This window comes from Micromonospora arida, from assembly GCF_042873195.1.
In the GTDB taxonomy this organism is placed as follows: domain Bacteria; phylum Actinomycetota; class Actinomycetes; order Mycobacteriales; family Micromonosporaceae; genus Micromonospora; species Micromonospora arida.
This window is the reverse complement of the sequence record NZ_JBIALC010000001.1, coordinates 371,254-481,719: the sequence shown is the minus strand read 5'-3', so window position 1 is coordinate 481,719 and position 110,466 is coordinate 371,254. Positions and strand designations below refer to the sequence as shown.

117 protein-coding genes, 1 tRNA gene and 1 riboswitch (2 of these 119 cut by a window edge) are annotated in these 110,466 nt (G+C 71.2%); of the genes, 46 read left to right on the top strand and 72 right to left on the bottom strand.

What is annotated here, in order from left to right; genetic code table 11:
* The 3 genes from ACFYP0_RS02420 to ACFYP0_RS02410 all read left to right on the top strand — a co-directional run.
* Positions 1 to 849, top strand: the 3' end of a protein-coding gene (locus ACFYP0_RS02420; protein WP_356977765.1) for a S9 family peptidase. It extends 1,053 nt beyond the left edge of the window; 849 of the gene's 1,902 nt are visible here — the last part of the coding sequence; its start codon lies off the left edge, out of view; it ends in the stop codon at positions 847 to 849.
* A 186-nt stretch (positions 850 to 1,035) separates the two neighbouring features.
* A complete protein-coding gene (locus ACFYP0_RS02415) occupies positions 1,036 to 1,803 on the top strand; it encodes an arsenate reductase/protein-tyrosine-phosphatase family protein (RefSeq protein ID WP_356977767.1) in 768 nt (255 codons plus the stop codon).
* Positions 1,800 to 2,201, top strand: coding sequence for a VOC family protein (locus ACFYP0_RS02410; RefSeq protein ID WP_356977769.1), 402 nt, complete (start codon positions 1,800 to 1,802; stop codon positions 2,199 to 2,201). Before ACFYP0_RS02415 ends, ACFYP0_RS02410 begins: the two co-directional genes overlap by 4 nt.
* A gap of 144 nt (positions 2,202 to 2,345) precedes the next feature.
* On the opposite strand, the gene ACFYP0_RS02405 is transcribed toward ACFYP0_RS02410, so the two are convergent.
* The 3 genes from ACFYP0_RS02405 to ACFYP0_RS02395 form a co-directional block, all read right to left on the bottom strand.
* A complete protein-coding gene (locus ACFYP0_RS02405) occupies positions 2,346 to 3,131 on the bottom strand; it encodes an aminoglycoside phosphotransferase family protein (RefSeq protein WP_356977771.1) in 786 nt (261 codons plus the stop codon).
* A gap of 280 nt (positions 3,132 to 3,411) precedes the next feature.
* Positions 3,412 to 3,936, bottom strand: a complete 525-nt coding sequence (locus ACFYP0_RS02400; protein ID WP_386994044.1) for a hypothetical protein — start codon at positions 3,934 to 3,936, stop codon at positions 3,412 to 3,414.
* Positions 3,937 to 3,949: 13 nt separating this feature from the next.
* Positions 3,950 to 4,411 (bottom strand): HNH endonuclease, encoded by a 462-nt coding sequence (locus ACFYP0_RS02395; protein WP_386994042.1) that lies wholly within the window; start codon positions 4,409 to 4,411, stop codon positions 3,950 to 3,952.
* Positions 4,412 to 4,535: 124 nt separating this feature from the next.
* On the opposite strand from ACFYP0_RS02395, the gene ACFYP0_RS02390 reads away from it, so the two are divergent.
* A complete protein-coding gene (locus ACFYP0_RS02390) occupies positions 4,536 to 4,850 on the top strand; it encodes a hypothetical protein (protein ID WP_386994040.1) in 315 nt (104 codons plus the stop codon).
* A 151-nt stretch (positions 4,851 to 5,001) separates the two neighbouring features.
* Here ACFYP0_RS02390 and ACFYP0_RS02385 read toward each other — a convergent pair whose 3' ends face one another.
* The 4 genes from ACFYP0_RS02385 to ACFYP0_RS02370 form a co-directional block, all read right to left on the bottom strand.
* Positions 5,002 to 5,562, bottom strand: a complete 561-nt coding sequence (locus ACFYP0_RS02385) for a dihydrofolate reductase family protein (RefSeq protein WP_355493530.1) — start codon at positions 5,560 to 5,562, stop codon at positions 5,002 to 5,004.
* A 4-nt stretch (positions 5,563 to 5,566) separates the two neighbouring features.
* Positions 5,567 to 6,055: an SRPBCC domain-containing protein gene (locus tag ACFYP0_RS02380; RefSeq protein WP_355493529.1), complete on the bottom strand. Its 489-nt coding sequence runs from the start codon at positions 6,053 to 6,055 to the stop codon at positions 5,567 to 5,569.
* The gene (locus ACFYP0_RS02375; RefSeq protein WP_386994038.1) at positions 6,055 to 6,465 is read right to left on the bottom strand and encodes an ArsR/SmtB family transcription factor; all 411 of its coding nucleotides are present in this window, start codon (positions 6,463 to 6,465) and stop codon (positions 6,055 to 6,057) included. Before ACFYP0_RS02375 ends, ACFYP0_RS02380 begins: the two co-directional genes overlap by 1 nt.
* A gap of 176 nt (positions 6,466 to 6,641) precedes the next feature.
* A complete protein-coding gene (locus tag ACFYP0_RS02370; RefSeq protein ID WP_356977780.1) occupies positions 6,642 to 7,571 on the bottom strand; it encodes a LysR family transcriptional regulator in 930 nt (309 codons plus the stop codon).
* Between the two features lie 124 nt (positions 7,572 to 7,695).
* Here ACFYP0_RS02370 and ACFYP0_RS02365 point away from each other — a divergent pair, with 124 nt between their 5' ends.
* Together ACFYP0_RS02365 and ACFYP0_RS02360 are read left to right on the top strand one after the other, a co-directional pair.
* Positions 7,696 to 8,949, top strand: a complete 1,254-nt coding sequence (locus ACFYP0_RS02365) for an MFS transporter (protein ID WP_386994036.1) — start codon at positions 7,696 to 7,698, stop codon at positions 8,947 to 8,949.
* Entirely contained in the window at positions 8,949 to 9,521 is a 573-nt protein-coding gene (locus tag ACFYP0_RS02360; protein WP_355493525.1) for a GNAT family N-acetyltransferase, read from the top strand. Before ACFYP0_RS02365 ends, ACFYP0_RS02360 begins: the two co-directional genes overlap by 1 nt.
* A 37-nt stretch (positions 9,522 to 9,558) precedes the next feature.
* Here ACFYP0_RS02360 and ACFYP0_RS02355 read toward each other — a convergent pair whose 3' ends face one another.
* On the bottom strand, positions 9,559 to 10,299 hold the full coding sequence (locus tag ACFYP0_RS02355) for an SDR family oxidoreductase (protein WP_355493524.1): 741 nt from the start codon (positions 10,297 to 10,299) through the stop codon (positions 9,559 to 9,561).
* Between the two features lie 126 nt (positions 10,300 to 10,425).
* Between ACFYP0_RS02355 and ACFYP0_RS02350 the strand changes: the two genes are divergently transcribed.
* On the top strand, positions 10,426 to 10,908 hold the full coding sequence (locus ACFYP0_RS02350; RefSeq protein ID WP_355493523.1) for an RrF2 family transcriptional regulator: 483 nt from the start codon (positions 10,426 to 10,428) through the stop codon (positions 10,906 to 10,908).
* 34 nt (positions 10,909 to 10,942) lie between these two features.
* On the opposite strand, the gene ACFYP0_RS02345 is transcribed toward ACFYP0_RS02350, so the two are convergent.
* Entirely contained in the window at positions 10,943 to 12,496 is a 1,554-nt protein-coding gene (locus ACFYP0_RS02345) for an ArnT family glycosyltransferase (protein ID WP_355493522.1), read from the bottom strand.
* Between the two features lie 123 nt (positions 12,497 to 12,619).
* On the opposite strand from ACFYP0_RS02345, the gene ACFYP0_RS02340 reads away from it, so the two are divergent.
* Positions 12,620 to 13,651 (top strand): aldo/keto reductase, encoded by a 1,032-nt coding sequence (locus ACFYP0_RS02340; protein ID WP_355493521.1) that lies wholly within the window; start codon positions 12,620 to 12,622, stop codon positions 13,649 to 13,651.
* A 128-nt stretch (positions 13,652 to 13,779) separates the two neighbouring features.
* Positions 13,780 to 14,367: a GNAT family N-acetyltransferase gene (locus ACFYP0_RS02335; protein WP_355493520.1), complete on the top strand. Its 588-nt coding sequence runs from the start codon at positions 13,780 to 13,782 to the stop codon at positions 14,365 to 14,367.
* A 9-nt stretch (positions 14,368 to 14,376) separates the two neighbouring features.
* Here ACFYP0_RS02335 and ACFYP0_RS02330 read toward each other — a convergent pair whose 3' ends face one another.
* The 5 genes from ACFYP0_RS02330 to ACFYP0_RS02310 form a co-directional block, all read right to left on the bottom strand.
* On the bottom strand, positions 14,377 to 15,621 hold the full coding sequence (locus ACFYP0_RS02330) for an MFS transporter (protein WP_355493519.1): 1,245 nt from the start codon (positions 15,619 to 15,621) through the stop codon (positions 14,377 to 14,379).
* 175 nt (positions 15,622 to 15,796) lie between these two features.
* Positions 15,797 to 17,065, bottom strand: a complete 1,269-nt coding sequence (locus ACFYP0_RS02325) for a hypothetical protein (protein WP_355493518.1) — start codon at positions 17,063 to 17,065, stop codon at positions 15,797 to 15,799.
* Entirely contained in the window at positions 17,062 to 17,583 is a 522-nt protein-coding gene (locus ACFYP0_RS02320) for a SigE family RNA polymerase sigma factor (protein WP_355493517.1), read from the bottom strand. The genes ACFYP0_RS02325 and ACFYP0_RS02320 overlap by 4 nt, the downstream gene beginning before the upstream one ends.
* 105 nt (positions 17,584 to 17,688) lie before the next feature.
* Complete coding sequence (locus ACFYP0_RS02315) at positions 17,689 to 17,934, bottom strand: flavin reductase (RefSeq protein ID WP_355493516.1); 246 nt, start codon at positions 17,932 to 17,934, stop codon at positions 17,689 to 17,691.
* The gene (locus ACFYP0_RS02310) at positions 17,934 to 18,212 is read right to left on the bottom strand and encodes a hypothetical protein (RefSeq protein ID WP_355493515.1); all 279 of its coding nucleotides are present in this window, start codon (positions 18,210 to 18,212) and stop codon (positions 17,934 to 17,936) included. Before ACFYP0_RS02310 ends, ACFYP0_RS02315 begins: the two co-directional genes overlap by 1 nt.
* 118 nt (positions 18,213 to 18,330) lie before the next feature.
* Between ACFYP0_RS02310 and ACFYP0_RS02305 the strand changes: the two genes are divergently transcribed.
* Positions 18,331 to 19,098 carry a DUF5753 domain-containing protein gene (locus ACFYP0_RS02305; RefSeq protein ID WP_355493514.1) on the top strand — a complete coding sequence of 256 codons (768 nt, stop codon included), beginning with the start codon at positions 18,331 to 18,333 and terminating at the stop codon, positions 19,096 to 19,098.
* The gene (locus ACFYP0_RS02300) at positions 19,089 to 19,280 is read left to right on the top strand and encodes a DUF397 domain-containing protein (protein WP_355493513.1); all 192 of its coding nucleotides are present in this window, start codon (positions 19,089 to 19,091) and stop codon (positions 19,278 to 19,280) included. Before ACFYP0_RS02305 ends, ACFYP0_RS02300 begins: the two co-directional genes overlap by 10 nt.
* Before the next feature lie 79 nt (positions 19,281 to 19,359).
* Here the strand turns inward: ACFYP0_RS02300 and ACFYP0_RS02295 are convergent, their stop codons facing one another.
* A complete protein-coding gene (locus ACFYP0_RS02295) occupies positions 19,360 to 20,586 on the bottom strand; it encodes an MFS transporter (RefSeq protein WP_355493512.1) in 1,227 nt (408 codons plus the stop codon).
* Positions 20,587 to 20,654: 68 nt separating this feature from the next.
* Here ACFYP0_RS02295 and ACFYP0_RS02290 point away from each other — a divergent pair, with 68 nt between their 5' ends.
* The 7 genes from ACFYP0_RS02290 (at position 20,655) to ACFYP0_RS02260 (ending at position 24,991) form a co-directional block, all read left to right on the top strand.
* Positions 20,655 to 21,170, top strand: coding sequence for a MarR family winged helix-turn-helix transcriptional regulator (locus ACFYP0_RS02290; protein WP_355493511.1), 516 nt, complete (start codon positions 20,655 to 20,657; stop codon positions 21,168 to 21,170).
* Between the two features lie 55 nt (positions 21,171 to 21,225).
* Entirely contained in the window at positions 21,226 to 21,744 is a 519-nt protein-coding gene (locus ACFYP0_RS02285) for a DUF2087 domain-containing protein (RefSeq protein ID WP_355493510.1), read from the top strand.
* Between the two features lie 52 nt (positions 21,745 to 21,796).
* Complete coding sequence (locus ACFYP0_RS02280) at positions 21,797 to 22,273, top strand: MarR family winged helix-turn-helix transcriptional regulator (protein ID WP_355493509.1); 477 nt, start codon at positions 21,797 to 21,799, stop codon at positions 22,271 to 22,273.
* Between the two features lie 76 nt (positions 22,274 to 22,349).
* Positions 22,350 to 22,763, top strand: a complete 414-nt coding sequence (locus ACFYP0_RS02275; RefSeq protein ID WP_355493508.1) for a DUF6069 family protein — start codon at positions 22,350 to 22,352, stop codon at positions 22,761 to 22,763.
* 135 nt (positions 22,764 to 22,898) lie between these two features.
* Positions 22,899 to 23,423, top strand: coding sequence for a GNAT family N-acetyltransferase (locus ACFYP0_RS02270; protein WP_355493507.1), 525 nt, complete (start codon positions 22,899 to 22,901; stop codon positions 23,421 to 23,423).
* Between the two features lie 72 nt (positions 23,424 to 23,495).
* Positions 23,496 to 23,921: an Hsp20/alpha crystallin family protein gene (locus ACFYP0_RS02265; RefSeq protein ID WP_124857951.1), complete on the top strand. Its 426-nt coding sequence runs from the start codon at positions 23,496 to 23,498 to the stop codon at positions 23,919 to 23,921.
* Between the two features lie 71 nt (positions 23,922 to 23,992).
* Positions 23,993 to 24,991: a tyrosine-type recombinase/integrase gene (locus ACFYP0_RS02260; RefSeq protein ID WP_124857953.1), complete on the top strand. Its 999-nt coding sequence runs from the start codon at positions 23,993 to 23,995 to the stop codon at positions 24,989 to 24,991.
* Between the two features lie 15 nt (positions 24,992 to 25,006).
* Here the strand turns inward: ACFYP0_RS02260 and ACFYP0_RS02255 are convergent, their stop codons facing one another.
* The gene (locus ACFYP0_RS02255; protein WP_386994026.1) at positions 25,007 to 25,378 is read right to left on the bottom strand and encodes a VOC family protein; all 372 of its coding nucleotides are present in this window, start codon (positions 25,376 to 25,378) and stop codon (positions 25,007 to 25,009) included.
* Between the two features lie 88 nt (positions 25,379 to 25,466).
* On the opposite strand from ACFYP0_RS02255, the gene ACFYP0_RS02250 reads away from it, so the two are divergent.
* Positions 25,467 to 26,312, top strand: a complete 846-nt coding sequence (locus ACFYP0_RS02250; RefSeq protein WP_386994024.1) for an LLM class flavin-dependent oxidoreductase — start codon at positions 25,467 to 25,469, stop codon at positions 26,310 to 26,312.
* 7 nt (positions 26,313 to 26,319) lie between these two features.
* Here the strand turns inward: ACFYP0_RS02250 and ACFYP0_RS02245 are convergent, their stop codons facing one another.
* Both ACFYP0_RS02245 and ACFYP0_RS02240 read right to left on the bottom strand, forming a co-directional pair.
* Entirely contained in the window at positions 26,320 to 27,483 is a 1,164-nt protein-coding gene (locus ACFYP0_RS02245; protein ID WP_355493505.1) for an outer membrane protein assembly factor BamB family protein, read from the bottom strand.
* A gap of 31 nt (positions 27,484 to 27,514) precedes the next feature.
* Positions 27,515 to 29,218, bottom strand: coding sequence for an acyl-CoA dehydrogenase family protein (locus ACFYP0_RS02240; protein ID WP_355493504.1), 1,704 nt, complete (start codon positions 29,216 to 29,218; stop codon positions 27,515 to 27,517).
* A gap of 146 nt (positions 29,219 to 29,364) precedes the next feature.
* On the opposite strand from ACFYP0_RS02240, the gene ACFYP0_RS02235 reads away from it, so the two are divergent.
* Positions 29,365 to 29,823, top strand: a complete 459-nt coding sequence (locus tag ACFYP0_RS02235) for an Rv0361 family membrane protein (protein ID WP_386994021.1) — start codon at positions 29,365 to 29,367, stop codon at positions 29,821 to 29,823.
* Positions 29,810 to 31,015, top strand: coding sequence for a low temperature requirement protein A (locus tag ACFYP0_RS02230; protein ID WP_355493503.1), 1,206 nt, complete (start codon positions 29,810 to 29,812; stop codon positions 31,013 to 31,015). Before ACFYP0_RS02235 ends, ACFYP0_RS02230 begins: the two co-directional genes overlap by 14 nt.
* Before the next feature lie 47 nt (positions 31,016 to 31,062).
* On the opposite strand, the gene ACFYP0_RS02225 is transcribed toward ACFYP0_RS02230, so the two are convergent.
* From ACFYP0_RS02225 to ACFYP0_RS02210, 4 genes are all read right to left on the bottom strand, one after another.
* Positions 31,063 to 31,779 (bottom strand): thymidine kinase, encoded by a 717-nt coding sequence (locus tag ACFYP0_RS02225; protein WP_386994018.1) that lies wholly within the window; start codon positions 31,777 to 31,779, stop codon positions 31,063 to 31,065.
* Between the two features lie 56 nt (positions 31,780 to 31,835).
* Positions 31,836 to 33,227, bottom strand: coding sequence for an MFS transporter (locus tag ACFYP0_RS02220; RefSeq protein ID WP_355493502.1), 1,392 nt, complete (start codon positions 33,225 to 33,227; stop codon positions 31,836 to 31,838).
* 17 nt (positions 33,228 to 33,244) lie between these two features.
* Positions 33,245 to 34,012, bottom strand: coding sequence for a glycerophosphodiester phosphodiesterase (locus tag ACFYP0_RS02215; RefSeq protein WP_124857969.1), 768 nt, complete (start codon positions 34,010 to 34,012; stop codon positions 33,245 to 33,247).
* Between the two features lie 463 nt (positions 34,013 to 34,475).
* The gene (locus ACFYP0_RS02210; RefSeq protein ID WP_355493501.1) at positions 34,476 to 35,243 is read right to left on the bottom strand and encodes a lysophospholipid acyltransferase family protein; all 768 of its coding nucleotides are present in this window, start codon (positions 35,241 to 35,243) and stop codon (positions 34,476 to 34,478) included.
* A 162-nt stretch (positions 35,244 to 35,405) separates the two neighbouring features.
* On the opposite strand from ACFYP0_RS02210, the gene ACFYP0_RS02205 reads away from it, so the two are divergent.
* The 4 genes from ACFYP0_RS02205 (at position 35,406) to ACFYP0_RS02190 (ending at position 40,017) form a co-directional block, all read left to right on the top strand.
* Entirely contained in the window at positions 35,406 to 36,821 is a 1,416-nt protein-coding gene (locus tag ACFYP0_RS02205) for a cytochrome ubiquinol oxidase subunit I (RefSeq protein ID WP_355493500.1), read from the top strand.
* A 14-nt stretch (positions 36,822 to 36,835) separates the two neighbouring features.
* The gene (gene cydB / locus ACFYP0_RS02200) at positions 36,836 to 37,834 is read left to right on the top strand and encodes a cytochrome d ubiquinol oxidase subunit II (protein WP_355493499.1); all 999 of its coding nucleotides are present in this window, start codon (positions 36,836 to 36,838) and stop codon (positions 37,832 to 37,834) included.
* A 41-nt stretch (positions 37,835 to 37,875) separates the two neighbouring features.
* Positions 37,876 to 38,709: an arginase family protein gene (locus ACFYP0_RS02195; RefSeq protein ID WP_355493498.1), complete on the top strand. Its 834-nt coding sequence runs from the start codon at positions 37,876 to 37,878 to the stop codon at positions 38,707 to 38,709.
* 120 nt (positions 38,710 to 38,829) lie between these two features.
* Positions 38,830 to 40,017 (top strand): GNAT family N-acetyltransferase, encoded by a 1,188-nt coding sequence (locus ACFYP0_RS02190; protein WP_356977817.1) that lies wholly within the window; start codon positions 38,830 to 38,832, stop codon positions 40,015 to 40,017.
* Positions 40,018 to 40,114: 97 nt separating this feature from the next.
* Here the strand turns inward: ACFYP0_RS02190 and ACFYP0_RS02185 are convergent, their stop codons facing one another.
* A complete protein-coding gene (locus ACFYP0_RS02185; RefSeq protein ID WP_356977819.1) occupies positions 40,115 to 40,774 on the bottom strand; it encodes a response regulator transcription factor in 660 nt (219 codons plus the stop codon).
* Positions 40,762 to 41,949, bottom strand: coding sequence for a sensor histidine kinase (locus tag ACFYP0_RS02180; protein ID WP_355493495.1), 1,188 nt, complete (start codon positions 41,947 to 41,949; stop codon positions 40,762 to 40,764). Before ACFYP0_RS02180 ends, ACFYP0_RS02185 begins: the two co-directional genes overlap by 13 nt.
* A 169-nt stretch (positions 41,950 to 42,118) precedes the next feature.
* On the opposite strand from ACFYP0_RS02180, the gene ACFYP0_RS02175 reads away from it, so the two are divergent.
* Both ACFYP0_RS02175 and ACFYP0_RS02170 read left to right on the top strand, forming a co-directional pair.
* Positions 42,119 to 42,946 carry an ABC transporter ATP-binding protein gene (locus ACFYP0_RS02175; RefSeq protein ID WP_386994014.1) on the top strand — a complete coding sequence of 276 codons (828 nt, stop codon included), beginning with the start codon at positions 42,119 to 42,121 and terminating at the stop codon, positions 42,944 to 42,946.
* A gap of 8 nt (positions 42,947 to 42,954) precedes the next feature.
* Complete coding sequence (locus ACFYP0_RS02170) at positions 42,955 to 45,525, top strand: ABC transporter permease (RefSeq protein ID WP_355493493.1); 2,571 nt, start codon at positions 42,955 to 42,957, stop codon at positions 45,523 to 45,525.
* Positions 45,526 to 45,651: 126 nt separating this feature from the next.
* Here ACFYP0_RS02170 and ACFYP0_RS02165 read toward each other — a convergent pair whose 3' ends face one another.
* The gene (locus tag ACFYP0_RS02165; RefSeq protein WP_355493492.1) at positions 45,652 to 46,110 is read right to left on the bottom strand and encodes a MarR family winged helix-turn-helix transcriptional regulator; all 459 of its coding nucleotides are present in this window, start codon (positions 46,108 to 46,110) and stop codon (positions 45,652 to 45,654) included.
* 97 nt (positions 46,111 to 46,207) lie between these two features.
* On the opposite strand from ACFYP0_RS02165, the gene ACFYP0_RS02160 reads away from it, so the two are divergent.
* The gene (locus ACFYP0_RS02160) at positions 46,208 to 46,660 is read left to right on the top strand and encodes a MarR family winged helix-turn-helix transcriptional regulator (RefSeq protein WP_355493491.1); all 453 of its coding nucleotides are present in this window, start codon (positions 46,208 to 46,210) and stop codon (positions 46,658 to 46,660) included.
* A gap of 6 nt (positions 46,661 to 46,666) precedes the next feature.
* Here ACFYP0_RS02160 and ACFYP0_RS02155 read toward each other — a convergent pair whose 3' ends face one another.
* From ACFYP0_RS02155 to ACFYP0_RS02145, 3 genes are all read right to left on the bottom strand, one after another.
* Positions 46,667 to 47,350, bottom strand: coding sequence for a hypothetical protein (locus tag ACFYP0_RS02155; RefSeq protein ID WP_210783858.1), 684 nt, complete (start codon positions 47,348 to 47,350; stop codon positions 46,667 to 46,669).
* Between the two features lie 83 nt (positions 47,351 to 47,433).
* Entirely contained in the window at positions 47,434 to 47,886 is a 453-nt protein-coding gene (locus tag ACFYP0_RS02150) for a peroxiredoxin (protein WP_355493662.1), read from the bottom strand.
* Between the two features lie 54 nt (positions 47,887 to 47,940).
* The gene (locus ACFYP0_RS02145; RefSeq protein ID WP_355493490.1) at positions 47,941 to 48,774 is read right to left on the bottom strand and encodes a patatin-like phospholipase family protein; all 834 of its coding nucleotides are present in this window, start codon (positions 48,772 to 48,774) and stop codon (positions 47,941 to 47,943) included.
* A 79-nt stretch (positions 48,775 to 48,853) separates the two neighbouring features.
* Here ACFYP0_RS02145 and ACFYP0_RS02140 point away from each other — a divergent pair, with 79 nt between their 5' ends.
* Entirely contained in the window at positions 48,854 to 49,582 is a 729-nt protein-coding gene (locus tag ACFYP0_RS02140) for an SDR family NAD(P)-dependent oxidoreductase (protein WP_355493489.1), read from the top strand.
* A 41-nt stretch (positions 49,583 to 49,623) separates the two neighbouring features.
* Here ACFYP0_RS02140 and ACFYP0_RS02135 read toward each other — a convergent pair whose 3' ends face one another.
* From ACFYP0_RS02135 to zwf, 3 genes are all read right to left on the bottom strand, one after another.
* A complete protein-coding gene (locus ACFYP0_RS02135; protein ID WP_279635880.1) occupies positions 49,624 to 49,749 on the bottom strand; it encodes an MFS transporter small subunit in 126 nt (41 codons plus the stop codon).
* Positions 49,746 to 51,194 carry an OFA family MFS transporter gene (locus tag ACFYP0_RS02130; protein ID WP_355493488.1) on the bottom strand — a complete coding sequence of 483 codons (1,449 nt, stop codon included), beginning with the start codon at positions 51,192 to 51,194 and terminating at the stop codon, positions 49,746 to 49,748. The genes ACFYP0_RS02135 and ACFYP0_RS02130 overlap by 4 nt, the downstream gene beginning before the upstream one ends.
* Positions 51,195 to 51,333: 139 nt before the next feature.
* On the bottom strand, positions 51,334 to 52,713 hold the full coding sequence (gene zwf, locus ACFYP0_RS02125; RefSeq protein WP_355493487.1) for a glucose-6-phosphate dehydrogenase: 1,380 nt from the start codon (positions 52,711 to 52,713) through the stop codon (positions 51,334 to 51,336).
* 229 nt (positions 52,714 to 52,942) lie between these two features.
* Between zwf and ACFYP0_RS02120 the strand changes: the two genes are divergently transcribed.
* Complete coding sequence (locus ACFYP0_RS02120; protein WP_355493486.1) at positions 52,943 to 53,764, top strand: NAD-dependent epimerase/dehydratase family protein; 822 nt, start codon at positions 52,943 to 52,945, stop codon at positions 53,762 to 53,764.
* Between the two features lie 105 nt (positions 53,765 to 53,869).
* Positions 53,870 to 54,607, top strand: a complete 738-nt coding sequence (locus ACFYP0_RS02115) for an alpha/beta fold hydrolase (protein ID WP_355493485.1) — start codon at positions 53,870 to 53,872, stop codon at positions 54,605 to 54,607.
* 123 nt (positions 54,608 to 54,730) lie between these two features.
* Here ACFYP0_RS02115 and ACFYP0_RS02110 read toward each other — a convergent pair whose 3' ends face one another.
* A complete protein-coding gene (locus ACFYP0_RS02110) occupies positions 54,731 to 57,994 on the bottom strand; it encodes an NACHT domain-containing protein (RefSeq protein WP_355493661.1) in 3,264 nt (1,087 codons plus the stop codon).
* Between the two features lie 226 nt (positions 57,995 to 58,220).
* Positions 58,221 to 58,775 (bottom strand): hypothetical protein, encoded by a 555-nt coding sequence (locus ACFYP0_RS02105; protein ID WP_355493484.1) that lies wholly within the window; start codon positions 58,773 to 58,775, stop codon positions 58,221 to 58,223.
* Between the two features lie 322 nt (positions 58,776 to 59,097).
* Between ACFYP0_RS02105 and ACFYP0_RS02100 the strand changes: the two genes are divergently transcribed.
* Positions 59,098 to 60,093 carry a tyrosine-type recombinase/integrase gene (locus tag ACFYP0_RS02100; RefSeq protein WP_386994006.1) on the top strand — a complete coding sequence of 332 codons (996 nt, stop codon included), beginning with the start codon at positions 59,098 to 59,100 and terminating at the stop codon, positions 60,091 to 60,093.
* 6 nt (positions 60,094 to 60,099) lie between these two features.
* Here the strand turns inward: ACFYP0_RS02100 and ACFYP0_RS02095 are convergent, their stop codons facing one another.
* The 3 genes from ACFYP0_RS02095 to ACFYP0_RS02085 form a co-directional block, all read right to left on the bottom strand.
* Positions 60,100 to 60,789, bottom strand: a complete 690-nt coding sequence (locus ACFYP0_RS02095) for a fasciclin domain-containing protein (protein ID WP_386994004.1) — start codon at positions 60,787 to 60,789, stop codon at positions 60,100 to 60,102.
* 94 nt (positions 60,790 to 60,883) lie between these two features.
* On the bottom strand, positions 60,884 to 62,992 hold the full coding sequence (locus ACFYP0_RS02090) for a M14 family zinc carboxypeptidase (RefSeq protein WP_386994002.1): 2,109 nt from the start codon (positions 62,990 to 62,992) through the stop codon (positions 60,884 to 60,886).
* Between the two features lie 302 nt (positions 62,993 to 63,294).
* On the bottom strand, positions 63,295 to 64,074 hold the full coding sequence (locus ACFYP0_RS02085) for an endonuclease/exonuclease/phosphatase family protein (protein ID WP_112587017.1): 780 nt from the start codon (positions 64,072 to 64,074) through the stop codon (positions 63,295 to 63,297).
* A gap of 183 nt (positions 64,075 to 64,257) precedes the next feature.
* On the opposite strand from ACFYP0_RS02085, the gene ACFYP0_RS02080 reads away from it, so the two are divergent.
* Both ACFYP0_RS02080 and ACFYP0_RS02075 read left to right on the top strand, forming a co-directional pair.
* Positions 64,258 to 65,031, top strand: coding sequence for a sulfite exporter TauE/SafE family protein (locus tag ACFYP0_RS02080; protein ID WP_386993999.1), 774 nt, complete (start codon positions 64,258 to 64,260; stop codon positions 65,029 to 65,031).
* Positions 65,031 to 65,801, top strand: a complete 771-nt coding sequence (locus ACFYP0_RS02075; RefSeq protein ID WP_386993998.1) for a GNAT family N-acetyltransferase — start codon at positions 65,031 to 65,033, stop codon at positions 65,799 to 65,801. Before ACFYP0_RS02080 ends, ACFYP0_RS02075 begins: the two co-directional genes overlap by 1 nt.
* 54 nt (positions 65,802 to 65,855) lie before the next feature.
* Here ACFYP0_RS02075 and def read toward each other — a convergent pair whose 3' ends face one another.
* Entirely contained in the window at positions 65,856 to 66,365 is a 510-nt protein-coding gene (gene def / locus ACFYP0_RS02070) for a peptide deformylase (protein WP_124855512.1), read from the bottom strand.
* Positions 66,366 to 66,397: 32 nt separating this feature from the next.
* On the bottom strand, positions 66,398 to 67,672 hold the full coding sequence (locus ACFYP0_RS02065; RefSeq protein WP_386993996.1) for a chorismate-binding protein: 1,275 nt from the start codon (positions 67,670 to 67,672) through the stop codon (positions 66,398 to 66,400).
* A gap of 123 nt (positions 67,673 to 67,795) precedes the next feature.
* On the opposite strand from ACFYP0_RS02065, the gene ACFYP0_RS02060 reads away from it, so the two are divergent.
* The gene (locus ACFYP0_RS02060; protein WP_007460326.1) at positions 67,796 to 67,996 is read left to right on the top strand and encodes a DUF5999 family protein; all 201 of its coding nucleotides are present in this window, start codon (positions 67,796 to 67,798) and stop codon (positions 67,994 to 67,996) included.
* Positions 67,997 to 68,145: 149 nt separating this feature from the next.
* On the opposite strand, the gene gcvP is transcribed toward ACFYP0_RS02060, so the two are convergent.
* The 3 genes from gcvP to ACFYP0_RS02045 all read right to left on the bottom strand — a co-directional run bounded on the left by gcvP (position 68,146) and on the right by ACFYP0_RS02045 (position 73,224).
* The gene (gene gcvP / locus ACFYP0_RS02055) at positions 68,146 to 70,968 is read right to left on the bottom strand and encodes an aminomethyl-transferring glycine dehydrogenase (RefSeq protein ID WP_386993994.1); all 2,823 of its coding nucleotides are present in this window, start codon (positions 70,966 to 70,968) and stop codon (positions 68,146 to 68,148) included.
* A 74-nt stretch (positions 70,969 to 71,042) separates the two neighbouring features.
* A riboswitch (glycine riboswitch) is annotated at positions 71,043 to 71,141 on the bottom strand.
* 73 nt (positions 71,142 to 71,214) lie between these two features.
* Positions 71,215 to 72,057 (bottom strand): NAD-dependent protein deacetylase, encoded by an 843-nt coding sequence (locus tag ACFYP0_RS02050; RefSeq protein WP_356977838.1) that lies wholly within the window; start codon positions 72,055 to 72,057, stop codon positions 71,215 to 71,217.
* A 99-nt stretch (positions 72,058 to 72,156) separates the two neighbouring features.
* Complete coding sequence (locus ACFYP0_RS02045; RefSeq protein WP_386993991.1) at positions 72,157 to 73,224, bottom strand: MerR family transcriptional regulator; 1,068 nt, start codon at positions 73,222 to 73,224, stop codon at positions 72,157 to 72,159.
* Between the two features lie 113 nt (positions 73,225 to 73,337).
* Here ACFYP0_RS02045 and ACFYP0_RS02040 point away from each other — a divergent pair, with 113 nt between their 5' ends.
* Positions 73,338 to 73,994, top strand: a complete 657-nt coding sequence (locus ACFYP0_RS02040; RefSeq protein ID WP_386993989.1) for an SDR family oxidoreductase — start codon at positions 73,338 to 73,340, stop codon at positions 73,992 to 73,994.
* Between the two features lie 110 nt (positions 73,995 to 74,104).
* Here ACFYP0_RS02040 and ACFYP0_RS02035 read toward each other — a convergent pair whose 3' ends face one another.
* The 15 genes from ACFYP0_RS02035 to ACFYP0_RS01965 all read right to left on the bottom strand — a co-directional run bounded on the left by ACFYP0_RS02035 (position 74,105) and on the right by ACFYP0_RS01965 (position 85,655).
* On the bottom strand, positions 74,105 to 74,800 hold the full coding sequence (locus ACFYP0_RS02035; protein ID WP_124855502.1) for a DivIVA domain-containing protein: 696 nt from the start codon (positions 74,798 to 74,800) through the stop codon (positions 74,105 to 74,107).
* A gap of 52 nt (positions 74,801 to 74,852) precedes the next feature.
* A complete protein-coding gene (locus ACFYP0_RS02030) occupies positions 74,853 to 76,034 on the bottom strand; it encodes a globin domain-containing protein (RefSeq protein WP_124855500.1) in 1,182 nt (393 codons plus the stop codon).
* Positions 76,035 to 76,036: 2 nt separating this feature from the next.
* Positions 76,037 to 76,435, bottom strand: a complete 399-nt coding sequence (locus ACFYP0_RS02025; protein ID WP_124855498.1) for a group I truncated hemoglobin — start codon at positions 76,433 to 76,435, stop codon at positions 76,037 to 76,039.
* 257 nt (positions 76,436 to 76,692) lie between these two features.
* On the bottom strand, positions 76,693 to 77,289 hold the full coding sequence (locus ACFYP0_RS02020; protein ID WP_124855496.1) for a MerR family transcriptional regulator: 597 nt from the start codon (positions 77,287 to 77,289) through the stop codon (positions 76,693 to 76,695).
* A gap of 159 nt (positions 77,290 to 77,448) precedes the next feature.
* Positions 77,449 to 77,913 carry a bifunctional nuclease family protein gene (locus tag ACFYP0_RS02015; protein ID WP_030327706.1) on the bottom strand — a complete coding sequence of 155 codons (465 nt, stop codon included), beginning with the start codon at positions 77,911 to 77,913 and terminating at the stop codon, positions 77,449 to 77,451.
* Positions 77,914 to 78,098: 185 nt separating this feature from the next.
* The gene (ftsR, locus tag ACFYP0_RS02010) at positions 78,099 to 78,800 is read right to left on the bottom strand and encodes a transcriptional regulator FtsR (protein WP_181518541.1); all 702 of its coding nucleotides are present in this window, start codon (positions 78,798 to 78,800) and stop codon (positions 78,099 to 78,101) included.
* Between the two features lie 50 nt (positions 78,801 to 78,850).
* Entirely contained in the window at positions 78,851 to 79,303 is a 453-nt protein-coding gene (gene odhI / locus ACFYP0_RS02005) for an oxoglutarate dehydrogenase inhibitor Odhl (RefSeq protein WP_007071101.1), read from the bottom strand.
* Positions 79,304 to 79,517: 214 nt separating this feature from the next.
* On the bottom strand, positions 79,518 to 79,898 hold the full coding sequence (gene gcvH / locus ACFYP0_RS02000; RefSeq protein ID WP_091397961.1) for a glycine cleavage system protein GcvH: 381 nt from the start codon (positions 79,896 to 79,898) through the stop codon (positions 79,518 to 79,520).
* Between the two features lie 60 nt (positions 79,899 to 79,958).
* Positions 79,959 to 80,936: a DUF881 domain-containing protein gene (locus ACFYP0_RS01995; RefSeq protein WP_356977842.1), complete on the bottom strand. Its 978-nt coding sequence runs from the start codon at positions 80,934 to 80,936 to the stop codon at positions 79,959 to 79,961.
* A gap of 11 nt (positions 80,937 to 80,947) precedes the next feature.
* Positions 80,948 to 81,280, bottom strand: a complete 333-nt coding sequence (locus ACFYP0_RS01990) for a small basic family protein (RefSeq protein WP_030327710.1) — start codon at positions 81,278 to 81,280, stop codon at positions 80,948 to 80,950.
* The gene (locus ACFYP0_RS01985; RefSeq protein WP_355493470.1) at positions 81,277 to 82,221 is read right to left on the bottom strand and encodes a DUF881 domain-containing protein; all 945 of its coding nucleotides are present in this window, start codon (positions 82,219 to 82,221) and stop codon (positions 81,277 to 81,279) included. The genes ACFYP0_RS01990 and ACFYP0_RS01985 overlap by 4 nt, the downstream gene beginning before the upstream one ends.
* The gene (locus tag ACFYP0_RS01980; protein WP_356977845.1) at positions 82,218 to 82,850 is read right to left on the bottom strand and encodes a CDP-alcohol phosphatidyltransferase family protein; all 633 of its coding nucleotides are present in this window, start codon (positions 82,848 to 82,850) and stop codon (positions 82,218 to 82,220) included. The genes ACFYP0_RS01985 and ACFYP0_RS01980 overlap by 4 nt, the downstream gene beginning before the upstream one ends.
* 296 nt (positions 82,851 to 83,146) lie before the next feature.
* Positions 83,147 to 83,608, bottom strand: coding sequence for a MarR family winged helix-turn-helix transcriptional regulator (locus ACFYP0_RS01975; protein WP_124855520.1), 462 nt, complete (start codon positions 83,606 to 83,608; stop codon positions 83,147 to 83,149).
* Between the two features lie 56 nt (positions 83,609 to 83,664).
* Positions 83,665 to 84,837, bottom strand: a complete 1,173-nt coding sequence (locus ACFYP0_RS01970; protein ID WP_124855488.1) for a PP2C family protein-serine/threonine phosphatase — start codon at positions 84,835 to 84,837, stop codon at positions 83,665 to 83,667.
* A 71-nt stretch (positions 84,838 to 84,908) separates the two neighbouring features.
* Positions 84,909 to 85,655, bottom strand: a complete 747-nt coding sequence (locus ACFYP0_RS01965) for an SAM-dependent methyltransferase (protein WP_112619873.1) — start codon at positions 85,653 to 85,655, stop codon at positions 84,909 to 84,911.
* A gap of 112 nt (positions 85,656 to 85,767) precedes the next feature.
* Between ACFYP0_RS01965 and ACFYP0_RS01960 the strand changes: the two genes are divergently transcribed.
* The 3 genes from ACFYP0_RS01960 to ACFYP0_RS01950 all read left to right on the top strand — a co-directional run bounded on the left by ACFYP0_RS01960 (position 85,768) and on the right by ACFYP0_RS01950 (position 87,434).
* Positions 85,768 to 86,649: a universal stress protein gene (locus ACFYP0_RS01960; protein WP_124855484.1), complete on the top strand. Its 882-nt coding sequence runs from the start codon at positions 85,768 to 85,770 to the stop codon at positions 86,647 to 86,649.
* Positions 86,650 to 86,748: 99 nt separating this feature from the next.
* On the top strand, positions 86,749 to 86,961 hold the full coding sequence (locus ACFYP0_RS01955) for a phosphatidylethanolamine-binding protein (RefSeq protein WP_088948250.1): 213 nt from the start codon (positions 86,749 to 86,751) through the stop codon (positions 86,959 to 86,961).
* Positions 86,958 to 87,434, top strand: a complete 477-nt coding sequence (locus ACFYP0_RS01950) for a hypothetical protein (protein ID WP_124855482.1) — start codon at positions 86,958 to 86,960, stop codon at positions 87,432 to 87,434. Before ACFYP0_RS01955 ends, ACFYP0_RS01950 begins: the two co-directional genes overlap by 4 nt.
* On the opposite strand, the gene ACFYP0_RS01945 is transcribed toward ACFYP0_RS01950, so the two are convergent.
* Complete coding sequence (locus ACFYP0_RS01945; protein WP_124855480.1) at positions 87,435 to 87,638, bottom strand: hypothetical protein; 204 nt, start codon at positions 87,636 to 87,638, stop codon at positions 87,435 to 87,437.
* A 133-nt stretch (positions 87,639 to 87,771) separates the two neighbouring features.
* On the opposite strand from ACFYP0_RS01945, the gene ACFYP0_RS01940 reads away from it, so the two are divergent.
* Positions 87,772 to 88,422, top strand: coding sequence for a hypothetical protein (locus tag ACFYP0_RS01940; RefSeq protein ID WP_356977852.1), 651 nt, complete (start codon positions 87,772 to 87,774; stop codon positions 88,420 to 88,422).
* A gap of 5 nt (positions 88,423 to 88,427) precedes the next feature.
* Here the strand turns inward: ACFYP0_RS01940 and ACFYP0_RS01935 are convergent, their stop codons facing one another.
* From ACFYP0_RS01935 to ACFYP0_RS01915, 5 genes are all read right to left on the bottom strand, one after another.
* A complete protein-coding gene (locus tag ACFYP0_RS01935; protein ID WP_036410487.1) occupies positions 88,428 to 88,613 on the bottom strand; it encodes a hypothetical protein in 186 nt (61 codons plus the stop codon).
* Between the two features lie 72 nt (positions 88,614 to 88,685).
* Positions 88,686 to 89,963: a hemolysin family protein gene (locus tag ACFYP0_RS01930; protein WP_124855476.1), complete on the bottom strand. Its 1,278-nt coding sequence runs from the start codon at positions 89,961 to 89,963 to the stop codon at positions 88,686 to 88,688.
* Positions 89,964 to 90,042: 79 nt separating this feature from the next.
* Entirely contained in the window at positions 90,043 to 90,240 is a 198-nt protein-coding gene (locus tag ACFYP0_RS01925; RefSeq protein WP_030327722.1) for a hypothetical protein, read from the bottom strand.
* Between the two features lie 58 nt (positions 90,241 to 90,298).
* Positions 90,299 to 91,036 (bottom strand): hypothetical protein, encoded by a 738-nt coding sequence (locus ACFYP0_RS01920; protein ID WP_356977854.1) that lies wholly within the window; start codon positions 91,034 to 91,036, stop codon positions 90,299 to 90,301.
* A 55-nt stretch (positions 91,037 to 91,091) separates the two neighbouring features.
* Positions 91,092 to 91,700 (bottom strand): TetR/AcrR family transcriptional regulator, encoded by a 609-nt coding sequence (locus ACFYP0_RS01915; protein WP_124855472.1) that lies wholly within the window; start codon positions 91,698 to 91,700, stop codon positions 91,092 to 91,094.
* A 96-nt stretch (positions 91,701 to 91,796) separates the two neighbouring features.
* On the opposite strand from ACFYP0_RS01915, the gene ACFYP0_RS01910 reads away from it, so the two are divergent.
* Complete coding sequence (locus ACFYP0_RS01910; RefSeq protein WP_124855470.1) at positions 91,797 to 92,837, top strand: NAD(P)-dependent alcohol dehydrogenase; 1,041 nt, start codon at positions 91,797 to 91,799, stop codon at positions 92,835 to 92,837.
* A 29-nt stretch (positions 92,838 to 92,866) separates the two neighbouring features.
* On the opposite strand, the gene selB is transcribed toward ACFYP0_RS01910, so the two are convergent.
* From selB to ACFYP0_RS01875, 7 genes are all read right to left on the bottom strand, one after another.
* Complete coding sequence (selB, locus tag ACFYP0_RS01905) at positions 92,867 to 94,621, bottom strand: selenocysteine-specific translation elongation factor (protein ID WP_356977857.1); 1,755 nt, start codon at positions 94,619 to 94,621, stop codon at positions 92,867 to 92,869.
* A gap of 2 nt (positions 94,622 to 94,623) precedes the next feature.
* Positions 94,624 to 95,928 (bottom strand): L-seryl-tRNA(Sec) selenium transferase, encoded by a 1,305-nt coding sequence (gene selA / locus ACFYP0_RS01900; RefSeq protein ID WP_356977859.1) that lies wholly within the window; start codon positions 95,926 to 95,928, stop codon positions 94,624 to 94,626.
* Positions 95,929 to 95,951: 23 nt separating this feature from the next.
* Positions 95,952 to 96,047 (bottom strand) — tRNA-Sec (locus ACFYP0_RS01895).
* Positions 96,048 to 96,060: 13 nt separating this feature from the next.
* Positions 96,061 to 97,317, bottom strand: coding sequence for an NrfD/PsrC family molybdoenzyme membrane anchor subunit (gene nrfD, locus ACFYP0_RS01890; protein ID WP_356977861.1), 1,257 nt, complete (start codon positions 97,315 to 97,317; stop codon positions 96,061 to 96,063).
* On the bottom strand, positions 97,314 to 98,468 hold the full coding sequence (locus ACFYP0_RS01885) for a 4Fe-4S dicluster domain-containing protein (RefSeq protein ID WP_355493456.1): 1,155 nt from the start codon (positions 98,466 to 98,468) through the stop codon (positions 97,314 to 97,316). The genes nrfD and ACFYP0_RS01885 overlap by 4 nt, the downstream gene beginning before the upstream one ends.
* Complete coding sequence (gene fdh, locus ACFYP0_RS01880) at positions 98,416 to 101,688, bottom strand: formate dehydrogenase (protein ID WP_355493455.1); 3,273 nt, start codon at positions 101,686 to 101,688, stop codon at positions 98,416 to 98,418. Before fdh ends, ACFYP0_RS01885 begins: the two co-directional genes overlap by 53 nt.
* A gap of 480 nt (positions 101,689 to 102,168) precedes the next feature.
* Positions 102,169 to 102,735, bottom strand: coding sequence for a hypothetical protein (locus tag ACFYP0_RS01875; RefSeq protein WP_124860275.1), 567 nt, complete (start codon positions 102,733 to 102,735; stop codon positions 102,169 to 102,171).
* Positions 102,736 to 103,523: 788 nt separating this feature from the next.
* Between ACFYP0_RS01875 and ACFYP0_RS01870 the strand changes: the two genes are divergently transcribed.
* Both ACFYP0_RS01870 and ACFYP0_RS01865 read left to right on the top strand, forming a co-directional pair.
* A complete protein-coding gene (locus ACFYP0_RS01870; RefSeq protein WP_091400038.1) occupies positions 103,524 to 103,865 on the top strand; it encodes a hypothetical protein in 342 nt (113 codons plus the stop codon).
* Entirely contained in the window at positions 103,862 to 104,521 is a 660-nt protein-coding gene (locus ACFYP0_RS01865; protein ID WP_386993975.1) for a nucleotidyl transferase AbiEii/AbiGii toxin family protein, read from the top strand. The genes ACFYP0_RS01870 and ACFYP0_RS01865 overlap by 4 nt, the downstream gene beginning before the upstream one ends.
* Positions 104,522 to 104,702: 181 nt before the next feature.
* On the opposite strand, the gene ACFYP0_RS01860 is transcribed toward ACFYP0_RS01865, so the two are convergent.
* On the bottom strand, positions 104,703 to 105,605 hold the full coding sequence (locus tag ACFYP0_RS01860) for an SDR family oxidoreductase (protein WP_355496186.1): 903 nt from the start codon (positions 105,603 to 105,605) through the stop codon (positions 104,703 to 104,705).
* Between the two features lie 185 nt (positions 105,606 to 105,790).
* Between ACFYP0_RS01860 and ACFYP0_RS01855 the strand changes: the two genes are divergently transcribed.
* Positions 105,791 to 107,581: a bifunctional metallophosphatase/5'-nucleotidase gene (locus ACFYP0_RS01855; protein WP_124854378.1), complete on the top strand. Its 1,791-nt coding sequence runs from the start codon at positions 105,791 to 105,793 to the stop codon at positions 107,579 to 107,581.
* A gap of 59 nt (positions 107,582 to 107,640) precedes the next feature.
* Here the strand turns inward: ACFYP0_RS01855 and ACFYP0_RS01850 are convergent, their stop codons facing one another.
* Together ACFYP0_RS01850 and ACFYP0_RS01845 are read right to left on the bottom strand one after the other, a co-directional pair.
* A complete protein-coding gene (locus ACFYP0_RS01850; RefSeq protein ID WP_124854379.1) occupies positions 107,641 to 107,838 on the bottom strand; it encodes a hypothetical protein in 198 nt (65 codons plus the stop codon).
* 63 nt (positions 107,839 to 107,901) lie between these two features.
* Positions 107,902 to 109,062, bottom strand: coding sequence for a geranylgeranyl reductase family protein (locus ACFYP0_RS01845; RefSeq protein ID WP_355496190.1), 1,161 nt, complete (start codon positions 109,060 to 109,062; stop codon positions 107,902 to 107,904).
* A 148-nt stretch (positions 109,063 to 109,210) separates the two neighbouring features.
* On the opposite strand from ACFYP0_RS01845, the gene ACFYP0_RS01840 reads away from it, so the two are divergent.
* Positions 109,211 to 109,447, top strand: coding sequence for a hypothetical protein (locus tag ACFYP0_RS01840; RefSeq protein WP_355496193.1), 237 nt, complete (start codon positions 109,211 to 109,213; stop codon positions 109,445 to 109,447).
* 85 nt (positions 109,448 to 109,532) lie between these two features.
* Positions 109,533 to 110,466 carry the 5' portion of an MFS transporter gene (locus tag ACFYP0_RS01835; protein WP_355496196.1) on the top strand. It continues 506 nt past the right edge of the window, so only the first 934 of its 1,440 coding nucleotides appear in the window; its start codon is at positions 109,533 to 109,535; its stop codon lies beyond the right edge, outside the window.

Sequence of the window (110,466 nt, the reverse complement as noted above, 5' to 3'; positions counted from 1 at the left end):
TCCGGGCCGCTGCGCAGAATCACCGACACCCGACCGGAACTCGACGGCGTTCCACTTGGCACGCAACAACCGCTGGCCTATCGCGCCACAGACGGCCTCGACCTGGACGGCTTGCTCGTGCTGCCGGTCGGAAAGACCGCATCGGAGGGCCCCTTCCCGCTGGTCACGATCGTGCACGGAGGCCCGTACGATCGCTACGCCGATCGTTGCCAGCTGTTCTGGTTCCCCAGTGCGCAGTGGTTGGCGGCCGCCGGCTACGCGGTGTTGCTGCCCAACCCACGCGGCGGCCAGGGCCATGGCCACCAGTTCGCGGCCAGCGTCGCCGGCCGGGTCGGGCAGCAGGAGTGGACCGACATCCTGACCGGCATCGACCTGCTCGTCGCCGAGGGCATCGCCGACCCCGACCGGCTGGGCATCGCTGGCTGGAGCCACGGCGGCTTCATGTCCGCCTGGGCCATCGGCCAAACCGACCGGTTCCGCGCCGCGCTGGTCGGCGCCGGCATCGTCGACTGGGGCATGCTCGCCGCGACCGGGGAGAACGGCCAGTTCGAAGCCGCACTCGGCGGCAGCACCGGCTGGTCCGGCATCGGTCCCCACCCACACGACGCGGTCAGCCCGATCTCCTTCGCCAGCAACATCCGCACTCCGGTGCTCATCCTGCACGGCGCCGAGGACACAAACGTCCCCCTCGGACAGGCCGTGTACCTGCACCGGGCGCTGCGCCACTTCGACGTCGAGCACGAGTTCGTGATCTACCCGAGAGAGAGCCACTCGATCCGGGAACGCAACCACCAACTCGACGTCCTGCGCCGGACCCGCTCCTGGTTTGATCGCTGGCTCCGGACCTGACCTGAGCTGACTGTGTGGCTGGACGCCGTACGCCGCCGGCGCCCTGGCCGGGTTCGTGCCGACGAAGTGGGCCGACCACCTGGTCGGCAAGCCCGGCGAGGTCCGGCTCACCGTCGGTGACTCGACCGTGGCCACATTACCGCTCGACCCAACCCGATCAAACGGGTTTGATGTATCTTCGTGGTCATGGGGTCGCCGACTCACACCGCGCCGCCGTTCGTCCGGCTGGCCGCACACCCGCTGCGCTGGCAAATGCTGATCGAACTCGCCCGCAGCGACCTGCGGGTCCGCGAACTGGTCAGCCTCCTGGCCCAGCCGCAGAACCTGGTCTCCTACCACCTACGGCTGCTGCGCGACGGCGGCCTGGTCACCGCCACCCGCAGCAGCTTCGACGGCCGCGACACCTACTACCACCTCGACCTCGACAGCTGCGCCCAGGCGCTGGCGGGCACCGGCACCGCTCTGCACCCCTCCCTGCAGTTGGGCAGCGCCCCACCGGCCCCGCCGATCCACCCGCCGCGAACCGTGCTGTTCGTGTGCACGGGCAACAGCGCACGTTCCCCCATCGCCGAAGCCCAGCTCCGACGCCACACCGCCGGCCACGTGCAGGTGACCAGCGCAGGAACCCGCCCTCGACCGCAGCTGCACCCCCATGCCGTCCGGGCGCTGCGCGATCACTTCGGCGTCGACGTCGCGAGCCGGCACCCGCGGCACCTGGACTCGCTCACCGGCCGCCGCTTCGATTACGTGATCACCCTGTGCGACAAGGCCCGCGAAGTCTGCCCCGACTTCGGTAACCCGGACGGCCAAATGCACTGGAGCATTCCCGACCCCGCCGCAGCCGGCACCCGGGACGACTACCCCGCCTTCCTGCAGGTTGCGGCCGGCATCGACACCCGCGTGCGGCATCTGCTGCCCGTCCTCGCCACCGAACCCCAGGAGACCAGACTGTGAGCACACCCGAGCAGTACGTCAGCGTCCGCTACCTCGTCGACGATGTGCACGCCGCCGTCGACTTCTACACCGCCCACCTGGGTTTTCACCTCAAGACCAGCGCCGCCCCCGCCTTTGCCGACGTGGTCCGCGGCCCGCTACGACTGCTGCTGTCCGGACCCGCCAGCTCCGGGGCCCGCGCCACCCCTGACGACGCCACCAGCCCCGGCCGCAACCGCATCCACCTCATCGTCGACGACCTGGACACCGAGATCGACCGGCTCCGCGACGCTGGCCTCGCGTTCCGCAGTGAACTGGTCTCCGGGCCCGGCGGCCGTCAGATCCTGCTCGCCGACCCCGCCGGCAACCTCATCGAACTTTTCCAACCCGCCGGCGAAGCCACCCCCGCCAACACCTAAACCCGGTCGCACTTCGCCGCTGCGCAGCCCGCCAAGGCAGAGTCGAGTGTCCCTCAGCGCCGACTCCGCCGCAGCCCAGCTGCTCATGCGCGGGATCTCGCGCATCCAACGCATGCCGTGCGGGACCAATGGGGCACTGGTGGCCTAGGCGACATCCCGGTCCAACTGATCGGCGTGCGCGGTGATCCACCTCGCGTCGCGTCGGTAGAGCCCGACGTGGCTGCGAATGTCTTCCTGTCCCTGATCAGCCCGCGTCTCGGTGAAGGCGGCGAGGTCGTGTAGTCGGTGGACCGCGACCTGGAGGACGTGAGCAGGGTCTTGCCCCGAGCCGTAGGCATTGCAGAGCACGCGCAGCCGACGTGCCCGCTCGCCCAGGTCACTGTAGATTGCGTCGCCGTTGTCGGGATGGGCCAGCGGCACCAGCCGGTAGGCAAGGTAGGCCAGATCCCACGACCGGGGACCGGGCGAGGCCGTGTCCCAGTCGATGACTCCGGTGAGCCGCCGGTCGGCGAAGACCATGTTGTACGGCGCGAAGTCGTTGTGACAGATGACCTCAGCTGGCTGTCGCACCGGGAACTGCCACACTCCGCCGACAGTGTCGAAGCTGGCGCTGGCGTGGTGAAGTTGTGCGAGGTGGCGACCTGCCTCGGCGAGGACGCCGTCGCTCCAGATCCAGTCCGGCAACGGGTACTGCGGCACGATGCCCGGCAGGTAGGAGACGCTGTCTCGTCCGTGCTCGTCGGTCCCGAGCGGTTGCGGAGCCCAGGTGACGCCACGCTCATGTAGATGTCGTAGCAGGCGTTGAATCGTCGGGCTCCAGGCCCCGGCACCGCGTCGAACAGTGGCACCGACACGTGTTGCACCCCCCATGTTGCCCCCGGGTAGCGCTTCCTCCTGCTCGCCGACCGCGTTCGCGCTGTGGTCATTCATGCCGACATCCTCAGCGCGGGGGGCCGGCAAAGCCACCACGTTCCCGCGGCGGGCTGACGCGGAGGACCGAAGCCCAGCGAAGTATTTAACGGATAGTTGTTAACGATAATCCGCTAATTACCTGGGACGAAAGGTGCGAAACGTGCAGGCACCATAATGACAGTTATGCTGCGTAACGATTGAGAGTGGTGTAGCGCGGCCCAAGACGACTTAACAGCGAACCAATGCCTTGCCGCCTATGGACTTATGAAGTTGCGGCAACCGCCCTGCTCCTGATGCTTCAGATCGGGTTGCCATAGCCGCCGGGTGCGACGCCGCAGTTTCGGCAGGCCCGTCCCGCGCGGGGGTCCTCGTCGCCGCACGCCAGGCATCGTCCGGCCGGGTCGACCCCTGCGGCGTGCGCATCGAGCACCCGCTGCACCACGATGGAAAGCTGCTCGGTGGGATGCTTCTGCGGATCGGGGCAGTAGGCGATGTCGTGGCAACCCCACGAGTCCCACGGATGCGGCGTTGTAGGGACTCGTTGGCCGTCCTGCTTCTGCAGTCGCCGTTGGGCCGCGAAGGCGACTGCCCTTGCCAGCACCAGAGCGCGGGCTGTCTCGAGTTCACCGAGGGCCCGGACCAGCGACGGGGGATCGACCACAATGTTCCCGGGGATGCGGTGCCGGGTCGCCAGGTGATGCCAGGTGGCGTGGAAGCCGTACGGCGCGAAGTGGTAGAGGCAGTCCCGTAGATGCGACCGGCGCCGTCGGAGGCTGAGGCTCTCGTCGCGCACCCGGCGGGCGGTCGCGGGGAAACTGGTCATCTCGGGACGATCACTACGAGCGGCCGTACGCGGCGCGGCCCTGGGCTACCTCGGCGGCCTCGCGTTCACGCCAGCGGCGCTGAGCCTCCCGGTTGCACGTCCGGCAGACCCGACGGTACCGGCCGGTCGCCGGGTCGAGTTCACGGTCGTGGCCGTTGCGGCACTGTGCCGGCTGGTTCCGGCTGCGGCAGGCCTCGGCCCGGCTGAGCTGGCGCAGATGTGTCGGCTCGATACAGTCGGCGGCACCGCAGGTCTGGTCGACGTCGAGGGCGGGGTCGTACCCGCCGACGAGGACGACGTACGCGGCGATGTGCGCCCACGCGCGACCGGCGACCTTCTGGTGCACCCCGCGTCGCCGCCCGTAACCTTCGATGACCAGGCAGCCGTTCTCGGTGCGGTGTGAGCGCTCCAGCAGGTAGGCGCGTAGCGACTCCTCGGTGTGGTACCGGGACAGACCCTTCACGGCCGAGAGCACAGTGTCACCGTACCCACGTCGCGCAGCGGCGTCGAACGACGGCGGACGCGCCGACGCGCCTGCTCGACGAATGGTCGTGCTCCGGCCGTGCTGTCCGCACCGGAGCTGCCGTAGCCTCGCCGGGGTGGGTCTGCTGTTGGTGCTGCGCGCTCCGCAGCCGCGTCCGAAGAGCCTGCGTCGGGCTACCCGCGGGCGGCGGCGGGAGCGCCATCGCGCCGACGCCGACGAGTGGGCCACGGCGCAGGAGCGCGGTCTGCTGCTTGACGTGCCGGTGGAGAAGTTGCGGCCGGCGGTAACCGACTTCCGATCTTGGGTCAGCTCGACCCGTGGTCAGATGGCGTACTCGTTCGTGAGGATCTGCCGCAGCTCGACGCTGACGTCGACCGTCTGGGGGCGGCGGCGGCTGACGACGCGGAGCGTGGACTGGTGGCGGCGCTGAAGGTGTTGTTGGCGCGGTGGCGTGACGAGCCCGGCCTGACGCTGCACTGGTACGGAGAGTGACGGAGATGCGAAAGATCGCACAGAACGAGCTGGGCGGCGCCCGTCGGCGTCACCGACACATGTCCGGGTCGGTGACGCCGACGACCGTCTCAGGTGCGGACGCGGTAGTGCAGGTACGCCACACCGTTGCCGAATCGGCGGTTGCTCAGTAGCTCCAGGTCGAGGCGGGTGCCACTGGGCAGCCCGGGCTTGCCTCCGCCGGTGAGGATGGGATGGATCAGCAGGTGGCACTCGTCGATCAGCCCGGCCTGGAATGCCTGCGCCGCGAGGTGTGCGCCCCCGATGGCGAGGTCACTGCTGGTCGAGGCTTTCATGGCGCGTACCGAGGCGGGGTCGAAGCTCCTTTCCAGCCGGGTCCTGGCGGTCGAGGTCGCGTCCAGTGTGCTGGAGTAGACGACCTTGTCCGCTGCCTGCCAGACGTCGGCGTAGTCGGCAGTGAGCTTCGAATGTGCGGCCAGGGCAGGGTCGGTCTCCCAGACGGCCATCGACTCGTACAGGCGCCGGCCGTAGAGGTAGGTGCCCATGGGCCGGACCAGGTCGGTGATGAAGGCGAGGTAGTCGTCCCCGGGTGGGGTCCAGTCGAATCTGCCGTGTTCGTCCTCGATGTAACCGTCGAGGGACACATTGGTCACGTAGATCAGCTTGGCCATGGCGCTACACCTCGACGTCGACTGCGACGGGGCGGGCATTCCGCAGTGTGGCGTCCAGTTTGGAGAAGGCCTCGTTCCAACCCTGGTCGGCGGGGCCAACCACCCGCCCCGGGAGCCACTGACGGATCTCGAGTCGCGTCCGTCCATCAGCCTCGTCGTGGAACTCGACCCGCATCCTCGTCTCGTGCGGCTCAATGCCCTCCGGCAGCTGCCCGGTGACGTGCGCGACGCCGTCGAGCAGTTCGCCGTCCACGACGTCGGTCAGGTCGATGCGGACGGCGACTCGAAGGCCGGGCTGGGTCGGGAAGACCTCGGTCCACCGCTGGTGGCCGCCAGGCCGGACGTCGAAGTCCATCTCCTCGCGGGGCAGTGAGTTGCCGATCGGTCCCCACCATGCCGCCAGGTGGTCGGGGTCGGTGAAAGCTCGATAGACCAGCTCCCGTGGCGCGTCCACCACGCGTGAAATGACGATTTGCGGCTTGTCGCTGTCCATCAATTCTCCTTGTCGTGAGGCTTGCCCGGGGATTCCCTGTCGGGAACCGCCGGGCCGTGGGCCCTTCGGTCCGTTGGCCGGCCGGCGGCCTGCACGGCCGCGAGGTGGGCGTCGAGGCGAGTGAGGGACGTGTCCCAGAACCGCCGGTAGCGCTCGATCCACTCGGCCGCTTCGCGCAGCGGGGCGGCCTCGATGCGACTCATCCGCAACTTGCCCGACCGGGTGCGTGAGATGAGACCGGCGCGCTCAAGCGCCTTCAGGTGCCGCGACACCGCCGGCATCGAGATCGGAAAGGGAGCGGTGAGCTCGGTGACCGTGGCGTCGCGGTCGGCCAGCTCGGCGAGGATCGCCCGTCGAGTCGGGTCGGCGAGCGCCGAGAACACCGCGCTGAGTTGATCGCTGCCAGACACCAGAGCCTCCAATCACTTAACCAACACGTTAAATGTAGTGCCGTATGAACGCGTGTCAACACGCCGAGACATCGCGGGGGGGCCATCGCGGGTAACGCGGCGCGTCGACCGGAACCTCGACCTGGCTGAGGAGCGCGCCGCCGGATACGGCTGTGGTGCGCGTACGCGTTTGCGCGCTAACTCCAGGGTGGTAGCCAGACCTCGATGTCGAGGGCCTGCACTCGCCGGGAGGCGAGGTAGTCGCGCAGTGCCCGCAGCGCGGGATGCGGGTTGTCGTCGCGCCAGATGAGTGACATGGGGTAGATGGGCGCCGGGTCGCGCACCGGGACGCGCCGCAGGTCGTAGCTGTCCGGCCACAGGTAGCGGGTGCGCTCGCCGGCGAGGGTTGCCAGCTCGGCGGAGTCGGCGATCTCGGCCAGCAGCGCCTCGTTGCCGAAGACCGGCCCGACCAGGTCGATGGTGAGGCCGAACGCGGCGGCGAGTTCGTCGTAGTAGTCGGCCCATTCGGTGCCGGGGGCCATGCCGGGCATCCAGATCCGGTGCTCGGCGAGTTGCGCGGGTGTGACGGTGCGGGCGTTGGCGAGCGGGTGGCGGGGGCCGACGAGCAGTTCGTGGTGCTCGTCGATCACTCGCGTGGTCCTGATCGCGGCGGGCAGGTGACGCGCGGCGACGGTGACGGCGTGGAAGGTGGCGTCGACAGTCCCCGCCTCGACGGCGGCCATCGCGGCGTGGACGTCGGCGTCGAGGGTGACGACGTCCAGCTCGATGCGGGGATGCGCGCGGTGGAAGTCCTGCAGCAGCACCGCCGGCGCGATCCGCCGGCTGTGCACGTCGACGCGCAGTGCGCGCCGGCCGGGGCGTACGGAGGCGTCGGCCCGCGCCTCGGCCCGGAGCAGTTCACGGGCGTGCGGCAGGAAGGTCTGACCGTCGACGGTGAGGTGGGTGCCGCGAGCGGTGCGGGTGAACAGCCGTACCCCGAGGTCCTTCTCCAGTGCGGCGATGCGCTTGGAGACGGCCTGCTGGGTGATCGACAGCGCGTCGGCGGCGTCCTGGAACTGGCCGGCGTCGACGGCGGCGACGAAGGTGCGGACGGCGTCGAGGTTCACCAGGCAACCCTACCGACACAACGTCTTGTTGTGGCTCACCCCGGAGTCGGTTGTTTGATCAGTGGTCATCGACATTGCTTTGATCGCAGCGGTCAACGGTGGGTTGTGCCGAATGGGGGTAGGCGTGTCCGCGAGGCGATCCCTGGGGCGGCGGTTCGGCTGGTTGTGGGCGTCGTACGCGGTCAGTGCCTACGGCTCGGGGCTGGGCTTCGGGGCGTTGCCGTTGATCGCCGTGCTGGTGTTGCAGGCCAGCCCCGCTCAGGTGTCCGTGTTGGCGGCGCTGGGGCCGGCGGTGGGCGCGCTGATCGCGTTGCCGCTCGGGCCGTGGGTGGAGTTCCACCGCAAGCGGCGGGTGATGATCGCGATGGACCTGGCCCGGTTCGCGGTCCTGCTGACGGTCCCCGTCGCGTACGCGCTGGGCCGGCTCAGTTTCGGGCAGTTGCTGGTCGTCTCGGCCGTGCTCGCCACCGCCAAGATCGCCTTCAACGCGGCCAGCGGCGCTTTCCTCAAGGCCCTCGTGCGGCCGGACGACCTGCTGGTGGCGAACGCCCGGTTCGAGTCGACGACCTGGAGTTCGATCGCGCTCGGGCCGCCGCTGGGCGGTGCCGCGGTGGGACTTTTCGGGCCGGTCGTCACCGTCGTGGCCGACGCGCTCAGCTACCTGCTCTCCGCGCTGGGCCTCAGCGCCGTTCGCGGCCCCGACCACCACCCCCAACGCACCGGCGCTGGCCGGGTCCGGGCCGGTGAGCTGCTCGACGGCTGGCGGCACCTGCTGGCCCACCCCGGTCTGCGGGCGCTCTACCTCAACCAGTTGCTCGTCGCTGGGCTGATCATGGCCACCGAGCCGCTGCTGGCCGTGCTCCTGCTCGGCGAGCTGGGCTTTCCGCCCTGGCAGTACGGCCTCGCCTTCGCCGTGCCCTGTGTCGGCGGGCTCATCGGGTCACGCCTGGCCCGTCGGGTGGTGGCACGCCACGGCCAACATCGGATCATCCGCACCGTGGGCACGCTGCGCGCGATCTGGCTGATCGGCCTCGCCTTCGTCCAGCCCGGCGTCGTCGGTCTCGCCACGGTGATCGCCGTCGAGTTCGCGATCATCATCAGCATGAGCCTGTACAACCCGGTGCTCGCCACCTACCGCCTTCAACAGACTCCGAAGGATCGCATCGTCCGTACCCTCTCGGCCTGGTCGATCGGCAGCAGCGCGGCCATCGCCACCCTCAGCGCGCTCGGTGGGCTGCTCGCGCAGGCCACCAGCCCCCGCACGGCGATCACGGTCGCCGGGTTGGTGATCCTCGCGAGCCCGCTGCTGCTGCCCCGGAGCACGGACGCCGATCGACCGGCATCGGAGCGCCCCGCACGGGTCTCTACGATCGCGTGATGTTCCAGCCGACCTACCCGATCCGCACCGCACGGCTCGTCCTGCGCCCGGTCACGATCGACGACCTCGACGACGTGTACGCGTTTCAGCGTCGACCCGACGTCGTGCGCTGGATGCTCGGCGCGGAGCCGCGTACCCGTGAACAGTCGCGGGTGTCGGTGCTCGCCATGGCGGGCGAGGACGCGTGGCGCGCGGAGGGTGACTGCCTGACGGTGGCCGTGGTCACCGACGCCGGAGTGATCGGGATCGTGGAGTTGGTGTGGCGCAGCCAACTGGACCGTACCGCCGAACTCGGGTTCGTCTTCCACCCCGACCACGGCGGTCGCGGGTTGGCCACGGAGGCCGCCACCGCAATGCTGGACTGGGGTTTCACCGAGTTCGGCCTGCACCGGGTCTACGGCCGCTGCCACGGTCGCAACACCGCGTCGGCCCGACTGATGGCGCGACTCGGTATGCGGCAGGAGGCCCGCCATGTCGAGAGTTACCTGTTCAAGGGGGAGTGGGCCGACCGACTCGTCTTCGCGATCCTGGCGAACGAGTGGCGGGCCGGGACCCGCACGCCGCCGTCGTGATCGTCCATGACGACGACGTGCGGATCGGGTCCACACCTCAGGCCTGGCGGCCGAGCCACTCGCGGTAGGCGGTGGGCGCGATGACGGCGTCGTCGCCTGCGATGAGGACATCGCCGGACATGGCGGCGAACATGCCGGCGCCGTCGTCGGTGGTGACGGTGCGCTGGTCACCGCGGGCGGCGAGGGTGATCCGCCCCAGCTCGTCGAGGGCGAAGACGTCGGGCCCGGCGACGTTGCGGATGCCTCGCAGCGGCGCGCCCATGCTGACCTCGGCGACGGCCTGCGCCACATCGGCGGCGGACATCGGCTGCACCTTCGTGCTGGGCAGGCGGACGGTGGTGTCGTCAGCGGTCCAGGACATGATCGCCTCGACGAACTCGAAGAACTGGGTGGCGCGGACGATCGAGTACGGAATCGGACCGGCCGTGAGGATTTCCTCCTGGAGGGTCTTGGCGCGGTAGTAGTCCAGGTCGGGCACCTGGTCGACGCCGACGATGGAGAGGATCACCGCGTGGCCGACGCCCGCGCGAGCGGCTGCGGCCAGCAGGTTGTCCATGGTCGCCTGGAAGAAGGCGGGCGAGGCCTCGTCGAAGGTCGGCGAATTCGTGAGGTTGACGACGACCTCGGCGCCGGCGAGGCCGTCGGACAGGCCCTGCCCGGTGAGCAGGTCCACCCCGGTGGACGGCGAGAGCGGCACCGCCTCGTGCCCTGCGGCCTGCAGGATCTTGACGACCTGCGACCCGATGAGGCCGGTCCCGCCCAGTACGGCGATCTTCATCCCATGCACCTTCCCGTGACTGTGTGGTCCGACTGCTGAAGGTTCAGCCGAAACTCGGACCTTCCTTGTCCGAGAACTATACTCGGACACAACGAGTCCGAGTAACGGGGTGACTAGGGTGACGTCATGAAGATGTCCGGCGGGGTCGAGTGGGCGCTGCACTGCTGCGTTGTGCTCACCACCAGCCACACGCCCGTTCCGGCGGCCAAGCTGGCGGAACTGCACGACGTCTCCAGCAGCTACCTCGCCAAGCAGCTCCAGGCGCTCGCCCGCGCCGGCCTGGTCCACTCCGTTCAGGGCAAGTCGGGCGGCTACGTGCTGACCCGCGCACCGGAGAGCATCACCCTGCTCGACGTGGTCCGGGCCGTCGACGGGCCCGGCCCGACCTTCGTCTGCACCGAGATTCGCCAGCGCGGCCCCTTCGCGACGCCGGCCGACGCCTGCACCACGCCGTGCCCGGTGGCCCGCGCGATGTGGGCGGCCGAGGAGGCGTGGCGCCAGGCGCTCGCCGCGGTCACGATCGCCGATCTCGCCCGCGACGTCGACGCCACCTCCGGCCCCGAGGCCCTGGTCGGCATCCAGGCCTGGCTGACCGGCGGAACCCGCTGACCCTGGCCGACCTGGCGAAGCCGGTGGTGCACGGTCAGCCGGTGTGGCGTACCTCGGTGTCCCAGATCTGCGCCCACGGACGCCGCAGCCCCCGGCACACGTGGATCGGGCCGCCGTTCTCGTCGTTGTCCACCTCGACCCGCTGGTCCACCCGACCGGCGACGACGCACTGCTCGAACCAGGTGTTGAGCTGGTCGGGGCGCTCCCAGCCGACGGCGATGACCACGTCCGCGTCGGCGGGCGGCCGACCGAAGTCGACCATGCTGTTGTGCCCGGAGTACGCCCGGGGCAGACCACGGGCCGGCCCGTAGCGGGCCACCGCGCCGGCCTCGCCGTAGTTGCCGGTGAGGACGACCGCCCGCGAACGCTCCTGCGGCGGCAACCCACGATGGACAGCCGCGAGGGAGTCGGCGAACTCGGGCCAACCGATCGTCTCGCCGGCGTCGTAGTTGACGTCGACCACGAAGGCGGGCAGCCGGTCGGCCGGCAGCACCGGCAGCAGCAGCACGACGTTGGGCAGCAGGAACGGCACCACGCCCAGCGTGAGCAACCCACGACGCCACCAGAGCGACCCGCGCGAGGCCCACGCCACGGTGACCAGCGCTCCGGCGGCGGTGAGGACCAGCAACAGCGGCGCGTCGTAGTAACCCTTGCCGCCGGCGATCAGCACGATGCCGACGACGACCACCCAGGACCACCCCACCGCCCGGTAGGCCCGCCACGCCGGTCGGCGGAGCAGCGCGACCAGGCCGGCGATCCATATCGGTACGGCGTACGGGCTGATGATGACGAACTGGAGGGTGAACGCGTCGAGCCGGCCGCTGTAGGAGCTGTCGCCGTCGGAGATGGAGGCGGCCACGCCGAGCTGCGGAAAGCCGTTGGCCGCCTGCCAGATCAGGTTCGGCGCGGCCAGCAGCACGGTGATCCCGGCGGCGGCGAGCACCCACCGGTCGCGCAGCAGCCGGCGTGGGCCGGCGATGAGCACTCCCGCGACCAGGCCGACGGCCAGCAGCGCCGGCAGCAGCTTGCTGAGCATGCCCACACCGAGCGCCAGCCCGATGCCCAGCGCCCAGCGGCTGTCACCGGTACGCAGCAACCGCACCGCACACCACGCCGCCACCAACCAGACCAGCAGGTCGACGGTGGTGGTGCTGAGCAGGTGGCCACTGGCGAGCACGATGCCGGAGAGCGCGGCGAGCACCGCCGCGAAGAGCTGCCCGCCCCGGCCGGCGCCCAGCTCCCGGGCGATCGCGGCGACCAGCAGCACCGCGCCGCCGGCCAGCACCGCCGACGGGGTACGCAGCACCACCAGGTTGCCCGGGGCGATCGTGTCGAGCAGCCGGGCCAGCACCGGGACGAGCGGCCCCTGATCGACGTAGCCCCAGTCGAGGTGCCGACCGGCGAGCAGGAAGTACAGCTCGTCGCGGTGGTAGCCGTAACGGCCGGCGAGCAGCAGGAGCGTCACTGTGGTCGCGGCGGCCACCAGCCACGGGCCGCGGGTACGAATGCCAGGCTCCGGCGGCCGCCCCGGCGGCGGCGACTGGGTCGGCCGCTGAGGTCGGTCGATCTCGATCGCGGGCTCGCTCACCCGCTCATGATGACTGGCGGAGTCGCCGCGTGGGTGCCCCTACCGGCGTTCGGCACGGTCCCGAATGCGGGTGGCCGGGGCGGGTGCGAAGATCAGCTTTGTCACTCGGACCGAAAGGACGATATGCGCTATCGCACTCTGGGCAACACCGGCACCGTGGTGTCCACCCTGTGTCTGGGCACGATGACCTTCGGCGCGGAGACCGACGAGGCCGGCAGCTTCGCCCAACTGGACCGGTTCGTCGAGGCCGGCGGCACCTTCATCGACACCGCCGACGTCTACTCCACCGGCGTCTCCGAGGACATCATCGGGCGTTGGCTGCGCAGCCGACCCGACGTGCGTGACCGCCTGGTGATCGCCACCAAGGGGCGGTTCCCGATGGGTCCGGGGGCGAACGACGCCGGCCTGTCCCGGGTGCACCTCACCCGCGCCCTGGACGCCAGCCTGCGCCGTCTCGGCGTCGAGGCCGTCGACCTGTACCAGGCGCACGCCTGGGATCCGCTGACCCCGCTGCCCGAGACGCTGCGGTTCTTCGACGACGCGGTCAGCGCCGGCAAGATCCGCTACGCGGGAGTCAGCAACTTCACCGGTTGGCAGTTGCAGAAGGCCGCACTGCTCACCCAACACCTCAACCTCACCCCGATCGTGACCCTGCAACCGCAGTACAACCTGCTGGCCCGGGACATCGAGTTCGAGCTGGTGCCGGTCTGCGAGAACGAGGGCATCGGCATCCTGCCGTGGTCGCCGCTGGGCGGCGGGTGGCTGACCGGCAAGTACCAGCGCGACAGCACGCCCACCGGCGCGACGCGGCTCGGCGAGAACCCGCAGCGCGGCGTCGAGGCGTACGCGGGTCGCAATGCCGAGGAGCGCACCTGGCGGGTGCTCGACGCGGTCCGCCAGGTCGCCGACGACCGCGACGTGTCCATGTCGGCGGTGTCGCTGGCCTGGCTGGCGGCCCGACCGGCGGTCACCTCGGTGATCCTCGGCGCGCGGACCACCGACCAGCTCGACGACAACCTGACCGCCGCCGACCTGGTCCTGGACGCCGAGCAGATGCGGCTGCTGGACGAGGCGAGCGCCCCGCTGGTGGGCGACTACCCGTACGGCGCGGCAGGGGTGCGTCAGCGCGGCCGTGACCTGCCGGCAGGATCATGACGTCGTTTCCCGATCCCACCGACCCGGCCGGCAGCCGCACCGAGGTCTCCCTGCGCTACCTGGACGTGGTCGCCGAACTCCCGGGCGGCCCGACCGGGGAGTGAGGCCGTCGGCTCGATAATGGGCGGATGCCGCTGCTCGTCGTACCAGCAATGCCCGCCGGGAGCCTCGCCGCCCAGGAGCAACCCCACCTTCCGGTACGTCCCGGGCTGGCCCTGCGGCCGTGGCGCGACGACGACGCCCCGGCCGTCCGGGCGGCCTTCGACTGTCCGCAGATCCAACGGTGGCACGTCCGCCGCATCGACGGCGACGACGAGGCGCGGGTGTGGACGGCGCAGTGGGCTGGCCGTTGGCGTGACGAGACGGCCGCCAGCTGGGCGATCGTCGACGCCGACGACCGGCCGCTGGGTCAGGTGGGGTTGCGGGGCGTGCTGCTGGCCGAGGCGTCGGCGCAACTGTCGTACTGGTTGGTGCCCGCCGCGCGTGGTCGGGGCATCGCCACCGAGGCGTTGAGGGCACTCACCCGGTGGAGTTTCACGCGGGCCGGTCTGCACCGGCTGGCCCTGGATCACTCGACCGCCAATACGGCGTCGTGCCGGGTGGCCACGCGGGCCGACTTTCCGGTGGAGGGCGTGCTCCGGGGGTCGGTTCGCCACGCCGACGGCTGGCACGACATGCACCTGCACGCACGGCTGCGCACCGACGGCCCAATCTGATCACCCGGTCTACTCGATGGGCGGCACGGATGGTGTCGGCGCCGCACCATGCGTGTCGGCGCGTCGCATCGCCCGCGGCAGTCGCAGCGCGACGACGCCGGTAGCCACCAGTCCGCCGACTCCCGCGACCATCAGTGTCACCGGGGCGGACGTGGCGTCCAGCAGGACACCACCGGCGAGGTAGGACGTCGCGGCGGCGACCCCGATCGCACCGTACAGATTGCCGAAGACCCTGCCGAGCATGCCCGGTGGCACCGTACGTTGCAGCAGGGTGCTGGACGCGACGTCCATGGCCGCCAACCCGAAGCCACGAACGGCCTGCAGGGCGATCGCGGCGGCGACGGCCCAGGCGAGCCCGGTCAGCAGGTTGCCGACACTGCTGACGGCGAATCCCGCGATCAGCAGCAGCGGCATCGACGCCCTGGTGCCCCACCTGGACAGCATGGCGTAACCGGCCACCAGCCCGACACCGACGGCGCCCAGCAGAAGCCCGACCGCTGATCCGCCCACGTGGAAGGTGTCTTTGGCCAGCAGCACCAGGGCCACGTCGTCGACCCCGTTGAAGGCGACCACCGCGGTGAAGCCCAGGAAGATCACCCGCACCGTCGGAACACTCAACAGATAGCCGAGGCCCGCTCTGGCCTGTCGCAGCAGGGACGGCTGGCGCTCGTCGCCGGTCGTCGGCGGAAGTGAGGGGAGCCTCGCGAGCAGCATGGCCGAGACCAGGAACGACACGGCGTCGACGAGCAGCACACCACGCAGTCCGACCAGCGGGAACAGGGCCGCGGCGAGCAGTGGGCCGATCGCCTCTGCCGCGTTGGAGCCGAACCCGAGGGTGGAGTTGGCGGTCTCCAGGTCACGGTCATCGACGAGGGCGGGCACCGCCGCCCGAGACGCCGGCTGGAAGAGCTGCGACGCGGTGGCGCGAATCGCGACGAGAGCCAGCAACATCGGCAGCGAGGGCATCGTCAGGACGATGACGAGCAGGACCGCAGCTTGGACGAGTTCGCAGACGACCATCAGTCGTCGGAGGTTGAGCCGATCAACGAGGGCACCGGTGAACGGACCCAGCAGGGACGGCGCGAAGTCCCCGACAAGGAGCAGAAGCGCGACCGCCAGCCCTTTACCCGTCGTCTCGGCGACGTGGAAGATCAGCGCGACAAGGCTGAGTGAATCGCCCGCGTACGAGACGAGCCGTGCCGAGAACAGCGTTCGGAATGGCCTGTTGCGGCGAAGCAGCTGGATGGGACGCAACGGAGCAGCGTCTGCCACGGCAGACGCTGCTCCGGACATCTCGAAGGTCCCCTGTCGCTGAGGGCTGCGGTGAGGCGTCGTGCCGCCGATACCCGGGACGGGTGAACCAGCCTGTGGGTGAAGGTAGCCACGAGAGCCTCGGTGAGCACCGTATTTACTGTTGTCGGGAGCTGATTCAGGAAGCGACCGGAACGTTGGTGGTGGCCCCGCTGGCGTCGGTGACCCGTACCTCGCTCGCTGTCGCGGGCAGCAGTGCCGCGTCGCGGCCGACGTCCTGCCACTGGCCGTCGCCGATTCGGTAGCTCAGGGCTGACCCCTCGGCGGCGACGAGAACGCCCTGGTCGTCGGGCAGTCGTAGCCGCACAGGCAGGGGTGCCGACCAGTCCGCGGTCGTGCTGGCCACCGCTTCGAACGGCAGATATGTGCGGGCGAGCAACGCGATGACGCGGGACGGGTCGTCGTCGTACTGGACGGTTGTCACGAGGAGCCGCTGGCCGTCGGAGGTTGCCCCGTAGACCCACAGGAGGGGAGAGCCGTTGTGCGTGTGCGCTCCGACAGGGTCGATGTATTCGGCGAGGGCTTCGGTCGGCGCGTTCACCTCTGCGGCAGCGGGGTCGGTGCCCCAGACCTGCTGCGCACCGGGCAACGTGTGTCGGAGAAGCGGTGGTGCGGGCCGATCCTTGTTGTCGGGGAAGAGGATCTCGCTCGTGCCGTCGATGTGAATCGCGTTCTGCCGTTCCACGGGAGTCCTGGAGAGCGCGACGGTGAGCTTCGTGCGCTGCGGCGGCACCGACAACACCGCCGCACCGTCTCGGAACACCACCGGCTCGAAGGTCCGCTCGACCTTGCCATCGGGCTCGTACCTCAGTTGCGCGGAGAACTCCACCGGTTGCCCGAAGTCGAGCACAAGGAGCACGTCGCGCTGTGGTCCGAGCAGTACCGCCTGCTCGAGGCCGTCTGTTTCGCTGCTGGTGGCCTGCGTCAGGGTGCGCACGCGCGGGCCACCGGCGGTGGGTTCGAGGAACCCCACCGTCGTGCCGTGCGCGGTGGCGTGGGCCACGTAGGCGGCCGGGCCAGCAGGCGTACCTCCTGCCCACACGACGTGCGGCTCGCCGCGCGTCCGATCCCCGGCCTCCTTGATCCGGCGCTGCCACACCTGGCGGACCTGCCGCAGGTATCCCTCATCGGCGGCCAGATCACCGCGAGTGGGCTGGTCGAGCAGCGGTGAAGCGGCACGGGTGTCTCCGGCGCCGCCGGGCAGGTCGAGGACGCCAGCCATGGGCACGGCCACCACTGCCGCGCAGAGCGCCGCCAACACCACTCGCCGACGCACCACTCGCCGCCGCCCGCTCCGACGCACCTCAGCGAGCAGGCCCGGCGGGCTGACCAGGTCGTCCGTAGCGCGATGCAGGATGCCGCGCACGTCACTGTCGTTCATGGTCATCGCGAACTCCCGGTTCGAGTGATGGGTATGACGAGGTTCGACCCGGCCAGCGCCTCTCGCAGCCGAGCCAACCCACGGGAGGCGTGACTCTTCACCGCACCCTCTGAACAGCCCATCGCCGCCGCAACGTCGACGACCGGCAGGTCTTCCAGGTAGCGGAGCACGACAGCGGCCCGCTGCCGCGCCGGCAACGCCCGCAGCGCCCCGACGACCAGTTCACGAACCGCCACCGAGTCGGCGTGGTCGCGGGCAACCCCGTCATGCTCGCCCAGCGACTGTTCCGGACGGCGGGCACGCCACCGCCACCGGTTGATCGACCGGTTGACCAGCGCACGTCGCGCGTACGCCTCCGGGCTGCTCTGCACCCGCCGCCAGCGCACATACACCTGCTCCAGCACCTCCTGGAGCAGGTCCTCGGCGGCGTGCCGGTCCCCGGTCAGCAGGAAGGCGACCCGCAACAGCACCGCCGACCGTGTGCGAACGAAGTCGTCGAACTCCGCCCCGCGCGAATCCCTCATCTGACCTCCCGGCCTCGTCAACCAGCAAGACACCAGGTGCGCTCGCGAGGTTTACCGGTCCCGGCAACTTTGCCCGATGGATCCGTCCCGCCGGGGGCCGGTCGTTCAGCGGGCTTCGGCCCAGCCGACAAAGCGCGGGGTCAGGTCGGGCAGTGCGACGTCCGGGTTGAGCCTGGCGAGATCGGCGCTGGCTTCCTCCTGGACCTTCGCCAGGTGGATCAACAGGCCGGGTCGGTCCTCGCGATACTCGCCGAGCAGGCGTAGCTTCGCGGCCGAGCACGGCCACAGGATGCCGCAGACCGGGCAGCGCCACGACGGCCGCAGCGGGGAATGCTTCGGTCGCTCGGGCATCAGCCGACCCCCACCGCTGTGCAGTGCCGGACCGGTGTGGACGGGCCGGCGTGGACCTGCACGCCGTGGCGCATCACGAACAACTCGCGTCGTGCGACCGCTTCGCCCTTCCTGCTCAGCTCGTACGCGTCGAGCCAGAGCCAACCGTCGTAGGTGTACCGGTCGGGCAGCTCGCGGATGACCCGCACGACGATCGGTTTGCTGAATTGGACGCTCGCGGCGGTGGTCAACAGGACCACGTCGCCGGCTCTGAGAGCGCCCCGTACCTCGTTCTGCACAGCTTCTCCTTCTCGTCGCAGCACCGCCTACACCGCACTTTGCCGGTAGTTGCTGGACAAACACACAGCGTTACGTAACCTCTTCATCGCAGTGGATTTGTTCCAGGGGAGGGACGGCATGAACCATGCCTTTGTCGCGGCGCTGGCCGCGGCGGGTCACACCGCCGAGAGCCTCGCAGGTCAGCTCGGTGTGCACCCGAAGACCGTCGCCAGGTGGGCGAACCCGGGGCACATTCCCCAGAGCCGCCACCGCGCGACGGTGGCAGGGCTGCTGGCAAAGGACGCCGACGCGCTGTGGCCGGACGTGGTCCGTCGCCGTGAGCCGGTGTGGTTCCGGCCGTGGGTCGACCTGGAACGTGAGGCCGTGACGCTGCGGTCGTTCCAGCTCGCGTGGGTGCCCGGGCTGCTCCAGACCGAGGCGTACGCACGGGCGACCCTGGCCGGTGGGGTGCTGACACCGGAGGCGGTCGCCGAGTTCGCCGAGGCGCGGATCAACCGGCAGGCGATTCTCGGCAGGGGAGGCGGGCCGCTGCTGATCGCCGTTCTCGACGAGGGGGTGCTGAGGCGGCGGGTCGGCGACGACCGCGCGTTGATGGCGGTGCAACTCGCGCGCCTGGTCGGTTGCGCCGAGGCGGGCACCATCCAACTGCACATCGTCCCGGCGGACGCGCCCAGCTATCCCGGGCTCGACGGACCGTTCACCATCGCCGACATGCCGGACGGGTCACGGGTCGCCCACGTCGACAGTGCGGCACGGGCGCAGATCCTCGATCAAACGTCGGATCTTGTTAGCCTGGAACGGCGGTGGGAGCGTATTCGCGGCGAGGCCCTGCCCCGAGGGCGTTCGTTGGACCTTCTCAGAGAAGCGGCAGCATCATGGACATGACCGGTGCGCGGTGGCGGAAGAGCACGAGGAGCGGCGGTAACGGTGGTGACTGTGTCGAGGTTGCCGACAACCTTCCGGGCGTGGTCCTGGTCCGTGACACGAAGGACCGCGACGGCGGCACGCTGACGTTCAGCCGACAGTCGTGGCGTGGCTTCGTCGCGATGGCCCGCGACGCCGGCTGACCGACCACATCGTACAAAGGCTCCCGGTGCTGGCCGGGAGCCTTTGTCGTGGGTGGGCCCGGCCGTCGGTCACCGCACATCAACGGACGGCAGCGGGGTCGGCCGGTTGCGGGGTGGTCGGCCAGGTGAGTCGGCGTACGCCGGGAACGAGGGCGGTGCCCGCGCAGGAGGCGAGCACCAGCAGGCCGGCGACGGCCAGCGGGACGGGTGCGCCGAACGCGTCGGCGGCCAACGGCGCCAGCGCGTATCCCAGCGGCATGGCGCCCAGCGACACCAGCCAGTCGTACGAGGTGACCCGGGCCAGGACCTCGGGCGGGAAGTGGTGCTGCACGACGGTCTCCCACACCGGGTTGAGGTAGCCGAGGGCGGTCAGCGCCACCGCGTAGGCGACGATCACCGCGGGGGCGGGCGCGGCGACGGCGAGCAGGAACAGCGGCGCGGCGTAGCAGGCCAGCCCGAGGTTGGCCAGCAGCACCGGCCGGTGCAGCCGGACCCGCCCGGCCAGCAGCGAGCCGGTGAGCATCCCGATCGCGCCGGCCTGCAACAGCAGCACCCAGGTCGTCTCGCCACCCAGGCGGTCGATGGCGACGGCCGGCCCGAGGGTCATCAGCACGGCGGCGGCGCCGTTCCACACGCCGTGCCCGAGCAGGCTGGTCCAGAACCAGTCGCGGGCGCGTACCTCGCCGAAGCCGTGCCGCAGGTCGGCGAGGACGGAACGGCGGGGCACCGGCACGTGGCGGACCCGCACCAGCGCGAGCAGTGTGGCGCTGAGCGCGAACGACGCACCGTCGAGGATGAACGCCCAGCCGGGTCCGGCGGCCCAGATCAGCGCGCCGGCCAGGGCCGGGCCGGCGAGGCGGCTGGTGTTGGCGGTGATCCCCATCAGGGCGTTGGCCCGCTGCCGGTTGGCCGGTTCGACGGTGCCGGCGACCAGCGGGGACGCGGTCGGGATGGCGAACGCCGAGGCGGTGCCGCCGAGCGCGGACGCCACCACCACAGTGGTCAGTGACGGGTCGCCGCCGAGCAGCTCCACGCCGACCGCGAGCTGCGTGGCGCAGCGGACCAGGTCGGCCAGGAGGGCGACCCGGCGGGCGTCGAACCGGTCGGCCACCACCCCACCGAACGGCAACAGGACCAGCCGGGGCACGACCGCCGCGGCGAGGACGACGGCCAGCGCGGCGGTGGAGCCGGTGGCCCGCAGTACGGCCAGCGCCAGCGCGGCGGGCACCACCGCGTCGCCGAGGGCGGAGATGGTGCGACCCAGGAACAGCAGCCGGAAGGAGTGGTCGCGCAGGGGGTGAGCCATGGCCACAACATACTTCGACGTCGAATATTTTGGCAATGAATATTTCGGTGCTGAGGTAAGCTGGCGCGGTGACCACCACTCCGGACGCCGTCGACCGGCACATCGAACGCTGGCTGCCCGTGGTGCCCGACCTCGACGCGGACGTCGAGGGGGCGGTGACCAGGATGATCCGACTGACCCGGCATCTGCGGGCCGTCAAGGAGCGGGTCCTGGTCGACCTCGACCTGCCGGCCCACGAGTACGACACGCTGCACGCCCTGGCCGGCCGCGGTGGCCGGGCCGCACCCTCGGACCTCGCCGCGGACCTCACGATGGCCCCCGCCTCGATCACCGCGCGGGTGGACGCGCTGCTGCGGCGGGGCTTCGTACACCGGATTCCGTCGACAGTCGACCGTCGACGCGTCGACGTGGAACTCACCGAGGCGGGTCAGGCCGCGTGGCGCGGGGCGATGGAGGTCCAGGGCGCCGAGGAGCACCGCCTGCTCGGCGCGCTCACCGCGACCGAACGGCGACACCTCTCCGACCTGCTGCGCCGGGTGCTGCTCGTCGCCGAACAGCCACAGAGCACGTCACAGACCGACTGAGCGGCGCCGAAAATCGCCTGGCGTCCGGCGTACCGCTGATGCAAGGGTGACCGGCGTGACTGCGCATGTGCTGGCCGGGGCCCTGGCCGACGACGGACGGCGACGGATCTTCGCGGCGATCGTGCTGGGTGCGACCAGCGCGACCGAGGTCGCCGAGCGGACCGGCCTGCCGGTGCGGGTGGCGCTCACCGGGGTCCGCCGACTCACCGACGCGGGCCTCGTCACCGGCGCGGACGGCACGCTCGCGGCCGACGAGGCGTCGCTGCGGGCCACCGCGCGCGACAGCCGCCCGGCCGACGACGCCGAACCCGGCGTCGACCCGGTGCTGCGGACCTTCCTGCGGACCCCCGGCGTCCTGGTGGGTCTTCCGGCGCAGCGGGGTCGACGGCGGGTGCTGCTGGCGCACATCGCCGAGCAGTCGTTCGAGCCGGGCACCCGCTATCCGGAGCGGGCCGTCGACGACGCGCTCAAGCCGTGGTGCGCCGCAGGCGGGTCGGATCACGCGACGCTGCGCCGGTATCTGATCGACGAGCAGTTGCTCATCCGCGAGCACGGCATCTACCAGCGGCCCTGAACGTCGGTTGCGCGAACCGTCTGGTTGCAGAGGATCTTGCTAGCCTCGGCGCATGACCTCGTGCACGCCCTCCGATGGCCCGCCGGACCTGTTGTTCCTGCTCTCCTGGGCGAGTCACGCGTTGCAGACCGAGCACGCCGCCGGCCTGGCCGAGCTGGGCATCTCGCCGCGGGCGCACTACGTGCTGGCACAGGCCCACACCGGTGAGCTGACCCAGCGGGAGATCGGCGAGCGGTGCGGTGTGGACAAGACCACGATGGTCGTGACGCTCGACCAGTTGGAGCGGGCCGGGCTGGCCGAGCGCCGTCCGGTGCCGACGGACCGACGGGCCCGCATGGTCGCGGTGACGCCGGCGGGGGAGCAGGTGCTGCGGCAGGCGCAACAGGTGGTCCGGCGCATCCAGGACGACCTGCTGGCAACCCTGCCCGAGCAGGACCGGGAGGTGTTCCTGCGGGCTCTCCTGGCGCTGGTGAGCGGACCACTGGCCAACACCTCCCCGTACGCGCCGGGGGCCCGCTCCGGCTGTTAGTTCCAAGAAGGATAGTCCCGAGCAAGACTATCTGTTACGGTCGTACTCGTTCGTTTCCCCTGAACGAGGAGCCGTCATGAGTGCTGCCGCCGTCACGACACCCGCCCCCTCACCACTGCGCCGCCGCGCCCTCGGTGTCGCCGCCGCCGTCGTGGCTCCCCTGGCCATCTGGGCGATCGGCGCGTTGGCCGGAGTCGACTACACCGTCGAGAGCCCGGGCCAGCCCGCCACTGTCATCGGGGCCGGCGCCATCGTCATGATCGCCCTGGCGGCCGCCCTGCTCGGCTGGGCCGCGCTGGCGCTGCTGGAGCGGTTCGCCACCCGGGTCGCACGACCGCTCTGGATCTCGCTGGCCGTCGTCGTGACGGTGCTGTCCTTCGTCCCCGTGCTCAGCGTCGAGGCCACCGGCGGCGCCAAGCTCGCCCTCGGCGCAACGCACGTGGCCGTGGCGGTCGCGTTGATCGCCCTGCTGCCCCGCCCCCGCCGGTAAGCGACTGGTATTCCCTCCGCCCACCTCGTGTCGCGCTGACCACGAGGTGGGCGACGCAGGTGGGGTGGATGTCGCAGGGGCAGCAGCGCCGGGGCGACCGGATAAAGCCGTTGACCGGGCGGTGATGATCAACAGGTGACCATTACCGCCCGGCCCACCTGGACGACCAGCACCAGCCGGCCCGACCACCCCGACGCGGTACTGCTGCTGCGCGAGTACATGACCGAGATGGTGGTTCGCTATCACCGTCGCCCGGCCCTGCCCGGCGAGGTCGACACGGCGCTGGCCGAGTTACCCAGCGATGACCTGACCACGCCGAGCGGGCTGCTCCTGGTCGCCCACCGCGGCACCGAACTGGCCGGCTGCGCCGGGCTGCGCTGGCAACCCGGCTGGGCCGAGCTGACCCGGGTGTTCATCCGCCCCGAGCACCGCGGCGCCGGTGGGGGCGCCGTACTGCTGGCCGCCGTCGAGGAGCAGGCCCGCGCGGCCGGGGCGGACCGGATCCGGCTCGACACCCGCCACGACCTGGTCGAGGCCCGCGCCCTGTACGCCCGGCACGGCTACGCCGAGATCCCGGCGTACTCGCGGGGCCCCTACGCCGAACACTGGTTTGAAAAGCGGCTGTCCGGAGCAGTTGACGTCGGCGCGCGGACGCGCTAAATAAGAAGAGGAAGTTGAGTCAGCCCGGCTCAACTCATCACCTTCGGCCAGGAGAACCGAGGAGGCATGACGATGTTGATGCGTACCGACCCGTTCCGCGAGATGGACCGGCTCGCCGAGCAGTTCTTCGGTACGGCGGCCCGTCCCGCGACGATGCACCTGGACGCCTACCGCGACGGCGACCACTTCTACGCGGCGTTCGACCTGCCCGGCGTCGACCCGGACAGCATCGACTGCACCGTCGAGCGCAACGTGCTCACCGTCCGAGCCGAGCGTCGCCGGCCAACCGGCGACGGCGTCGAACTGGTCGCCGCCGAACGCCCGATGGGCACCTTCACCCGGCGGCTGTTCCTCGGCGACACGCTGGACGCCGACAAGCTGGAGGCCGGCTACGAGAACGGGGTGCTGACGCTGCGCATCCCGGTCGCCGAGCGTGCCAAGCCCCGCCGGGTGACCATCAAGGCCAACGGCGACGCCCGCCGCGAGATCAACGCCTGATCCGACACGGTGACGGGTGGGATCGGCGCGCCTGCACGCCGATCCCACCCGAGGCTGAGAGCCTTTTTCACATGGTGTTCTCCGACGCTCCGGTGCTCGCCCGCCCGTCCGCGCCACCGGCGCTGCCGAGCGGGCCGGTCGAGGTCACCGAGGCGTGGCTGCGCAACCGGCGGCTATCCGAGCACACCCGCGACGCCTACCGACGTGACGTCACCGGCTGGCTCCGCTGGTGCGCCGGTCACGACCTGGACCCGCTGCGGGCCACGTTCCTGCACGTCAACGAGTACGCCCGCGCGCTGGAGAGCAGCGTCGACGCCCGCAGCGGCCGCACACTGACCCCGGCGACCGTCGCGCGCCGACTCTCGGCGCTGTCCAGTTGGTACGACTTCCTGGTCAAGCTGGGCGCTGTGCCGGCCAACCCGGTCTCCGGCGCCGACCGCCCCCGCGTCGACCGGGACCACTCCGCCACCGTCGGGCTCACCCCCGAGGAGGTGGACGCCCTGCTCAGCGCGGCCGACGCGGACACCGGCGCGACCGCCGTACGCAACCGGGCGGCGCTCGCGCTCCTCGCCGACCTGGGTCTGCGGGTCGGGGAGCTGATCTCACTGGACCTGACCGACCTCGGCACCGAACGCGGCCACCGCAGCGTGCGTTTCGTCGGCAAGGGCGGCAAACAACGTCGCCGCGCCCTCACCCCCGGCACCGGGCACGCCGTGGACGCCTACCTGGCCCAGCGGGCCGCCACCACCGGCGTGCCGGTGCCGCAGCTCACCGGCCCGCTGCTGGTCACCGCCAGCGGTGCCCGGCTGGACCGGCACTCGGTGTTCCGGATGGTCCGTCGGCTCGCCCGCGCCGCCGGCATCCCGGCCTGGGCGAAGCTGTCCCCACACTCGCTGCGACACGCCTTCGCCACCACGGCCCGCTCGGAGGGCGTGCCGTTGGAGGATGTGCAGGACGCCATGGGGCACGCCGACCCGCGCACCACCCGCCGCTACGACCGGGACCGGCACAACCTCGACCGTGACCCGGCCTACGCGGTGTGGGCGGCCCGGTCGCGTCGTCGCGGTTGAGCAGTGCCTGCCGCGTCAGCTCTGTGGGCGGGGGCAGATGCAGAACGGCTGCCCGATCGGGTCGAGAAGCACCACCCACCGCTCGCCGCCGGGCTGGAAGGCCGGCTTCGACGCGCCCGCGGCGACGAACTTCTCCTCCGCCGCCGTCAGGTCGTCGACGTAAAGATCCAGGTGGTAGCGCTTGTCGCCGGTCTGGTCCGGCCAGGAGGGCGGTCGGTAGCCCTCGACCAGCCCGAAGCCGATGGAGACGCCACCGGAGCTGATCATCGCGTACTCCGGTTGGCTGTGGGTGACCTCCCAGCCCAGCGCCTCGTGGTAGAACGCGGCGTGGCCGGCGGGATCGGAACTGTCGAGGTTGACCATCGCGAGGTCGGCAGAAGTTGTCACGCCGGCAGTATGCCGCCGGGGCCCGACAACTCCGGCCCCGCGACACTCGCGGCGGCCTGGTGTCGGGCCCCCGCCCTATGGTCGGCGGATGAGACACGGTCTGGAGATTTCCTGCGGCGGGGCCGCGGTCGCGGTGTCCACTCTGGTCGAGCTGGGTGAGCTGGCCGAACGTGCCGACTGGGACGGCGTGTTCCTGGAGGACTATCTGATCCACTATTCCGGCGACGAGCCGTTCACCTACGACCCGTGGCTGGTCCTCGCCGCGATCGCCGGGCGCACCGACCGGGTGCGACTGGGCACCACGGTCACCGCGCTGCCCCGGCGTCGCCCGGCGAAGTTGGCGCGGGAGGTCCTCACCCTCGACCACCTCAGCGCGGGCCGGGCCACAGTGGCCGTCGGTGTCGGCGACCCCGGCGACCGGGGCCTGGCCGCCTTCGGCGAACAGACCGAGGTGTCCGTGCGGGCCGCGATGCTCGACGAGGGTCTCGACCTGCTGACGGGGCTGCTCAGCGGTGAGCGGGTCAGCCACCAGGGCACCCACTACCGCGCCGACGGGGTGTCGCTGCGGCCTGCGCCGGTGCAGTCGCCGCGGGTGCCGGTCTGGGTCGGCGGGAGCACCCAGGCCGGGGCGGTGCGCCGCCGGGCCGCCCGCGCCGACGGCATCGTGCCGTACAAGCTCACCGACACCGACGGGTGGTCCGACTTCACCCCCGACGAGGTCCACGACCTGACGAACGCCCTACCAGCGACGCGCGCCGACGGTCAGCCGTTCGACGTGGCGGTCGGCGGCCGGCGGCGCCGTTCCGACGAGCGCACCGAACGGGCCTACCTCGGTGAGCTGGCCGCGGCCGGCGCCACCTGGTGGCTGGAGTTCGTCCCGGCCGGCGATCCGGCGACGATGCGCGCAGCCGTTGCCCGAGGCCCTCTGCGCTGACCCGGGGTCAGGGGCCTTCGATGGGCCAGAACGTCACGCGGGCCGTGCCGTCGCGGCAGATCAACCCGGCGCCGACCCGGCGGCAGTCGGTCACACCCGCCGGGAGCACAGCGGACACCCGATGACCGTCGCGTCCCACCGTCGCGATCAGGGAGCGCCTGCCGTCCGCCGCCATCCCCAGCACCACCAGGGGTTCCGCAGCGGCCCGTGGGCCAGCCACCGTTCGCCACCGCGCCCCGGCCGGCCACGTCCACACTCGCACCCCGGTGCCCGGGTCGATCGCCCAGCGTCCCTGCTCGTCCTGCCCGCAGATCAGACCCTGGCAGGGACGCAGGATCAGCTCACCCGGCTGCACCGGCACCTGCCAGCGTCGCGCCAGCCCGGGTAGGTCGTAGCCGGTCAGCGCCATCGCGCCGCCGCTCGGGTGGCGCAGCACCAGGTGCGCGCCGACGACCTGGGGATTGTCCGGGCCGTAGTCGGCCGGCGGAAGCTGGCCCCGCCCGTGTTCGGTGCCGTCACGGGCGTCGAGCAGTCGGGCAAGCCCGTCGTCCTGCACCAGCAGCACCCGCCCGGGCAGCGCCCGCAGCACCGCCGTGGAAGGCAGCGGGACCGACCACCGGGTCACGCCGGTGGCAGGGTCGACGCCGTGCACCGTGCCCTCGACCCTCCGACCCGGTTCGGAGGCGCTGCGCACCTCGCTCACCGCGACCGCCTCATTCCCGGCCGCGTACACCCGCTCGGGTCGCCGCCACACCGGCTGGCCGGTACGCAACGACCGCGCGGTGGTCACCCGCGCCCCGAGCGCCTGGTCGCGCTCGACCAGCAGCAGCAGATCACCCGCGACCTCGGCGGACCACCCGGCGGCGGGCGGCACGGTGACCCGCCAGCGCGGCGGGCCGTCCGGCGCGGCCGAGTCGTAGGCGCTCAGCGTCGGCGGGTTCGGCTCGGGATCGACGACCAGCAGCAGCGGCCCCGCGCCGAGCACGGTCGCCCGGGCGGGCAGCGCCGGCCCGGGCTGAGGCGTCAGGGGCGCGGCCGGGGCGGCACCGCCGAGCAGGACACAGGCCGCCACCAGCGCCGCCACCCGCCACCGGCGGGACACCTGCGGAGGCGGGCGGCGCTCCTCCAGGGGCGCGCCCCGGTCGTCACCCAGCTCGATCAGCACCGACATGAGCGCCCACCTGTCCGCTCGCGCCGGCCGGTCAGCAGAGCAGGTCGAGGTGGTGGTGGGCGTCCTCGGCGATCTCCTCGTGCCGCAGCCAGCGGCGCGCCCACAGTCGGGCGGCCAACTCCGCCTGCTCGTCGCCCCACGCGGCGTGCTCGACGAGCAACGCGGTGGTCAGCGCGTACGCCAGGCGCAACGCGAGACCGCGGGCGCCCGCGAGCACCGCCGACGCCCCCGGGTCGACGGTCACCGCGGTGATGGTCTCCGCCAACTGCGCGGCGGCGGTGGCCAGGGTGTCGGCCAGCACCGGCGACAGCGGCCGAGCCAGGTCGACGGCGGCGGTCAGCCGGCTCAGCAGCGGCGCACCCGCGTCCTCCCGGGTCAACGCGCGCAGCACGTCCAGGGCCAGCACATTGGTGGTGCCCTCCCAGATCGGCAGCACCTGGGCGTCACGCAGCAGCCGGGGAACGCCGGTGTCCTCCACATAGCCGGCACCGCCGAAGCTCTCCACGTACTCGCTGGCGGAGCTGACGGCGAGCCGACCGGTGGCCAGCTTCGCCAACGGCGCCACGATGCGCAGCTCGGCCGCGGCCTCCGGGTCGGCGCCGACCTCGACCCGCCCGAGCAGGGCGAAGGCGTGCCCGGCAAGGGCGAACGCGCCCGCCGCGTCGACCGCGAGGGTGCCCAGGGTGGCCCGGTGCAGGGGCGAGGACACCAGCGGGCCGCCGGCGACGTGCCGCACCTCGGCGTACGCGCGGGCGTAGGCGAGACCCCGTCGCATCCCGCCGGCCGCCGCCGCGGCGTTGTGCACCCGGGTCACCACGACCAGGGTCATCGCCCGGACCAGACCGGGCACCGCCGGGTCACCCAGTGGAAGGGCGTACGCGTCGCGCAGGCCGATCTCGGCGGTGGGCAGCGCCCGGGTGCCGAGCTTGTCCTTGAGCCGGTGCACGGTGACACCCGGTGCGGGTGCGCCCGGCGCCGCGCCGTCGGCCAGCGGTGAGTCGACGGCGTACCGGGGAACGAGGAACGGGGCGAGCACCCGGCTGCCCCGCCCGGCGCCCTCCGGCCGGGCCAGCGCCACCGCCATCGCCGCGTCGGCGGCGGAGCAGAACCACTTCTCGCCGGTCAGCCGCCACGAACCGTCCGCCGCGGGGCGGCCGAGCGTGCTGGAGCGGCCCAGATCGGAGCCGCCCTGCGACTCGGTCATCCACTGCCCGCTGGTGATCGCCGTTGCCGGGTCCGTGGAGATCAGCCGGGGCAGCCACGCGTCGCGGACCGTGGCGTCGACGTCGGGCATGCTGAGCAGCGCCGCCGCCCCGTCGGCCATCGCCACCGGGCAGGAGAACGTCGCCGACTCCGGCCCGTACAGGTGCAGCAGGGCGTGCTGGACGACCCGCGCGGCAGCACCCCAGGTGCCCCGGGCGTCCGACAGGTAGGGCAGCGCCACCACGGCGTGTCGGGCGGCGGCGGCGCGTTGCGCCTGCCAACCGGCGGAGGTGTCGATGCGGTCGATCCGGGCACCCCACGGGTCGTAGCGGACCAGCGCGGGCGGGTGCGCCTCCGCGTCGGCGTGCGCCGCGCGCAGCGGCCCGGTGACGTCGGCGGCCAGGTCCGCGAGACGGCCCTTCGCGGCGGCGTGCCCGCCCGGGCCGAGGTGACGCTCCAGCCAGGACCGCAGCAGGCCATCACCGGCGTACGGGTCGACGGGGGGTGGTACCGGCTGCACGAAGCGGCTCATCGATCGGCTCCTGGCACTGCTCGGGGGTGTGCGCCGACGGTAGACGATGCGAGGCCGCCGCGAACAGGGCACACCCGCGCATCGGGCGCACCCAGTTTCCGGCTTGTCGCCCGTCGGCGTGAGCGTCTTCTCTACGGTCGGTAGTCGTGGGTGCGGGCCAGTCGTGGAGCCGACCGGCCCGGCGTCACCGCCCGATGCGCACCGGGTTGGCGTTCGCCGGGTTCGGCGTGGCGCTGTGCTGCGTGGGGGTGGCCGGGTTGGGCGCCTGGAACCTGCAGACCGTCCGGCAGGCCGCCGGCCCGATCCGGGAGACCGCCGACGGTTTCCTCAGCGAGGTGGCCCTCGGCGACAGTGACCGGGCGTACGAGCGGCTCTGCGAGGACGCGCGCAGCCGCTGGAGCGCGATCGGCTTCACCAGTTGGGTGCGGACACCACCGATGGTCACCGACTACGAGATCACCGACGTGTCGGTCGCCACCCGCAGCGGACGACCGCACGGCACGGTGACCGTGAAGGTGACCCGCGACGGCGGAATCAGCGAAGAACGTCGCCTGCCGGTGGTCCGTGAGGACGGGGACTGGCGGGTGTGCGGTGACCCCTTCTGAACCCCCGGTCGCCGCCCCGGTACGCCCACAGCTGCTGCGACCACGCGAGGGGGTGCAGCCGACCACCTCGACGGAACTCTTCTTCGATCTGGTCTTCATCTTCACCATCACCCAGTTGTCGCACTACCTGATCGCGCACCTGGACTGGCGGGGCGCCGGGCGTACCGCCCTGTTGCTGGCGCTGGTGTGGTTCGTCTGGGTCTACACCACCTGGGTGACCAACTGGCTGCAACCGGACCAGGGGCCGGTGCGGACGATGCTGATCGGGGTGACGCTGGGCAGCCTGCTGTTGTCGGCGGCGATCCCGGAGGCGTTCGGCTCGACCGGTCTGCTCTTCGCGGTGGTCTACGTGACCGTGCAGGTGGGACGCACCCTGTTCTCGTTGTGGGCGGTACAGGGCAGCCCGTGGCTGGTCGCCGGCTTCCGGCAGTCGCTGCCGTGGATCGCCGGGACGTCGCTGCTCATGCTCCTCGGTGGCCTGGTCGGCGGGGCCGCGCGCGAGGCCGTGTGGGCGGCGGTGATCGTGATCGACGTGGTCGGCCTCTCGATCGGCTATCCGCTGCCGCGACGGGGGCGCAGCCGACCCGAGCGGTGGATGGTGGAGGGCGGGCACCTGGCCGAACGGTGCGCGGCCTTCGTCCTGATCGCGCTGGGGGAGTCGATCCTGGTCACCGGCAGCACCCTCACCTCGCACGTGGACCTGGTGACGTCCGGGGCGTTCCTGCTGGCGTTCGGCGGTTCGGTGGCGCTGTGGTGGGTGTACTTCGCCCGCTCGGCCTCGGCCGCCACGGAGGTCATCGCCCACGCCGGAGAGCGCACCGGCGCGTTGAGTCGAGTCGCGTTCAACTACCTGCACCCGGTGATCGTCGCCGGGGTCGTCGTCACGTCGGCGGCCGACGAGCGGTTGCTGCGGGAACCGGGCGCGCCGGCCACCACGGTCGACGTGCTGCTGACCCTCGGTGGTCCCGCGCTGTTCCTGGCCGGGCACGCCGCCTACAAGGCGCTGCTGTGGCGGACCCTGCCGATCAGCCGGCTCACCGCGGTGGTGGTCCTGCTGGCGTTGATGCCGGTCGGTGTGGTGCTGGGGGCACCCGTCGCGGTGTGCGCCGCGGTGGCGTTGGCGGTGACGGTCGCCGTGATCCTGACCGACCGGTTCCGGGTGCGGGCCGCCGCGGCCCGGCAGCGGTCCTGACCGTCCGGGGCACCGGGTCGGTTTCGGCGACAGCGGTGGTGGGCGCCTCAGTCGCGGGGGCCGAGGTCGCCGCTGCGGTAGTGCCGGCGGCAGAGCACCTGGTAGCGCACCTCGGCGGTGTCGACGGTGTCGCCGATGACGACCTGGGCGCCCTCACGGACGACCCGCCCGTCGACGACCCGGGCGTTGAGCAACCCTTCGCGGCCGCACCAGCAGAGCACCTCGACCTGGATGCGGGCCACCTCGTCGGCCAGCTCGAACAGGCGTTGCGTGGCGGGGAACAGCCGCGACCGGAAGTCGGTGGCCAGGCCGAACGCGAACACGTCGACGTCGTAGCTGTCCACCAACTCGGCCATCTGCTCGACGTGCTCGACGGTGTAGAAGCACGCCTCGTCGCAGATCAGGTAGTCGACGCGTACCCCGTCGGCCCACCGGCCGCGCACCAGGGCCCGCAGGTCCAGGTCGTCGGTGACCTCGATGGCCTCGTGGGCCAGACCGATGCGGGTGGTGACCTGCGGTCCCAGCGACCGGTCGATGCGGGTGGTGACCAGCCCGCGCCGGCCCTGCCGGGCGTGGTTGTAGTTCATCTGCAACGCCATCGTGGACTTGCCGCAGTCCATCGGCCCCCAGAAGAACTTCAACGCCGCCGCGTGCACCGGACGCCCGTCGAGCCCGCGCGCGGCCGCGCACCCGGCCGGGGCGTGTGGCTGGCCGGGGAACGGGTGGGCCAGGCAGGTCGGGGCGGGCGCGGCGTCGTCGGTCACGGTCGGGCAGCCTAGCCGATCGACCCTTCCTGATCTGTCGGACGCGGGACGCGTGCTCAGAGCACTCGGGGTGGGGTATTGCCCGCGGCCACGATGGCACGGCGGATCGGCACGGCGGCGAGAAGCAGGAACCCGACCACGAAGAAGATCAGCAGTGAGACCAGGCCCACCCGGTAGGAGGAGGTGAGCTGGAACACCAGGCCGAAGGCGAGCGGGCCGAGCCAGCTGGTGCCCTTGTCGCTGATCTCGTAGAAGCCGTAGTACTCGCCTTCCTTGCCGGCCGGGATGAGCTGGCTGAACAGCGACCGGCTCAGCGCCTGGCTGCCGCCGAGGACCAGGCCGATGGCCGCGCCGAGGACCATGAACGGCACCGGCGCCTCGGCGGGCAGCCGGAACGCGGCGATGATCACACCGGTCCAGAGGACCAGGCTGAGCAGCACTGTCTTCCAGGCGCCGATCCGCTTGGCCAGCGCTCCCAGGCTCAACGCGCCGCCGAAGGCGAGGAACTGCACCAGCAGGATCGTGATGATCAGGGTGCTCTGCTCCAGGCGCAGCTCTTCGGTGCCGTACTGGCTGGCCAGGGTGATGACGGTCTGGATGCCGTCGTTGTAGACCAGGAACGCCAGCAGGAAGTACAGCGTCAGCGGGTACGCCTTGACCTCGCGCATGGTGCGGGCGAGTTGCCGGAACCCGTCGGTGAGCACGTTGCCGCCACTGGCCAGGGCCGCGACGCTGGGGCGCTCGCGCAGCCAGCGCAGCGGCACCAGCGTGAACAACGCCCACCACACGCCGGCGGACACGATCGACCAGCGAGCCAGGTCCAGGGTGCGTTGGGGGTTGTCGCCCTCGTCGAGCAGGGTGATCGCGACGAGGTTGAGGGCCAGCAGCAGACCGCCGCCGAGGTAGCCCAGCGCCCAGCCGCGACTGGAGATGCCGTCGCGTTCGTCGGGGCCGCCGAGCTGCGGCAGGAACGAGTTGTAGACCACGATCGCCGCGCCGAAGGAGATGTTGGCGACCAGGAAGAGTGCCCCGCCGAGCAGGTAGCGGTCACCGGTGACGAAGGCCATCGCGATGGTGGCGCCCGCGCCGGTGAACGCGGCGCCGCCGAGCAGACGCTTCTTGTGTGCCGAGCGGTCGGCGATCGCCCCGATGACCGGCAGCACGAACACGGTGAGGAACACCGACAGCGAGATCAGGTACGGGTAGTAGGACCCGGCGGCGATCTTGATGCCCAGTGGGTAGACGGAGCCGTCGCAGGAATCCGCGCCCAGTTCGCAGCCGGCCGCCAACTCGGCGACGGTGGTCAGGAACGGGCCGAGGAACACGGTGATCACGGTGGTCTGGAACGCGGAGTTGGCCCAGTCGTAGATGTACCAGCCCCTGCGCTCCCGGCGGGTGCTCGCCGGAGGCGGGGTGTCGTCCACCGTGGGGGTCACGGTCTCGGCCATCGGGGGTCCTTCGATGGTCAGGCGGCCCAGTGGCCGCGGCTGCGATAGACGTCGCGCAGCACGCCGACGTGATCGGTCATGATGCCATCCACGCCACGATCCAGTAAGTCGTGCATCTGGGCTGGTTCGTCGATCGTCCAGACGTGCACCTGAAGGCCGATCCGGTGGCAGTAGTCGAGGAACCGGCGGTCCACCACCGGCACCCGCCCGTAGTGTGGCGGCACCTGCGCGGCGACCACCGACGGCGGCAGCCGCAGTGGCCGCCCGTGCAGGGAGGCCAGCCGCAGCCGGGCGACGCCGCGCATGCCCAGGCTGGTGGCGACCCGGCCCTCGGTGAGCGCCCGCAGCCGGGTCAGCCGGGCATCGCTGAACGAGGCGAGGAGCACCCGGTCGCCGGCGCCGGCCCTGGTCACGGTCGCGACCGTCGGCTCGACGCCGCCGTCGGCCTTCACGTCGATGTTGAAGCGAACCTGCGGCCACGCCCCCAACACCTCGTCGAGCCGGGGTACGACGGCAGCGCCGCCGACGCGTACCGAGGCGAGGTCGGCCCAGCTCATGTCGGCGATGCGTCCCGCCTCACCGGTGACCCGGCGCAACGTCGGGTCGTGGAAGATCACCGCCACGCCGTCGGCGGTGGCGTGCACGTCGGTCTCCACGTACCGGTAGCCCAGCCCGATGGCCCGGGCGAACGCCTCGGTGGTGTTCTCGTCGCCCTCGGCGGCGCCGCCACGGTGGGCGAACGCCAGCGGCGCGGGCGCGTCGAGGTAGCCGAATCGGGTCAACACGCGACGCAGTATGCCCGTCGCCGGTGGCGCATGGGTGGCCTGCCGGCGAAGATCAGGCCTGGGACGCCGGGGAGGCGGCACGGGTGGTTGCCGTGGCCGGCGGGTGTCCCTGTCCGCGGTGGCGGCAGGCGCGACGTCGGCATGCCCGTCGGCCGCACGCTCCCGTCGGACCGGCCTGCGGCCCCCACCCCCGGATGCCCGTCCTTCGTCCTTTGCTCTGCACCCGCGGAGTCGACAGTCACCGTCAGTAGCTGGTGCGTCCGCGGGTGCAGAGCAAAGGGAGCGAAGGTGGTGTTGGGGGGTGGGGGAGGGTGGGGTGCGGCACCCGGCTGAACTCGGCGCCGCAGGCCCCGCCGCAGACCGTTCCACCCGGTGCTCGACTCGGCTGTCCGGCACCCGTGCGGGTCTCCGTGCACCGGCGCACCCCGACGTCGCGGCAACCTCGGCGGTCGCGGCGGTGGCCTCAGTCTGAGCGGCGGCGGTGGGCGCGGCTGGTGTCGCTTGGGCGACCGGGGTCGATGTGACGAGGCAGGTCCGGCTCGTCGGGGCGCAGCGGGGCGAGGGTGTCGGTGAGCGCGTCCATGATCCGGTCGGTCGCGCGGCGGGCCGCGCCGGGGTGGGCCGCCCCCGTCTCGCCCAGGTCGACGGGGGTGCCGAAGTGCACCCGGATCACCGGTCGACGCCACAGCGAGCGGGCGATTCCGCGCAGCATTCCGCGGGGCGCCTGGTAGGGCAGCACCTCGTGCGCGCCCCACTGGGCGACCGGGACGACCGGGGCGCCGCAGGCCAGGGCGAGGCGGGCGGCGCCGGTCTTGCCGCGTTCGGGCCACAGGCCGGGGTCCAGGCCGATGCGACCCTCGGGGTAGATGAGGATCACCGAGCCGCGGGCGACGGCCGTGGCGGCGTCGTCGAGAGCCCGGTGCACGGCGCTGGTGCCCCGGTCGACCCGGATGTGTCCTGCGTGGCGCATGGCGGCGCCGAACATCGGGACGCGGAACAGGCCGGCGGTCGCCATGATCCGGGGGGCGATGCCACGGGTCTGGCAGGCGGCGGCCATGACCACCGGGTCGAACGGGCTGATGTGGTTGGCGGCCAGCACCAGCGGGCCGCGACGCAGGTGCGCCGGGACGTCGCCGGTGACCTGAAGGCGGGCGAGCAGGCCGACCAGGCGCCGGGCGAACAAAAGGGCTGCGCGCCAGATCAGCGGCGGCTGCCAGGTGGAGGTGTTCATCAGCGCGCCATCGTCGCACGCGGCGGCGGGGCCGCGAGGGCGGGTCGGGTGATCAGGGTCATTGGTCCCGGGTGTGTTCGGGCCGCACGGCCCTGCCCAATCGTCTACGACGAGCAGTAGTATTTACTACGTCTCGTAGTACGGATCGTTGGGGGTTTTCAGGTGGACGCGTTGGACGTTGCCCGCTGGCAGTTCGGTGTCACCACCGTCTACCACTTCCTTTTTGTGCCGCTGACCATCGGCCTCTCCGTGCTGGTGGCCATCCTGCAGACGATGTGGCACCGCACCGGCAACGAGCGCTACCTCAAGCTCACCAAGTTCTACGGCAAGCTGTTCCTGATCAACTTTGCCATGGGCGTGGTCACCGGGATCGTGCAGGAGTTCCAGTTCGGCATGAACTGGAGCGACTACTCCCGCTTCGTCGGCGACGTCTTCGGCGCACCCCTGGCCATCGAGGCGCTCGTCGCGTTCTTCCTCGAATCCACCTTCATCGGCCTGTGGATCTTCGGCTGGGACCGGCTGCCCAAGCGGGCACACCTGGCCAGCATCTGGGCCGCCGCGATCGGCACCAACCTCAGCGCGTACTTCATCCTCGCGGCGAACTCGTTCATGCAGAACCCGGTCGGCTACCGGCTCAACCCCGACACCGGCCGCGCGGAACTGACCGACTTCCTGGCCGTGATGACCAACAAGGTCGCCCTGATCACCTTCCCGCACACGTTGGCCGGCTCCTTCCTGGTCGCCGGCTCGCTGGTCGTGGCGGTCGGCCTGTACCACGTGATCCGCAACCGCGACTCCGCCGACACCGGCGCGTACCGCTTCGCCACGAAGTTCGGCTCCTGGGTGGTCCTGGTCTCCTCCGCCGTCGTCGTGATCACCGGCGACATCCAGGGCAAGATCATGACCCAGGTGCAGCCGATGAAGATGGCCGCCGCCGAGGGCCTCTACACCACCGAGAGCCCCGCCTCGTTCTCCGTACTCACCATCGGCAGCCTCGACGGCAGCCGCGAGGTCTTCGCCATCAAGATCCCGTACCTGCTGTCGTACCTGGGCACCGGCGACCCGAACGGCACTGTGCACGGCATCAACGACCTACAGGCCCAGTACGCCAGCCAGTACGGCGCGGGCAGCTACACGCCGATCATCCCGGTCACCTACTGGAGCTTCCGCTTCATGATCGCCTTCGGGATGGCCGCCGCCGCGATCGCCCTGCTGGTGCTGTGGAGCCAGCGCAAGGGCCGCACCCCGCGCAGCAAGTGGTTGCTGCGCGCCGGGCTGGCCATGCCGGTGCTGCCGCTGCTGGCCAACTCGTTCGGCTGGATCTTCACCGAGATGGGCCGCCAGCCGTGGATCGTCTTCGGCGAGATGCTCACCCGCAACGGCGTGTCCCGCAGCGTCTCGCTGGCCGAGGTGCTCACCTCGTTCACCGCCTTCACGCTGATCTACGCCACCCTCGCCGTGATCGAGGTCAAGTTGCTGCTGCGCTACGCCAAGGCCGGCGTGCCCGACGTCAGCGAAGAGCACCCCATCGACGACACCCATGACGACGCCGAGCGCCCGCTCGCCTTCGCCTACTGATCCCGGAGCCCATCGTGGACCTGACCACCATCTGGTTTCTCCTCGTCGCCGTGCTGTTCACCGGCTACTTCATCCTGGAGGGCTTCGACTTCGGCGTCGGCATGCTGCTGCCCGTGCTCGGCCGCGACGACCGCGAACGCCGCGTCCTGATCAACACCATCGGCCCGGTGTGGGACGGCAACGAGGTGTGGCTGATCACCGCCGGCGGCGCCATGTTCGCCGCGTTCCCCGAGTGGTACGCCACCCTCTTCTCCGGCTTCTACCTGCCGCTGCTGCTGATCCTGCTAGCCCTGATCGCCCGTGGGGTCGCCTTCGAGTACCGGCACAAGCGCCCCGAGGCGTCCTGGAAACGCCGCTGGGACGCGGCGATCGTGGTCGGTTCGCTGCTGCCGGCGATCCTGTGGGGCGTCGCCTTCGCCAACATCCTGCGCGGCGTGCCACTGGACGCCGACCACGAGTACGTCGGCGGCCTGCTCAACCTGCTCAACCCGTACGCCCTGCTGGGCGGCGCGACCACCCTCGCGCTGTTCCTGACCCACGGCGCGGTGTTCCTCGCCCTGAAGACCACCGGCGACATCCGCGAGCGGGCGGGCGCGCTCGCGGTGCGCCTGGGCGTCGGTGCCGCGGTGCTCGCGGTCGGGTTCCTGACCTGGACGCTGAGCATCCGCTCCAGCGCGGCCGCCGTGGTGCTCGCCGTCGGCGCGGCCCTGGCCCTGCTCGGTGGTCTCGCCGCCGCCAAGGTACGCCGGGAGGGCTGGGCGTTCACCGGCACCGCCGTGGCGATCGGCCTGGCCGTGGCGACCCTGTTCGCGGCGCTGTTCCCGAACGTCATGCCCTCCACCCTGGACGCGGCGGGCACGCTGACCACCACCAACGCCGCGTCCACCCCGTACACCCTGAAGATCATGACCTGGGTGGCGGTGATCTTCACTCCGATCGTGCTGGCCTACCAGGGCTGGACCTACTGGGTGTTCCGCAAGCGCATCGGCGTGGCCAACATCCCGCAACACTGACCGACAGGGGGCGCGGGCGGCCGGCTGGGAGGATCGTCGCCATGTGGAACCGGGATCTCGACGTACTGGTACCGATGTGGCAGGGCGCGGACGACATCCGGGTGCGCGACGGGGCGGCCGCGCTGGGCGCCCTGGCCGCGCCGGGGACGCAGCGGGTCACCGTGCCGATCCCGGCCGGCGGTTCGGAGCGGGAGAAGGGTGTCCGCCACCGGGCCGCGGTCGTCGACGGCTACCGCGCCCACCGGGACGTGCTCGCGCGGCACCGCCCGCGGCGGCTGCTGACGTTGGGCGGGGACTGCGCTGTCGAGGTCGCGTCGGTGGCCCACCTCGCGCGCCGGTACGCGCAAAGGCTGTTTGTGCTCTGGATCGACGCGCACGGCGACCTCAACACACCTGCGAGTTCGCCGAGCGGGACGGCGCACGGCATGCCCCTGCGCCTGCTGCTCGACGCGGACGCGGACGGTGCGCTGCCGGCGCCTCGTTGCCTCATGCGCGGCCAGGTCGCGCTGGTCGGGGTCCGAGATCTCGACCCCGCCGAGGTCGAGTACGTGCGCCGGCATGACCTGCCGGTGCTGGACTGCGCAACGCTGGGCGCGCAGCCGACCCGGCTGGCCGAGCTGCCCCCACCCGGCGCTGCGGTGTACGTGCACCTCGACCTGGACGTGCTGGACCCGTCCGCGTTGCCTGCCGTGGCGGTGCCCACCCCGGGCGGCCTGACCTCCGCCGCGCTGGCACGGTCGCTGACCGCCCTGCGCGCCGACCACCAGGTGGTCGGAGTGGGGATCACCGAGTACGTTCCGCAGCTCGCGCACGACCAGCAGGTGCTCAATGAGGTGCTGGGCGCGCTCGGGCTGACCACTGCTCCGCCCACCTGAGGCAGGAATTGGGCCGCACCCTGGACACCGGAACCGGTGCCCCGTCCAGCGGAGTGCGACGGCCGGTACGCCGGCGGTAAATCGGCTGTCGCTGCGGACCCGCCTCGCTACGGTGTGCCGATGCCCGCCACTGTGCACGTGCGCGAACTCACCGCCGACGACCTCGACGCCGCCTGGGAGTTGGGCCGGTTCGCGTTCGGCTCCGACCCGCAGCGCCCCGCGCCCCCGTCCACGCCGGTGCCCGGCCTGACCCGTTACGGCGCGTTCGACGACGCCGGTCGGCTCGTCGGCAAGGCCGTCGACCTGCACCACGACCAGTGGTGGTCCGGGCGGGCGGTGGCAGCCGCCGACGTGGCCGGGGTGGCCGTCGCCCCCGAAGCCCGTGGTCGTGGCGTGGCTCGGGCCCTGCTCACCGCGCTGCTGCGCGGCGCCCGCGACCGTCAGGCGGCGATCAGCGCGCTCTATCCGACCGTCGCCGCCCCGTACCGGGCCTGCGGGTGGGAGGCCGCCGGGGTGCTGCGCACCGTCGACCTGGCCACCGCAGCGTTGCCCCGGCACCGGCCCGCGTCGCACCTCACCGTCCGGGCCGGTACGCCCGCCGATCTGCCGGCGGTCGACGCCCTGTACGAGCTGGTCACCCGGCACCGCAACGGCATGCTGACCCGCCGGGGTGAGCTGTTCGACGCCGCCGACCGTGGCCTGCCCGGCGACGGGGTCACCCTCGTCGAGGCCGACGGCGAGCTGGTCGGTTACGCCACCTGGCAGCGGGGCCGGGGCTACGGGGCGGATTCCGTGCTCACCGTCGACGAGGCGCTGGCCGTCACCGCCGAGGCCGCCCGGGAACTCGTCGGGGTGCTCGGCAGTTGGGCCAGCGTCGCGCCGACGCTGCGGCTGTGCCCGCTCGACGGCGACGCCGTCAGCACCGTCCTGCCGCTGGAGTCGGCCCGTGACCACGAGCGGGACCTGTGGATGCACCGACCGGTCGACGTCGTCCGCGCGGTGAGCGCGCGGGGGTGGCCCGCCCACGCCCGGGGTGTTGTCGACTTCGGCCTCACCGACCCGCTCGCCGACTGGAACACCGGCACCTGGCGGTTGACCGTCGCCGACGGCGCCGCCGAGCTGGCCCGGGTCGGCGGCGAGGCCGACCTGCGGCTGGACGTGCGCGGTTTCGCCCTGCTCTACGCCGGGGCGGCGCAGGCCCGGTCGGTCGCGCAGGCCGGGCTGCTGCACCACAGCCCTGGTGTCGACCCGGCCGCGCTCGACCTGCTCGGCGTGGGCGGCCCGGCGCAGTTGCTCGACTACTTCTGACCGGCGGCCGATGGTTTCCCCCTCCAAAGTGGGAACTCGACGGCGGCAGCGGACAGATACAGGCGTGACACTGGCGGGCGGCGAGCCACCGGCGTGCTCAGTCGCCGTCGACTTGGCCCGCGCCGTTGAGGTAGGTAAGCACGGCGAGGACACGGCGGTGGCCGCTGTCGGTGACGGCGAGCCCGAGCTTGTTGAAGATGTTGCCGATGTGCTTGTGCACAGCGTTGTCGGTGATGACAAGCCGGTCAGCGATGGTGTTGTTGTCGTGTCCCTGAGCCATCAGTGCGAGTACCTCGCGTTCACGGGGAGTGAGGACGGCGATTGGGTCGCTGCGGTTGGCGAGGAGTTGGGCGATGACTTCAGTGTCCATGGCGGTGCCCCCGGCGGCCACTCGGCGCAGCGCGTCGACGAACTCGTCCACCCGGCTGACGCGATCTTTGAGGAGGTAGCCGACGCCGCCGCCGGTGGTGGCGAGTAGTTCGGCGGCGTACTGCTGCTCGACGTACTGCGACAACACCAGGACCGGTAGGCCAGGGTGCTCTCGACGGGCCTGAAGAGCGGCTCGGATGCCCTCGTCGCGAAATGACGGCGGTAGCCGGACGTCGACGATGGTGACGTCGGGCCGGTGGTCCCGCACGGCGGTGAGGAAGCCCGCCGCGTCGCCCGCGATGGCGGCGATGTCGAACCCCACGCTGTTGAGCAGCAGTTCCAGTCCGGTGGCCAGCAGCACATTGTCTTCGGCGATCACGACCCGCATGGCAGCTCCATGATGATTGTCGTAGGCCCGCCGGCCGGGCTGTCGACGTCGACGGTGCCGTCGAACGCGAGCACACGGCGACGGATCCCGGCCAGGCCGGTGCCCAGCCGATCGTCGGCGCCGCCAGCGCCGTTGTCGGTGATCACCACCGACAGCCGGTCTGCCTTACGGCTTACCCGTACGCCGGCCGTAGTCGCTTGGCTGTGCTTGGCGACGTTGGTGAGTGCCTCGGCGACGGCGAAGTAGACGGCGGCCTCCACGGCCGCCGGTACTGTGTCGAGGTTGTCGATGTCCAGCCGGGTTGGCACGCCACAGCGAGCCGTCACTGCAGTCAGTGCACCGGTGAGGCCGCGGTCGGCGAGGATCGGCGGATAGACGCTTCGGATCACGTCACGGAGTTCGGTCATCGCTTCCTCGGTTCCTTCGTGTGCGTCCCGAAGAAGTTCTTCCAGGAACTGCTCGTTTCGTGGGTTGTCGGACAGTGCTCGCCGCGCCACGGCCAGCCGCATCGCGATGGCCACCAGCCGCGCCTGGGTGCCGTCGTGCAGGTCGCGCTCGATCCGGCGCAGCTCTGCGCCGTGTGCGTCGAGCACGTCTGCCCGGGTGCGGGTCAACACGGCGACCCGGTCGGCGAGCTGTTCGGCCGCCGAGTGCGACAGCACTACGAGGCAGATCCGGGCATGTGCGCGAGCGATCGGCGCGAAGGCCAGGTACGCCAGCGCGGTGAGCACGAGGATCTGCAGTGCACCGAGGGTGAAGGCTGTCGCCCAATTGGTGACCGGGACATCGATGAACAACCGTGGCCGATTCTCCGGTGCGAACGCCCACCACAGTGGTGTGGCGACTGCGGCGGTCAGGAGGTTACCCACGCACAGCAGTGCGAGCAGGCCGAGCGCCACTCCGGTGATGGCGTTCACCGGCAGCCAGAGCAGGTCGCGGGGCGTTGCCGGATCGGCCCATGCTCGGCGCCCCATCACGTGCAGAACAGGGCGCGGTGCCAACGGCGTCTCGAGCAGTCGGCCGGCGCGGTCACGGTGCCAATTCGCCCACCGCCGGGCGAGCCTCGGATGGCACAGCAGCGGCAGTGCGAGCAGCGTGGCGATCCCGGTGACCAGTGATCCGAGGAGGTAGGTCCCGCCACGCCACGCCTGCACCCACGGCCGACCCGACGTCACAGGATGCCCCTTCTGCGTACCCTCCTTTGGGGCAGCGTCCCTGCGCGTTCCCGACACGGCGTCAAGTCTGCCCGGTGGCCGCTGCCCGTGGCACTACAGCCACCTGTACCTCACATCCGGTGGTACGGGGTATCGGCATCCGACGGTCGCGGAATTTAGCGTCGGACGCATGAAGTTCAACAGCAGAAACCCATCGAGACGACGCGGGACGCTGGTGGCCACCGCGACCCAGTCGCTGCGGCCGGGTGCACTGCCGACATTCACGACACCACCGTGCGCGGTGCAATTGGATTCGGTGTCGAAAGTATACGGGTCGGACAGGAGCGAGGTACGCGCTCTCGACGGGGTGACGGCCGGATTCCCGCGCGGTACGTTCACCGCCGTAATGGGTCCGTCCGGGTCCGGCAAGAGCACGTTTCTGAACTGCGCGGCCGGTCTGGACCGCCCGACATCGGGCCGGGTCGTGCTGGGTGACACGGATTTGTCCGGCCGGTCGGAGACCGAGTTGACCGAGCTGCGCCGCGACCGGATCGGGTTCGTCTTTCAGGCGTACAACCTGCTCGGTGCGCTGACCGTGGCGGACAATGTCACGTTGCCCCTCCGGTTGGCTGAGAAACCGGTCGATGCCGAGCAACTGGCGAGCGTTCTCGCTGCAGTTGGGCTCCCTGAGCATCGCGACCGGCGCCCGAGTCAGCTCTCCGGTGGCCAGCAACAGCGGGTGGCGATCGCGAGAGCTCTCATCAACCGGCCCGATCTGGTGTGCGCCGACGAACCGACGGGCGCGCTGGACAGCCGTAACGGCCGCCAAGTCCTGGCATTGCTCAGGAAGATCGTCGACGACCTGGGGCAGACCGTGCTGATAGTGACGCACGATCCGGTCGCGGCCGCGCAGGCCGACACCGTGGTGTTTCTCGCCGACGGCCGGTTGGCCGGCGAGATGACCCGACCGTCCGTCGAGCAGATCGCCGAGCGGATGACTCACCTGGGGGAGCAGTGAGTCGCCGCGTGCTGTCGAAGCGCATGCTGGCGCTGGCCTGGAAGACGGTCAAGGGGCGGAAGGGCGGGTTCGTCGCGGCATTCGTCGCGGTGCTGTTCGGCTCGGCGGTGATCACGGCCTGCGGGATCCTGCTGGAGAGCAGCGAGCGCTCGGGCGGGCCGACCGAGCGCTACCAGGCCGCCGACCTGGTGGTGGGCGCCTCGCAGGCACTGCCGGTGGCCGACGACGTAGATCCCAGGTTCGGCGAGCGGGCCACCCTGCCGGCCGCCCGGGTTGGCGACATCGCGCGAGTGCCTGGCGTCCGATCGGCGATCGCCGACGTCAACGTCCCGGTCAGCCTCGTGACGGCGGACGCCGAGGTGCTCGCCGGGCCGGACGGCACCCCCGCGCTCGGGCATGGTTGGCAGTCGGCCGCGCTCGGCCCGTTCACCACGAGCACCGGCCGGGCCCCGGCCGGGCCGGACGATGTGGTGCTGGACTCCGCGCTGGCCGAGCGGGCCGACGTTACCGTCGGCGCGTGGGTGCGACTCGCGGTCGGCTCGAACACGTCGATGTACCGGGTGACAGGCATCGCGGATCTGCCTGGAGGCCGACTCGCCCGGCAGTCCGCACTGTTCTTCACCGATGATCGGGCCCGAAAGCTGACCGGCCAACCGGACCGGGTGGACGCGATTGGCGTGCTGGCCGCACCCGGAGTCAGTGCCGACGAGTTGGCAAGCGCCATCAAGTCGGCAGTCCCCGATGCGGTCGTCTACACCGGCAGCGACCGAAGCGAGGCCGAGTTCCTCGACATCGGCACCACGCGTTCGTTCATCAGCGAGCTGTCCCTGGCGTTCGGCGGCAGCATGATTTTGGTGATCATGATCGTTGTGGCGAGCACACTCGCCCTGTCCGTTCGGCAACGGCTGCGGGAACTGGCCCTGCTGAGGGCGATCGGCGCGACCCCGAAGCAGGTGCTCGGCATGATCGCCGCAGAGACGATGGTGGTGGCCACGCTCGGAGCAGTGCTGGGCGTGATTCCCGGCATCGGCCTCAGCTTCCTCCTCCGCGAAACCTTCATCATGGTCGGCGCGGTACCAGACGACTTTGTACTGTCGATCAGCCCGCTGCCGGTACTCCCGGCGATGGTGCTGTGCCTGGTCGGCGCCCGCTTGGGCGGCTGGATAGCCGCACGGCGCGCGGCCAGGCTCAGGCCGGTGGACGCGCTCGGCGAGGCCGCGGTGGAGCCGCCCAAACTCGGGTGGCTCCGGTTGACCGTCGGCTTGCTGCTGATCCCCGCCGGTCTCGCCATGGCGGTCGTGCTGCCATGGGTGCTACCCGGTGAAGGGGCCGCTGAAAGTGCGGCCTTCTCTGCGTTCCTGCTCCTCTTCGCCGTCGCGCTGCTGGGGCCGCGGTTGCTCGGCGGTGCCGTCACCGTGCTGGGCCCCTGGTTGAGCCGCGGGTCGGGCGTCAGTGGGTTCCTTGCGACAGCGAACGCGCACGCCAACTCGCGGCGGCTTGCCGCGGCGACCACCCCCTTGATCATGGGTATAATCCTGGCCGCCGGGCAGCTTTTCAGCGGGACGACCGCGAGTTCGGCCGCGCAGGATCAGGCCGCAGACGGACTGCGCGCGGACTACGTCGTCACATCCACGTCCGCAGGCGTGTCGCCCGAGGTCGCGGACATGCTCCGGGACGTGCCTGGCGTCTCGGCGGTGACCCCGGTCGTGCGTACACGTACGCTGGCGACCTTCGGCTCGAGCCACAGCCCCCAATTCAGGACCTACTCGTCGCAGGGGGTCACCGGTGACCCCCTCGCCGAGACCATGGATCTCGCCGTTCTCGAGGGCGATGTCGCGGATGTGCGGGGCGACACGGTGGCGTTGAGCCGGATCGCGGCGGGCACCCTCGGCGTCGCTCTCGGCGACAGCATCGACCTTCGCCTCGGTGACGGCACACCGATCAAACCCACGGTGGTGGCGCTCTACGAGAGAGGACTCGGCCTCGGTGACGTCACGCTGCCGCACGACCTCGTCCTAGAGCACACCACCGACCGCCTGGACCTCGCGGTGCTGGTCACGGCGGCCACGGGAACCGACGCTGCGGCACTCGGCGACGCATTGCGCTCCGCCGTCCACCACCTCCCAACCGTCCGGGTCAACAACCGCGAGTCGTTCATCGCCGCGCAGAGCGCCGCGGTCGCCGGCGAGTCGGCGGTCGGCCTCATCCTCAACGCGGTCCTACTCGGCTACCTCGCGATCGCCGTGCTGAACACCCTGGTGATGGCTACCGCCTCGCGCTTCCGCGAATTCGCCCTACTCCAACTGGTCGGCGCCACCCGCCGCCAGGTGTTCGCGATGATGCGCAGCGAGACGCGGATCGTCGTCGTCGCAGCCGTGCTCATCGGTACCCTGGGCGCGATCCCGTCATTGATCGGCACCAGCATCGGACTGACCAGGACGCTGATTCCGTCCATCCCACCGCTCGTCTACCTGGGAATCGTCGCGGTCACCGCGCTGCTCGGCTCGGCCGCCATCATGACCTCCACTCGAATCGCCATGCGGTCGCAGCCGGTCAACGCGATTGGCCTTCGCGAGTGACGCCGACGGCACTACAGCCAGCTTTACCAATTGTCGGGTGGTACGAGGTATCGATCAGCCCGGGTGACCACGCCTGGTGGCGGCGGCCGGTCAGGCCGGGTCGCCGCCAGTTCGGCGTTCGCTCGGTCAGGCGGGGATCGCCGTCAGTTCGTTCGCGCGTTCGGTGACGAGGGTGAGCACCCGAGCTGCCGTGCTGGCCTCGTCGGCGGGGATGTCCCCGTACAGCCGGGCGCTCAGGTCGGCGACGGCGGCGACGACGCCGCGCTGGGTGGCGCGACCGGTGTCGGTGAGCGCCACCAGCGGCTCGTCGCCTCCGGTGGCGGGGGACGGGCGATCGACCTGTGCGAGCCCGGCGTCGACGACTTGGGCGATCACCTGGTGCACGGCCGACTCGTCGATCTTGAGGGTGCTGGTGACCCGGTGCGTGAGGTGTGCGCGTTCGACCGGGCCCTGGGCGAGGACGTGCAGCGCGACCACCTGGTTGAACGTGACGCCGAGGGGGCCGATGGCCCGTTCGAGCAGGGCTCGGGTGGCGTAGTGGGCCTGGCCGATGACCTGGCCATTGAGGGTGGGGACGGTGGACATGACGCCTCCTTCAGTACGTTGGTGTAACCAACGTTGGTCGTGCCAACGTAACACTTAATCGTGGGTCGCGCCAACGATTACTGGTAGGCTGGGCCGCATGGACAACGCGGCCCCGCAGTCACCCGCCGGGCTCAGCACCACCCCGAGCTGGCTGCTCAACCAGAGCGCCAGTCACGCCGCCCGCCTGCTCAGCGAGGGCTTCGCCGCGCACGACCTGCGCGGCTACCACTACCGACTGCTCGCCAGCCTTGCCGAGGACGGGCCCGCGAGCCAGGCCGACCTCGGCCGGCGCTGCGCCATCGACCGCAGCGACGTGGTGGCCGCCATCAACGACCTGGCCGGCCGAGGGCTCGTGGTGCGCGCCCCCGACCCGGCCGATCGCCGCCGCAACGTCATCAGCGCCACCGCCGCCGGCGCCGACGAGGCCCGCCGGATGGGCGCGACCCTCGAGCGCGTCCAAGCCGACCTGCTCGCCCCGCTGTCCGCCACCGAGCGCGAGCAGCTGACGCGACTGCTCACCCGACTGCTGCGCCACCACAGCCGGCACTGACCCGCCTCAGCGGGCCTCGCGCAGCTCCGCCAGCCGGGCCTCGATCTCGGCCAGCTCGGCGCGCAGCTTCTCGGCCTGCTGCTCCGCCTCGGCCCGCTCAGTGCCGAGGATCTGCTCCACCGCCTCCTGCACCCCCGGCACGTCGACCAGGGCCACCATCTTCAACGCCTCCGCCGGCTTCACCACGTACGGCTTCGCCAGGGCCTTGCTGCCCTGCTGCGCGGCGACGGTCCACTCACCGTCTGCGTACGCCAGAGTCACGGTGAGGCCCGCGGGGCCCTTCGGCTTGACGGCCTTGACCGCCCGCCGCGCCGGCGGCTTCTCCGTCTGCTCCACCTTCGGCTCCTCCTGTCGCTGCGCGGGCACCCGCGGCGTGTCCAACACGAACTCCGGCGCGGCCACCGCTGGGGGCTCGGGCTCGGGCTCCGGCTTCGGCTCCACCACCCGACGAGTGACGCCCTTGGGCGCCACGGCGAGGTCTGCGGGGGAGAACGGCAACTCGTCGCGACCGAAGCGCACCACCACGAACTCGTCGGACACCTCCGGGTCGGTCAGCTCGATCACCTGACCGACCTGACCGGCGATCTGCCCCGCCGACGCGGTGAACACCACCCGCGGTTTACGCCCGGCCGCCAACGACTCCCGGATGCTCTGCACCTCGCTAGTGGACAAACCCTGGCCGGCATCCATCACAACCCTCTTCCGTACACCTGTTTGATTGCTGTCTTGATACCAGCCGACTGCGACACCCGCCGCACGGGGCTCACGCCCGCTCAGCCGCCCAGCGCCCGCAGCGCCCGGTCCGCGTGCTCGTTCATGCTGACCTCGCTGTGGATCACCTCGATGACCCGCTGGTCGGTGCCGATGACGAACGTCATGCGCTTCATGCTCAACGGCCCCAACGGCACCCGCCGCTTGACCCCGAACTGCTGCGCCACCGCGCCGTCGGCGTCCGACAGCAGCGGGTAGTCGAAGCCGTGCAGCTTCGAGAACTCGGCCTGCTTCGCCACCGGGTCGCGGCTGATGCCCACCCGCGTCGCGCCCAGCGCGGTGAACTCCGCCGCGAGGTCGCGGAAGTGGCAGCTCTCCGCCGTGCACCCCCGGGTCATCGCCGCCGGGTAGAAGAACAGCACCACCGGCCCGGCCGTCAGGAACTCCGACAGCCGCCGCGGCGTGCCCGTCTCATCCGGCAGCTCGAAATCCTGCACCACGTCGCCGACACCCATACCCGCCACCGCGCACCTCCATCGTCTGATCGATCGCGCGGTGAGCGTAAGCGATCACGCCCAGAGCGCCGCCACCTCGTCGGCCACCACGTCGGCCTGGGCCCGCCCGGCGCGCGCCGCGCCCGCGCGCCGGGCCGGGTCCAGCACGTTGCGGCCGATCGCGGTGCGCGCCGCCGCGTCCGGGGTCAGCACCACCACCCGCGAACCGGCCGCCCGCAACGCGTCCACCTGCGCCGACAGCCGTGGCATCGGCCCGAACGCCGCCGACGTCGGCGCGAGCACCAACACCCTGCGCGCGTCCGCCGCCAGGTCCGCGTTCACCGACGAGCGCATCCCACCGTCGACGAAACGGCGCGCGCCGATCGTCACCGGCGGCCACACCCCGGGCACCGCGCAACTCGCGCCCACCGCGTCCACCAGGGACACCCCGCTGTCGCGGTCGAACACCACGAACTCACCGGACGACGCGTCCACCGCCGTGATCAGCAGCCGTCGCCGCGGCCACTCCCAATCCGGCAGACGGGCCTCGATCACCGCCCGCCGCGACGCCTCCGACGGGGTACGCGCCGCCACCGCCATCGCCCCGATCCGTGCCCGCGAGCGCACCGCGTCGCGGGTCCTGCCACCGGCCCAGATCAGCCGCGCCAGCGTCGCGAAGCCCAACCGCGCCGCCAGCTCACTCGACGGCGGCGCCAACTGCTCGCTGTAGAAACGCTCGACGGGCAACCCGGAGCACACCTGGGCGCCCACCACCGAACCCGCCGACGTGCCCACCACCAGATCCGCCTCGGTGACCGGCACGCCCCGCTCGACCAACCCGGCCAGCAGCCCCAACTCCCAGGCCACCCCGGTCACCCCGCCACCGCCGAGCACCAACGCCCGCTGCATGTGACTCTCCTCTCGACGACCGACCCGCGCCGGTCACGGTAGCGTCGGCGTAACCCTTGCGCAGACCCTGGGAGGCACCGTGGCACCCGTCACCGTCATCACCGGCGGCGGCCGGGGCATCGGCGCGGCCACCGCCCGTCGGCTCGCCGCCGCCGGTCACCACGTCGCCCTGTGCTATCGCCGCGACGAGGCCGCCGCCACCGCCGTCCTGGCCGACCTGCGGGCCGTCGGCGCACAGGCCATCGCGGTACGCGCCGACACCACCGACCCCGAGCAGGTACGCGCCCTGTTCGACGAGGCCGCTCAGCTCGGCCCGCTCACCGGCCTGGTCAACAACGCCGGCGTCACCAGCCTGATCGGGCCGTTCACCGAGCTGCGCGTCGAGGACCTGCGCCGGGTCGTCGACGTCAACCTCGTCGGCTACGTCCTCTGCGCCCAGCAGGCCGCCCGACGGCTCACCGACGGCGGGGCGATCGTCAACGTCTCGTCGGCGGCGGCGACCCTCGGCAGCCCAGGGGAGTACGTGCACTACGCCGCTGTGAAGGCGGCCACCGACACCCTCACCGTCGGCCTGGCCAAGGAACTCGCCCCGAAGGGCATCCGGGTCAACGCCGTGGCCCCCGGCATCGTGCGCACCGACATCCACGCCGACTCCGGGGTGCCCGACCGCGCCGACTCCGCCGTCGGTCGCATCCCGCTGGGCCGCGCCGGCGAACCCGACGAGATCGCCGCCGCCATCGCCTGGCTGCTCGGCCCGGACGCCTCGTACGCCACCGGGACCGTGCTGCGCGTCTCCGGAGGTCTCTGACCGTGCTGCGGGGTGCCGTCGCACGGCACCCCGCACGCACCTCAGTGGGTGAACAGCTTCGCCGCGGTCACGACGGTCTGCGCGATTCCGTAGCCGAGCAGCGCCGCCACCACCAACCAGGAGATCCACAACCGGGCCTGCTGCCCGGGTCGGCTGTCCTCACTCATCGCGTACCACTCCTCTGCGCCGTCGTGTCCTCGTCCACGTCCCGATCCGTGTTCTCATCCGCGCCCTGTTCCGGGTTCTGCTCCGCTGCCGGTTCGTGGTAGCGCTGCGGCACCGGCCGCACCAGCAGGTTCGCCACGAAGCCCACGGCCAGCACAGCCACCATCGTGAACAGCGCCGGCCGGTACGCAGCGGCCGTCAGCGAGCCCGGCTCGCCCTGCGCGTCGAGGAACCCGTTGACGATCAGCGGACCGGCAATCCCCGCCGCCGACCAGGCGGTCAGCAGCCGACCGTGGATCGCGCCGACCTGGAAGGTGCCGAACAGGTCCCGCAGGTACGCCGGCACGGTCGCGAAGCCACCGCCGTAGAACGACAGGATCACGCAGGCCAACAGCACGAACAATGCCGTCGAGGTCTGCCCGACGAGCGCCAGCAGCGCGTAGAGCACCATGCCGACACCCAGGTACACCAGATAGATCGGTTTGCGGCCGATGACGTCCGAGGTGGACGACCACACGAACCGCCCGGCCATGTTGAACAGCGACAGCAGACCCACGAACCCGCCGGCCGCAGCGACGGTCACCGCCGAGGTGCCGTTGTCCCGGAAGAAGTCCTGGATCATCGGGCTGGCCTGCTCCAGGATGCCGATGCCGGCGGTCACGTTGCAGAACAGCACCACCCACAGCAGCCAGAACGAGCGGGTCTTCACCGCGTTCGCCGCCGACACGTTCGCCGTGGTGACCAGCGGCTTCGCCGCCACGCTGGCCGGGTCGAAGCCGGCCGGCCGCCAGCCCTGCGCCGGCACCCGCACGTTCGCCACACCGAACATCATGATCACGAAGTAGCCCAGGCCGAGCGTCACGAACAGCCACACCAGGGCGCTGCCCGACGCCGTCGACCCCGCGTTGGACGGGTCGTAACCGGCGTCGAAGAACGACAGCAACTGCCGGGACAGGGGAGAGGCGACCATCGCCCCACCACCGAACCCCATGATCGCCAATCCGGTGGCCAGACCCGGCCGGTCCGGAAACCACTTGATCAACGTGGAGACGGGGGAGATGTACCCGATGCCCAGACCAATGCCGCCGAGCAACCCGTAGCCCAGATACAGCAACCACAGCTGCTTCGTGGCGATGCCCAGCGAACCCACCAGGAAGCCCGCCGCCCAGAAACAGGCCGAGACGAACATGGCCTTACGCGGCCCGTTCGCCTCCACCCACGTCCCGGCGACCGCGGCGGACAACCCGAGCATCACGATCGCGATGCTGAAGATCACCCCGATCGCCGTCTGGCTGGTGTCGAAGTGGGCGATCAGCGAGTTCTTGTAGACGCTGGTCGCGTAGACCTGACCGATGCAGAGGTGGATGGCCAACGCCGCCGGGGGAATGAGCCACCTGCTGTAACCGGGCGGCGCGACGGTGTGCCGACGATCGAGTGCGGAAAGCATGCGCTGCTTCCTCTCCGACGAGGACGAGAAACGTCGCACCCAACGTGCCCACACCACACGCACACCGCAAACCTCACCGTCGCCGGACGGTCATCCCGGTGAGCTGAGCGGTCAGTCAGCGACCGCACGAAGTTGATGACTAACGCAGATCCGGCAGGTGCCAGCCGCCAGCCAACGCGTCGGCGTCCGCCGGACCCCAACTGCCCTTCTCGTACGACTGCACCGCCGTCGGCAGATCGAGGATCGGCTCGACGATGCGCCACTCCTGTTCAATCGTCTCGGCACGCGCGAAGCGCAGGTGCTGCCCGTCCATCGCGTCGTCGAGCAGCCGCTCGTACGCCTCCTGCCGACGACCGAGAGCCGCGCCGAAGTCGACGGACAGATCCACCGGACGGCTCGCCACCTCAGCACCCGGGCTCTTCGCCTGGATCGACATCGTGATGCCGTCACCGCGCCCGAGCCGGAACCGCAGCAGGTTCGCGGCCCTCGCCGTGCCCCGCTCGGCGGGGATCAGCGAGCGCTGCGGCTGCTTGAACTCGACCACGACCTCCGTCGCCGTCCCCGGCAGGGACTTACCGGTACGCAGGTAGAACGGCACACCCGCCCAGCGGGGGGAGTCGACAGTCAACCGGGCCGCCACGAACGTCTCCGTGTTCGAGCCCGCAGCCACGCCGGGCTCGTCGCGGTAGCCGGCGTACTGCCCCCGGACGGTGGACTCCGGCGACAGCGGCGCGACCTGCCGCAGCACCGCGGCCTCCGCCTCCCGGAACGCCGCAGTGTCCCCGCTGGCCGGCGCCTCCATCGCGATGAGCGCCACGACCTGAAGGATGTGGTTCTGCAACACGTCACGGGTGGCGCCCACCGTGTCGTAGAAGCCGGCCCGACCCTGGGTGCCGAAACCCTCGGCGAGGGTCACCTGGATGTTGTCGATGTGCTCGTTGTTCCACAACGGCTCGAACAGCCGGTTGGCGAACCGGAAGGCATAGAGACCCTCGACGGCTTCCTTGCCGAGGTAGTGGTCGATGCGGAACACCCGCTCCGGCGCGAAGGCCGCGCCCAGCGTGCGATCCAACTCGCGGGAGGACTCCAGGTCACGCCCGAACGGCTTCTCAACGATCACCCGACCCCGGTCGGCCAGACCCACGGCCGCCAGGCCCTCGACGACGGAGCCGAACACCGCCGGAGGGATCGCCAGGTAGAAGACCGGCCGCTCGGCGTCGCGCAGCCGCTGCGCCAGCCGCTGGTACGTCGTCGGGTCCGCGTAGTTGCCGGAGATCATCGAAAGGTTGTCCGCCAGCCGGTCGAAAGTCTCGTCGTCGACCTCGTCATTGGCCTCAGCGACCGACTTGCGGGCCATCGTGACGAGCTGTTGATCATCCCAGGGGGAGCGGGCCACCCCGATCACCGGGACGTCCAGGCGATCGCGCCGGGTCAACTCGTACAGCGCCGGGAACAGCTTCTTCGAAACGAGGTCCCCCGTGACGCCGAACAGCACGACCGCGTCTGAGCGCATGCGCATGGCACTTCCATTCGATCATGAAATTCTGATCTTACGAACGGACAACCGCGCGGCCCAGCGCGAGAATTCCCTGCGAGGGGCGCACGTGAGGTCGGCGACAGCGACGGCGCTTACCCTGAGAAGGTTCGCAGCTCAGGTGTGATGCGGGCAACGTCCCACCGTGATCTACGAAGTTCGATCACGATAATGCCTGCGAAGACCTGTCGGTAGGGGAGGAGAGACTGCCGACATGAGTCCACCCTTCGGGACCGTGGTCATCACGGGCGCCGCCGGCCGCATCGGCAGCGCACTCCGCCACGCCCTCCGCGACGAGACCCGCCACCTCGTCCTCATCGATCGCGACCCACTGACCGCGCAGTCGCCGGTGGAGCGGGTCATCCGCCTGGACCTCACCGACCTCGACGCCCTGACCTCCGCGTTCGAGGGCGCCGACGTGGTGATCCACCTCGCCGGGCTGCCGGACGAGGCCCCACTTGCCGACCTGCTGGACGCCAACGTGCTCGGCACGTTCCACGTCCTCGAGGCCGCCCGCCGGCAACAGGTCGACAGGGTCGTCCTTGCCAGCAGCAACCGGGTCACCGGCTTCCACCCCGTCGGAAAGATCGTCAACCCCGAAGATCCGGTCCGACCGGACGGGTTCTACGGAGTGAGCAAGGTGGCAATCGAGGCTCTCGCCCGCCTGTACGCGGACAAGTTCGCCCTGTCCGTGGTCTGCCTGCGCATCGGCAGCTTCGAGGACAGACCAGACGACGCCCGATATCTCGCCACCTGGCTCAGCCCGCGCGACTGCCTCGGGTTCATCCGAGCGGCCATCACCGCACCCGACGTCTCCTTCGCCACCGCCTACGCCGTGTCGGCCAACACCCGCCGGTTCTGGGACCTCGACGCTGGCATCCAGCTCGGCTACACGCCGGTCGACAACGCCGAAGACCACGCCGCCCACGTCGTCGGCGCCGACGACCCCATCGACTCCCACGCGCCCCAGGGAGGCAGGTACGCCAGCACCGAGACCACCCTCACCCACATCCACGGCGGGCAACTGAACCCCTGACGAGGAGTACAGAATGGACCGCACCGCCCAACAGGGGAGAGCCCGACAATGAAGCTGGCAGTCGATCAGTCACCAGGCACAGCACCAGAGGTGGTGTGCCTGCCCATGTTCGGCACGACCCGCGCCGCCACGGCTGCCGCGTTCGGCCCAGCCCTCGCAGGCGCGGGCCTACGAGAGACATACCTGGACCTACCCGGCCACGGCGACAGCCCCGCGGACTGCCCACCGACGTCCCTGGCGGTGCTGGACACCGTGTGCGACTGGCTTGACCACCACGTCGACGCGCCGGTCCTGCTCGCCGGCGGCTCCTACGGCGCGTACCTGGCCACCGGCATCGCCCGCCGACGACCCGAACTCGTCCGCGGTCTGCTCCTCGTCTGCCCGGGCGTCACCATCGCCCGCGACAGCCGGGACCTGCCCGACGAACCACCGCTCGAAGCGCCCACGGGCTGGCTCGACGCCGCTCCCGCCGCCCTGCACGCCCACCTCGACGCCGCCCTGGGCCATCGCACGTCAACGGTCGTCGCGACGGTGCTCGCGGCACTGAACTCCGGCGGTCCCGGTGACACGACGTTCCAGGAGAGGCTGCAAACCGGGCCCGACTACGCGTTGCCCGACGAGAACGCCGACGTCGTCTTCGACGGCCCGGTCACGGTGATCACCGGCCGACAGGACAGGATCGTCGGGTACGCCGACCAGTTCCGCGCCATGCGCCGCTATCCGCGCGGCACCTTCACGGTGATCGACGCGGCGGGGCACTACCTGCCGTACGAACAGCCCGCGTTGCTGCGATCCCTCACTCAGGACTGGTTGCGCCGCACACCGGGCATCCCAGCGGCCTGACGCAGCGCCGACAGGGGAGTGCATCGCCACTGGCCTATCCGTCAGTCCGGCCAGGACCAGGGCCACGCAGCGAGCGACGCCACGCTCCAGACACCGGCGGGTCGGCCGGAGCGCGGTGGTGGTTCAGCGGCGTTTGATGCGTACCCCGTCCGGGCGCGCGGCATCGGCGATCTCAATGCTTCGCGGCAAATAGACGGTCATGTGTTTTCCGTGTAGCGGTGTCAGATCGAGTCCCGGCGCGGAGCTCACGATCGAGAGGTTCTTGAGCTCCGCCAGTCCGACGAGCGGAGTGAGGTCGAACACGTGTTCGCTGTTGCCAATGCTCAGCCAGCGAAGCTGAGACAACCCGGCCAAGGGACTCAGGTCGGTGACGGGTGTCCGGTCAATCACCAGCTCGGTCAGAGTGTCGATCAAGGCCAGCGCGGCCAGGTCCGTCAACCATGTGCAGGCGGCTAACCACAGGTACGTGACTTTCAGTTGACGGAGTTTCACCGCCAGCTCATGGACCCCGCCGGCAGGCTCCTCGCTGTCATAGAGCGCCAGCTGCGTCAGGTTTCGCAGAGGATCGAGCATCGCCGGATGCCACAGCGGGGGTGGACTGAAATTCAGGTATCGCAGCGCGATGAGCTCAGCGAGGAGGCGTCCGCTAACCTCCACTCCGCCCAACGCGAGCCATCTCAGCTGCGTCATCTGGGTGAGGGCGGTGAGGTCTTGGTCGGGTGCAAGGCCCCACAGGGACAGGTCGGTAAGTCTTTGCAACTTTGGCAGCGAGGAGAGATCCAACAGTTGCTGATCGGCTTCCAACCAAATGCTGGACAGGTCGGAACTCTTGGCCAGATGCTCAAGGTCGCCAACGACCCCATTCGCGGTCAGCTGAACTTCGGTCAGATGCGGCACGTCCGACAGTTGGGCCAGGTCCAACTTTTGGTCGCTGCGGATGACCGTCTTGGCGAGGTGACGCAGCCGGGGCAGCGCGGGGAGCAGGGTGGCATTGCGGATCGTCGCCTCGCCACCGTCAAGAGGGGCGTCAGCGAGGACCCGGTCGGCATAATCGGTGGGGTCGAAGTACTCCCACGCCGTGATGAGCTGCTGCTGGACGCGAGGTCGGGGGTCGGTGCCGTAGCGGGCGAGGGTAGCGAGCGCATCGGGACCGTTGACCAGAGCCACGGCCCTGACCGTGGCGGCGGCCTGGGCCTCGCTCAACGTGCTGAGATCGGCCGGCAGTTCGGCGAGCAGCGGTTCCCCAACGGCCGCAAGGGAACGGGCTTCGGCAACGGACCGGGGCAGCAGCTCGCGCAGGTGGGAACGGATCCGGGTAAGTACTTCCGGCTCGACCGCGGGCGCAGTTTCCAGGCATGCCGCAGCGAGCAGCCGCAACCTCCGGGCCTGCTTCGGTCGCTCGCCGGCGAGCGTGAGCAGGCCGGTGAGGAGTTGCATGCGGACAGGCGCATTGGCGTGGCCGGCGGCCAGAATGATGGTTTCGCGCCAGGTGTCGAGATGGGCGTGCTCGAGGAGGGCACCGGTGTGCCCTTGTTCGGCGGCTTCACGCGCAGCCAGGTATTCCTGAAAGGTGCGATGGACGAAGTCGATGCGGTCGGGCACCGGTTCACGAAGGACGCCGCTGCGTTGGATCATGTGCTCAAGCACGGCGACAACAGAGGCGGTGATGTGACGGATCCCGGCCAGTCGATGCTCGAAGCGCTGTGTGGCTTCGGCGCGGGTGAGTTCGGTGCGGCTGTTCTGGGTCATCCACCAAGCGACCTCCTGCAACAGTTGCGCCTGGTCGCGGCTGGTCAGTTCCGGTAGTGCGGTGGGCACGCCACGTTGGTAGTCGCGGCGGTGCAGCAGCATGTCGATGGCGGCCTGGTAGATGTCCATCCGATTGCGGGGCAGGTTGCTGTCACGGTCCAGGTTCAGCGCGCACAGCATCGCGCACAGCAGCGGGCTGCCCGCGAGGTTCTGCAGGTGGGCGCTGCCGTCGAGTTGGGCTAGTAGCCGTTGTTCGTAACCGGGTAGCAGGTGGGGTTCGCAGGGCAGGTCGGCGGCGCGACGGACCGCTTCGTGCCAGTGCCGGATCAGCGCCTTGACGTCGGCCGGTCCCATTCGCTCCAGAAACACCGAGGCGAACCCTTCGGTGTCCAGCCAGCGGGCCGACGCCGCAGCCGGCCGGGAGGTGACCACGACCCGCAGGTCCGGATAGGCGGATAGCAGGCCGTGCAGCCAGTCACGGACCGTCCGCCGTTGACCTTCGGGCACCTCGTCGACGCCGTCGACCAACAGGATCGCCCCGGTGCCGAGTTGGCGGTGCACCCAGCCGGGAGGCATCAGCCCGGCGATCGTGGCGGCGATCAGGTCGAGGAACCGTTCCGGGGGAGGCAACGGCTGGGCGACGTGGTCACGCAGCCGGATCAGGAACGGAGTACGCCCGTTCCAGCTGTCGAGTTCTCCGGTGAACCCATGCCGCGCCGCGGTGACCGCGATCCACTGCATCAGAGTGGTCTTGCCGGAGCCGGCGTCACCACGCAGCAGGACCCGCGCCGCGTCGCCAAGGGCCTGCTCGGCCCGTACCGAAGCGCTGTCACTACCACCGTCGGAGCGCAACAGGCCGGGACCCCAGCGGAACCCACCGCGGCGCAGGCTACGGGTGGTGCCGCCGGTGACGGCCAGGCTGATGTACGCGATGCTCAGCGGGGTACGCAACCGGTAGCGGTGCACGTCGACGCCGAACAGTTCCAGGTGGTCCAGCACGGTGAGCAGATGGGACAGGTACCGGCCTCGGAACTGGGCGTCATGACTGGTCCCGGTAGGGGCGTCCAAGCTGGTCACCGGTAGGCGCGCCAGAACCTGGGTGAGGCCCTCGGCCACCGTGGACAGCCGTTCCAATGTCTGTACGGTGGCGCGACCTTGGAACGGGGGGAGTTGCACGACCAACTGGGTCAGACAGGTGCAGCACTCGTCGAGGACCCTGCCGTACAGGTGACCTGCCGCCTCGCTCAGGGCCGCCCTCGCGGGAATGTCGGGCAGTTGTCGGCGCAGTCGGGTGGCCATCAGCGCGGGGTCTACATCGTCGGCGAACACTGCGGCGTCGGACAGGTCCGCGTCGCGTAGCGTGTCGGCCACCGCGTTCAGAGCGGCGGCGATCTCATTGTCGGGCAGCGCCGGCTCCCGGCGGCGAACCAGCGGCTGCAGGCGTTCGTAGACGGTGTCGACGATGTCGTCCAATCGCCGGCCCGCCCGGCGCAGGCCGAGGTCATCGGTGATCCCAGAGCCGATCAGGTCGATGAGCGGCGTCTCACGTTCCCGTTGTTCCCGGCGGCGTCCCAGCCATCGTTTCACCGCCGGTGTCACCACCGAGCCGGCCAGGCGCAGCAACGCCGTCTCGACCATCCCCACGCCGCGTCTCCTCCTGGTCTGCTGTGAGGTCTGACTGGTGCGCGTGCCAACAGCTCACGGAACGCCGGCTCCAGGTGTCAAGACAGCGACCACTGACGAAGCTACGTCGCGCAGAGATTCATGGCTGTCCACCATCCAGCCGTTCTTGCGGCGATTCGATAATGCACATTATGTAAAGTAGCGCGTTCCGGGGGGTCCCCTTGCCGTCCATCCCACGGGGTCAGTCGCGCGTCAGGCCCGGCGGACACGCGTCCTCGTCCGGCCCGACGAGCCGTACGTTGACCAGCGCGTTGCGTCGCAGAGCCGCGAGCACCGCACCGCTGGCACCGATGTCGGTCCAGGTGTCGTCCCACAGGGCGGAGACGAGCCAGGAGCGATCCGCCGGAAAGAACAGGTCGGGCAGTGCCCCGTCGCCACGCATGTGACCGGCCCGCCAGGTGAGAGCCTGTTCCGGCCCGGCCTGGATCAGCACGTAGGGCCAGTCCCAGTAGAGGGACACCCTCGGGGCATGAGGGAAGACGACGTCGTGGGCGCCGGTGTCGAGAAAGCCCAGCCACCAGGGCTGATCCGGCGTGCACGCCACCAGCTCGTCGATCACGGCGCGTTCGTGGGCGTCGAAACCGGCCCCGGCGGGCGGGTGAAAGGCGCCGTACGCCTCGAACACCGGCGGGATCGCCGTGGTGACCGACAGGCCCTGCGTGGTCCGCCCGGCGAGCCAGGCGACGTCGCCGGCCGTGCCGATCCGCCAGGTGCGCCCGTCCTTGCTGACGTCCATTGGCTCCATAGGTGTCGTTGCGTCCTGCGGGTCGTGGTCGACGGCGGCGGGCGACGCATGTGGAGCCCACCCGGCTTGGCCAGGGGCCCGCCACTGGTGCCCCTCGGAGCAGGCCAGATCTGTCGGACCGTCGAGGTCCCGGTACACGATGGGCGTGCCGGGCCGACCACAGGTGGGACAGATGGCGGCGAGCGGCGTCATGTCGCGCACGATACGTGCTTCTTCATCAGCTCCGGCCGTGCTCGGGGCGGTCGGGATGGGGCCCTTCTCCCCCTCGTCCACCCGCTTCCCGAATACGCGAAAATGCTGCATAATATCTCTTATGCATGACAAACAGGACGAATCGCTCGCGGTGCTGATCGAGGAGTTCCTGACCGCGCGCGCCACCCGTAAGCCCTCCCCGCACACCCTGGCCGCGTACCGCAGGGATCTGCACACGGTGGCCTCCCTGGTGGCGGAAGATGCCACCCCTCCCCTACCCCTGGACGCGCTGTCGATCACCGACCTCTCCCCCCGGGTGATGCGCGCGGCCTTCGCCCGGTTCGCCGCTCCCCGGGCGCCCGCGTCGGTGCATCGGGCCTGGTCCACCTGGAACACCTTCTTCACGTTCCTGGTCGCTGACGGGTTCGTGGCGGGCAACCCGATGCCGGCGGTCGGGCGGCCTCGGGCGCTACTCCCCCAGCCGAAGCCGCTGCGCGGCGCGGACACCCCCGAGGTGCTGCTCGCGTCCGCCGCGCGGGACGACGGGCGGCAACGCGACCCGTGGCCGGAGCGGGACGTGGCGGTGTTGGCGGTGGCGCTCTGCGCCGGGCTGCGCCTGTCGGAGCTGCTGGCGTTGCGCGTCGACTCGCTCGGCGGTCGGCCCGGTGAGCGGCGGGTCGAGGTGGCGGGAAAGGGTGGGCGGCCTCGGGTGGTGCCGATCGAGGCGGATCTGGACCGGGTGCTGCGGGACTACCTGGACAGTCGGGTGCGGCGCTTCGGTTCGCGGTCGGTACGCCCCGACTCGCCGTTCCTGGTGGATCGGCAGGGTGAGCCGTTGCGCCGTGGTGGCCTGCAGTATCTCGTCGAGTCGTGTTACCGGCGGGCCGGCATCGGTAACCGGGTGCCGCGTGGTGCGCGGCTGCACGCGCTGCGGCACACCTTCGCGACCCGGTTGGCGGAGGACGGTGCGAGCGCGGCGGAGATCATGCGGTTGTTGGGGCACGCGTCGTTGGCGTCGTCGCAGACCTACATCGAGGTGACGGCCGGGCAGCAGCGCGACGCGGTCCGCGCCAACCGGACCAACCGCGCGCTGGCGGGTCTGGTGCCGCCCGGGTGAGCGTGGTCAGTGTGCGCGGTGGCCGGTGCCGTCGGCGGTGACGGGCAGGGGGCCGAGGACGGCGTTGATGATGTGGATGCGGGCGTTGGTGGCCTGGTAGTCGGCGCAGACGGTGTCGGCGCGGTCGCCGAGGCGGGCGGTGGGCCCGGTGCGGGTGACGGTGACGGTGACTCCGTCGAGGGTGGTGGCGGTGCCGGCGGTGGTGAGGTCGGCGATCGGGTGGCTTCCGGTGATGAGGTGTGCTTTCAGCAGGGTGCGGAGCTGGTCGGTGTGGTGGGTCATGAGGTCGTCCCAGTTGTCCTCGGAGAACGTGGCGGCGAAGGCGTCGTCGGAGGGCGCCAGGACGGTGACGCCGTCGCCGGCGGGCAGGTCGGTGAGGACGCCGCTGGTACGCAGTGCCGCTTCGAACGTGGTGAGGGTGGGGATCCAGCGCAGCGCCTGGTCGACGGGTTGCCCGGCGAGGAAGCTCGGGTTGCCGGGGTCGGTGCCGGTGGGCAGGGCGGCGCAGAGTGGCCCGGTGGGCTGGGGTGCGGTGCTCGCGGGCGCGGCGTCCGGGCGGGGAGTTGCGGGGCTGCTGGTGCAGGCGGTCAGCAGCAGGGTTGGCAGGAGCAGGCCGAACGTCCGTCGGACGCGCCTAGCGCCGTGCGGTCCGCGGAATCGTCGGGGGTGTCGCGGTGGGGTGGCGGGGTGCGACACGGCGGCCTCCACGGGGTGCGGGGGTAGGTGGTGAGGTGCCGGCGGCGCGGGTGTCGGGCCCGCGCCGCCGGCGTGATGGCTCGCTAGTTGTCGGTCACAGTGCCGCGCACTGGGTGGTTCGTGGGCCGTGCACGGTGTTGGCGACGCCCAGGTTGGTCGGGGCGGGGTTGTTTGCCGTGCAGTTGAGCGGGCCGCGGATGGTGTTGCCGGCCAGCAGGGGTGCGTCGGTGCCGGTGGTGTTGCCGGTCAGGCTGACCGGGCCGGCGATGGTGACGTCGATGACGGAGACCGCGTTGGTGGTCTTCGCGATCTGGACGGGGCCGTTGATGGTGCTGTCGGCGAGGAGGATGCCGGCGGCGCCGGTGGCGGTGACCGGGCCGCTGATGGTCGTTCCGGTCGCGACGAGTGCCGCGCCGGCCCGGACGGTGACCGGGCCGTTGATGGTGGCGTCGTCGGCGCAGGTGAAGCCGGAGACGGTCAGTGGTCCGTTGCGTCGGCCGGTGAGGGTCGGGTAGACGCGTTCGCCGTCGGTCAGCTTCTCCACGCCCTTGGTGTCGAGCAGCAGCGGGATGAGGCCGCGTTCGGGCTGGTTGAGGGGGACGTAGTAGCCGTCGTCGGTCTTGATGACCTTCCAGCCGTGTGCGGCGATGCGTTGCGCGACGGTGGTGCCCACGCCGCCGGGTCCGTCGGTGCGGGCGCCGTTGTACTGCTCGTCGGTGAGTTTGTAGGCGCACGGGGCGTTGTCGAGGATGAGGTCGGCGGGGGGTGCGTCCAGCGGCGGCGGGCTGTCGCCGGGGTGCGGGGCGGGGTGCGCCGGGATGGGTCGGGAGCCGCGGAAGACGAGGCGGCCGGTGTTGGCGGCCTGGATCTCGATGGACTGGGCGCGGGAGTTGAGGATGTCGGCGCGGTCGGCGCGGTGGTAGTCGAGGAACTGCTGGAACGTCCACAGGGCGGAGTAGGTCTTGCGGCGCCGGTTGTTGGCGGTGTTGCCCTCGTCGGGGCGGGTCTGGCCGCCGGAGCTGCGCAGTTCCAGCAGGGAGTTGGCGACGTTCTTGAGCCCGAGGGTGTTGCGCAGGATGGTTTCCTCGCTGAGGCCGACGTTGCCGCCGCCTTCGCAGCCGTAGGGGCAGGCCCACCAGCCGGCTTCGGCGCCCTTGGCGTACATGTGGCCTTCGATCATGTCCTGGGACTGGTCGAAGATGGGTTGGGCGACGTTCTGGTGCCGTGGGGGCAGCATCGGCAGGTCGCCGGCGCGGGAGTTGCCGAACTCGTGGCCGTCGTAGCCGGCGACGGGTCGGTAGTCGCGGACCATTTTGATGTACGCGGTGGTCTCGGGTTGGCGGATCAGGGAGTAGTCGCGGTTGAGGTCCTGGCCGGTGGAGTTGCCGCGGGTGTTGTTGGCGCGGCCGTCTCCGTTGATGGTGGGGACGATCAGGACGGTGGTGTGGCTGAGCAGGTCGGTGATGCGGGGGTCGGTGCTGAAGGCGAGTTGGCGGGCCATGATGAGGCAGGCTTCGCGGTCGCCGGGTTCGTTGCCGTGCACGTTGCAGTTGATGGCCACGGGTGCGGTGGCGGCGACTGCTTCCGGGGTTGTAGCCGGGGTGGGGTGGCCGATGACCATCATGTTGATGGGTCGGTTCTGCACGGTGCGGCCGAGTTCGACGACGCGTACGCGGTCGCTGAGGGCGTCGATGGCGGCGGTGTAGGCGTACTCGTCGGTGTCGCTGGTGTACTGCGCGGCGTGGGTGGTCTCCCAGCCGGTGCGTAGTTGCTCGCCGGGGGTTGTGGGGTTGCCCCAGGGTGCGGTGGTGGTGGCGGTGACCGGGTCGGAGTAGGGCTGTTCGGTGGTGCCGGTGCGGGCGCGTACGCGCCATTGGAAGGTGTCGCCGGGGTTGTAGCCGGCGTCGGCGAAGGTGGGTGCGTGTTGGTTGATCTGGCGGTTGGGTCGCCAGATGCCGACGATGGTGGGTGTGCCGGTGGGGGTGTTGTCGGCGTCGACGGGGGTGCGTTCGATCTGGTAGTCGGTGGCGCCGTCGACGGGTTGCCAGGCGAGGGTGGTGTATCCGTCGGCCTGGTGGGCGGTGAGGGCGGTGACCTGGTCGGGTGGTGCGGCGCGTTGGGCGTTGGCGGGGGTGGGTGCGGTGGTGAGGGTGACGGCGATGAGGGTGGACACGGCGATGAGGGTGGGTCGCTGGCGTCTCATGTGGCCTCCGACGAGTTGATCGTGGCGCGTGTCGACCAGCATGATCGTCGAAGTCCGTCGATGCAATGATCTTGAGGGAATCTTGCGACTTGGTGGTCCGCTCCCCCGCCGACCCTTGATTGACCCGGTTTCCGCAAGGCGCGGTGTCCGGGGCACGGGGGTGGCCCGGTTTCAGATAGCCGAGTCGACCTTGGAGGCGGCGTCAGGCCGAACGGTCCGCGCGGTAAGGCACGGGGTGACCCGGAACCCGTGGATGAGGACGACCGTCGTGAGCCGCGATGCGGCCGGTTGGGCGCTGACGCTCAGCCGAGATCGACCAGCAGGGGGCGGTGATCGGAGATGGTGGACGCCGGCGCGGTGACCGCGCGTACGGGTGGGAGCTGGTCGAGGGCGTGCCGGTCGGCGAGGATGTGGTCGAGTTGGACGCGGGGCTGCCCGGACGGGTAGGTGGGGCGTCGGCCCAGGGGGCGCCAGCCGGAAATGAGCCGGGCCGCGCCGGCGGGCAGGTTGAGGTCGCCGAGCAGGACGCGGGGCCCCGGTAGCGCGCGCAGGGCGCGGACGGTCTGACGTAGTTGGCGGGCGTTCCAGCCCGGCACGAACGACAGGTGGGTCGCTGCCACGGTGAGGGGGCCGTGGGGGGTGTCCAGGACGGCGGCGAGGACCACGCGGGGTTCGTCGTGCAGCAGGATGAGGCCGCCGCGGGGGCCGGGCACGTAGACCGGTGAGCGCACCGGCGCCGGCTTGAGTCGGGTGACCTGCCAGCTGCGGACGGGGTATCGGCTGATCAGCCCGATGCCGTAGCAGGGTTCGCCGTGGCCGTCGTCGTCGTGGCGCAGTGGGCGGAACTGTTCGCCCGGGGTGCCGACGACGGCGGCGGCGAAGCGGTGGTGGGGTGCGCCGAGGGCGCGGGCGGCGATGGCGGTGAGGTCGAGGTTGCCGCTGCGGCGTTGGTCACGGTCGACCTCCTGCAGGGCGAGCACGTCGGCGTCGAGGGCGCCGATGGCGGCGGCGAGTCGATCGGAGTCGACGAGCCCGTCGGTGAGGGACCGTCCGTGCAGCAGGTTGAAGGTGGCCAGGCGCACTCCTGCACCTTACGTGCCCGTGGCATGGTTGCCGGGTGCTGAAGGTCTTGCTGTGTTCGGTGCTGGTGTTCGTGGCGGTCGGCGCGTTGGGGGTGTGGTTGCGGCGTACGCGGGGCCGGTGACCGGGTGAGGCTGGCCACTCGGGTGCTGGTCGGGCGGGTCGGGTGGGCAGAATTGCCGCCCGTGGACGCCGTGACGTTGAGTACTCTGCTGGCCGCCGCCGCGATGGCCGGGTGGGTCGATGCCGTGGTCGGTGGTGGCGGGTTGTTGCTGCTGCCGGCGTTGTTGGTGGCTGCCCCGGGGTTGCCGGTGGCCACCGCGTTGGGCACGAACAAGCTGGCCGCGATCTTCGGTACGGCCACCGCGGCGGCGACGTACGCCCGTAGGACGAAGGTCGACTGGCGGGTGGCGGGCCCGGCGGCGGGGCTCGCGGTGCTCAGCGCGGGCGTGGGTGCGGCGCTGGCCGGGGCGGTGCCGGCGTCGGCGTACCGGCCGGTGGTGCTGGTGGTGCTGGTGTCGGTGGCGGTGTTCGTGCTGCTGCGTCCCCGGATGGGGGTGGTGGCGGTGCCGGCGAGGCGCACTCCGGTGCGGGTGGCGGTGGTGATCGCGGTGGCCGGGGTGGGCATCGCCCTGTACGACGGGTTGATCGGCCCGGGCACCGGCACGTTCCTGGTGTTGGCGTTCACCGCTCTGGTGGGCGCGGACTTCGTGCACGGCTCGGCGATGGCGAAGGTCGTCAACGCGGGGACGAACCTGGGCGCGCTTGTGGTGTTCGGGGTGACCGGGCACGTGTGGTGGCTGCTGGGCGCGGGCATGGCGGTGTGCAACATCGCCGGCGCGGTGCTGGGGGCGCGGATGGCGTTGCGCCGCGGCTCCGGGTTCGTGCGGGTGGTGTTGCTGGTGGTGGTGGTGGCGTTGGTGGCGAAGCTCGGATACGACCAGTGGGTGGCCCGCTGATGGCGGTACGCCCCGAGCATGACCGTACGGTCCTGGCACGGTTGCTGGGGCGTGATCCGGTGCTGCATGCCTACCAGTTGGGCGACCTGGACGACTTCTTCTGGCCGTACACCTCGTGGTTTCGCCGGGGTGAGCAGGTCGCGCTGCTCTATCACGGGGTCGATCCGCCGACGCTGCTGGCGTTCGCGGCGCCGGCGGACACCGCGGCGCTGGCGGCGTTGCTGGCCGCCCTTGCGCCGACGCTGCCCGCCCGGTTGTACGCCCACCTCTCCCCCGGGCTGTCCGACATCCTGGCCGGGTCGTACCGGTTGGATCCCGGTGGCCTGCACCACCGGATGGCGTTGACCGCTCCGGCCCGTCTGTCGGTGGTGCGTCCCGAGGGTGTGGTGCTCGGGACGGCGGACCTGCCGGGGCTGCGCCGCCTGTACGCGCAGGCGTACCCGGGGAACTGGTTCGATCCTCGGATGGTGGACACCGGGCAGTACCTGGGCGTACGCGAGGACGGTGAGTTGGTGGCGGTGGCCGGGGTGCATGTGTGGTCCCCGGTCTACCGGGTGGCGGCGTTGGGCAACGTCACGACCCATCCGCGGTGGCGGGGACGGGGGTTGGGCGCGGCGGTGGTGGCAGCGCTCTGTGTCCGGCTGCGCGAGACCGTCGAACACGTCACGTTGAACGTGAAGGCGGACAACACGGCGGCGGTGCGGCTGTACGAGCGGGTGGGGTTCACCCGGGTCGCCGACTACGAGGAGTGGACGCTGACGGCCCGGTGACCACCCTCGGGCGGATGGTCGCGAAACGTTGAGCGCCGGCTTCCGGACGAGGGGTCAGCGGCGGCGGCTGGGTGAGTCGAAGCGCCCGGCGCGGATCTCGCGCAGGGCCCGGCGGCGGGTGTCGCCGCGCAGCGTGTCGACGTAGAGCCGCCCGCCCAGGTGGTCGGTCTCGTGTTGCAGGGCGCGGGCCAGGAAGCCGCTGCCGGCGATGGTCAGCGGCTCGCCGTGCTGGTCGACGCCGTGGGCGGTGGCGTGCAGGGCCCGTACGGTCGGGAAGTACAGCCCGGGGATGGACAGGCAGCCCTCCTCGTCGTCCTGGAGCTCGTCGGACAACTCCAGGGTGGGGTTGATGAGGTGGCCGCGGTGCCCGTCGGCGTCGTAGACGAACACCTGGGCGCTGACGCCGATCTGCGGTGCGGCGACACCGGCGCGGCCGGGGGCGCCGAGCAGGGTGTCCATCAGGTCGGTGACGAGGGCCCGCAGCTCGGCGTCGAAGGTGGTGACCGGTTCGCATCCGGTGCGCAGGACAGGGTCGCCGATGATCCGGATGGGCCGCATGGTCATGGGGTTCAGCGTATCGCCGTGCGGTACGCCGGTCAGCGCCCGGCCAGGGTCGCGCGGATCGGGGTGGTCTTCGCGGCGGCCTCGGCGACCTCGGCGTGCGCGTCGCTGTCCCAGGTGATGCCGCCGCCGGCCCAGGTGTGCAGCCGCTGGCCGTCGGCGGCGGCGGTGCGGATGGTCAGGCCCAGGTCGACGTGACCCGGGGCGACCCAGCCCAGCGCGCCCATGCTGGCGCCCCGCCCGACCGGTTCGAGGGCGCTGATCTGGGTCAGGGCGGCGAGCTTCGGGGCGCCGGTGACGGAGCCGCCGGGGCAGGTGGCGCGCAGCAGGTCGGCGAGGCCGAGGCCGTCGGCGGCGGCGGCGCGGACGGTCGACTCGGCCTGCCACAGGTCGCACCAGCGGCGCACGGCGAACAGCTCGTCGACGGTGACGGTGCCGGTGCGGGCGATGCGGGCGAGGTCGTTGCGTTCCAGGTCGACGATCATGATGTGTTCGGCGCGTTCCTTCGCGCTGGCGAGCAGTTCGGCGCGGCCGGCGGCGGTGGCCGGGCGGGTGCCCTTGATCGGCCGGGTGATCACCTGCCCGTCGGTGACCTCGACGAGGGTTTCCGGGGAGGCGCAGCCGACGGCCCAGCCGTCGCCGGTGAGGACGCCGCCGTAGCGGGCGCCGGGGAGCGCGCCGAGGCGGCTCAGGGCCGGCAGCGGGTCGCCGGTGTAGGGGGCGGCGGCGTGGCCCACGAGGTTGCTCTGGTAGACGTCGCCGCGGCCGATGGCGGCGCGGACCGCGTCGACGGCGGCGGCGTGCTGGCCGGGGGTCCAGCTCTCGACCCACTCGCCGAGCCAGAACGGCTGCGGTGGGCCGGGCCGGGTGACCCGGGTGGGGCCGTGCTGGTAGACGACGACGGCGAGGTCGGGCAGGGCCGGCGCGGGCTCGGGCGCCCCGGTGGGTGCGCCGGCCAGCAGCGCCCCGGCGGCGGCGGACAGGTACAGCGCCGCGCCGCAGACCCCGCTGCCGTGCTGGCCGGTGGCGGGTCGGGTCAGGTCGTGCAGGGGTAGGCCGTGCGCGGCGAGGAACTCCTCGGCGAGGGCCGCGGGGTCACCGCCGTCGCCGCGAGACCAGTGCAGGCGTGCGCGTTCGGTCAGCGCACCCCGGCACGCGGCCGGCGCGGCGGGTACATCGATCAACGCAGCAGGGCTTCTGTGGGCGGCCAGTGCAGCCGGGCCGCTGTTCGCGGCCAACGCAGCCGGGCCGCTGTTCGCGGCACACACCTGTGGGAGCGTTTCCACGCCGTACGGTCCAACCTTCCTCATCCGTTCAGTGGATTTCCCGTGCACCAGGCGGGCACCTGGTCGATGTTGGACACTTTCGCTTGGTACTGTGCGTCACTGGTCATGTGAACCATGACACAGTGCCCCCACAGTCCGGAGAACCCGATGTGCCAGCACCAACCGACCTGCCCCTCCGCTGAAGCCACCGACCGGGAAGCCGCACGGGTCCTCGCCTGCTTCCGTGAGCAGGGCTGGAGCCTGCTCTGCAACGGCGTCATCGTCTTCGAGGACACCGGCGAGTTGCTTCCCGACGGCAGCAGCATCGCACCGCACCGCGGCCCCGCCCGCCACGCTCTCGTGGCCTGACCGACCACTCAGCGTCACCGTTTAGCCGCCGTCGACCCAGGCTAGTCCCCCGGTAAGGGACGTCCCCGCCCAGGTCGCAGCGGCTGCCGGGGCAGGCCGTACCGCCCGCCCCGGCGCGCCGTCCTCAGTCTCGACCGGCTGCGGCGTCGTCAGTCCTCGAACGCCTCCGGCGACGGGCACGAGCAGACCAGGTTCCGGTCGCCGTACGCGCCGTCGATGCGCCGCACCGGCGGCCAGTACTTCCCCGCCCGGTCCACCCCGGCCGGGTACGCGCCCACCGACCGCGGGTACGCGTGTGACCACTCGTCACCGCTGACCATCGCCGCGGTGTGCGGCGCGTTGGCCAGGGGGTTGTCCCCTACCGGCCACGCCCCGGAACCCACCTGCTCGATCTCCGCGCGAATCGCGATCATCGCGTCGCAGAACCGGTCCAGCTCGGCCAGGTCCTCGCTCTCGGTCGGCTCCACCATCAGCGTCCCCGCCACCGGGAACGACATCGTCGGCGCGTGGAAGCCGTAGTCGATCAGCCGCTTCGCCACGTCGTCGACGCTCACCCCGGTCGCCTTCGTCAACGGCCGCAGGTCGAGGATGCACTCGTGGGCCACCAAGCCCTTGTTGCCGGCGTACAGCACCGGGAAGTGCCCCCGCAGCCGCGCCGCCACGTAGTTCGCCGCGAGCACCGCCACACCGGTGGCCCGGGTCAGCCCCTCGGCGCCCATCATCCGCAGGTACGCCCACGGGATCGGCAGGATGCCCGCCGACCCGTACTTCGCCGCCGAGATCGCCGGCGTGGCGTCCACGTGCGCGCCCAGCGGGTCACCGGGCAGGAACGGCGCCAGGTGCGCGCGGACCGCCACCGGGCCCACGCCGGGGCCACCGCCGCCGTGCGGGATGCAGAACGTCTTGTGCAGGTTCAGGTGCGACACGTCGGCGCCGAACTTGCCGGGCTTGGCGAACCCGACCAGGGCGTTGAGGTTCGCCCCGTCGACGTACACCTGCCCGCCGGCGTCGTGCACCTTCGCGCACAACGACGCGATGCCCGTCTCGTACACACCGTGCGTGGACGGGTACGTCACCATGATCGCGGCGAGCGCGTCCCGGTGCTTGTCGATCTTCGCGTCCAGGTCGACGAGGTCGACGTTGCCGTCGTCGTCGCAGGCCACCACCACGACGCGCATGCCGGCCATCACCGCCGACGCCGCGTTCGTGCCGTGCGCCGACGACGGGATCAGGCACACGTCGCGGTGCGTCTCACCCCGCGACGCGTGGTACGAGCGGATCGCCAGCAACCCGGCCAGCTCGCCCTGCGAACCGGCGTTGGGCTGCACGCTCACCGCGTCGTAGCCGGTCACCTCGGCCAGCCACGACTCCAGCTGACCGATCATCTCCCGGTACCCGACGGTCTGCGCGTCCGGTGCGAACGGGTGGATGTTCGCGAACTCCGCCCAGCTGACCGGCTCCATCTCGGTGGTCGCGTTCAGCTTCATCGTGCACGACCCGAGCGGGATCATGCCCCGGTCCAGGGCGTAGTCGAAGTCCGACAGCCGCCGCAGGTAGCGCAGCATCGCCGTCTCCGAGTGGTGGCTGCGGAACACCGGGTGGGTGAGGAAGTCGCTGCCGCGCGTCAGGTCGACCGGCACGGCCGCGTCCGCGTCGCCGTCGAACGCGGGCACCCCGAACGCCGCCCACACCTGCGCCAGGTGCGCGTCGGTCGTGGTCTCGTCGCAGGACACGCCCACCCGGTCGGCGTCGACCAGCCGCAGGTTGACGCCACGGTCCGCGGCGGCGGCCACCACCTCGGCGGCCCGCCCGGGCACGGTCGCGGTGACGGTGTCGAAGAACGCGACGTCCGCGACGTCCACCCCGCCGGCGCGCAACCCGGCCGCGAGCCGCGCCGCCATCGCATGGGTACGCGTCGCGATGTCGCGCAGCCCGTCGGGGCCGTGGTAGACGGCGTACATGCCGGCCATCACCGCGAGCAGCACCTGCGCGGTGCAGATGTTGCTGGTCGCCTTCTCCCGCCGGATGTGCTGCTCACGGGTCTGCAACGCCAACCGGTAGGCCGGGTTGCCGTCCGTGTCGCGCGACACCCCGACCAGGCGCCCGGGCAGCATCCGCTCCAGGCCCGAGCGCACCGCCAGGTAACCGGCGTGCGGCCCACCGAAGCCCATCGGTACGCCGAAACGCTGGGTGGTGCCGGCGGCGATGTCCGCGCCGATCTCCCCCGGTGCGCGCAGCAGCGTCAACGCCAGCAGGTCCGCCGCCACGGTCACCAGGGCGCCGACGGCGTGTGCCGCCTGCACGAGGCTGGCGTCATCGCGCACCGCACCGGACGCCCCCGGGTACTGCAGGTGCAGGCCGAAGAACTCCGCCGGCAACTCGTCGCGCTGCACGTCGAGGACCCGCACGTCGATGCCGAGCGGCTCGGCCCGGCTGGTGATCACCGCGATGGTCTGCGGCAACGCGTCGGCGTCGACGACGTACACACCGCTCTTGCTCTTGGAGGCCCGCCGCGCCAGGGTCATGGCCTCCGCCGCCGCGGTGCCCTCGTCGAGCATCGAGGCGTTCGCGGTGGCCAACCCGGTCAGGTCGGTGACCATGGTCTGGAAGTTCAGCAGCGCCTCCAGGCGGCCCTGGCTGATCTCCGGCTGGTACGGCGTGTACGCCGTGTACCAGGCCGGGTCTTCAAGGACGTTACGGCGGATCACCGCAGGGGTGTGCGTGCCGTGGTACCCCAACCCGATCATGGAGACGGCGACGGTGTTACGCGCCGCGAGGGCCCGCAGCTCGGCGATCGTCTCGGCCTCGGTGGCCGGGTCGGGCAGGTCGAGGGTGCCGTGCCAGCGGATCACCTCGGGGATCGCGGCGTCCATCAGCTCGTCGATCGAGTCGTGCCCGACGACCTCCAGCATCCGACGCTCGTCGTCGGGGCCGGGACCGATGTGACGGGTGGCGAACTGCTCTACGGTCATTGGGGGCACTCCCGGGGCGAGGTCGACGTGTCGGCCTCCCCCTCTGTCGCACCCACTCAGGGCACTCCACAGTGCCTGCCCACGAGGTCCTTTTGCCTGAGAGGTTCCGGGGAGGATTTGCCCCTTCGGCGCCGCCCTGCGTGCTGTCGGGCGGTCTCTCCCACGTGGGTGTTACCGGCGTGGTCAACGCTACCAGCGTTGGTGTTTCCGGCGGATGTCCTACCCCCGCGCCGGGGGCCCGGCCCGTCACACCCCCAGCGGTGTCCCGGCGCCGACCCGCGCGGCCAACTGCGGCAGCACCGCGCCCAGCGGCGCGTCGACGCACACGGTGGCGTGGCCGTCACCCCGGGTCGGCCCCTGGTTGACGATCGCGACCGGGATGCCCCGTTTCGCGGCCCGAATCACGAAACGGCGCCCCGACATCACCGTCAACGACGACCCGAGCACCAGCAACGACCGGGCCTGCTCCACGGCCGCGAAACAGCGCGCCACCCGCTGCGCCGGCACCGTCTCACCGAAGAACACCACGTCCGGTTTCAGCATCCCGGTGCCGCAGATCCCGCAGTCCACCGGCCGAAACGCCGCCACCTGCTCATCGGGGAGATCAACATCACCGTCCGGGTTGACCGCGGCGACGCGGGCCACGAACTCCGGGTTGGCCTCGCGCAGCCGCCGGTGAAGCTCCTCCCGGGAGGTCAGGTTGCCGCAGTCCAGGCAGGTCACCTCGTCGAGGCGGCCGTGCAGCTCGATCACCGACGGGCTGCCGGCCGCACCGTGCAGACCGTCGACGTTCTGGGTGATCACCGTGTCGACCAGCCCGGCGTGTTGCAGCCCGGCCACCGCCCGGTGCCCGGCGTTGGGCGCCGCACCCGCGATCAGCCGCCAGCCCAGGTGGCTGCGCGCCCAGTAGCGCCGCCGGGCCAGGGGATCGCGGGTGAACGCCTGGAAGGTCATCGGCGTGTGCCGCCGCGCCACCCCGCTGGGCCCCCGGTAGTCCGGAATCCCCGACTCGGTGGACAGGCCGGCACCGCTGAGCACCACCACCCCACCACCGGCCACCAGCGAGGTCAACGCGTCGAAACTCTCCATCACCTCTCCATGCTGCCTCAACCGGTTCACCAACGCCGAGCCCCGCGCCGGGTGGGCGGCCCCACCCGGCTCGGGTGACGTCGGCGGCGAAGCCGACAGCTACACCGCGACGACGTCGGCGACGACGCAGGCGATGTTGTCCGGCGCCCCCTCGGCCCGCGCCAGATCCACCAGCGCCCGCACCGTGTCCTCCGGATCGTCCGTCGCCGCCAACGCCCACCCCAGATCGGCCCTGTCGACGACCGCGGACAGCCCGTCGGAGCACAACAGGTACCGGTCACCCGGCAACGCGGTACGCAACGCCAGATCCGCCTCGACCTGCCGGCCGCCACCGAGGGCGCGCACCAGCACCGCGCGCTGCGGATGCGTCGCGGCCTGGTCCCGGTCGAGCCGGCCCTGATCAACCTGGGCCTGCACCCAGGTGTGATCCTGCGTGAGCAGCGACAGCTCACCGCCGCGCAGCAGGTAGGCGCGGGTGTCACCGACGTGCACCAGCGCCAGCCGGGAACCGCTGAGCAGCAGCGCGGTCAGCGTGGTGACCGGCTGGTCGGTGTCGGTGGCCAACCCGTGCACGGCGCGGTCGGCGTCACTCACCGCGCCGGCCAGCATCGTCAGCAGGTCGGCGGACGGTACGTCTGTGAACGCCAACGGCTTCAGGGCGTCGACGGCGGCGGCGCTGGCGGCCGCACCGCCGGGCCCCCGCATACCGTCGGCTACGGCGAGCAACCGCTCGCTGGCGTACGCGGTGTCCTCGTTGCTGTCGCGCACCAGCCCGGTGTCACAACCGGCGGCGCAACGGACGGCAACTGTGGGATTCGGGTCAGACATGGTGGTGCCCCCTTCAGACAGGTGGTCCACGAGAAGAGTGGCGAGCCGGGCACGCGCCGCGGTGTCGGCGCTGACCTGCCGCCAGTACGCGGTGACCGCCTCAGCCGCCGCCGCGGGCTCCAGGCCGCACACGACCCGGATCGTCGCCAGCGGCATACCGAGGCGACGCAACTGGGCGACCAGCCGAGCCACCGGCAGCTGAGCCGGGTCGTAGAGCCGGTAACCGGACTCCGGATCGACAGCGGCCGGCACCAGCAACCCAACCTGGTCGTACAGGCGCAACGCCTTCGGTGTCAGCCTCGCCGCCCGGGCGAACGCCCCGATGGTCATCAGCCCCACGTCGACATCCTCCTCGCGCCGGTCACGGCGACCGGCACCCACCAGGCTCGGGGTTGCCCGAAGGTCAAGGTCAAGCCGGTGCCTGCACCCCGCCGCGCCGGTAGGTTGGGCCCATGCGCGTCGTCATCGCCGGAGGCCACGGCAAGATCGCCCTACTGTTGCAACGCCACCTCGCCGGGCGCGGCCACACCGCCGTCGGCCTCATCCGCAACCCCGAGCAGGCCGCGACGCTGCGCGCCGCCGGCGCCACCCCCGTCGTCTGCGACCTGGAACACACCCCGCTCGAACAGGTGGCCGAGCACCTCCACGGCGCCGACGCGGTGGTCTTCGCCGCGGGCGCCGGCCCCGGCAGCGGCGCCGCCCGCAAGGACACCGTCGACCGGGCTGCCGCCGTGCTGCTCGCCGACGCCGCCACCCGCGCCGGCGTCCACCGCTACCTGCTCGTCTCCTCCATGGGCGTGGACACACCACCCGCCCCCGGCACCGACGACGTGTGGGCGGCGTACCTGCGCGCCAAACGCGCCGCCGAGGACGACCTGCGCGGCCGCGACCTGGCCTGGACGGTGCTGCGACCCGGCCGGCTCACCGACGACCCACCCACCGGGCGGGTCACCCTCACCCCACACGCGGGCAGTGGCGCGATCAGCCGCACCGACGTCGCCCACGTCCTCGCCGCGCTGCTCGACGAACCGCGCACCACCGGCGCGACCCTGGAACTCGTCGACGGACCCACCCCGATCGCCGAGGCCGTCCGCGCCGCCGTCAGCTGACAGCCTCTCCCAGGGGCGGGCCACGGGTCAGCCCCGCCTGACCCCTCCGACCATGCCACCGCCGCCAGCGCACCGAGTGGGGTCCACGTCAGCGCCCCCCACCCGGCGACTCAGCGCTGCTGGTGCCGCGGCAACGCCGACTGGCCCACCACGCCACCCACGAACGGCGCCCCCGGCGTCTCCGCCGCGATCCGATCCATCGTGCGCGCCAACTGCTCACTGCCGTCGTCGAGATGCCGCGCCGCCGCCTGCATGTGCGACACCATCATCTCGCCGAAGATCCGCAACGCCTCCCGGGTCGCCACCGTGTCGTCGAAGCTCGACCCCGCCGCGCTGCGGTACTCCGCCACCGCCCGCTCCGCCTCCTGCTTCGCCTCCGCCTCCGCCGCGTGCAGGTAACTCTCGTACTGCACCCGGGCGTACTCGGCGACCCGACGTGCGTAGTCATGCGCCTGCGCGATGATCTGCTCGGCCTCCCGCTGCGCCGCCGACAGCAGATTGACCTCCCGCGCCGCCGGGGCCTTCGCCGCCGCCCCCGTACTCGGAATCACCCCGTGCCGGTGCAACTCCACCCGGTCGGTCAGCCGCTCGTTCTCCGCCCGCAACGTCGCGATCTGCGTCGCCAACAGGTCCAACTCGTCGGCGACCTGCATCCGGAACCGGTCCACGTCAGCGTTGTCGTAACCACGCCGCGCGAACGACGCCGCACCGAACTCCCACCGCCGAACCCGATCGGCGGTCATCCGCACCTGCACACCGCCGGAAACCTGCACCCCGTCATACCGACTGATCGGCGTCGCACTCACCTGTGCAGACCTCCGTTCGCGACTGCGGGGCTCGCAAGCTCACTCCTCGCGCTCACCTGTGCCCACCTCCCGAAGTGTCACCCGCAGCCGACTGCTGCACCGCCGTCCGCCACGCCGGGCCGTACCACTGCCCGCCCAGGCCCTCGTGGTGCACCTGACCCTCGTGGTAACCCGCCTGAACCAACGTCCGCACCGCGTACGACACCATCTCGTCCGACCCACACACGAACACGTGCCGGGACCGCCAGTCACCGTCGACCAACGCCCGGTCCACCGCCTGCACGAACTCCCCCGGCCGGTGCACGTCGGCACCGACGACGTACGTCACCGTCAACCACGGATACGACGACGCCAACTTGTCGATCGCGTCGCTGTCGTAGAACTCGCTACGGGACCGGGCCCCCACGTACAGGTCCACCCGACGACGGGAACCCTCCGCCGCCACCTGCTCCACCAACGCCTTCACCGGCGCCCAGCCGGTACCCGAAACCAGCAGCAACAGGTCACTGGAGCCCGCCGACCACAACCCCAGCCGGTCCCCCACCGGCGCCGCCAGGTGGATCCGATCCCCCACCGCCGACCCGTACACCAACCGCGACGACACCGCGCCACCCGGCGCGGCCCGCACATGCAACTCCAACGTGCCGTCCGCCCGCGGCGCGTTCGCCGGCGAGTAGTACCGCCACGACCGCACCGACGGGTGCGACACCCCGATCGACTGACCCGGTGTGAACGGCAACAGATACTGCGGACGCACCGTCAACACCGCCACGTCGAACGCCCGCCGCTCATGCGCCACGATCTCCGCCACCCACCACGGCGGATTGACCGCCTCAGCGGCCTGCGCGGCCTCCGTCATCACCTGGGCGACCAACCCGTACGCGGCCGTCCAGTCCGCAGCCAACTCGTCGGTCCACTGCTCGGCGAGGAAATGCTGCAACGTCGCCACCAGCGCCTCACCGACCGCCGGATAGTGCTCCGCGCGGACCGCGAACTTGCGGTGATCCGCGCCGAGATCCTGAAGGAAACCCACCAGCCGATCCACCTGGTCCACGTTGGACACGATGTGACCCAACGCGGTCACGAGGCGGTCCCGCTGACCGGCCATGTTCGTGGGGAACATCTGCCGCGTCTCAGGATGAGCGAGGAACAACGTCGAGTAGAAGTAGAGCGGCACCTGGTCGCCGTGACCGGCGACCACCGACCAGCTCTGCTTGAGGCGAGCCGCGTCCACGCTCAGGCGCCCGACCTGTTCCCGGCAGCCACCACCTGGCCCTGCACCTGCCCCAGCACCGTCTGCACGTCGGCCAGGATGTCCGCCGGCACCCCCAGCTCGGTCAGCGTCACCGTCAGGTGCTCGCCAACCTTCGCGTAGTGCCCCACCGTGATGTTCAACGGCTGGTGCGCCTCGGCCAACCCGCGTCCCGTGTACTCGTTCGGGCCACCCAGCACCACCGTCAACATCAACGCCAGATGCCGCCGCTGACCGGCCATGTCCACGTCAGCGAAGTAGCCCGCCAACTCCGGGTCCGCGAGCACCTTGTCGTAGAACAGCTCAACCGCCGCCTTGACCGAATTGGCACCGCCAATGCGGTCGTAGTGCGAGGCGGGAGCAGTCTCTTCCGTAACCGTCACGGTCGTTCCTTCCGGGGATGAAGGGTCCAGAACCGTGAGGGACCATAGCGTGTCAACCGCTCCCGGTCAGCGCCCTCTTATCGGGTTCCCGACAACACGCTGACACGTTGCGTCACCACTACCGATGGGTATCTCCACAATGGGCCACCGAAACGACACCCACGGTATCTACAGTGGACCGCCATCGCCGACACAACCCCGCCACCGTCACCGACGGTCGCGAGAAAACAACCGGAAAAAACCCGAAAAACGAACGATCAGCCGGCGCGCCGCCGCGCCCGCCGCGCCGCCAACTCGTCACCCACCGGATCCGAGCCCGACGCCACCGCCGGCTCCACCGGGCCGCTCGTCGCCGGCTCCGCCGGCAGATGCGACAACGACCCCTGGATCTCCTTGAAAGCCCCACCGATCGCGATGCCGAAGACCCCCTGGCCACCCTGCAACAGGTCGACCACCTCCTCCGGAGACCGGCACTCGTACACCGTCGTCCCATCAGAGATCAGCGTGATCCCCGCCAGATCCTCCACACCACGCGACCGCAACGCCTCGATCGCCTTACGGATGTTCTGCAGGGACACCCCCGCGTCCAACAACCGCTTCACGACCTTCAACACCACCAGATCCCGGAACGAATACAACCGCTGCGTCCCCGAACCCGAGGCGTCCCGAACGCTCGGCACCACCAGCGTCGTCCGCGCCCAATAATCCAACTGCCGGTAACTGATGCCCACCGCGTGGCAGGCCGTCACACCCCGGTAGCCAACCGAACCGTCACCCTCAGCCGCCACACCTGGCGACGAGGCACCCGACTCGTCGAACTCTGCACCCGGATCGGAATCCTGCGGCTCGTGCATCCGGACAACCTCCCCGTCAGTGTGGCGACGCATCGTTTCCGGGACGCGCACCCCTCGACATGGAAACCCTATCGCCACCGTCAGGGGTTACCACGGAGGAACCGACGCGACACGCCGCGCAGCCACCGAGAAAGATCACCAACCGAGCCCAGGCACACCTCAGCCCGCGAAATCCTCCGGACGCACCTGCTCCAGGAACTCGCGGAACTTCTCCACCTCGTCCTCCTGCTCATCAGGGATAACGATCCCCGCCTCGCTGAGGACCTGCTCCGCACAACGAATCGGCGCACCAACCCGCAACGCCAACGCGATCGAATCGCTCGGCCGCGCCGACACCCGCACCCCATCGCCGATCAACAGATCCGCGTAGAAGACGTTCTCCTTCAGCTCGGTGATCTCCACCGCCTGCAAGGGCGCCTTCAACGCCGCCAACACATCCCGCAGAAGATCATGCGTCAACGGCCGGGCCGGCTTGACCCCCTGCTGCTCATAAGCGATAGCCGTGGCCTCGACCGCGCCGATCCAGATCGGCAGATAGCGGTCGCCCTCGACCTCCCTGAGCAGGACGATCGGCTGGTTGCTGGGCAGCTCCACCCGAACTCCGACCACGCTCAGCTCGCGCACCGCCGCCTCCGTGTCGTTGTCACCTACGCCGCACCGCGCCCTTCCCTGCACGGTACACGGACCGCAACACGGCCGTCCCATGCGCTACAGCACCACGCCCGCGCCGAAAAGGGGTTACCCCGGCAAGCCTACGGCACGCTTCCCGGAAGAGATCTTTCCGCGCAACCGCCACCCACCGGGCAACCTCACCGACCCAACGTCGACCGCAACCCCACCCGCACCAACGCGGCGTGCAGCTGCTCCGACAACGCCACCAACTCCCGCGCCGTCTCCGCCGCCCGCGCCCGCGCCGCCGGATCACTCTGCCGCGCCAACGGGGCCACCAACTGCGCGAACAAACCAACCTCCCGGTCAGCCGCCGTCCGATAACCCCGCAGGTGCCGCGGCTCCAACCCGTACGCCGCCAACCCCGCCACCGCCGACGCGATGATCAGAGCATCCGCGTCATACCACCCCGGCGGATCCGACACCAGCACACCGAGCCGCTCCAACTCAACCAACGTCGACTCGTCGATCCCACTGCGCGCCACGAGATCCGCCCGGCCGAGCCGCACCTGCGACGACTCGGCCGGCTCCGCCAACTCACGACCCGGCACCGCACCATCGGGACCAACCGCCACCAACGCCGGCCGCGACCGCCCCGGCTGCTCACCGGACGAATCCCACTGCGCCAACTGCTCCCGGATCACCCGCAACGGCAGGTACTTGTCCCGCTGCGCGGTCAACACGAACCGCAACCGCGCCACATCGTCCCAGCTGTACTTCCGGTAACCCGCCGCCGTCCGCTGCGGCTCGACCAAACCCTCGGCCTCAAGAAACCGCAGCTTCGAAATCGTGGTATCCGGAAAATCCACCCGCAACTGCCCAAGCACCTCACCGATGCTCATCAGCGGCTCAGACCGAGCCGCCCCGGGTGACATGGAGGCCGCAGGCTCGTTCACCCCCGGCCGGCCTCCTCCTCCGGGCGCGGACCGGCGATGAACACCACCCGGAACTTACCGATCTGGACCTCGTCACCATTGCTCAACGTGGCCGCCTCAACCCGCTCACGATTGACGTACGTGCCATTCAGGCTGCCCACGTCCCGCACCGTGAACGTCCCACCATCGCGGTGGAACTCCGCGTGCCGACGCGACACCGTCACGTCGTCCAGGAAGATGTCACTGTCCGGGTGCCGGCCACTGGTCGTCACATCGTGGTCCAACAGGAACCGGGCACCCGCATTCGGGCCTCGACGAACCACCAGCAGCGCCATACCCGGCGGCAACGAACCGGACATCCGGCTCGGAACCACATCGGTATCCGGCCCCTCCAGCACTTCGTCGAGCGAACCGAGATTGAGCGTCGAAGTGACGTCGAGTGGGGGGAACTCGTCGTCTGGCCGCGTCATGGGACCACCTCACGGATCTGTTCGGTCGGCGTCGGGTAATGGCGGGTCTGGCCGCCGGGCACTTGAACACCCGGCGGCTGGCTCCCCGTGCCCGGGAAGGCAATTCCGCAACGCTCAACTATTGGGTTCTCGGTCGACTGGGCGAGCCTAGCCAGCGCCGAAATGCAGGGCAACCGGACGCGCGCAGACAGCCCACGCACCGGATCAAGCACACTCAGCCTTCGGTGATCTTCTGATAAGCGGCCGCCGTCAGCAACCCGTCCGTCGCAGTCGGATCGTTCGGCGTGATCTCCACCAACCAACCCTCACCGTACGGATCAGTGTTGATCAGCTCAGGCGTGTCAGCCAACGCGTCGTTGCGCGCCGCCACCGTACCGGCCACCGGCGCGTAGATCTCCGACACGCTCTTGGTCGACTCGATCTCACCCAACGAGTCACCGGCCGCGACCACCGCACCCGCCTCGGGCAACTGCACGTACACGATGTCACCGAGCGCGTCCTGCGCGAAGTGGGTGATGCCGACCCGGACCGAAGCCGTGCCGTCACCCGCCACCCACTCATGCTCGGCGGTGTATCGCAGATCCTCGGGAATCACCAGACGCGTCCTTCATCCATCGGTGCCCCGGACCACCCGGGTCCGGCGCGGCCGCGCCGGTCAGGAGACCGGACGGGCGTGTTCCAACTTGATCGGCACGTGCAGCGCCGAAACCTCGGCAACCTCACGCTCCCCAAACGTCACGTTACCGCCGTCACCCCGGACCGACGCCACCACCCCACCAGGAATGTTCAACGCCGTACGCATCGTCGCCGGATCACCGATCACCGTGATCGTGTACGGCCCCGACAACCGACGCCCCTCCACCATCAACGACCCGTTGTCCCCATCGAGGAAGTACGTCGACGCGATGATCCGCACCGTCGCCCGATCCCCACCGGAAATCTGCATCGCCTCGGCGCCCGCACCCCGCAGCTCCTGCACCGCGTCCAACACCCGGTTCGCCGAAATCGGCTTCACCCCGGCGTCGAACTGAACAGTCAACCCCGGACCCACCGCCGGCAACGTCCCCGCCAGGATGCCCAACTCGTCCGCCCGCCGCGTCGCCTCATCCAACGCCGCCTGACGACCCTGCTCACCCGAGCGCAACTGCCGCTGACTGTCCTCCAGAGCCCGAATGTCCTGCTGCAGGCGATTCTCCCGCGCATCCAGATCCGACAGAATCCGGACCAGGTCCTCCTGCCGGGTGGCACCCAGAGTCGGATCCGTCGACGTCGTCTTCAACTGCACGACCAACGTGAACCCCAGCAACGCCAACAACGCGACGATCATCACCCCGGCCGCACTCCACCGGGACCGACCAGCCACCACCGGCTCCGCCGACCCGTCGGAACCCGCAACCGGCGGCTCCCCCGACCGCGACACCGCGCTCAGGTCCACCGTCGCACCATCGTCGACCGGCTCCGCCGCAGGCTCGTCATCCGACGGCTGCGCCGGCCCCTGCGGCGCCAACGGGCTCAACTCATCCGGATCCGGCGCATCCGGCCGCGGATCCGGCTCACCCGCCGGCCCACCCGGCCGCACCGGACCCGCCGGCTGCGGCCACCCGGTCCCCGTGTCGGTCTGCTCGTCACTCATCGCAACCCAACCTACGCCCGGAACAGGTGCCGACGGATCGCCGCCACGTTGCCGAAGATACGCACACCCAACACAACGACCACACCGGTGGACAACTGCCCACCCACCCCCAACTGGTCACCCAGATACACGATCAGACCAGCCACCAGCACGTTCGAAATGAACGACACCACGAACTGCTTGTCGTCGAAGATGCGGTCCAACCGGGCCCGCACCCCACCGAACACCGCGTCCAACGCGGCCACCACCGCGATCGGCAGATACGGCTGCAACGCCGCCGGCACCGTGGGATCAAGCCACACGCCCAGCACCACACCGGCGAGCAACGCCAACACCGCGATCATCGGCCACCTCCGGAGGGGCTAACAGTCGTCGCCGGACCGGACGACCCGGGACTGCCGGAACGGACACCCGACGCGGAAGGGCTCGGACTGACCGACGGCTTGGCGTAGCGTAGCTGCGGCTCCGGTGCCGCCGGCAGGGTGAGGTCATCCGCCTCCCGCACACCGAACGACAACCCCGTCCCCTGCGCGACCTTCCGCATCAGCGCCGCGTTGCGGCTGTCCTCGAAGTCGCGCCGCATCGAACCCGGCCCGATCGCCGACACCTCGTACGGCCCGGTCACCGGCCGGAAATCCACGAGCATCGCCTCACCCGCCGACCGGATCGTCGACGTCGACGTCAACCGCTGCCCGTTGATGGCGATCGCCTCCGCGCCAACACTCCACAACGCGTTCGCCACACCCTGCAGGTCGCTGTAGAGCACCCGCGGCGGCCCGGCGCCGGCACCGGTGACCGCGTCCGCCTTGTCCGGCGCGTCCGCCAACCGCACCACCACACCATCACCGCGCACCCGACCCAGCCCGGTGCTCGCCTCCAGGTTGCGCAACCGGGCGGCGGCCGACCCGCTCAACGCCGCGTCCCGCTGCCGACTGACCTCCTCGCGCAGCTGGTCCGCCCGCGTGGACAACCGATCGGTCTGGCTTTCCCGTTCCTTGATCTGCGTCACCAGACCCGAACGGGCCTGGCTCCGCCCCGGCTCGTCCGCCATCGTCTGCCGGTACGCGACCGCGAACAGGAATCCGAGCATCACCACCACTACCAGGCTCACCGACCGTGCCGGCAAGGCCCGCCAGCCGCGCGCCGGAGCCGACTCCGCCGAGCTCCGCCGCGCGGCAGCCGCGTCCGCGTACCCCGGATCCAGCGGGTTGCGGAACAGCTCGGTGAGGAAGTCCGGCGCGTACACCCGGTCCTGGCCGGGTTTTCCCAGCCGCGGCGCGCTCACGCCGCCGCTCCCGGACCGCGCGCCGCGCGCACCAGCCTGGCCGCCTGCACGACGTACATCCCGCCGGCCACCCAGTACAGCACCAGGCCCCACCAGGCCAACGCCCACCCGATGGCGCTCGCCGCCGTCGCCACGTCGGTCGCCGCGCTGGCCAACAGCAGCACCGGGAACGCCGCGAGCAGCAGGAACGTGGCGGTCTTGCCCACGTAGTGCACCGGCGGCGGCCCGTACCCGTAGCGACGCAGCACCGCCAGCGAGGCCAGCAGGAGCACCTCACGGGCCAGCAGCGCCGCGGTGAACTGCCACGGCACCACGTCCCGCGCGGTGAAGGCGACCAGGGTGGCGAGGATGTAGAGCCGGTCGGCGAGCGGGTCGAGCAGCTCGCCCAGGCGGCTGACCTGGTGCAGGCGGCGGGCGATCCAGCCGTCGACCCAGTCGGTGGTGCCACCGATGGCCAGCACCACGACCGCCGCCACGTCGGCCCGCGCCACCAGGAACAGGTAGAGGAAGAGCGGCACGCCCAGCAGCCGCCCGAAGCTGATCAGGTTGGGCAGGGTGAGCACCTGGTTGCCGGGAGTCTCGTCACCGGTGTCCCGCGGTTGCTCTGCCCGAGCCGGCCGACGCGACACCGATCCTCCTCCACGGCACGTGAGCCCTCCGGCCGGCGCCGGGCGCGGCTGAGGGTCGTACGCGCTGTCGGGCCGACCAGCGCCGGCTCTCCCCTGCGGCCCCGGGCGGGGCCCCTTCCCCTGATGCGGCCCACGATCTCGAAGATCGCGGGCCGGGTAGGTGCGCTGCCACTATATCGGGCTTCCTCTCGCTGGCCGGGCGCCGCTACGTGCTCTCGGTGCGGCTGTGCCGCACTGTGGTGCGGATCACCACGCCTAAAGCGTCCTAGGACACTAGTGGAAGAGGGAAGCAGCGCTCAGGCCGTCTGGACGGCGGGATCGGTCTGCTGCTCGGGCGCCGACGTCGCCGCCCGAGCGAACCCGGCCAGCGCCAGCAACAGCTCGTGCTGCAGCCGCACCGGCATCCGGTCCAACACCGCCTGCACCGCACGCTGCCGCCGCTCGGCCAACTCCCCCAACAGGGTCAGCGCCGCAGCGGTCGGCACCAACCGCACCTCACGCCGGTCACGCGGATCGGCCACCCGACGCAACAGCCCGGTCGCCTCCAACCGGTCGCACAGGCGGCTCGCCGACGAGGGCACCACGTCCAGCAACTCCGCCAACCCGTTGACGTTGGTCTCCGGGCGACCGCAGATCAGCGTGAGCACTCTCAGCTGGGTGGGCGGCACCTGATGCCGCGACGCGGCCGACTCCAGTACGGCGATCAGCGTCCCGGCGGCCGCGTCGATCGCCGCGGCGAGATCCGCAGGTCGCTCCACCTGATGTCCCCTGCCGTCGTCGCGCTGGTGCCCGCCCGGCAACGCGGCTGCGAATCTCACCCCGTGCCCCGTTCGCGCGGACCGTGCCAGTCCAGACAGACCACGACGGCGTCGTCGCGCAGATCGGAATCCGCGTGATAGGCGTGCAGTTCGCGCATCACCGTACCAACCGCCTCGGCCGGCGGCTGCAGCCGCGTGGCGCGCAGGGAACGAGCCATCACCCGCTGCCCGTACGGCTCCTGACCCGGCGGCTCGGCGGCCCACACCCCGTCGCTGACCACGAAGAGCCGGTCACCCGGGGCGAGTTGCACCTCTTGAAGCTCGTAGCGGGTCTCGGCGAACATGCCCAGCGGCAACTGCTGGTCCAGCTTCAGAGGCTCGACAGTGGACCCCCGCATCCGCAACAGATGCGGGGAGCCCGCGTCGACCGCCCGCACCCGGCCGACGCGAGTGTCCACCTCGAGCAGCAGGGTAGCCACGGACCGGGCGCCTCGGTGTTGGTAGAAGACCGTGTCCGAGGCCAGCTCGGCTTGCTCCACCAGGCCGCCACCGGAGCGACGCGCGTTGCGCATCGCGTTGACCGTGACGGCTGTCAACAGGGACGCCGCCAGCCCGTTGCCCTCGCCGTTGAGCACCGTCACGGTGAGACGGTCGCCGTCCAGCGACCAGTCAAAGTGGTCGCCACCCACCGTGTACGCCGGTTCGAGCTGACCGGCCAGGTCGAACGCGTGGTGGGACACACCACGACCGGGCAGGAGGTCCCACTGCATCTCGGCGGCCATCGTCAGTCGCTCCCGACGGCGGGCCCGCCGGTAGCGGTCGGTCTCCCGGTCCGCCGCGCGCATCGCCACGGCCAGGGCGCCGGCGATGTCCGTCGACCGACCGGTGACCGCCGCGTTCGGTACGGTCGGCAGCTCGATCAGCAGCACGCCCAGCCGCTCCCCCCACACCGTCAAGGGCAGGTAGAGCCGGCAGGGGCCTTCACCGTCGCGTACCGGCTGCTGACTGCTGAAGCAGCGCTGCGCCATGGTGTGGCAGGCCAGGAAGCCGCCCGCCGGCAGGTCCGGGTCCAGCACGGGCCAGAGGCCGCTGATCCGGTAGTCGGCGACGAAGACGTCGGTGCGCAGCGCGCCCATCGCGGACCGGATCGCCCGGTCCGCCGCCTCCGCCAACTGGTCCGGCGGAGCCTCGCGCAACGCGCGCGACACCACGTCCGGCGCGTCTACCATCGTCGTCCTCCCCAGAAGCTTGCTACAGGGCAAGCATCATACGGACGCCACCGGACGGATGATCGGCGCGGTCAGTCACCCGCTCGAGTCGCGAGCACACCGTGGAACGCGTCGGGCACCCGCGCCGGCGGGCCGTCCGGCCGCCACTCGGCGACCGGGACGATCCCGTCCGCCGTCGGCGCCCACCGACCCAGCAGGGGCGCGAACGCCGCCGGTGGACGCATCCGGAACTGCGGTCCCATCATGGCCAGCGCCTGCGGGTGGCCGGCCAGCTCCTCGGTGTCGAAGTCCACCGCGAGCAGGCTGCCCGGCGCCGCGGCCGCGTACAGCTCGTCGAGGGTGCGGGTCAGCGTGGCGTCGTCGAGGAACGCGGCCAGGCCGAGGAAGACCACCCCGACCGGCCGCCGACCCCAGCCCGGCACGAAACGGTGCAGCTGCGCCGGGTCGACGGTGCCGATGTCGGTCGCGTCGCCGAAGCCGTAGCCGGCCCGGTCGCTGCCGGCGAGGATGCTCTGTCCCAGTCGGATGGTGACCGGGTCGACGTCGGTGTAGAGCACTGTCGCGTCGGTGGCGACCTCGTGCACGTTGCCCATCGTCGGCACCCCGGCGCCGAACACCAGGAACCCGTCCACGCCCTGGGCGGCCATCGCCCGTACCGCCCGGCCCAGGAACGCCCGCAGCTCGCGGAACACCGGCGCGCACGGCCCGTACGCCTGCTCGAACGCGTTCGCGGCGGCCACGTCCACGGGGAAGTGATGCTGCCCGCCGAGCCAAAAGTCGATCATGCGAGCGGTGCTCGGCTGGTCTGGTTCACCCATCGGCGGCGCTCCCTCCCCGGTCCTGGCCAGCGTACCGATCGGGACGCGCTCAGCGGTATCGCGGCACGAGGGCGTCCGGGCCCGCGATACTGGCCGCGAGCGGAGGTGGGCGGTGAACTCGGCGAACAACGCGGCGGTGGTGGTCGGCGTCGACGGCTCGGAGTCGGCGCTGCGCGCCGTGCGCCTCGCCGCGACCGAGGCCGCGCGCCGGCACCGACCGCTGCGGGTCGTGCACGGCTTCATCTGGCCGCTGCTGCACGTACCGGTCACCCCCGCCCCGGACGCGCCGCCCGGCGGTGGGCTGCGCCACCAGGCAGAGGAGCTGGTCGAGGCCGCGGTGCGCGAGGCCGAGGCGACAGTGCCCGGGTTGTCGATCTCCGGCGAGATCATCGACGGTGAGGCCGCCGCGGTGCTGGTGGGCGAATCCCCCACCGCCGCGCTCATCGTGCTCGGCGATCGCGGGTTGGGTGGCTTCTCCGCGCTGCTGGTCGGCTCGGTCGCGGTGCAGGTCGCCGCGTACGCCGACTGCCCGGTGCTGGTCGCGCGCGGCACGCAACGACCCGACGAGCCGGTCCTGGTCGCGGTCGACGGCTCGGACGCCTCCCGGCGGGCGGCGGACTTCGCCGCCGAGACCGCCGTGTCGCTCGGCGTGCCGCTGGTGGCGGTGCACGCCTACCGGCACCCCGGCAGCAGCGGCCCGGGCGACATGCAACCCCTGGTGTACGACGAGGCGAAGCTGCGCGGCGAGCAGGAGCGGATGCTCGCCGGGTGGCTGACCGGGCTCACCGAGGACCATCGGGGTCTGCGGTTGACGTGCCAGGTGCTGCACGGCCGACCCGGCACCGTGCTCGCCGAGGCGTCCCGCTCCGCCCAACTGGCGGTGGTCGGCGGGCGCGGGCGCGGCGAGGTGACCGGGTTGCTGCTGGGGTCGGTGAGCCAGTCGATGCTGCACCACGCGCAGTGCCCGGTGGTCGTGGTCCGCGCGCCCCGGTAGCGCGCCGGGGTTGGTCCGCCACCAGACGGGTAGACGGCCGCGGTAGGCCCAGCGGACGGTGGGCAGCACCAGGTGCCCAGACCGACGAAGGAGGCACAGATGCCAGGACCACGGCCGGGCAGTAACGCGTACGACAAGCAGCGCGCGCGGTTGCGCAACGCGATCGACGACTCCGGGCGCCGAGTACCCGACGGCAAGGCCAACCAGGTCGCGAACCGGATCCTCCAGGAGGATCGCGGTCAACGAGGCGTGGTGCGCGGTGAGCGGACGTACGGCCCGAAGAGCGAGCGCGAACCGGGCGACCCGAAGTGAGGAGGGTCGACGTGGCCGACGGCGCGATCGCGGGCGCCGTCGGCAGCACCGCTCTGAACGTGGTCAGCTACCTCGACATGGCGCTACGGGGACGGCCGGAAAGTGACGTCCCCCAGGAGACCGTCGACCGGCTGGCCGGGATCGCGCACGTGGACCTGGGAAACGGGGCCCGGGCGGCCAACCGCCGCTCGGGCCTCGGGCCGCTGATCGGTTACGGGCTGGGCGTCGCCGCGGGCGTCGGGTTCGCCCTCTACGCCGGTGGTCGACGTCAGCCGTTGCCGGTGGCCATCGGTCTGCTCGGCGCGGGTGTGATGACCATGACCGACGGGTCGATCACCGTGTTCGGGATCAGCGACCCGCGTACCTGGCGGCGCTCCGACTGGATCTCCGACATCATCCCGCACCTCGCATACGGGCTGGCGGCCGCCGCCACCTGGAACAGGTTGCGGCGGCCGCCAGGCCGCGGTCGTTAGTCAGCGGGTGTCGCTGTCGTCCTCGGCCACCGGCTCACCGGCCGGGCCGTACGGCGACACCTGCCCCTTGGGCACCGGTCGACCGGCGTCCCCGCGCGACGAGCCACGGTTGAGCGGGTGCCCGGTCGGATTGGGCCCCTTGCTGTCCTGGCTGGTGGCTCCCTTGGCGTTGCGCCGGAGCTCTTCCTGCTGGGGATTGACCACGGGTGTCTCCCTTCCGGGTGCGGCAGGCGGCATCGACCGCCTCCACAGCCGCATACCCGCCCGCCCCGGCGGCATTCCGGCCACCGTCACCGGTGCGACGGCTAGCGGGTCCTCAAGTGGGTAACCCACCGGAGTGGGCAATGATCGAAGTGTGGTGCGGGTCCTGCTCGACCGACGTGGTCGCACGTACGCCGAGGAGGCCGGCATCCGGCTCGCCGACCGGCCAGGGCCGCTGTATCAGCTGCTGGTGCTGACCACGCTGCTGAGCACCCGAATCCGGGCGTGCGTGGCGGTGGACGCGGCGCGGGAGCTGTTCGCCGCCGGCTACCGCACCCCACAGGCCATGGAGGCGGCCAGTTGGCAGGACCGCGTCGACGCGCTGGGTCGGGGTCACTACCGCCGCTACGACGAGCGGACCGCCACCATGCTCGGCACCGGCGCCCGACTGTGCCTGGACCGTTGGCACGGTGACCTGCGACGCCTGCACCGGGAGGCCCAGGGCGACCCGGCCGGGCTGCGGCGGCGGCTCACCGAGTTCCCCGGCATCGGCCCCACCGGAGCGGACATCTACCTGCGCGAGGCGCAGACGGTCTGGTCGGACGTGCGCCCGTACGCCGACCGTCGGGCCCTGGCCGGGGCGAAGCGGCTGGGCCTGCCGGGATCCCCGGACCGGCTCGCCGGTCTCGTCGACGAACCGGACTTCGGGCGGCTCGCGTCAGCCCTGGTCAGGGTGGCGCTGGGTGAGGAGTCCGCCGGTGAGGTCACCCGCGCCGCCGCCCGCTGAGGCGCTCACTTGACCGTCTTGTCCCCCGGGCGGGTCAGGTGCCACACCAGCAGCGCGGCGAGCAACGCCAGGACCACCACCCCGCCGGAGATGCCACGGCCCTCCTCGGGGCTGCGGCCGGCGCTGCCGAAGTAGATCACCGCGAGGCCGGCCAGCACCGTGACGAACGTACGCAACCCTCGGTCCTTCACGTCTGGCACGGTAGGCGGACAGCGTTCCCCGCTTGCCTATTTGGACCTTTTGTCAACCTTTCGGGTGAGTGCTCAGCGCTCGGTGACGAATCCGCGGAGCCGCACCCGGCGCACCGCCCGGTCGGCGACCTCCACCACCTGCAGGGTCAGCCCGGGCAGCCGCACCGTCTCACCCGGGGAGTCCGGCAGGTGCCGTAGTCGGGCCAGCACCAGACCAGCCACCGTCGTGTAGTCCCGGGACAACGGAAAGCTCAGCCGCACCCCCAGGTCGGGCAGGTCGTGCAGCGGGAAGTCGCCGGGCACCAGCAGCGACCCGTCCGGTTCCCGGACGACCCCGCGCACGTCCCGGTCGGTCTCGTCGTACAACTCGCCGACCACCTCGGCCAGCAGATCCTCCATGGTGACCATGCCGTCGATGCCCCCGTGCTCGTCGACCACCAGGGCCAACTGCTGATGCTCCTGCCGCAGCTGACGCATCGCGTCGGCGACCGGCAGGGTCACCGGCAGTAGCAGCGGATCCCGGACCCGCTCACCCACCGGGGCGGTGCCGGCCCGCACCAGGTCGCGGATGTGCACCACCCCGAGCACGTCGTCCAGGCCGCCGGGGCCGGTGACGGGAGCGCGGGACCGCCCGGCGGCGGCGAGCCGCCGGACCCCCTCGTCGGCGGCCAGACCGGCCGGCAGCGTCGTCACCTCCCGCCGGGCCACCAGGATCTCCCGCAACGTCCGGCCGGCGATGTCGAACGCGCCGGTCAGGATCTCCCGCTGCTGGGCCGACAGACCGCGCTGGCTGGCCAGCATCTCCCGCAACTCCTCCTCGGTCATCTCCTCCCGGTTGGCGCGCGGGTCACCACCGGCGAGCCGCACGACCGCGTCGGTGGCCCGGCTGAGCAGCCACACCGCCGGCCGGGACACCCGGGCCAACAGATCCAGCGGGCCCGCGCTCAGCAGCGCCCAACGCTCGGCCCGCTGCATGGCCAGCCGCTTCGGGGCCAACTCCCCGAGCACCAGCGTGACGAACGTCAGCAGCACGGTCACCAGCAGCACCGCGGCGGGACGCGCCGCCCCGCCGAGGAAACCCAACGGCCCGACCAGCGGACCGGCCAACGACACCGCGGCCGCCGCCGAGGCCAGGAACCCCGCCAGGGTGATGCCGAGCTGAATCGTGGCCAGGTAGCGGTTCGGGTCGCGCGACAGCTGCACCAACCGGTCGCCGGCACGGCTGCGCCGGCCCAGCCGCCGCAACTGCCCCTCCCGCAGGGTCACCAACGCCATCTCGCTGCCCGAGAGCGCGGCGTTGATGAGCACCAGCACGGCCACCAACGCCAACTGCCCGAGCTGACCGCCCATCGCGTACCCCCGTCCGCCGCCTGAGGTCACTCAACCGCAGCGGGGCGCGGCGCGGGCCCGGTTTGCGACCGCGCACCGCTCAGTCGACCTCCAGGTCGTCCAGCGAGATGGCGTGGGTCATCAGCCACCGGGCCAGCGCCGACATCCCGAACAGCCACAGCGGCACCGACTCGGTGGGGCCGTTGGTGGCGTAGATGGCGAAGCGCAGGTCCGGCGCGCGGTACGCCTCGATCCGCCACCGGTGCTGCCGGTCCCGCCAGACCGCCGAAGGGTCCATGGCGTCACCGTAGGTGACCATCGCCGACCTCGGGGCCGGTTGGCCCGGCATCGCCGGCTCAGCCCGGCACCACCGTCGTCCCGAACACGATGCGGGCAACGGACACCAGGAGGTTGATGCCGACCGCGGCGAGGATCAGCCAGCCGAACCCACGCCACCCCGAGCCCCGGTCAGGCACCGGCACCGGCGGTGGTCTCCACAGCTCCCGGTAGGTCCAGGCCAGCACACCCACCCCGAACGGCAGGAGCCCGACCCAGAACCAGAACCACCGGGTGCCGGCCAGCGGCGGCGCGCCGGCGATCAAGCGGCCCAGCCACAGCACGATCAGCACACCGGCGAGCAAAGCCGCGGCGTTCCCGATCCGGTGCGCGGTGCCGCCCCCGGCCTGCCACGAATCGTCGACTGCGGCACGCCGCGCGTCCCACCCGGTGCTCGCCGACGAGTCCGGCCCGACGGTGGACGAGTCAGAGGCGAGCGGCGCCCCAGCGGCGTACCGGTTCTGGCCGTTCGACACGGTCCAGGTCAGCATCCCCCCGTCGGCCGCGTACTGCACACGCGGCTGGCTCCCCCAGTACGCGCCGTCGTCGGCCCAGCCGTACGCCCGCTGGTAGCTCACCACCCGGCCGGCCGCGAGATCCCGGTCGAGCTGGGCCTCGGTCGACGCGCGGGGCTCGACCCACCACGCCAGACCGGCCCACAGCACCCACAGCACCGGCAGCCCCCAGCGCAGCGCCACCGAGACGACGCGCCACCGACCATCGCCCGGCCGCGACCGGGACGGGGACAGCTCGACCATCAGCCCACCGTCGCATCTCGGCGCAACCGTGTCAGCACCGGATCGGTCGCGGCGGTCAGCGGTCAGGTTGATCCTGGTCCGTCGGCACTGTGGCTCGCCGGACGCACTCGCGAAGCAGAGCACGACGTCGGGAATGCACGTCGTCGGGTTCCTGACTGCTGGCCGCATAGACGTTGCTCACCGGCGACCAGGCCATGGACATCGCGATGACCAGGGCCATGATGTCGAACGGGTCACCACCGCGGATCCGTCCGGCGGCCTGGGCCTCGGCGATTGCCGTGAGCTTGCGATCGTCGTAGTGCTGGTGGGTCTCGACGAGGTGTCCGGCGGGCCGGCGTTCCAGCCGCGTCCACGTCGCGAGCCGGATGAGGTCGGGGCGGCGCAGGTACTCGTCGTAGAGGCGAACGGCCCAGTCCGCGAGATCGTCGGCGTCGATGGGCACGACGTTGGTGATGCGTTCGAGCGAGCTGAGGAAGATCGCGTCGAACAGTCGTTCCTTGTCCCCGAAGTAGGCGTAGAGCTGCGCCTTGTTGGTGCGGGCCGCCGTCACGATGCGTTCGACGCGGGCCCCGGCGATGCCGTGTTGGGCGAACTCCTCGGTGGCGGCGTCCAGGATGCGCTGGTAGGTCGCGGCACCTCGCGAGGTCAGGGGCTGCTCCGGCATGTTTCCACACTAGCAAAACAGAACAGTTGGTTTGCTTCGGCTCGCCGCTCGACCTAGGCTGCAACAGACCGAACAGTCTGTTTAAAGGAGTCGATCATGCGAAGGACCACTGGCTGGCGAGCGACCGGCCCGACGCAGCTGCGGCGTGCCCCGATCGAGCGCCGTGACCTCCGCCCAGACGACATCGCGGTGCGGGTCGACTACTGCGGGGTCTGCCACAGCGACCTGCACGCCCTGCGCGACTACGACCAGCACACCGACGCACCACTGGTGCCGGGTCACGAATTCACCGGCGTGGTGACCGCCGCCGGCCCCGACGTGACCAGCTTCTCGATCGGCGGAAGCGTCGCGGTGGGCAACATCGTCGATTCCTGCGGCGCCTGCGCCATGTGCGCAGCCGGACAGGAGAACTTCTGCCACTCCTTCCCGACCCTTACCTACGGCGGCACAGACCGGCAGGACGGGTCGACGACCCTGGGTGGCTTCTCCCGCGAATACGTCGTGCGGAACACCTTCGCCTACCCGCTCCCCGCCGGCCTCGACCCGGCCGCAGCCGCCCCGCTGCTGTGCGCCGGCGTCACCGTGTGGGAGCCCCTGCGCTCCCATCGCGTCGGCCCAGGCACTCGCGTCGCCGTGGCCGGGCTCGGCGGCCTGGGCCACCTCGCGGTCAAGATGGCCGTGGCACTCGGCGCTACCACGACCGTGATCAGCCGCACCCTGGACAAGCGGGACGACGCCCGCCGGCTCGGCGCACACGACCTCGTCGACTCCACCGATCCCCAGCAGATGGCTGCTGCCCGCGACACCTTCGACCTCGTCATCGACACCATCTCCGCACCGCACGACCTCGCCCCGTATCTGAATCTCGTGGCGATGGACGGCACCCTCAGCCTGCTCGGATACCTGGGTCCGGTGACAGTCGAAACCACCGACCTGCTTGTCGGCCGCAAGAAGCTCAGCTCCGCCGGGAGCGGAGGCCGCCGCTCGACAGCTGAGATGCTCCAGTTCTGCGCCGACAACGGCGTCACCGCCGACATCGAGGTACTCCCGTCGGCGCAGGTGGGCACGGCACTCGACCGCCTCCGGCGAAACGACGTCCGCTACCGCTTCGTGCTGGACATGTCCGACCTGGACTGACGGTGGTTGGCGAGGTCACGGCGCGGCGCTCAGGTGACGACGATCCGGGCGTCGTCGGGCAGCCGGCGGGTCGCGCCCCGCCGGTCCAGCAGCTCCAGCAGGGGCACCGCCACCCGGCGGGTGGTGTCCAACGCCTGCCGCGCCGCCGACAGGGTGAACGGCTGCGGCAACCCGGCCAACACCCGCACCGCGTCGTCGAGCGCGTCGGGCAGCAACACCACGTTGTCGGCCAGCCGCAGCAGGGCGCCGGCCCGCACCGCGGCGCCGATCTCTCGGGGGCCCAGACCGAGGTCGACGAGGCGGTCCGCTTCGGGGGCGCGGAACGGCCGGTCGCCGTACTCGGCGCGGACCCGTTGCACGGCCAGGGCCACCGGTTCGGGCAGCGCGTTGGCGCTCGCCGCCCCGACCCGGCCAGCGTGGATCCGCAGCGGCGGCCGGACCAGCACCTCGACCAGCACCCGGTCGGGCAGGGCGAGGCGCTGACGCAGCGCGTCCACCGGCATTCCGGGCTCCAACGGGTGTTCCCGCGCGTGCCGGGCGACCTCCTCGGTCAGCTGCTCACCGAGCCGCCGCCAGTGTGCGGGGTCGGCCAGCCAGTCACCGGCCACCGGCTCGGCGTGCACCGGCACACCCATCCGGATCAACGCGCCGGCCCGGATCAGCCGGCGACGGCGCAGCTCCCCCGCCAGGTCGGGTCGACCGTCCAACTCGGCGAGGACCTGGGCGCGGGCGGCGGCCGCACCCCGTCGACCCAGCGGTGGGGGTGCCACGTCCAGCACCCGCACCCCGCCGCTGACGTGGTGGCGGCCCGGGTCCCGCAGCAGCGCCCGATCACCCGCCAGCAACGGCAGCGGGCGGGCCAGCCGCAGCCGGACGGTGTCCGGGCCGAGCGGGCGCACCCGTACCGGCACCGCCGCCGACCCGACGTGCAGGGTGAGGGTGGCCGGCAGGTCGGCGGCCGGGTCGCCGGCGAGCCGGACGTCGACCAGGTCGGTGTGGTGAAACCGGCCCGGGGTGAGCAACGCGTCGCCCCGGCCGAGCCGGTCGCGGGGCGTCCCGCGCAGGTTGACCGCCACCCGGGCGACCGCCGCCGCCTCCGGTCGGGCCTCGCCCAGAGAGTGCAGGCCACGGACCCGGACCGGTTCGTCGGCGCCGGCCAGCTCCAGTTCGTCGCCCACGCGCAGCCGCCCGGCGCCGAGGGTGCCGGTGACGACGGTGCCGCTGCCCCGCACTGTGAAGCTGCGGTCCACCCACAGCCGGACCGGGTCGTCCAGCGCCGGCGCGGGCAGTTGGGCGGCGAGCCGGTCCAGGGCCGCCCGCAGCTGCGGCAGGCCGGCACCGGTCAGGCCACTGACCGCCACCGCAGGCACCACGCCGAGGCTGGTCTCGGCGATCTCGGCGCGGGCGCGGGCCGTCGCCGGCCCCGGATCGGCGAGGTCCGCGCGGGTCACCGCCAGCAGGCCGTACGCGACGCCGAGCGCGTCGAGCGCGGCCAGGTGCTCGGCGGACTGCGGCATCCAGCCCTCGTCGGCGGCCACCACGATCAGCGCCGCGGGGACCGGGCCGACCCCGGCGAGCATGTTCGGCACGAACCGCTCGTGCCCGGGTACGTCGACGAAGGCGACGGTGCCGCCGGACGGCAGGGTCGTCCAGGCGAAACCCAGGTCGATGGTCATCCCCCGGCGGCGTTCCTCGGCCCACCGGTCGGGTTCCATCCCGGTCAACGCCCGGACCAGTGTCGACTTGCCGTGGTCGACGTGCCCGGCGGTCGCGACGACGAACACGCTCAGTCCTCCCCGGGCACGCGCAGCACGGCCTCGCGGACGGCCTCGTCCGCGTCGGCGGGCACACAGCGCAGGTCGAGCAGGAGCCGGCCGCGCACCACCCGACCCAGGACCGGCGGGTCTCCGGTGCGCAGCGGCACCGCGTACCGCTCGGGCAGGCTCAACGCCCACGAGTCCAACTCCACCCCGGGGGCGCCGCCCCCGCCGACCACCGCGACGGCCGGCACCACCTCCGCCTTGCGGCCGTCCGCGCCGAGCCGGTCCCGCAGCCGCTCGACCCGTTCACGCAGGGCACCCGGGTCGGTGTGCAACGCCGCCCGGGTCGGAGTGTCCGGTTGGTGCAGGGTGGCGGCCAGCGCGGCCAGGGTGAGCTTGTCCACCCGCAGCGCCCGCGCCAGTGGGTGGCGACGCAACCGCTCGATCACCTCGACGTCACCCAGCAGCAGCCCCGCCTGCGGCCCACCGAGCAGCTTGTCGCCGCTGGCGGTGACCAGCGCGGCGCCCGCGCGCAGGGTACTGGCCGCGTCCGGTTCGTCGGGCAGCAGCGGGTCCGCGCCGAGCAGCCCGGAGCCGATGTCCGCGACCACCGGCACCCCGAGCGTGGCCAGTTGCCGTACCCCGACGGCGGAGGTGAAGCCGGTGACCCGGAAGTTCGACGGGTGCACCTTGAGCACGAAGCCGGTCTGCGGGCCGAGCGCAGCAGCGTAGTCCGCGAGGGTGGTGCGGTTCGTGGTGCCCACCTCGCGTAGCCGCGCACCGGTGCTCTCCAGCAGGTCGGGCAGGCGGAAACCGTCGCCGATCTCGACCAGCTCGCCCCGGCTGACCACGATCTCCCGGTCGGCGGCCATCGCGGTGGCGGCCAGCACCAGCGCGGCGGCGCCGTTGTTGACCACGTGCACGGCGCCCGCGTCGGGCACCGCGGCGGCCAGCGCGTCGAGCGCGCCCCGGCCGCGACGGGCCCGCCGGCCGGTGACCAGGTCCAACTCGACGTCGGTGTGCCCGGCGGCGGCCACCACCGCGGCGACCGCGGCGGACGACAACGGCGCCCGACCCAGGTTGGTGTGCAGCACGACACCGGTGGCGTTGAGGACCACCCGCGGGCCGGGCGTGGGCAACGCGGCGACCGCCGCGTCGCGTACCTCGTCGGGGTTGAGCTCGCCCCGGCGGGCGCGGCCCTGCGCATGGGAGACGATCGCCTTGACCTGCTCCCGGCCGAGGGTCAGGGCGGCGGTGGCCAGCACCGGGTCGGCGAGCAGCGTGTCCGTACGGGGCACCCGACGTCGCGGGTCCACCGGGCCGTCGCCCATCACGTCATCTCCTGCAAGCGGTGTGGCGGAGACGGACGGGAATCGAACCCGCCTGGCCCGGGTCCCGGACCACTCCGGTTTTGAAGACCGGGAGGGGCACCAGCCGCCTGAACGCCTCCACCGGACATTCGATCACACCCCGGGCGGCACCGCCCGATCAGATGGAAGATCCATGCCGGTTCGCCGCGCCTCGACCCGTTCGCGCTGCGGCACCACCGTGTAGCGGGGGTCGCGGGCCGAGGCGACGCCGCCGTAGAAGATGCCGAACCGGGTCAGCACCGACGCGGCCAGCAGCGCGGTCCCCGAGAGTGCCCCGACCACCCGGCTGCGCCGGCCCAGCAGAGCACCCGCCACCCCGCCGGCGGTCAGCAACCGCCCGGCGCGCAGCAACCGACCCGGCCGACCCAACCGGTAGGGCTCGCTGAGCAGGCCGAGGCGGGTCTCCACCCGATGCGCGCCGTACAGCTCCAGGGCCGCGCCGGCCACCGCCATCCGACGGGCCGGCCCCGCCTGGGCCGGCGGCGCGGCGAGCAGACCCACGCCGGCGCCGCTGGCCAGGGCGCTGCCCGCGAAGATCACCGGCAGCTCGGGGTACGCCTCGTGCCAGGACGGCACCGCCGTGTCGGCCAGCAACACCCCGGTGTACGTGGCCAGCGCCGGCGCGGTGCCGGCGGCAAGCAGCCCAGCGGCGTGCCCGATCGGCGGCAACGCCCGGCCGGCCAGCCCGAGCAGACCGTGCCGGGGCAGCACACCGGCCGCCTCGGCGATCGCGGCGACGCCCGCCGCCGGCCCGTACGCGGTAAGGATCCAGGTGCCCATCGACATCGGCGAGGTCGGCTTGGCCACCCGCAGCATGTGGTGGAACCGTGTCGGCCGGCCCAGGTCCTTCACCAGGAAGACGGCGCTGGCGCTGACGGCGGCCAACGCGGTGACCCGACCGGCGCGCCGCAACGCGGGCCGCCCGGTGAGCTGCCCACCGGCGGCCAGCAGCGACGAGCCGGCGGCCAGCCCTCCGGTGAACAGGTACGCGGCGATGTCCCACTTCCAGACCGGCGCCTTCAAAATGGGCCGACCGTAGTAGGACGTGAACTCCGCCTCCGGCACCCGAAGTTCCTCGCCGCCACCGCCGCGCCGCCTGCGCCGCCGCCCCTGCCGGCCCCCGGCTTCGGTGCTCCGCCGCGCCGTCAGGTCACCCCGGCGGCTGCTGGCTGCGGTGCCCCTGTCGGTCGGATGGTCGCCACCGCTCGTGGCCTCCTCGCCGCTCATGGCCGCTGCACCGCTCGTGGCGCTGGGGCGGTCGTCGCTCACCTGTGGTCGGTCGTCGCCCTCGGCGGCGAGCCGCTCCCGGAAGCGACGGAACCGGTCGCCCACGGGGCCCGGTGGGGTCATGAGGAACCTCCGACGAACGCGGCGACGGTCGCCGCCGCCATGGCGAGGGCCGCGAGGCCGGCGCGCTTCCACATCTTCGGCAGATCGCGGGTGGTCACGACCGGGTCGGGTGGCAGCCCGTACACCTCGGGTTCGTCCAGGAGCAGGAAGAACGCCCCGTCACCGCCCACGCCGTCGTTCGGGTCGTGCCCGTACAGGCGGGCCTCGGGGACCCCCCGGTCGTGCAACGTCGCCACCCGGGCGGCGGCGCGTTCACGCAGCTCGTCCAGGGGCCCGTACTGGATCGACTCGGTCGGGCACGCCTGCGCGCACGCCGGAGTCATCCCCGCGCCCAACCGGTCGTAGCACAGCGTGCACTTCCACGCCCGACCGTCGTCCTTGCGCTGGTCAATGACGCCGTACGGACACGCCGAGATGCAGTAACCGCAGCCGTTGCAGATGTCCTCCTGCACCACCACCGTGCCGAACTCGGTCCGGAACAACGAACCCGTCGGGCAGACGTCCAGGCACGCCGCATGCGTGCAGTGCTTGCAGACGTCCGACATCATCAACCACCGGAAATCCGTACGCTCCTCGACGCCCGTGCCCCGGCCCGGTGGCTGGGCCCCCGGCATCCCCAGGAACTGCGGACCCGCGCCACCCCGGCCCGCGGCGGTCGGGTCGGCCGCGATCGCGCCGAGCACGTCCGCCGGCCCGCCCCCGGCCATCCGGGCGGCGGCAGACGGCGTGCCGGTCGGCACACCCGGATCCGTGCCGGTGCGCTCGCTGGTGCCAGCCGCCGCGGCCGCCGACGCCGCGCTGGCCGATCCGTCGGTCGGCGTTCCCGCGAACGGCGGAGTGCGGTGACCGGCCGGCCGGGGTTGCTCGATGAACGCGACGTGCCGCCAGGAGTTCGCGGTCAACGCGCCGGTGTTGTCGTAGGACATACCCAGCAGGTCGAGGCCGTTCTCCGGGACGCCGTTCCACTCCTTGCAGGCCACCTCGCAGGCCTTGCACCCGATGCAGACGCTGGTGTCGGTGAAGAACCCCATCCGCGGCGGCGCGTTCTCGTAGCCCGCGTCAGGTGCCGGGTCCAGCGGGCCGTACAGGCTGTTCGGGTCAGGAAGCACGGTGCTCCTTTCCCTCGCTGTCGGTGGTGACCGCCGGGGCATTGTGGCCCGGGTTGATCCCGGCGCGCCGCTGGTAGTCGGCCACCAGGTCCAGCAGCGCCGGCCCGGTCGGTCGGCGGCCGGGCCGCACGTCGCAGGTGCCGACCTTGCTCTCCTGGATCAGCACGTTCGGGTCCAGGCTGATACCGAACAGGTCGTTGGCCGAGTCGCCGGTCACCAGACCCTCGAAACCGAAGTGGTACGGCAACCAGACCTGGTGGATCAACCGGTCCTCGACGCGCAACGGGGTGAGCCGGTCGGTCACCAACACCTTCGCCTCGATCACCGCACGACCACTGACCAGGTGCGCCCAGCCCAGGTGGGCGAGGCCGCGTTCGACGGCCAACTCCGGGGACACCTCCACGAACATCTCCGGCTGCAACTCGGCCAGCGGCGACACCGTCCTGCTCATCGCACCGGCGGTGTGGTGCTCGGTGAGCCGGCTGACCGTGAACACGTACGGGAACACCTGACTGTGTTGCTCCGGCGGGCTCGGGTTCACCGAGTTCACCGGGTGCGCGTACATCTTGCGGGTCGGGTTGGCCTGCTGTCCGTAGAGCGGGTTACGCACCGGCGACTCCACCGGCTCGTAGTGCGTGGGCATTGGTCCGTCCAGGACACCGCTGGGCGCGTACAGCCAGCCCTTCCCGTCGCCCTGCATGATGAACGGGTCATCGCCGGCGATGCCCTCCGTCCCGGACGCGCCGGGCGGCGGCCGGTACGACGGTGGCTTGGTCTTCTCGAAGTCCGGCACGTCGTGACCGGTCCACTCGCCCTTCTCGGCGTCCCACCAGACGTAGCGTTTGCGCTCACTCCACGGGTTGCCCTCCGGGTCCGCCGACGCACGGTTGTAGAGGATGCGCCGGTTCGCCGGCCACGCCCAACCCCACTCGGCGGCCACCCAGTCCTGTTCGTGTCGGGACTTGCGCCGGGCCGCCTGGTTGACGCCGTCGGCGTACACCCCGGTGTAGATCCAGCAGCCGATGGCGGTCGAGCCGTCCGCGCGGGCCTCCGCGAAGCTGGACAGCGGACGGCCGCTCGCCACGTCGTACCCGTTGATCTCGCGCAGCACCGACTCGGCGCTCGGCTCCGCGTGCGGACCGTGCGTGGGGTAGTCCCAGGTGAGGTCGAGCAGCGCACGGTCGCGCGGCAGCGGCGAGTCGGCCAGCTTCTCGCGCAGCCGTCGCCCCAGGTGGTAGAAGAACCACAGCTCGGAGCGGGCGTCACCCGGCGGCTCGACGGCCTTCTCCCGCCACTGCAACAACCGCTGTGTCTGGGTGAACGTGCCCTCCTTCTCCACGTGCGAGGCGGCGGGCAGGAAGAACACCTCCGTGCGGCACTCCTCCGGCACGATTTCCCCGGTGGCGACCTCGGGGCCGTTCTGCCAGAACGTCGCGCTCTCGATCATGAACAGGTCGCGGACCACGAGCCAGTCGAGGTTGGCCATGCCGAGCCGCTGCGCCCGGCCGTGCGCCGAACCGACCGCCGGGTTCTGCCCGAGCAGGAAGTAGCCCTTGATCTTGCCGTCGATCATGTTCAGCACCTGCTGGTAGGTGCCGTGGTCACCGGTCATCCGGGGCAGATAGCCGTAGCAGTAGTCGTTCTCCGGTGTCGCCGCTTCACCCCAGTACGCCTTCAACAGGCTGGCGGCGAACGATCCGGCGTTACCCCAGAAGCCCTTCTGGCCAGGGTGCCGGATGCTGTCCACCCACTCGTCGAAGGTCGGGTGGTCGGCGTGGTGCGGCATCGGCAGGTAACCCGGCAGCAGGTTGAACAGCGTCGGAATGTCCGTGGAGCCCTGGATGCTGGCATGACCGCGCAGCGCCATGACCCCACCACCCGGACGACCCATGTTGCCGAGCAGCAGCTGGATGATCGCGCCGGTGCGGATGTACTGCACACCCACACTGTGCTGCGTCCAGCCCACCGAGTAGATCAGCATCCCCGTGCGTTCCCGGCCGGAGTTCCGCGTCCACGCCTCAGCCAGCTCCAGGAACTTGTCCTGCGGGATGCCACAGACCCGCTCGACCATCTCCGGGGTGTAGCGGGAAAAGTGTCGCTTGAGGATCTGGTAGACGCAGCGCGGGTGCTGCAACGTCTCGTCCCGCGGGGTGTCCCCGTCGACCTGCGCGCCGTGCGACTCGTGCTCCAGCCCGGACGCGCTGTCGCGCTCCTTGGCCGTGTGCCCACTGCCGGAAGAGCCCTCGTTGCCCTCGTACTGCCAGCTGTCCTGCACGTAGGTGCCGGTCTCCGGGTCGAACCCGGAGAAGAACCCGTCGCCGTCCTCGGTGTCGCTGAACCTCTCGCTCACGATCGTCGCCGCATTGGTGTACGACAGCACGTACTCCCGGAAGTCCAACTCGTTGTCCAGGATGTAGCGCACCACCCCACCAAGCAGCGCGATGTCGGTGCCCGCCCGGATCGGCAGGTACGAGTCAGCCACCGCGCTGGTCCGCGTGAAACGCGGGTCGACGTGGAAGACCTTCGCCCCCCGACGCTTGGCCTCCATCACCCACTGGAAACCCACCGGGTGCGCCTCGGCCATGTTCGAACCCTGAATGACGATGACGTCAGCGTTGGCGATGTCCTGCTGGAAATCCGTCGCACCGCCACGACCGAAGCTGGCCCCCAGACCGGGGACGGTGGAGGAGTGTCAAATACGGGCCTGGTTCTCGATCTGAAGAGCCCCCATCGCGGTGAACAACTTCTTGATGAGGTAGTTCTCCTCATTGTCCAGCGTCGCCCCGCCCAGACTGGAGAAACCCAGCGTCCGGTTGAGCGGCCGGCCCTGCGTGTCGACGTCCTCCCAGGTCTGCTCACGAGCCGCGAGCATCCGGTCGGCGATCATGTCGAGCGCGGTGTCGAGCTCCAGATCCTCCCACTGCGTCGAGTACGGCCGGCGATAGCGGACCGTGGTCTGCCGCAGCGGGCTGGTGACCAGACTCTTGCTCGCCGAACCCTTCGGGCAGAGCCGGCCCCGCGAGATCGGGCTGTCCGGATCGCCCTCGATCTGACTGACCTGCCCGTCCTTCACGAACACCCGCTGACCACAACCAACAGCGCAGTACGGGCAGACCGAACGGGCCACGCTGTCGGCGTCCTCGGTGCGGGCGGTGAGCGCGCGGGACCCGTCGGACTTCGCCGCGGCACCCCGGCCCAGCGGGTCCGTGCCGGTGAGCTGGCGGTAGACCGGCCAACCCTCGATAAAGGTCCGTAGACCCAACCCCGACACCCCCTCCCGCGCGAGCGACCCTCTGAAGATAGGTCAACTGAGACAGGTTCGCGAACCGAGGAAGCAAGACAGCGCCGCCCCCGGCCGGTGGGCCGGGGGCGGCGCTGGTGTCGGTGTGCAGGTCGCCTCTCGGCGAGTGGCACGACGCGGCTCCAGCCGAACGGTATTCCGCGAAGGCGATATTAGGTGAGGCCCGGGGACACTGAGTCACACCGACACCCTCCACAACCAGCCCGCACCCGACGTTGTTCCCGCACCCCGCCGCCCCACCGCTGTCGCACCGCGCTTCGGCCCTGCGCCGCGAGATCTTGGACAGTTTCCGTTCTGCGCGGACGGAAAGTGTCCAAGATCTGCGGGTTGCGGAGCACGGAGATGCCGCTGGCCGGCACCCCGGGTAGGGGGTGCCGGCCAGCGGTCGGTGTCGTGCGGGTGGTGCTTAGGTGCGCTGGTTCTGCGATGGTGTGGTGCGGGTCAGCTGTTCCAGTACTGGCCGACGAGGTCGGTGGCCTGCTGCTCCCACTGGGCGTAGGCGTCCGGGTAGGCCGACACCTGCACGGTCTGGGCGGCGTCGGTCAGGGGCATGTCCTGCCACCCGTCGACCTGCTTGAGGCCCTTGAGGAACGCGGTGGTGGAGTAGGCGGGGTCGGTGATCTGCTCCGGGGTACCCCAACCCGAGCTCGGGCGCTGTTGGAACAGGCCCAGCGAGTCGTGGTCGTTCTTGTCGCCGAGGTGGCCGAGGTTCTCGAGCTTCGACTCCTGCAGGCTGGTCGCGATCGAGATGACCGCGGCGCGCTCCGGGAGGCCGGCCTTCTTGGTGGCGGCGATGATCGCCTTGACGTTGGCGCTCTGCTCGTCGTTGAGGGTGATGTGGGACTGCTCGCCCTGCGGCTTCGGCGCCGCGGACTGCACGGCCACCGCGACGGGCTTGGCGTCCACGGCCGGGGTGGCGGCGTGGGCGGCGATCGGGCCGGCGAAGACACCACCGGCGAACGCGAGACCAGCAACAGACAGCATGCTCTTACGGAAGATCGTGTTCATGAGGGGTAGCTCCTTCGGGGGTAGGACACCCGACCGCCAAAAGGGGGGACGGCGGCAGGGTGTGAGCACCTCGTCCGGCGCTGCACATGCAAGGGGGGGAAGTTTGGGGGGTGACGCCGTGTCGGGCGTCGGGTCGGCGACCTGGCGAGCCGGGGGCTCGTGGCGCCGGGTCCCTGTGTAACGACCCGGGGGGCCGGGGTCATTCCGGGGCTGGCCCATCCCGTCGGCACCCGCATCGAGGCGGTGCCTGCGGCCGTCCGCGGGGTTGTAACGACCGGGGGCCGGGGGTCATTCCGGGGGTGGCCCACCTGCCGGCACCCTCATCGTGGCGGTGCCTGCGGTCGTTCGTGGGGACTGTAACGACCGGGTGGAGGCTGGCATTCCAACCTGCGCGACCAGCCCTCAAGGGGTCCGGTGGCGGGTCGGTGGTACTGCGATCGTCAGGGTATGTAACGACCCCGGCCCGGCCACGATTCCGGCCCACGAGTGCGCCCGGTCACCACCCACAAACACCCACCAACGGACAAACCACCCACGCGGCCGGGCTCGTGCGACCCCAAACCACCCTGGCCGGGCGTGATCCACTCGGGTTTACGGAAGTCGGGGCATCCCAGACTCCCGGACACCGCGATATCAAGGAACCCGAGTCGATCACGAACGGGCCGAGCGCACCAGCTAGCGTAAACCGGACAAACTTCTAGGCGATGAGGGCCAGGCCGGCGCGCCTGGAGCAGCGTGCTGGGATCGACCTGAGCGACACCGGCTCTGGTGGGCGTTACCCTGACACCATGCAGGCCGTCTCCCCCACCGCGACCGGCGTGGCCTTTCTGGCCCGCCCGGGTCGCCCCGCCGTGGTGGCGCGGACGCTCGCCGAGCTTGCTGGCCCCACCCGAGGTGTGGTGGAGCTGCCGGTGCGGCTGATGTGGAACGCCGAGCGCACCTTCGACCTCGGCGACCCCGACCAGCTGCTCTGGATGTACGAGAACGTGCTTCGCGAGACCACTCGGGCCGACGATCTGCGCGCTCTGATCAACGGGCGGACGCTGCGTCGGGTGTGGCGACTGCTCAACCTGCCTCGGGGCGTACGCCAGGCGTGGGAGAGCCGGCACCGCGGCCTGCGCGCGGCGTGATCGAACCTCATCTGCACGAGTTCTACCGGGAAGTGGCCCGGGTGGCGTTGGCCGCCGCCGGGCCGTACCGGTTCGTTCTGGGTGGTGGGGTGGCGTGGGCGGCGCACGGGCTGGTGGCCCGCCCGACGGAGGACGTGGACCTCCTCGCGGACGTGGAGGGCGCTGCTGCGGCGGCGTCCGCCGGGGTGCGGGTGGCCCTGGAGCGGGCCGGGTTCATCGTCAGTGATGCCGACCCGGACAGTGAGCTGGCCGAGCTGTTCGACGGGTACGAGCAGGACATGAAGGACTTCGTGGTGAGCCGCGACGGACGGCAGATCCGGCTCAGCCTCGCCCGGTTGGACCGCCAGCAGAGCCCGGTGGTGATGGACCTGGGGCCGGTGATGGACGTTCGGGACCTGGTGGCGAACAAGATCGCGGCGTTGGTCAACCGGCGGGAGGTTCGCGACTTCATCGACGTGGCCGCGGCCCTCGACCACTACGACGTGACCGAACTGCTGGTGCTGGCACGGCAGGTCGACCCCGCGCTGGACCCGGACGACGTGCGCGCCGCCGGCCGCTACCTGGACCGGCTCTCCGACCAGCGTTTCGGCCGGTACGGCCTGGGCGCCGCCGACGTCGCCGAGATCCGGCAACGCTTCGCCGCCTGGCCACGCTGACCAGCGAGCCGCGCGAACAAGCCGCACCACCAACGGGCCGCGCGAACAAGCGACGCGAACAAGCCGCACCACCAACGGCCACGCCAACGAGCCGCACCACCAACGGGCCGCGCGAACAAGCGACGCGAGCGAGCCACAGCGCCGGGTGGGCATCCCGCGCGAACGCCCACCCGGCGGCGGGTCACTTGGTCGGTCGACCGCCCGTGACCCCCAGGATCTCGCCTGTAACGTAGCTGGACTCCTGCGAGGCGAAGAAGACGTACGCGGGCGCCAGCTCAGCCGGCTGCCCGGGACGCCCCTGCGGGGTGTCGGTGCCGAACTGCTTCACCTTCTCCTCCGGCATGGTGGCCGGAATCAGCGGCGTCCACACCGGCCCCGGTGCGACGGCGTTGACCCGGATGCCCTGCTCGGCCAGGTCGGCGGCGAGGGCCTTGGTGAAGTTGGCGATCCCCGCCTTCGTGGTCGCGTAGTCCAGCAGCTGCGGCGACGGGTCGAACGCCTGGATCGACGACGTGTTGATGATCGCCGACCCCTCGGCCAGGTGGGGAATGGCGGCCTTGCAGAGCCAGAACATCGCGTACAGGTTGGTCTTGAAGACCCGGTCGAACTGCTCGGTGCTGATGCCGAGGATCCCCTTGTCCTGCGACATCTGGTACGCCGCGTTGTTGACCAGGACGTCGAGGCCGCCCAGGTCGCGCACCGCCCGGTCGACCAGTTCCTGGCAGTGCGCCTCGTCGGTGATGTCACCGCGTACCGCGACGCCCCGCCGACCGGCGGCCTCGACCAGCCGGACGGTTTCCCGGGCGTCGGCGTCCTCCTCCTCACTGAGGTAGGAGATGAGCACGTCCGCGCCCTCCCGGGCGAAGGCGATCGCGACCGCCCGGCCGATCCCCGAGTCACCGCCGGTGATCAGCGCCCGCTTGCCGTCGAGCTTGCCGCTGCCCCGGTACGACTCCTCCCCGTGGTCCGGCTTCGGGGTCATCTCCCCGGTCGAGCCGGGCGCTGACTGCTGCTGCGCGGGCTGACCGGACTGCCCGCCGTACTGGCTGGTCGGGTCCTGCTGGGTGTGCTGGTCCTCGCTCACTGAAAATCTCCTCGCTGCGCGCGGGAAGCGGGGTCTCCCGCGAATACCGTCCTTGACCGCCCTACCCTGCGTCGGCCTGCGGAAACCGCTGCAACGATCGGGGCTGCCGTGGCGGTAGTGCCCGCTGCTGGTTATGGTGCGCAAGGCGCTCACGAGGCGCGTCCACCCCCATGGAAAGGCACGTCATGACCTCTCCCTCCGGCCCGTCGCGCCGCCAGGTGCTCGTCGCCGCGGCGGCCGCGGCGACCACCCCGCTGATCGCCGCCGCGCCCGCGCAGGCGGCCGGCGCGGCCCGGCCGCGCACCTGGGACCTCACCCTCCTGGGCACGTCGGACACGCACGGCAACGTCTACAACTGGGACTACTACCGCGACGCCGAGTACGACGACAGCAAGCAGAACGACATCGGCGTGGCGAAGCTGGCGACCCTCATCAACCAGATCCGTCGGGAGCGGCGCGGCAAGGCGACGCTGGTGCTCGACGCCGGCGACACGATCCAGGGCACGCCCCTCGCGACGTACTACGCCAAGCAGGAGCCGATCACCGCCACCGGGGAGAAGCACCCGATGGCACGGGCCATGAACGTCATCGACTACGACGCGGTGACCCTGGGCAACCACGAGTTCAACTACGGCCTGCCGTTGCTGGACCTGTGGATCCGCCAGCTCGGCTTCCCGGCGCTCGCCGCCAACGCCGTCAACGCGAAGACCGGCAAGCCGGCCTTCCTGCCGTACGTCATCAAGAAGGTCTCCCTCGGTTTCGCCGCGCCGACCCTGCGGGTCGGCATCCTGGGGTTGACCAATCCCGGTGTGGCCATCTGGGACAAGGGCAATGTCGAGGGCAAGCTGCGCTTCGACGACATGATCGCGACCGCCGCGAAGTGGGTGCCCATCATGCGGGCCCGCGGCGCGGACCTCGTGCTGATCTCGGCGCACGGCGGTGACAGCGGCACCTCCAGCTATGGCCCGGAGCTGCCGAACGAGAACCCGGTGGCGCTGATCGCCCAGCAGGTGCCGGGGATCGACGCGATCCTCTTCGGTCACGCGCACAACGAGGTGGTCGAACGGTTCGTCACCAACGAGCGCACCGGCACGCAGGTGCTGCTCTCCGAGCCGTCGAAGTGGGGCCAGCGGCTCACCCGGATGGACTTCACCCTCACCCGTGAGCGTGGCCGGTGGACGATCACCAAGAAGGCCGCCACGATGCTGAACACCAACACGGTGGTCGAGGACCCGAAGGTGCTCGCCGCCGTGCGGGCCCAGCACCAGAAGACCGTGGCGTACGTCAACCAGGTCGTCGCCACGTCCACTGTGGAGTTGTCGGCGGCGGAGTCGCGGTACAAGGACACGCCGATCCTGGACTTCATCAACCACGTGCAGACCGAGGTGGTCGGCGCGGCGCTGGCCGGCACGGCGTACGCGGACCTTCCGGTGCTGTCGATCGCGGCGCCGTTCAGCCGGACCGCCGTCTTCCCCGCCGGCGACGTGAAGATCCGCGACGTGGCCGGCCTGTACGTGTACGACAACACCCTCGAGGCGGTCGTACTCAGCGGGGCCGAGGTGCGCGCCTACCTGGAGTACTCGGCGAAGTACTTCCGTACGTTCGCACCGGGTGCCCCGGTCGACCCGGAGCAGATCAGTGACCCGGCGGTGCCGGACTACAACTACGACGTCTTCTCCGGCCTGGACTACGACATCGACATCTCCAAGCCGGTCGGGCAGCGGATCACCCGCCTGGTGCTGTCCGGCACCGACACTCCGGTGGCGGACAACGCCCAGTTCGTGGTGGCGGTGAACAACTACCGGCGCAGCGGCGGCGGCAATTTCCCCGGCATCGTGAAGACCCAGGTCTACAACGCGCAGCAGGAGATCCGTCAGCTGCTCATCGACTGGGCGCAGGCCAAGGGGACGATTGACCCGGCCGACTTCTTCCAGCCCAACTGGCGTCTGGTCCGCGAGGGCGTGCCGGTCTTCTGACCGCAGCGCATCACGAACGGGCCGTGGGTGGCGACATACCCGCGGCCCGTCGCGCGTTCTCAGCCCTGCACGTTCCAGCGGATCGGGTCCTCGGACTCCTCCGGCCGGTCGCGCCCGGGATCGGTCTCGGTCAGGGCCACCCGCTCGTCGGGACGGACGGCGGGCGGCAACTCCCCGAACCGCGCGTGGCGCAGAAACGCGTACTCGTCGTCGGTGAACGGCTGCTCGGTCATCAGCGCCTCCTGCTGCTGCTCCACGGTGATTGTCCGGCGGGTACGCCGGTCGACACCAGTAGCCGAGCACACACCCTGTAAGGCGTCCTAGGATCCTGGGTGAGCAGTGGTGGCCTGGCGCGACGGGTGGGACAACCGGTCGAGCACCGCGAGTGCGGCCCGGATGGGCCGGCGTCGCAGCATCTCGTCGAAGCTCGCCCGCCCCTGGCAGAACTGCACGAACATCCGCCAGCCCGGCGGGGTCGCCAACAGGGCATGGAACACCTCCGGGCGACGGGTGAACACGTCGAGCAGCCGGAAGCCCGCCCGCATCTCCGGCAGCAGACGCTCGGCCACCGCCCGCTCGTACCCGGCCAGGTCACCGCTCGCGACCGCAGCTCCGGCCAGCTCGCCGGAGCGCAACGCGAAGCTGATGCCCTCCCGGCTCCACGGCTCCAGCAAACCCGCCGCATCCCCCACGACCAGCACCCGGCCGTTGCGCAACGGTGAATCCTCCGCCCGACAACGGGTCAGGTGACCGGAGTCGTGCTCCGCCGGCAACCCGGTCAGACCCAACCGGTCGACGAACCGCCGCAAGTAGTCGCGGGTCCCCTCCCCCGCCCCCCGTGCGGCGATCACGCCGACGGTCAGCCGGTCACCCTTCGGAAAGACCCAGGCGTACGAACCCGGCATGGCACCCCAGTCCAGCAGCAGCCGGCCCCGCCACCGCTCCTGCTCGACGGGCGGCACCGGAACCTCCAACTCCAGACCCAGATCCACCTGCCGGTACCGAACTCCGACGTGCCGCCCGGTCACCCCCGACGAGCCGTCCGCCCCGATCACGGCACGAGCCGCGATCGTCGTACCGTCGGCCAGCCGCAGGCGTACCCCCTCGGGGTCCTGCTCGATCGCGCGGACCGCGACCCGCTCCCGCAGCTGCGCGCCGGCGGCGACCGCCGCCGCGCGCAGCCGGTCGTCGAACTCCTCGCGGCGCACCATCGTCACCACCGGACTGCCGTTGCGGCGGGTGAACTCCCGACGGCCGTCGCGGGTGAACGTCACCCGGTCCACCCGGTCGTGCGCGGGCACCTCGATCCGATCCTGAACGGCCGCCAGCGAGGTGCCGATCAGGCCACCGCCGCAGGTCTTGTACCGCGGGTGAACGGCTCGCTCGACGACAAGGGTGGAGACGCCCGCACGGGCAGCGGCGTGCGCCGCGGACAGCCCCGCGGGGCCAGCGCCGACAACGACGAGATCCCAAACGATCACGGAAGCAGCCTAGGGCACCTCCCCGGCCCGACCGCCGGACCCGCCCGCCGTCGCGACCGCCCGATCGGGTGTGCATCTTCGGGCAACGAGGGGGTAACCGGCGCACGGCAGCCGCCACCGCAGTGGCGGACGAGCAAAAGGAGGAACCATGCAGCAGGTGCAACTGTCGGAGGCCGAGCAACGGGTGTACCAGGCGGTCACCACCCTTGAGGCACGCGGGCAGGTGCCCTACCCGGACCTGATCGCCCAGGAATCCGGGCTCACCGAGGAGCAGGTGGGCAGCCCTCTGCACCTGCTCACCGAGAAGGGCCTACTGCACCGCGAGGACTCGCCGATGGCCGGCCTCGACTTCGGTCCCCGGTTCTGCGCCCGCCAGATGGCGTGACCCGCGGAACCAACCGGTACGGTTCGCCCCCCGAAGACCCGGGTAGCGGTCACCCATGGATGACCGAGGGTCGACGGGGGGCGCGATGAGCGCGGCGCAGACGCCGCAGCCGGTGACCGCCGCCGAGAACCGACGACGCTGGCAGGCCGTCGGCGTCGGACTCGTCGCCGCCTTCATGACGCTGCTCGACGTGAGCATCGTCAACGTCGCCGTGCCCTCCATCGACCGGGCGCTGCACGCGTCGTCGAGCGACCTGCAGTGGATTCTCTCCGGGTACGCGCTCACCTTCGGTTTGGCGCTGGTGCCCGCCGGCCGCTTCGGCGACGCCCGCGGTCGGCGCAACGCGTTCGTCTTCGGCATCGCGCTGTTCACCATCACCAGCGCGCTCGCCGGCCTCGCCACCTCCCCGACCTGGCTGGTCATCGCCCGACTGCTGCAGGGCGCCGCCGCCGGCGTCGTCAACCCGCAGGTCATCGGGCTGATCCAGGAACTGTTCCGTGGGCCCGAACGCGCCCGCCCGTTCGGGATCCTCGGCGCCACCATCGGCATCTCCACCGCCGTCGGGCCGTTGCTCGGCGGACTGCTCATCGCCATCGGCGGCGACGAACACGGCTGGCGTTGGGTCTTCTTCGTCAACGTGCCGGTCGGTGTCCTCGCGGTGATCCTCGGCTGGCGGCTGCTGCCCGGCCGCCCCAGCGGCCAACCCGGCTGGCATCGACTCGACCCCTTCGGCGTCCTGCTGCTCGGCGTCGGTGTGGTCCTCGTCCTGCTGCCACTGGTGCAGGAGCAGCAGTGGCGGACCCCATGGAAGTGGGCGCTCATCCCGGTGGGCCTGGCGGTGCTGGTCGCCTTCGGGCTCTGGGAACGACGGTACGCACGCCAGCACCAGCCCCTGTTCGACCTCCGACTGTTCAGCTTCCAGTCGTACACGCTGGGCTCGATCCTGGCGCTCGTCTACTTCGGAGGCTTCACCGCGATCTTCTTCATCTTCACCCTGTTCCTGCAGATGGGGCTCGGCT

Excerpts from the sequence above, each read along its gene's own strand:
- ftsR (WP_181518541.1), bottom strand. The coding sequence starts at position 78,800 with ATGAGCATCGGTGAGGTGCTTGGGCAGTTGCGGGTGGATTTTCCGGAT.
- ACFYP0_RS02340 (WP_355493521.1), top strand. The coding sequence starts at position 12,620 with ATGCGCTATCGCACTCTGGGCAACACCGGCACCGTGGTGTCCACCCTG.
- ACFYP0_RS01870 (WP_091400038.1), top strand. The coding sequence starts at position 103,524 with ATGCAGGCCGTCTCCCCCACCGCGACCGGCGTGGCCTTTCTGGCCCGC.
- ACFYP0_RS02210 (WP_355493501.1), bottom strand. The coding sequence starts at position 35,243 with ATGAACACCTCCACCTGGCAGCCGCCGCTGATCTGGCGCGCAGCCCTT.
- ACFYP0_RS02075 (WP_386993998.1), top strand. The coding sequence starts at position 65,031 with ATGGCGGTACGCCCCGAGCATGACCGTACGGTCCTGGCACGGTTGCTG.
- ACFYP0_RS01920 (WP_356977854.1), bottom strand. The coding sequence starts at position 91,036 with ATGGTCGAGCTGTCCCCGTCCCGGTCGCGGCCGGGCGATGGTCGGTGG.
- ACFYP0_RS02145 (WP_355493490.1), bottom strand. The coding sequence starts at position 48,774 with ATGCAGCGGGCGTTGGTGCTCGGCGGTGGCGGGGTGACCGGGGTGGCC.
- ACFYP0_RS02115 (WP_355493485.1), top strand. The coding sequence starts at position 53,870 with ATGTTCGGCACGACCCGCGCCGCCACGGCTGCCGCGTTCGGCCCAGCC.
- odhI (WP_007071101.1), bottom strand. The coding sequence starts at position 79,303 with ATGACGCGGCCAGACGACGAGTTCCCCCCACTCGACGTCACTTCGACG.
- ACFYP0_RS02400 (WP_386994044.1), bottom strand. The coding sequence starts at position 3,936 with ATGACCAGTTTCCCCGCGACCGCCCGCCGGGTGCGCGACGAGAGCCTC.
- ACFYP0_RS02185 (WP_356977819.1), bottom strand. The coding sequence starts at position 40,774 with ATGCGGGTCGTGATCGCCGAAGACAATGTGCTGCTGGCCACCGGACTG.
- ACFYP0_RS01995 (WP_356977842.1), bottom strand. The coding sequence starts at position 80,936 with ATGAGTGACGAGCAGACCGACACGGGGACCGGGTGGCCGCAGCCGGCG.
- ACFYP0_RS01970 (WP_124855488.1), bottom strand. The coding sequence starts at position 84,837 with ATGGTAGACGCGCCGGACGTGGTGTCGCGCGCGTTGCGCGAGGCTCCG.
- ACFYP0_RS02165 (WP_355493492.1), bottom strand. The coding sequence starts at position 46,110 with ATGTCCACCGTCCCCACCCTCAATGGCCAGGTCATCGGCCAGGCCCAC.
- ACFYP0_RS02350 (WP_355493523.1), top strand. The coding sequence starts at position 10,426 with ATGAAGATGTCCGGCGGGGTCGAGTGGGCGCTGCACTGCTGCGTTGTG.
- ACFYP0_RS02040 (WP_386993989.1), top strand. The coding sequence starts at position 73,338 with ATGCGCGTCGTCATCGCCGGAGGCCACGGCAAGATCGCCCTACTGTTG.
- ACFYP0_RS01885 (WP_355493456.1), bottom strand. The coding sequence starts at position 98,468 with ATGCCCCGGCGGTCACCACCGACAGCGAGGGAAAGGAGCACCGTGCTT.
- ACFYP0_RS01955 (WP_088948250.1), top strand. The coding sequence starts at position 86,749 with ATGCCAGGACCACGGCCGGGCAGTAACGCGTACGACAAGCAGCGCGCG.
- ACFYP0_RS02385 (WP_355493530.1), bottom strand. The coding sequence starts at position 5,562 with ATGGCCAAGCTGATCTACGTGACCAATGTGTCCCTCGACGGTTACATC.
- ACFYP0_RS01910 (WP_124855470.1), top strand. The coding sequence starts at position 91,797 with ATGCGAAGGACCACTGGCTGGCGAGCGACCGGCCCGACGCAGCTGCGG.
- nrfD (WP_356977861.1), bottom strand. The coding sequence starts at position 97,317 with ATGACCCCACCGGGCCCCGTGGGCGACCGGTTCCGTCGCTTCCGGGAG.
- ACFYP0_RS02195 (WP_355493498.1), top strand. The coding sequence starts at position 37,876 with ATGTGGAACCGGGATCTCGACGTACTGGTACCGATGTGGCAGGGCGCG.
- ACFYP0_RS01840 (WP_355496193.1), top strand. The coding sequence starts at position 109,211 with ATGCAGCAGGTGCAACTGTCGGAGGCCGAGCAACGGGTGTACCAGGCG.
- ACFYP0_RS02355 (WP_355493524.1), bottom strand. The coding sequence starts at position 10,299 with ATGAAGATCGCCGTACTGGGCGGGACCGGCCTCATCGGGTCGCAGGTC.
- ACFYP0_RS02060 (WP_007460326.1), top strand. The coding sequence starts at position 67,796 with ATGTGCCAGCACCAACCGACCTGCCCCTCCGCTGAAGCCACCGACCGG.
- ACFYP0_RS02065 (WP_386993996.1), bottom strand. The coding sequence starts at position 67,672 with ATGAGGAAGGTTGGACCGTACGGCGTGGAAACGCTCCCACAGGTGTGT.
- ACFYP0_RS02335 (WP_355493520.1), top strand. The coding sequence starts at position 13,780 with ATGCCGCTGCTCGTCGTACCAGCAATGCCCGCCGGGAGCCTCGCCGCC.
- selA (WP_356977859.1), bottom strand. The coding sequence starts at position 95,928 with ATGGGCGACGGCCCGGTGGACCCGCGACGTCGGGTGCCCCGTACGGAC.
- ACFYP0_RS02320 (WP_355493517.1), bottom strand. The coding sequence starts at position 17,583 with ATGAGGGATTCGCGCGGGGCGGAGTTCGACGACTTCGTTCGCACACGG.
- ACFYP0_RS01855 (WP_124854378.1), top strand. The coding sequence starts at position 105,791 with ATGACCTCTCCCTCCGGCCCGTCGCGCCGCCAGGTGCTCGTCGCCGCG.
- ACFYP0_RS02405 (WP_356977771.1), bottom strand. The coding sequence starts at position 3,131 with ATGAATGACCACAGCGCGAACGCGGTCGGCGAGCAGGAGGAAGCGCTA.
- ACFYP0_RS02295 (WP_355493512.1), bottom strand. The coding sequence starts at position 20,586 with ATGGCTCACCCCCTGCGCGACCACTCCTTCCGGCTGCTGTTCCTGGGT.
- ACFYP0_RS02100 (WP_386994006.1), top strand. The coding sequence starts at position 59,098 with ATGCATGACAAACAGGACGAATCGCTCGCGGTGCTGATCGAGGAGTTC.
- ACFYP0_RS02155 (WP_210783858.1), bottom strand. The coding sequence starts at position 47,350 with ATGGATGCCGGCCAGGGTTTGTCCACTAGCGAGGTGCAGAGCATCCGG.
- ACFYP0_RS02315 (WP_355493516.1), bottom strand. The coding sequence starts at position 17,934 with ATGCCCGAGCGACCGAAGCATTCCCCGCTGCGGCCGTCGTGGCGCTGC.
- ACFYP0_RS02175 (WP_386994014.1), top strand. The coding sequence starts at position 42,119 with ATGAAGTTCAACAGCAGAAACCCATCGAGACGACGCGGGACGCTGGTG.
- ACFYP0_RS01925 (WP_030327722.1), bottom strand. The coding sequence starts at position 90,240 with ATGGACCCTTCGGCGGTCTGGCGGGACCGGCAGCACCGGTGGCGGATC.
- ACFYP0_RS02020 (WP_124855496.1), bottom strand. The coding sequence starts at position 77,289 with ATGCACGAGCCGCAGGATTCCGATCCGGGTGCAGAGTTCGACGAGTCG.
- ACFYP0_RS02090 (WP_386994002.1), bottom strand. The coding sequence starts at position 62,992 with ATGAGACGCCAGCGACCCACCCTCATCGCCGTGTCCACCCTCATCGCC.
- zwf (WP_355493487.1), bottom strand. The coding sequence starts at position 52,713 with ATGCGCATGCGCTCAGACGCGGTCGTGCTGTTCGGCGTCACGGGGGAC.
- ACFYP0_RS02190 (WP_356977817.1), top strand. The coding sequence starts at position 38,830 with ATGCCCGCCACTGTGCACGTGCGCGAACTCACCGCCGACGACCTCGAC.
- ACFYP0_RS02050 (WP_356977838.1), bottom strand. The coding sequence starts at position 72,057 with ATGGAGAGTTTCGACGCGTTGACCTCGCTGGTGGCCGGTGGTGGGGTG.
- ACFYP0_RS02260 (WP_124857953.1), top strand. The coding sequence starts at position 23,993 with ATGGTGTTCTCCGACGCTCCGGTGCTCGCCCGCCCGTCCGCGCCACCG.
- ACFYP0_RS02240 (WP_355493504.1), bottom strand. The coding sequence starts at position 29,218 with ATGAGCCGCTTCGTGCAGCCGGTACCACCCCCCGTCGACCCGTACGCC.
- ACFYP0_RS02120 (WP_355493486.1), top strand. The coding sequence starts at position 52,943 with ATGAGTCCACCCTTCGGGACCGTGGTCATCACGGGCGCCGCCGGCCGC.
- ACFYP0_RS02250 (WP_386994024.1), top strand. The coding sequence starts at position 25,467 with ATGAGACACGGTCTGGAGATTTCCTGCGGCGGGGCCGCGGTCGCGGTG.
- ACFYP0_RS02325 (WP_355493518.1), bottom strand. The coding sequence starts at position 17,065 with ATGACCATGAACGACAGTGACGTGCGCGGCATCCTGCATCGCGCTACG.
- def (WP_124855512.1), bottom strand. The coding sequence starts at position 66,365 with ATGACCATGCGGCCCATCCGGATCATCGGCGACCCTGTCCTGCGCACC.
- ACFYP0_RS01990 (WP_030327710.1), bottom strand. The coding sequence starts at position 81,280 with ATGATCGCGGTGTTGGCGTTGCTCGCCGGTGTGGTGCTGGGCGTGTGG.
- ACFYP0_RS02360 (WP_355493525.1), top strand. The coding sequence starts at position 8,949 with ATGTTCCAGCCGACCTACCCGATCCGCACCGCACGGCTCGTCCTGCGC.
- ACFYP0_RS01915 (WP_124855472.1), bottom strand. The coding sequence starts at position 91,700 with ATGCCGGAGCAGCCCCTGACCTCGCGAGGTGCCGCGACCTACCAGCGC.
- ACFYP0_RS02275 (WP_355493508.1), top strand. The coding sequence starts at position 22,350 with ATGAGTGCTGCCGCCGTCACGACACCCGCCCCCTCACCACTGCGCCGC.
- ACFYP0_RS02160 (WP_355493491.1), top strand. The coding sequence starts at position 46,208 with ATGGACAACGCGGCCCCGCAGTCACCCGCCGGGCTCAGCACCACCCCG.
- ACFYP0_RS02280 (WP_355493509.1), top strand. The coding sequence starts at position 21,797 with ATGACCTCGTGCACGCCCTCCGATGGCCCGCCGGACCTGTTGTTCCTG.
- ACFYP0_RS02300 (WP_355493513.1), top strand. The coding sequence starts at position 19,089 with ATGGACATGACCGGTGCGCGGTGGCGGAAGAGCACGAGGAGCGGCGGT.
- ACFYP0_RS01930 (WP_124855476.1), bottom strand. The coding sequence starts at position 89,963 with ATGGGCGGTCAGCTCGGGCAGTTGGCGTTGGTGGCCGTGCTGGTGCTC.
- ACFYP0_RS02265 (WP_124857951.1), top strand. The coding sequence starts at position 23,496 with ATGTTGATGCGTACCGACCCGTTCCGCGAGATGGACCGGCTCGCCGAG.
- ACFYP0_RS01875 (WP_124860275.1), bottom strand. The coding sequence starts at position 102,735 with ATGAACACGATCTTCCGTAAGAGCATGCTGTCTGTTGCTGGTCTCGCG.
- ACFYP0_RS02150 (WP_355493662.1), bottom strand. The coding sequence starts at position 47,886 with ATGGGTGTCGGCGACGTGGTGCAGGATTTCGAGCTGCCGGATGAGACG.
- ACFYP0_RS02245 (WP_355493505.1), bottom strand. The coding sequence starts at position 27,483 with ATGTCGGTGCTGATCGAGCTGGGTGACGACCGGGGCGCGCCCCTGGAG.
- ACFYP0_RS02105 (WP_355493484.1), bottom strand. The coding sequence starts at position 58,775 with ATGGACGTCAGCAAGGACGGGCGCACCTGGCGGATCGGCACGGCCGGC.
- ACFYP0_RS02135 (WP_279635880.1), bottom strand. The coding sequence starts at position 49,749 with ATGAGTGAGGACAGCCGACCCGGGCAGCAGGCCCGGTTGTGGATCTCC.
- ACFYP0_RS02415 (WP_356977767.1), top strand. The coding sequence starts at position 1,036 with ATGGGGTCGCCGACTCACACCGCGCCGCCGTTCGTCCGGCTGGCCGCA.
- ACFYP0_RS02380 (WP_355493529.1), bottom strand. The coding sequence starts at position 6,055 with ATGGACAGCGACAAGCCGCAAATCGTCATTTCACGCGTGGTGGACGCG.
- ACFYP0_RS02130 (WP_355493488.1), bottom strand. The coding sequence starts at position 51,194 with ATGCTTTCCGCACTCGATCGTCGGCACACCGTCGCGCCGCCCGGTTAC.
- gcvP (WP_386993994.1), bottom strand. The coding sequence starts at position 70,968 with ATGACCGTAGAGCAGTTCGCCACCCGTCACATCGGTCCCGGCCCCGAC.
- ACFYP0_RS02305 (WP_355493514.1), top strand. The coding sequence starts at position 18,331 with ATGAACCATGCCTTTGTCGCGGCGCTGGCCGCGGCGGGTCACACCGCC.
- ACFYP0_RS02220 (WP_355493502.1), bottom strand. The coding sequence starts at position 33,227 with ATGGCCGAGACCGTGACCCCCACGGTGGACGACACCCCGCCTCCGGCG.
- ACFYP0_RS02110 (WP_355493661.1), bottom strand. The coding sequence starts at position 57,994 with ATGGTCGAGACGGCGTTGCTGCGCCTGGCCGGCTCGGTGGTGACACCG.
- ACFYP0_RS01965 (WP_112619873.1), bottom strand. The coding sequence starts at position 85,655 with ATGGGTGAACCAGACCAGCCGAGCACCGCTCGCATGATCGACTTTTGG.